Annotated in this window: 107 protein-coding genes and 2 pseudogenes (1 of these 109 cut by a window edge); 52 read left to right on the top strand and 57 right to left on the bottom strand. The window is 61.9% G+C overall.

Features of this window, described 5'->3' with window-relative positions:
* From HJB82_RS11335 to HJB82_RS11310, 6 genes are all read right to left on the bottom strand, one after another.
* A protein-coding gene (locus tag HJB82_RS11335) for an alpha-glucosidase/alpha-galactosidase (RefSeq protein WP_221115644.1) crosses the window boundary here: on the bottom strand, positions 1-187 show its beginning. The gene continues 1,184 nt to the left of window position 1, outside the view; 187 of the gene's 1,371 nt are visible here — the first part of the coding sequence; its start codon is at positions 185-187; its stop codon lies off the left edge, out of view.
* Between the two features lie 22 nt (positions 188-209).
* Positions 210-1,877, bottom strand: coding sequence for an ABC transporter ATP-binding protein (locus tag HJB82_RS11330; RefSeq protein ID WP_221139965.1), 1,668 nt, complete (start codon positions 1,875-1,877; stop codon positions 210-212).
* Positions 1,878-1,887: 10 nt separating this feature from the next.
* Positions 1,888-3,027 (bottom strand): ABC transporter permease, encoded by a 1,140-nt coding sequence (locus tag HJB82_RS11325; RefSeq protein WP_221115642.1) that lies wholly within the window; start codon positions 3,025-3,027, stop codon positions 1,888-1,890.
* 1 nt (position 3,028) lies between these two features.
* Positions 3,029-4,036, bottom strand: coding sequence for an ABC transporter permease (locus HJB82_RS11320; RefSeq protein WP_207585529.1), 1,008 nt, complete (start codon positions 4,034-4,036; stop codon positions 3,029-3,031).
* A 114-nt stretch (positions 4,037-4,150) separates the two neighbouring features.
* Positions 4,151-6,241 (bottom strand): ABC transporter substrate-binding protein, encoded by a 2,091-nt coding sequence (locus HJB82_RS11315; RefSeq protein WP_207585528.1) that lies wholly within the window; start codon positions 6,239-6,241, stop codon positions 4,151-4,153.
* A 124-nt stretch (positions 6,242-6,365) separates the two neighbouring features.
* Positions 6,366-7,832, bottom strand: coding sequence for an alpha-glucosidase/alpha-galactosidase (locus HJB82_RS11310; protein ID WP_207585527.1), 1,467 nt, complete (start codon positions 7,830-7,832; stop codon positions 6,366-6,368).
* A gap of 245 nt (positions 7,833-8,077) precedes the next feature.
* Between HJB82_RS11310 and HJB82_RS11305 the strand changes: the two genes are divergently transcribed.
* Entirely contained in the window at positions 8,078-8,920 is an 843-nt protein-coding gene (locus tag HJB82_RS11305) for an AraC family transcriptional regulator (protein ID WP_207585624.1), read from the top strand.
* A 24-nt stretch (positions 8,921-8,944) separates the two neighbouring features.
* On the opposite strand, the gene HJB82_RS11300 is transcribed toward HJB82_RS11305, so the two are convergent.
* On the bottom strand, positions 8,945-10,006 hold the full coding sequence (locus tag HJB82_RS11300; protein WP_221139964.1) for a class I SAM-dependent methyltransferase: 1,062 nt from the start codon (positions 10,004-10,006) through the stop codon (positions 8,945-8,947).
* Between the two features lie 259 nt (positions 10,007-10,265).
* On the opposite strand from HJB82_RS11300, the gene HJB82_RS11295 reads away from it, so the two are divergent.
* From HJB82_RS11295 to HJB82_RS11255, 8 genes are all read left to right on the top strand, one after another.
* Positions 10,266-10,583, top strand: a complete 318-nt coding sequence (locus tag HJB82_RS11295; protein WP_221139963.1) for a helix-turn-helix transcriptional regulator — start codon at positions 10,266-10,268, stop codon at positions 10,581-10,583.
* Positions 10,584-10,586: 3 nt separating this feature from the next.
* Positions 10,587-10,847 (top strand): hypothetical protein, encoded by a 261-nt coding sequence (locus tag HJB82_RS11290; protein ID WP_221115721.1) that lies wholly within the window; start codon positions 10,587-10,589, stop codon positions 10,845-10,847.
* A 9-nt stretch (positions 10,848-10,856) separates the two neighbouring features.
* Positions 10,857-11,096, top strand: coding sequence for a hypothetical protein (locus HJB82_RS11285; protein ID WP_164012659.1), 240 nt, complete (start codon positions 10,857-10,859; stop codon positions 11,094-11,096).
* A gap of 225 nt (positions 11,097-11,321) precedes the next feature.
* Complete coding sequence (locus tag HJB82_RS11280; RefSeq protein WP_221139962.1) at positions 11,322-12,302, top strand: HlyD family secretion protein; 981 nt, start codon at positions 11,322-11,324, stop codon at positions 12,300-12,302.
* A 1-nt stretch (position 12,303) separates the two neighbouring features.
* Positions 12,304-13,512, top strand: coding sequence for an ABC transporter permease (locus tag HJB82_RS11275; RefSeq protein WP_221139961.1), 1,209 nt, complete (start codon positions 12,304-12,306; stop codon positions 13,510-13,512).
* Positions 13,509-14,666, top strand: coding sequence for an ABC transporter permease (locus HJB82_RS11270; RefSeq protein WP_207585523.1), 1,158 nt, complete (start codon positions 13,509-13,511; stop codon positions 14,664-14,666). The genes HJB82_RS11275 and HJB82_RS11270 overlap by 4 nt, the downstream gene beginning before the upstream one ends.
* 5 nt (positions 14,667-14,671) lie before the next feature.
* On the top strand, positions 14,672-16,189 hold the full coding sequence (locus tag HJB82_RS11265; protein ID WP_221139960.1) for a mechanosensitive ion channel family protein: 1,518 nt from the start codon (positions 14,672-14,674) through the stop codon (positions 16,187-16,189).
* A gap of 293 nt (positions 16,190-16,482) precedes the next feature.
* Entirely contained in the window at positions 16,483-19,044 is a 2,562-nt protein-coding gene (locus tag HJB82_RS11255) for an FAD-dependent oxidoreductase (protein WP_207585520.1), read from the top strand.
* A 46-nt stretch (positions 19,045-19,090) separates the two neighbouring features.
* Here HJB82_RS11255 and HJB82_RS11250 read toward each other — a convergent pair whose 3' ends face one another.
* Entirely contained in the window at positions 19,091-19,828 is a 738-nt protein-coding gene (locus HJB82_RS11250; protein ID WP_207585519.1) for a phosphatase PAP2 family protein, read from the bottom strand.
* A 191-nt stretch (positions 19,829-20,019) separates the two neighbouring features.
* On the opposite strand from HJB82_RS11250, the gene HJB82_RS11245 reads away from it, so the two are divergent.
* A complete protein-coding gene (locus HJB82_RS11245) occupies positions 20,020-20,562 on the top strand; it encodes a hypothetical protein (protein ID WP_221139959.1) in 543 nt (180 codons plus the stop codon).
* 13 nt (positions 20,563-20,575) lie between these two features.
* Here HJB82_RS11245 and hutH (HJB82_RS11240) read toward each other — a convergent pair whose 3' ends face one another.
* The 5 genes from hutH (HJB82_RS11240) to HJB82_RS11220 all read right to left on the bottom strand — a co-directional run bounded on the left by hutH (HJB82_RS11240) (position 20,576) and on the right by HJB82_RS11220 (position 25,258).
* A complete protein-coding gene (hutH, locus tag HJB82_RS11240; RefSeq protein WP_207585517.1) occupies positions 20,576-22,069 on the bottom strand; it encodes a histidine ammonia-lyase in 1,494 nt (497 codons plus the stop codon).
* On the bottom strand, positions 22,066-22,842 hold the full coding sequence (locus tag HJB82_RS11235; RefSeq protein WP_164012644.1) for an ABC transporter ATP-binding protein: 777 nt from the start codon (positions 22,840-22,842) through the stop codon (positions 22,066-22,068). The genes hutH (HJB82_RS11240) and HJB82_RS11235 overlap by 4 nt, the downstream gene beginning before the upstream one ends.
* A 27-nt stretch (positions 22,843-22,869) precedes the next feature.
* The gene (locus HJB82_RS11230; protein ID WP_207585515.1) at positions 22,870-23,574 is read right to left on the bottom strand and encodes an ABC transporter permease; all 705 of its coding nucleotides are present in this window, start codon (positions 23,572-23,574) and stop codon (positions 22,870-22,872) included.
* A gap of 10 nt (positions 23,575-23,584) precedes the next feature.
* Positions 23,585-24,310, bottom strand: coding sequence for an ABC transporter permease (locus tag HJB82_RS11225; RefSeq protein WP_221139958.1), 726 nt, complete (start codon positions 24,308-24,310; stop codon positions 23,585-23,587).
* A gap of 105 nt (positions 24,311-24,415) precedes the next feature.
* Positions 24,416-25,258: a transporter substrate-binding domain-containing protein gene (locus HJB82_RS11220; RefSeq protein ID WP_207585513.1), complete on the bottom strand. Its 843-nt coding sequence runs from the start codon at positions 25,256-25,258 to the stop codon at positions 24,416-24,418.
* 194 nt (positions 25,259-25,452) lie between these two features.
* Here HJB82_RS11220 and hutC (HJB82_RS11215) point away from each other — a divergent pair, with 194 nt between their 5' ends.
* The gene (gene hutC / locus HJB82_RS11215; RefSeq protein WP_207585512.1) at positions 25,453-26,208 is read left to right on the top strand and encodes a histidine utilization repressor; all 756 of its coding nucleotides are present in this window, start codon (positions 25,453-25,455) and stop codon (positions 26,206-26,208) included.
* A gap of 33 nt (positions 26,209-26,241) precedes the next feature.
* On the opposite strand, the gene hutC (HJB82_RS11210) is transcribed toward hutC (HJB82_RS11215), so the two are convergent.
* A complete protein-coding gene (hutC, locus tag HJB82_RS11210; protein ID WP_207585511.1) occupies positions 26,242-26,964 on the bottom strand; it encodes a histidine utilization repressor in 723 nt (240 codons plus the stop codon).
* A gap of 60 nt (positions 26,965-27,024) precedes the next feature.
* Positions 27,025-28,371 carry a formimidoylglutamate deiminase gene (locus HJB82_RS11205; protein ID WP_221139957.1) on the bottom strand — a complete coding sequence of 449 codons (1,347 nt, stop codon included), beginning with the start codon at positions 28,369-28,371 and terminating at the stop codon, positions 27,025-27,027.
* Positions 28,372-28,493: 122 nt separating this feature from the next.
* Here HJB82_RS11205 and hutI point away from each other — a divergent pair, with 122 nt between their 5' ends.
* From hutI to HJB82_RS11175, 6 genes are all read left to right on the top strand, one after another.
* Entirely contained in the window at positions 28,494-29,756 is a 1,263-nt protein-coding gene (gene hutI, locus HJB82_RS11200) for an imidazolonepropionase (protein WP_221115633.1), read from the top strand.
* The gene (gene hutH / locus HJB82_RS11195; RefSeq protein WP_207585508.1) at positions 29,753-31,288 is read left to right on the top strand and encodes a histidine ammonia-lyase; all 1,536 of its coding nucleotides are present in this window, start codon (positions 29,753-29,755) and stop codon (positions 31,286-31,288) included. The genes hutI and hutH (HJB82_RS11195) overlap by 4 nt, the downstream gene beginning before the upstream one ends.
* 1 nt (position 31,289) lies before the next feature.
* Positions 31,290-32,093: an N-formylglutamate deformylase gene (gene hutG, locus HJB82_RS11190; protein WP_207585507.1), complete on the top strand. Its 804-nt coding sequence runs from the start codon at positions 31,290-31,292 to the stop codon at positions 32,091-32,093.
* Positions 32,094-32,117: 24 nt separating this feature from the next.
* Entirely contained in the window at positions 32,118-33,791 is a 1,674-nt protein-coding gene (gene hutU, locus HJB82_RS11185) for a urocanate hydratase (protein WP_221115632.1), read from the top strand.
* A 5-nt stretch (positions 33,792-33,796) separates the two neighbouring features.
* Complete coding sequence (locus HJB82_RS11180) at positions 33,797-34,372, top strand: HutD family protein (protein WP_207585505.1); 576 nt, start codon at positions 33,797-33,799, stop codon at positions 34,370-34,372.
* Positions 34,373-34,547: 175 nt separating this feature from the next.
* Entirely contained in the window at positions 34,548-35,177 is a 630-nt protein-coding gene (locus tag HJB82_RS11175; RefSeq protein ID WP_221115631.1) for a J domain-containing protein, read from the top strand.
* Between the two features lie 18 nt (positions 35,178-35,195).
* On the opposite strand, the gene HJB82_RS11170 is transcribed toward HJB82_RS11175, so the two are convergent.
* Both HJB82_RS11170 and HJB82_RS11165 read right to left on the bottom strand, forming a co-directional pair.
* Positions 35,196-35,897, bottom strand: coding sequence for a DUF899 family protein (locus HJB82_RS11170; protein WP_221139956.1), 702 nt, complete (start codon positions 35,895-35,897; stop codon positions 35,196-35,198).
* A gap of 504 nt (positions 35,898-36,401) precedes the next feature.
* Positions 36,402-36,584 (bottom strand): hypothetical protein, encoded by a 183-nt coding sequence (locus HJB82_RS11165; protein ID WP_207585502.1) that lies wholly within the window; start codon positions 36,582-36,584, stop codon positions 36,402-36,404.
* 70 nt (positions 36,585-36,654) lie between these two features.
* Here HJB82_RS11165 and HJB82_RS11160 point away from each other — a divergent pair, with 70 nt between their 5' ends.
* Positions 36,655-37,293, top strand: coding sequence for an alpha/beta family hydrolase (locus tag HJB82_RS11160; protein WP_207585501.1), 639 nt, complete (start codon positions 36,655-36,657; stop codon positions 37,291-37,293).
* On the opposite strand, the gene HJB82_RS11155 is transcribed toward HJB82_RS11160, so the two are convergent.
* The 4 genes from HJB82_RS11155 to pcaQ form a co-directional block, all read right to left on the bottom strand.
* Positions 37,290-37,961 carry an RES family NAD+ phosphorylase gene (locus HJB82_RS11155; protein WP_207585500.1) on the bottom strand — a complete coding sequence of 224 codons (672 nt, stop codon included), beginning with the start codon at positions 37,959-37,961 and terminating at the stop codon, positions 37,290-37,292. The two genes, HJB82_RS11160 and HJB82_RS11155, sit on opposite strands and share 4 nt — an antisense overlap.
* Complete coding sequence (locus tag HJB82_RS11150) at positions 37,958-38,482, bottom strand: MbcA/ParS/Xre antitoxin family protein (protein WP_207585499.1); 525 nt, start codon at positions 38,480-38,482, stop codon at positions 37,958-37,960. The genes HJB82_RS11155 and HJB82_RS11150 overlap by 4 nt, the downstream gene beginning before the upstream one ends.
* 93 nt (positions 38,483-38,575) lie before the next feature.
* Positions 38,576-39,265, bottom strand: a complete 690-nt coding sequence (locus HJB82_RS11145) for an isoprenylcysteine carboxylmethyltransferase family protein (protein WP_207585498.1) — start codon at positions 39,263-39,265, stop codon at positions 38,576-38,578.
* Between the two features lie 18 nt (positions 39,266-39,283).
* A complete protein-coding gene (gene pcaQ, locus HJB82_RS11140; protein ID WP_207585497.1) occupies positions 39,284-40,201 on the bottom strand; it encodes a pca operon transcription factor PcaQ in 918 nt (305 codons plus the stop codon).
* A 95-nt stretch (positions 40,202-40,296) separates the two neighbouring features.
* Here pcaQ and pcaD point away from each other — a divergent pair, with 95 nt between their 5' ends.
* The 5 genes from pcaD to HJB82_RS11115 all read left to right on the top strand — a co-directional run bounded on the left by pcaD (position 40,297) and on the right by HJB82_RS11115 (position 44,087).
* Positions 40,297-41,106, top strand: a complete 810-nt coding sequence (gene pcaD / locus HJB82_RS11135) for a 3-oxoadipate enol-lactonase (RefSeq protein WP_221139955.1) — start codon at positions 40,297-40,299, stop codon at positions 41,104-41,106.
* Positions 41,103-41,507 carry a 4-carboxymuconolactone decarboxylase gene (gene pcaC, locus HJB82_RS11130; RefSeq protein ID WP_221139954.1) on the top strand — a complete coding sequence of 135 codons (405 nt, stop codon included), beginning with the start codon at positions 41,103-41,105 and terminating at the stop codon, positions 41,505-41,507. The genes pcaD and pcaC overlap by 4 nt, the downstream gene beginning before the upstream one ends.
* Positions 41,508-41,516: 9 nt before the next feature.
* The gene (pcaH, locus tag HJB82_RS11125; RefSeq protein WP_221131836.1) at positions 41,517-42,266 is read left to right on the top strand and encodes a protocatechuate 3,4-dioxygenase subunit beta; all 750 of its coding nucleotides are present in this window, start codon (positions 41,517-41,519) and stop codon (positions 42,264-42,266) included.
* Between the two features lie 2 nt (positions 42,267-42,268).
* Entirely contained in the window at positions 42,269-42,880 is a 612-nt protein-coding gene (gene pcaG / locus HJB82_RS11120) for a protocatechuate 3,4-dioxygenase subunit alpha (protein WP_221131835.1), read from the top strand.
* Between the two features lie 160 nt (positions 42,881-43,040).
* Complete coding sequence (locus HJB82_RS11115; protein WP_221139953.1) at positions 43,041-44,087, top strand: 3-carboxy-cis,cis-muconate cycloisomerase; 1,047 nt, start codon at positions 43,041-43,043, stop codon at positions 44,085-44,087.
* A 37-nt stretch (positions 44,088-44,124) separates the two neighbouring features.
* Here HJB82_RS11115 and HJB82_RS11110 read toward each other — a convergent pair whose 3' ends face one another.
* The 7 genes from HJB82_RS11110 to HJB82_RS11080 form a co-directional block, all read right to left on the bottom strand.
* Positions 44,125-44,955 carry a shikimate dehydrogenase gene (locus tag HJB82_RS11110; protein ID WP_221139952.1) on the bottom strand — a complete coding sequence of 277 codons (831 nt, stop codon included), beginning with the start codon at positions 44,953-44,955 and terminating at the stop codon, positions 44,125-44,127.
* Positions 44,956-44,959: 4 nt separating this feature from the next.
* Positions 44,960-46,027, bottom strand: coding sequence for a Gfo/Idh/MocA family protein (locus HJB82_RS11105; RefSeq protein ID WP_207585490.1), 1,068 nt, complete (start codon positions 46,025-46,027; stop codon positions 44,960-44,962).
* Positions 46,028-46,067: 40 nt separating this feature from the next.
* Complete coding sequence (locus HJB82_RS11100) at positions 46,068-46,832, bottom strand: amino acid ABC transporter ATP-binding protein (protein ID WP_281438274.1); 765 nt, start codon at positions 46,830-46,832, stop codon at positions 46,068-46,070.
* Positions 46,833-46,887: 55 nt separating this feature from the next.
* A complete protein-coding gene (locus tag HJB82_RS11095; RefSeq protein ID WP_207585489.1) occupies positions 46,888-47,529 on the bottom strand; it encodes an amino acid ABC transporter permease in 642 nt (213 codons plus the stop codon).
* A 10-nt stretch (positions 47,530-47,539) separates the two neighbouring features.
* Positions 47,540-48,208, bottom strand: coding sequence for an amino acid ABC transporter permease (locus tag HJB82_RS11090; protein ID WP_207585488.1), 669 nt, complete (start codon positions 48,206-48,208; stop codon positions 47,540-47,542).
* Positions 48,205-48,654: a type II 3-dehydroquinate dehydratase gene (locus HJB82_RS11085; RefSeq protein WP_207585487.1), complete on the bottom strand. Its 450-nt coding sequence runs from the start codon at positions 48,652-48,654 to the stop codon at positions 48,205-48,207. Before HJB82_RS11085 ends, HJB82_RS11090 begins: the two co-directional genes overlap by 4 nt.
* 223 nt (positions 48,655-48,877) lie before the next feature.
* Positions 48,878-49,708, bottom strand: coding sequence for a transporter substrate-binding domain-containing protein (locus HJB82_RS11080; RefSeq protein ID WP_207585486.1), 831 nt, complete (start codon positions 49,706-49,708; stop codon positions 48,878-48,880).
* A 220-nt stretch (positions 49,709-49,928) separates the two neighbouring features.
* Between HJB82_RS11080 and HJB82_RS11075 the strand changes: the two genes are divergently transcribed.
* Positions 49,929-51,824 (top strand): bifunctional sugar phosphate isomerase/epimerase/4-hydroxyphenylpyruvate dioxygenase family protein, encoded by a 1,896-nt coding sequence (locus HJB82_RS11075; RefSeq protein WP_207585485.1) that lies wholly within the window; start codon positions 49,929-49,931, stop codon positions 51,822-51,824.
* Between the two features lies 1 nt (position 51,825).
* Here HJB82_RS11075 and HJB82_RS11070 read toward each other — a convergent pair whose 3' ends face one another.
* The 3 genes from HJB82_RS11070 to HJB82_RS11060 all read right to left on the bottom strand — a co-directional run bounded on the left by HJB82_RS11070 (position 51,826) and on the right by HJB82_RS11060 (position 53,921).
* On the bottom strand, positions 51,826-52,500 hold the full coding sequence (locus HJB82_RS11070; RefSeq protein WP_221139951.1) for a GntR family transcriptional regulator: 675 nt from the start codon (positions 52,498-52,500) through the stop codon (positions 51,826-51,828).
* 60 nt (positions 52,501-52,560) lie between these two features.
* Entirely contained in the window at positions 52,561-53,229 is a 669-nt protein-coding gene (locus HJB82_RS11065; RefSeq protein ID WP_207585483.1) for a GntR family transcriptional regulator, read from the bottom strand.
* A gap of 290 nt (positions 53,230-53,519) precedes the next feature.
* Positions 53,520-53,921 carry a hypothetical protein gene (locus tag HJB82_RS11060; RefSeq protein ID WP_246762887.1) on the bottom strand — a complete coding sequence of 134 codons (402 nt, stop codon included), beginning with the start codon at positions 53,919-53,921 and terminating at the stop codon, positions 53,520-53,522.
* 416 nt (positions 53,922-54,337) lie between these two features.
* On the opposite strand from HJB82_RS11060, the gene HJB82_RS11055 reads away from it, so the two are divergent.
* The gene (locus tag HJB82_RS11055; protein ID WP_207585482.1) at positions 54,338-55,168 is read left to right on the top strand and encodes an MBL fold metallo-hydrolase; all 831 of its coding nucleotides are present in this window, start codon (positions 54,338-54,340) and stop codon (positions 55,166-55,168) included.
* Between the two features lie 72 nt (positions 55,169-55,240).
* Here the strand turns inward: HJB82_RS11055 and HJB82_RS11050 are convergent, their stop codons facing one another.
* On the bottom strand, positions 55,241-56,185 hold the full coding sequence (locus HJB82_RS11050) for a dienelactone hydrolase (RefSeq protein ID WP_207585481.1): 945 nt from the start codon (positions 56,183-56,185) through the stop codon (positions 55,241-55,243).
* Positions 56,186-56,224: 39 nt separating this feature from the next.
* Positions 56,225-56,983: an SDR family oxidoreductase gene (locus tag HJB82_RS11045; RefSeq protein WP_221131828.1), complete on the bottom strand. Its 759-nt coding sequence runs from the start codon at positions 56,981-56,983 to the stop codon at positions 56,225-56,227.
* Positions 56,984-57,081: 98 nt separating this feature from the next.
* On the opposite strand from HJB82_RS11045, the gene HJB82_RS11040 reads away from it, so the two are divergent.
* Positions 57,082-57,981, top strand: coding sequence for an AraC family transcriptional regulator (locus HJB82_RS11040; RefSeq protein ID WP_221139950.1), 900 nt, complete (start codon positions 57,082-57,084; stop codon positions 57,979-57,981).
* A gap of 94 nt (positions 57,982-58,075) precedes the next feature.
* On the opposite strand, the pseudogene HJB82_RS31580 reads toward HJB82_RS11040, so the two are convergent.
* Positions 58,076-58,192, bottom strand: a pseudogene (locus tag HJB82_RS31580) (IS1595 family transposase); the annotation flags it as partial.
* Between HJB82_RS31580 and HJB82_RS31575 the strand changes: the two are divergent.
* Positions 58,143-58,430 (top strand): annotated as a pseudogene (locus HJB82_RS31575) (Tn3 family transposase); the annotation flags it as partial. The pseudogenes HJB82_RS31580 and HJB82_RS31575 sit on opposite strands and share 50 nt — an antisense overlap.
* Here HJB82_RS31575 and HJB82_RS11035 read toward each other — a convergent pair.
* Positions 58,387-58,662 carry a hypothetical protein gene (locus tag HJB82_RS11035; RefSeq protein ID WP_221131959.1) on the bottom strand — a complete coding sequence of 92 codons (276 nt, stop codon included), beginning with the start codon at positions 58,660-58,662 and terminating at the stop codon, positions 58,387-58,389. The pseudogene HJB82_RS31575 and the gene HJB82_RS11035 overlap by 44 nt on opposite strands.
* Between HJB82_RS11035 and HJB82_RS11030 the strand changes: the two genes are divergently transcribed.
* Positions 58,579-58,953 carry a GFA family protein gene (locus HJB82_RS11030; RefSeq protein ID WP_221115624.1) on the top strand — a complete coding sequence of 125 codons (375 nt, stop codon included), beginning with the start codon at positions 58,579-58,581 and terminating at the stop codon, positions 58,951-58,953. The two genes, HJB82_RS11035 and HJB82_RS11030, sit on opposite strands and share 84 nt — an antisense overlap.
* 75 nt (positions 58,954-59,028) lie before the next feature.
* Here HJB82_RS11030 and HJB82_RS11025 read toward each other — a convergent pair whose 3' ends face one another.
* Entirely contained in the window at positions 59,029-59,781 is a 753-nt protein-coding gene (locus tag HJB82_RS11025; protein ID WP_221115623.1) for a polysaccharide deacetylase family protein, read from the bottom strand.
* Positions 59,778-60,872 carry a glycosyltransferase family 4 protein gene (locus tag HJB82_RS11020; protein WP_221139949.1) on the bottom strand — a complete coding sequence of 365 codons (1,095 nt, stop codon included), beginning with the start codon at positions 60,870-60,872 and terminating at the stop codon, positions 59,778-59,780. The genes HJB82_RS11025 and HJB82_RS11020 overlap by 4 nt, the downstream gene beginning before the upstream one ends.
* Positions 60,873-61,052: 180 nt before the next feature.
* Between HJB82_RS11020 and HJB82_RS11015 the strand changes: the two genes are divergently transcribed.
* Both HJB82_RS11015 and HJB82_RS11010 read left to right on the top strand, forming a co-directional pair.
* Entirely contained in the window at positions 61,053-62,771 is a 1,719-nt protein-coding gene (locus tag HJB82_RS11015; RefSeq protein WP_221139948.1) for an adenylate/guanylate cyclase domain-containing protein, read from the top strand.
* Positions 62,771-63,655, top strand: coding sequence for an FkbM family methyltransferase (locus tag HJB82_RS11010; protein ID WP_207585474.1), 885 nt, complete (start codon positions 62,771-62,773; stop codon positions 63,653-63,655). Before HJB82_RS11015 ends, HJB82_RS11010 begins: the two co-directional genes overlap by 1 nt.
* 116 nt (positions 63,656-63,771) lie before the next feature.
* Here the strand turns inward: HJB82_RS11010 and HJB82_RS11005 are convergent, their stop codons facing one another.
* The 4 genes from HJB82_RS11005 to HJB82_RS10990 all read right to left on the bottom strand — a co-directional run bounded on the left by HJB82_RS11005 (position 63,772) and on the right by HJB82_RS10990 (position 68,460).
* Positions 63,772-64,842: a lipocalin-like domain-containing protein gene (locus HJB82_RS11005; protein WP_207585473.1), complete on the bottom strand. Its 1,071-nt coding sequence runs from the start codon at positions 64,840-64,842 to the stop codon at positions 63,772-63,774.
* Complete coding sequence (locus HJB82_RS11000; protein ID WP_221115622.1) at positions 64,832-67,240, bottom strand: ABC transporter permease; 2,409 nt, start codon at positions 67,238-67,240, stop codon at positions 64,832-64,834. Before HJB82_RS11000 ends, HJB82_RS11005 begins: the two co-directional genes overlap by 11 nt.
* The gene (locus HJB82_RS10995; RefSeq protein WP_207585621.1) at positions 67,237-67,896 is read right to left on the bottom strand and encodes an ABC transporter ATP-binding protein; all 660 of its coding nucleotides are present in this window, start codon (positions 67,894-67,896) and stop codon (positions 67,237-67,239) included. The genes HJB82_RS11000 and HJB82_RS10995 overlap by 4 nt, the downstream gene beginning before the upstream one ends.
* Before the next feature lie 225 nt (positions 67,897-68,121).
* Positions 68,122-68,460 carry a copper resistance protein CopC gene (locus tag HJB82_RS10990; RefSeq protein ID WP_221115621.1) on the bottom strand — a complete coding sequence of 113 codons (339 nt, stop codon included), beginning with the start codon at positions 68,458-68,460 and terminating at the stop codon, positions 68,122-68,124.
* A gap of 313 nt (positions 68,461-68,773) precedes the next feature.
* On the opposite strand from HJB82_RS10990, the gene HJB82_RS10985 reads away from it, so the two are divergent.
* Entirely contained in the window at positions 68,774-69,208 is a 435-nt protein-coding gene (locus HJB82_RS10985) for an Rrf2 family transcriptional regulator (RefSeq protein WP_259669607.1), read from the top strand.
* 55 nt (positions 69,209-69,263) lie between these two features.
* Here the strand turns inward: HJB82_RS10985 and HJB82_RS10980 are convergent, their stop codons facing one another.
* The 9 genes from HJB82_RS10980 to HJB82_RS10940 all read right to left on the bottom strand — a co-directional run bounded on the left by HJB82_RS10980 (position 69,264) and on the right by HJB82_RS10940 (position 77,436).
* Positions 69,264-70,163 carry an RDD family protein gene (locus tag HJB82_RS10980; protein WP_221139947.1) on the bottom strand — a complete coding sequence of 300 codons (900 nt, stop codon included), beginning with the start codon at positions 70,161-70,163 and terminating at the stop codon, positions 69,264-69,266.
* Positions 70,160-71,236, bottom strand: a complete 1,077-nt coding sequence (locus tag HJB82_RS10975) for a stage II sporulation protein M (RefSeq protein ID WP_221140073.1) — start codon at positions 71,234-71,236, stop codon at positions 70,160-70,162. The genes HJB82_RS10980 and HJB82_RS10975 overlap by 4 nt, the downstream gene beginning before the upstream one ends.
* A complete protein-coding gene (locus HJB82_RS10970) occupies positions 71,236-72,555 on the bottom strand; it encodes a DUF58 domain-containing protein (RefSeq protein ID WP_221139946.1) in 1,320 nt (439 codons plus the stop codon). The genes HJB82_RS10975 and HJB82_RS10970 overlap by 1 nt, the downstream gene beginning before the upstream one ends.
* Positions 72,556-73,512, bottom strand: coding sequence for a MoxR family ATPase (locus HJB82_RS10965; protein ID WP_221139945.1), 957 nt, complete (start codon positions 73,510-73,512; stop codon positions 72,556-72,558). It lies immediately after the preceding gene.
* Entirely contained in the window at positions 73,499-74,773 is a 1,275-nt protein-coding gene (locus tag HJB82_RS10960; protein WP_221139944.1) for a hypothetical protein, read from the bottom strand. The genes HJB82_RS10965 and HJB82_RS10960 overlap by 14 nt, the downstream gene beginning before the upstream one ends.
* Complete coding sequence (locus HJB82_RS10955) at positions 74,766-75,521, bottom strand: hypothetical protein (RefSeq protein WP_221139943.1); 756 nt, start codon at positions 75,519-75,521, stop codon at positions 74,766-74,768. The genes HJB82_RS10960 and HJB82_RS10955 overlap by 8 nt, the downstream gene beginning before the upstream one ends.
* A gap of 3 nt (positions 75,522-75,524) precedes the next feature.
* Positions 75,525-75,971 carry a DUF805 domain-containing protein gene (locus HJB82_RS10950; RefSeq protein ID WP_207585620.1) on the bottom strand — a complete coding sequence of 149 codons (447 nt, stop codon included), beginning with the start codon at positions 75,969-75,971 and terminating at the stop codon, positions 75,525-75,527.
* A gap of 202 nt (positions 75,972-76,173) precedes the next feature.
* A complete protein-coding gene (locus HJB82_RS10945; protein ID WP_221115617.1) occupies positions 76,174-76,620 on the bottom strand; it encodes a DUF805 domain-containing protein in 447 nt (148 codons plus the stop codon).
* Positions 76,621-76,956: 336 nt separating this feature from the next.
* Positions 76,957-77,436 carry a class I SAM-dependent methyltransferase gene (locus HJB82_RS10940; protein ID WP_207585463.1) on the bottom strand — a complete coding sequence of 160 codons (480 nt, stop codon included), beginning with the start codon at positions 77,434-77,436 and terminating at the stop codon, positions 76,957-76,959.
* A gap of 124 nt (positions 77,437-77,560) precedes the next feature.
* Here HJB82_RS10940 and HJB82_RS10935 point away from each other — a divergent pair, with 124 nt between their 5' ends.
* Positions 77,561-78,736 carry a DUF3095 domain-containing protein gene (locus HJB82_RS10935; protein WP_207585462.1) on the top strand — a complete coding sequence of 392 codons (1,176 nt, stop codon included), beginning with the start codon at positions 77,561-77,563 and terminating at the stop codon, positions 78,734-78,736.
* 174 nt (positions 78,737-78,910) lie between these two features.
* On the opposite strand, the gene HJB82_RS10930 is transcribed toward HJB82_RS10935, so the two are convergent.
* Positions 78,911-80,248 (bottom strand): nucleotide sugar dehydrogenase, encoded by a 1,338-nt coding sequence (locus tag HJB82_RS10930; RefSeq protein ID WP_221139942.1) that lies wholly within the window; start codon positions 80,246-80,248, stop codon positions 78,911-78,913.
* Positions 80,249-80,817: 569 nt separating this feature from the next.
* On the opposite strand from HJB82_RS10930, the gene HJB82_RS10925 reads away from it, so the two are divergent.
* From HJB82_RS10925 to HJB82_RS10880, 10 genes are all read left to right on the top strand, one after another.
* Entirely contained in the window at positions 80,818-82,161 is a 1,344-nt protein-coding gene (locus tag HJB82_RS10925) for an adenylate/guanylate cyclase domain-containing protein (protein WP_207585460.1), read from the top strand.
* A gap of 156 nt (positions 82,162-82,317) precedes the next feature.
* Entirely contained in the window at positions 82,318-84,213 is a 1,896-nt protein-coding gene (locus tag HJB82_RS10920) for an ABC transporter ATP-binding protein (RefSeq protein WP_207585459.1), read from the top strand.
* Positions 84,207-86,114: an ABC transporter substrate-binding protein gene (locus HJB82_RS10915; protein ID WP_207585458.1), complete on the top strand. Its 1,908-nt coding sequence runs from the start codon at positions 84,207-84,209 to the stop codon at positions 86,112-86,114. The genes HJB82_RS10920 and HJB82_RS10915 overlap by 7 nt, the downstream gene beginning before the upstream one ends.
* Positions 86,115-86,117: 3 nt before the next feature.
* Positions 86,118-87,116: an ABC transporter permease gene (locus tag HJB82_RS10910; RefSeq protein WP_007628233.1), complete on the top strand. Its 999-nt coding sequence runs from the start codon at positions 86,118-86,120 to the stop codon at positions 87,114-87,116.
* The gene (locus HJB82_RS10905) at positions 87,116-88,288 is read left to right on the top strand and encodes an ABC transporter permease (RefSeq protein WP_207585457.1); all 1,173 of its coding nucleotides are present in this window, start codon (positions 87,116-87,118) and stop codon (positions 88,286-88,288) included. Before HJB82_RS10910 ends, HJB82_RS10905 begins: the two co-directional genes overlap by 1 nt.
* Before the next feature lie 96 nt (positions 88,289-88,384).
* The gene (locus HJB82_RS10900; RefSeq protein ID WP_207585456.1) at positions 88,385-89,593 is read left to right on the top strand and encodes a glycosyltransferase family protein; all 1,209 of its coding nucleotides are present in this window, start codon (positions 88,385-88,387) and stop codon (positions 89,591-89,593) included.
* Positions 89,594-89,602: 9 nt separating this feature from the next.
* Positions 89,603-90,850, top strand: coding sequence for a glycosyltransferase (locus tag HJB82_RS10895; RefSeq protein WP_207585455.1), 1,248 nt, complete (start codon positions 89,603-89,605; stop codon positions 90,848-90,850).
* Positions 90,847-91,992, top strand: a complete 1,146-nt coding sequence (locus tag HJB82_RS10890; protein ID WP_221131947.1) for a glycosyltransferase family protein — start codon at positions 90,847-90,849, stop codon at positions 91,990-91,992. The genes HJB82_RS10895 and HJB82_RS10890 overlap by 4 nt, the downstream gene beginning before the upstream one ends.
* A gap of 169 nt (positions 91,993-92,161) precedes the next feature.
* Positions 92,162-94,876 carry an ABC transporter ATP-binding protein gene (locus HJB82_RS10885; protein WP_207585453.1) on the top strand — a complete coding sequence of 905 codons (2,715 nt, stop codon included), beginning with the start codon at positions 92,162-92,164 and terminating at the stop codon, positions 94,874-94,876.
* A gap of 98 nt (positions 94,877-94,974) precedes the next feature.
* A complete protein-coding gene (locus tag HJB82_RS10880) occupies positions 94,975-95,442 on the top strand; it encodes a cyclic nucleotide-binding domain-containing protein (protein ID WP_003563501.1) in 468 nt (155 codons plus the stop codon).
* A gap of 9 nt (positions 95,443-95,451) precedes the next feature.
* On the opposite strand, the gene HJB82_RS10875 is transcribed toward HJB82_RS10880, so the two are convergent.
* From HJB82_RS10875 to HJB82_RS10865, 3 genes are all read right to left on the bottom strand, one after another.
* Positions 95,452-95,742 (bottom strand): type II toxin-antitoxin system RelE/ParE family toxin, encoded by a 291-nt coding sequence (locus HJB82_RS10875; RefSeq protein ID WP_221115613.1) that lies wholly within the window; start codon positions 95,740-95,742, stop codon positions 95,452-95,454.
* A complete protein-coding gene (locus HJB82_RS10870; protein ID WP_207585451.1) occupies positions 95,739-96,200 on the bottom strand; it encodes a hypothetical protein in 462 nt (153 codons plus the stop codon). Before HJB82_RS10870 ends, HJB82_RS10875 begins: the two co-directional genes overlap by 4 nt.
* Positions 96,201-96,498: 298 nt before the next feature.
* A complete protein-coding gene (locus HJB82_RS10865) occupies positions 96,499-97,830 on the bottom strand; it encodes an MFS transporter (RefSeq protein ID WP_207585450.1) in 1,332 nt (443 codons plus the stop codon).
* Positions 97,831-98,210: 380 nt separating this feature from the next.
* Between HJB82_RS10865 and cyoA the strand changes: the two genes are divergently transcribed.
* From cyoA to HJB82_RS10835, 6 genes are all read left to right on the top strand, one after another.
* Positions 98,211-99,395, top strand: coding sequence for a ubiquinol oxidase subunit II (cyoA, locus tag HJB82_RS10860; protein ID WP_207585449.1), 1,185 nt, complete (start codon positions 98,211-98,213; stop codon positions 99,393-99,395).
* Positions 99,396-99,437: 42 nt separating this feature from the next.
* On the top strand, positions 99,438-101,441 hold the full coding sequence (cyoB, locus tag HJB82_RS10855) for a cytochrome o ubiquinol oxidase subunit I (protein WP_207585448.1): 2,004 nt from the start codon (positions 99,438-99,440) through the stop codon (positions 101,439-101,441).
* A 5-nt stretch (positions 101,442-101,446) separates the two neighbouring features.
* Complete coding sequence (cyoC, locus tag HJB82_RS10850) at positions 101,447-102,067, top strand: cytochrome o ubiquinol oxidase subunit III (protein WP_221131818.1); 621 nt, start codon at positions 101,447-101,449, stop codon at positions 102,065-102,067.
* Positions 102,064-102,465, top strand: coding sequence for a cytochrome o ubiquinol oxidase subunit IV (cyoD, locus tag HJB82_RS10845; protein ID WP_207585446.1), 402 nt, complete (start codon positions 102,064-102,066; stop codon positions 102,463-102,465). The genes cyoC and cyoD overlap by 4 nt, the downstream gene beginning before the upstream one ends.
* A 46-nt stretch (positions 102,466-102,511) precedes the next feature.
* On the top strand, positions 102,512-103,270 hold the full coding sequence (locus HJB82_RS10840) for an SURF1 family protein (protein ID WP_221139941.1): 759 nt from the start codon (positions 102,512-102,514) through the stop codon (positions 103,268-103,270).
* Between the two features lie 132 nt (positions 103,271-103,402).
* Positions 103,403-104,563, top strand: coding sequence for an acyltransferase (locus tag HJB82_RS10835; RefSeq protein WP_221131817.1), 1,161 nt, complete (start codon positions 103,403-103,405; stop codon positions 104,561-104,563).
* A 73-nt stretch (positions 104,564-104,636) separates the two neighbouring features.
* On the opposite strand, the gene HJB82_RS10830 is transcribed toward HJB82_RS10835, so the two are convergent.
* The 3 genes from HJB82_RS10830 to HJB82_RS10820 form a co-directional block, all read right to left on the bottom strand.
* Entirely contained in the window at positions 104,637-106,565 is a 1,929-nt protein-coding gene (locus tag HJB82_RS10830) for a PAS domain-containing sensor histidine kinase (RefSeq protein WP_221131816.1), read from the bottom strand.
* Positions 106,566-106,634: 69 nt separating this feature from the next.
* Positions 106,635-108,041, bottom strand: coding sequence for an FAD/NAD(P)-binding protein (locus tag HJB82_RS10825; RefSeq protein WP_221139940.1), 1,407 nt, complete (start codon positions 108,039-108,041; stop codon positions 106,635-106,637).
* Between the two features lie 292 nt (positions 108,042-108,333).
* Entirely contained in the window at positions 108,334-108,951 is a 618-nt protein-coding gene (locus HJB82_RS10820; protein WP_207585441.1) for a flavodoxin family protein, read from the bottom strand.
* A 123-nt stretch (positions 108,952-109,074) separates the two neighbouring features.
* Between HJB82_RS10820 and HJB82_RS10815 the strand changes: the two genes are divergently transcribed.
* From HJB82_RS10815 to HJB82_RS10800, 4 genes are all read left to right on the top strand, one after another.
* A complete protein-coding gene (locus HJB82_RS10815) occupies positions 109,075-111,036 on the top strand; it encodes an ABC transporter ATP-binding protein (protein ID WP_207585440.1) in 1,962 nt (653 codons plus the stop codon).
* A gap of 83 nt (positions 111,037-111,119) precedes the next feature.
* Positions 111,120-113,018 (top strand): ABC transporter ATP-binding protein, encoded by a 1,899-nt coding sequence (locus HJB82_RS10810; protein ID WP_207585439.1) that lies wholly within the window; start codon positions 111,120-111,122, stop codon positions 113,016-113,018.
* Positions 113,019-113,148: 130 nt separating this feature from the next.
* Positions 113,149-113,469: a hypothetical protein gene (locus HJB82_RS10805; protein WP_207585438.1), complete on the top strand. Its 321-nt coding sequence runs from the start codon at positions 113,149-113,151 to the stop codon at positions 113,467-113,469.
* Between the two features lie 157 nt (positions 113,470-113,626).
* Positions 113,627-113,827, top strand: a 201-nt coding sequence (locus tag HJB82_RS10800; RefSeq protein ID WP_409201847.1) for a transposase, incomplete at its 3' end; no start/stop codon positions are given.

The following is a 113,827-nucleotide window of genomic DNA, read 5'->3' as shown; positions in this document are numbered from 1 at the left end:
TGACGCCGAGCGTCGAGATCAGCTTGTTGACGACGACGGCGCTTTCTTCCAACCGTTGCGGATTGAGATCCATCAAGGCGATCGTCGCACCCGACAGGGCCGGACGCTGCAACACGTCGCCGACGATGTTCTTCATGAAAACGGTGGAGCCTGCTCCGATGAATGTGATTTTGGGATTTGCTGCCATTATAACCTCCGGCATTCGATAGTCATGCTACCTCGAAAGCGGCTTTGACGAGCCGTTCGGTGTAGGCGGTCTTGGGATGGGATAGTACTTCGTTGACGGGACCCTCTTCGACGATCTTGCCATGCTGCATAACGATGACGCGATGGCAGAGGGCTCTGACGACCTTGAGATCGTGGGAGATGAAGAGGTAGCTCAGGCCGCGCTCGTCCTGCAGCTTGCGCAGCAGTTCGATGATCTGCGCCTGGACGGAAAGGTCGAGTGCGGATGTCGGCTCGTCGAGCAGGATGAATTCCGGCTCGAGCGCGATGGCGCGGGCAATGGCGATGCGCTGGCGCTGGCCGCCGGAAAATTCATGCGGGAAACGCGACAGGATATTGCCGGGCATGCCGGCTGCAATCAGTGCCTCGCGCACCCGGTCCTGCCGTTCGGCCCGGGTGGCGCCCAGCCGGTTGACGACGAGGCCTTCCTCGATGATCTGGCCGATCGTCATGCGCGGGTTGAGGGATGAGAACGGGTCCTGGAACACCACCTGCATGCGGGCCCGGAATGGCCGCATCCCGGCCCTGGAAAGCCCGTGGATCGGTTGATGGTCGAAGTGGATCTCGCCGCTGTCGGGCGTGTTCAGCCGCAGGATCGCCTGGCCGAATGTCGTCTTGCCGGAGCCGGATTCGCCGACGAGACCGAGCGTCTCGTGACGGCGCAGCGTCAGGCTCAGGCTGTCGACGGCGACAAGCTCGCGCATCGCCGGCTTGAAGAAGGTGCCGTGGCGCATCATGAAGGAGACGCGCACGCCCTTGGCATCGAGGATGACATCCGATCCCTCCGGCAGCGGATTGGCCTGGCCGCGCGGCTCGGAGGCAAGCAGATGCCTGGTATAGGCGTGCTGCGGATTGGCAAACAGGGCTTCGGTGGTGTTGTGCTCGCGCACTTCGCCATGCTGCATCACATAGACGTAATCCGAAAACTGCCGCACCACGGTCAGGTCGTGGGTGATGAGGATGACGGCCATCCCCATTTCCTTCTGCAGGTTGCGGATCAGGTTGAGGATCTGCGCCTGCACGGTAACGTCGAGCGCCGTCGTCGGCTCGTCGGCGATCAAGACATCCGGATCGTTGGCAAGCGCCATGGCGATCATTACGCGCTGGCGCTGGCCGCCGGAAAGCTGATGCGGATATTGCATCAGCCGCGCGGCCGGATCGGGGATCTGCACATGTTCGAGCAGTTCGAGCGCACGTTTTTGCGCGTCCCGTTTGCTGATCCGGCGATGGACGCGGATCGCCTCGACGATCTGGCTGCCGATCGTATAGATCGGGTTCAGCGAGCTCATGGGCTCTTGGAAGATCATCGAGATGCGGTCGCCGCGCAGCTTGCGGCGGGCCCGCTCGGAAAATGTCAGGATATTGCTTCCGTCATAGGCGACCGTCGATTTCTCCGAAACCACGGCGCGCTTCGACAGCAGCCCCATCACCGTTCGCGCCGTCACCGATTTGCCGGAGCCGGATTCGCCGACGATGGCGATCGTCTCGCCGCGATAGAGTTGGAAGGAGACGTCCTTGACGGCTTCGACCATGCCGTCTTCGACCTTGAAATTCACCGCCACATTGCGGGCGTCGATGATCGGTGTGTCCGAGCGGCCGTCATGGTCATGGCGGACGGATGGGGCGAAGGAATTGACCAGTGCAAGAGCCATATCAATCACCTCAATAAGGATCGACTGCATCGCGCAGTCCATCGCCCAGCGCATTGAAGGCGAAGACGGTGACGAGCACGAAGCCGACGGGGGAGAGAATCCAGGGATAGGAGCCGATGACAGAATAGGTCGCGGTATCCTGCAGCATCAGCCCCCAGGAGATCAGCGGCGGCTTGACGGCAAAGCCGAGGAAGCCGAGGAAGGATTCCAGCAGCACCACGCTCGGTATGGCGAGCGTCACCGCGACGATGACGTGGCTCATCACGTTCGGGAAGATGTGCTGCAGGATGATGCGCCGGTCGGTGGCGCCGACGGCCATCGCCGCCCGGACATAATCGATGCGGGCAAGCGCCAGGGTCTTGCCGCGCACCTCGCGCGACATCTGCGCCCAGCCGAGCGCCGACATCACGACGATGACGAAACCAAGGAAGACATTGGTCGGCGCCGTCACCGGGATCAGCGAGGTCAGCGCCAGATAGAGTGGCAATTGCGGAAAGGCGAGCACCAGCTCGACGAAGCGCTGCAGCCAGACATCGAAGGTGCCGCCGAAATAGCCGGAGACCATGCCGACGGTCGTGCCGATGACGGTGACGATGAAGACGACGGTGAGCGCGATGGTCAGCGAGATGCGCGAGCCGATGATGGCGCGCGACAGCACATCGCGGCCGAACTTGTCGGTGCCGAGGAAATGCACCGGCTCGCCATCGGTCGAGCCGAAGAAGTGGCGGTCAGCCGGGATCAGGCCGAAAAGCTGGTATTCGGCGCCCTTGACGAAGAAGCCGAGCAGCCGCGGATTGTCGTAATCGACGCCGACGATCGGCTGGAAGGTGACCGGGTCGAGCGCATCGGAATCGGCCAGGCCATAGACGCGCGGCTGGAAGACGAAATTGCCGTCCTTGTCGTGAAAGCTCATCATCTGCGGCGGCGCAAAGCCGACATCGGTCGCCTTGGGGTCCATCGGCGCGACGAAATCGGCAAAGACCGCCATGAAGAGCAACAGCCCGACGAGGATAAGCCCGGCCATGCCGGTCCAGGAACGCCGCAGCCGGCGCCAGACCAGGGCGATATAGCTCTCATGGCCACGCGATGGCTTGTTGACCGAAGGTTCGGTCGTTGTCGGCGGTGGCGGCGAGGAGTCGAAAGCCAGCATCTCAGGCTCCTTGAAATTGGCGGACACGCGGGTCGAGCAGCGCCAGCAGCAGGTCGGCAATGATGTTGCCGACGATCAGCGTCGCCGACAGCACCATCATGAAGGTGGCGGTGACATAGACGTCGCCGATCGCCATCGAGCCGACGATCGCCGGGCCGACGGTCGGCAGCGCGAAGATGATGGCGGTTTCGATCTCGCCGGTCAGCATGTAGGGCAGCACGACGCCCTGGTACATTACCAATGGATGAAGCGCATTGGGCACCGCATGGCGCATCACCACCGCCGCGCCGGAGAGCCCCTTGGCCTTGGCCGTCTCGACATATTGGGCGTTCAGCGTGTCGAGCAGATTGCCGCGCATCACCCGCATATTGTAGGCGAGCCCGCCGAAGGTGGCGATCGCCACGACCGGCCAGACATGATGGACGAGATCGACGAATTTCGCCCACGACCAAGGCGCTCCGCCATATTGCGGCGAGAAGAAACTGCCGATTTCGGCAACGTTGAATTGGAAGACCAGCAGATAGACGATGATCAGCGCCATCAGGAACCGCGGCACCGTCATGCCGAGGAAGGAAATCGCCGAAAGCGTGCTGTCGATCCAGCTGTATTGCCGCGTCGCCGCCCAGATGCCGAAGCCGATGCCGAGCACCGAAGCGAGGATGTGGCAGACAAGCGCCAGAAGCAGGGTCCGCGGCAGCCGCTCTGCGACGACGTCGGCGACCGGCTTGTTGTAGAACATGCTGTAGCCGAAATCCCCGCGGGTGACGATGCCGCCGATCCAGTTGACGTATTGGACGACCATCGGTTTATCCAAACCGTGTTCGACCCGGTAGGCCTGGGCCTGCTCTTCGGCCTGGGCATAGGATGCGCCGCCCTGGTTGATCAGCTGGGATCTTATATAATCGGCATAGTCACCGGGCGGGGCCTGGATGATCGCGAAAGTCACCACGCTCAGAATGAACAGGACGGGGATCGCGGAAGCTATGCGCACGAGCAGGAATCGTAACATCGGACGGTCCGCTTTTCCTTGCCGCCAGTCGCTCCTTGTCAGCGCGGCCGGCTTGTTGGTCATATCAGGCCGCGCGCCACGCGCGGCCTGAATCTCGCTTCAGCTGGGAGGGAACTAGTTCTTAACAGGGCCCTTGTCGCCAGGCTTGCCGGGCAGCTGTTCTGGGAACAGCTCGTATTTGCCCTGCTTGTCGGCGGCCACCCACAGGCGTTCGCGGATCACCGAATCTTCAGCCCAGTTGAACATGAAGATCGGCGTGCCCTGCGGCACATTCGAGAACCGCTTGTTGATGATCAGGGCGCCAGGATATTCCGTCAGACCCACGGTGTTGACGTGCTCTGTCGAGATCTTCTGGTACTGTTTCATCAGCGCAACGCGGGCATCATTGTCCGGGCTGGTCGTGAACTTGGCGACGACATCGTTCAGTTCCTTTTCGAACGGCATCAGATCGAGCTGATCGTCCTTGCCGGCGCGATGGTGCCAGCTGGTGCGTGGACCGATCGGCGCAAGCTGCTCGGTATTCTGCACCACCGACGACAGTTCCGTCGTGTTGCGCTGGATCAGCCAGTCGAAACGGCCGCCATAATGCGCGTCGTCACGCTTCGGGCCGTCGAGCGCATTGATGACGATCTTCAGACCGAGCTTCTCCATCTGAGCGACGACACCTTCGGCAAGGCTCTTGTCGGTCGTGTACTGATTGTTGATCAGCATGACGATTTCGACATCCTTGCCGCCGAGCGTGCCGGCCGGGAAGTTCACGATGCCGTTGCCATCGGTATCCTTGAGGCCTGCCTTGGCGAGTTCCGCCTTGGCGCCCTTGAGATCAAAGGGATAGTAGACGGTGGAGTTGCGGTCGTAAAAGCTGGTGCCGGAGGAGAGCCCGCCCGCATAGATCGCGGTGAACGGTCCCTTGACCAGCGAGTCGCCGATCGCCTTGCGATCGAGCGCCATGGTGACGGCCTTGCGGAAATCCTCGTTGCGGTTCAGCTCGCGGATCGCCTGGCCGCGTTCGTCCGGGTTGCCCCAGCCGTTGGCGGAGAAGTTCATGCGCAAGTTATAGCCGATGAGGCGCGGACCGAAAGCCAGGCGGGCCGGCGCGGTCTTTTCTGCGGCGCGCTTCAGCGACGCGACGAAGTTTTCCGGCTGCTCGAGGTTGGAGATATCGGCGGCCCCGGCCACGGCCTGAACGTCGCGGTCGGCCCAGGTCGAGAGCTTATAGTGCAGCTCGTTCAGATAGGGCAGCTGATTGCCCTTCTCGTCGACCTTCCAGTAATAGGGGTTGCGGCGCATGACGATGATGTCGTCGGAACGATATTCCACAGGCACCCAGGCGCCCATGACCGGTATGTTCATGAACTCCGGCGGGAAGGCGTTCTTGAACTGGTCGTAGGTGTTCTTCGAATATTTCGGATGTTGGGGTTTGAGGATATGCGATGGACCCGGGCAGAAGTTCGGGTAGGACATCGTGTAGAGATATTGCTTCGGGAAGGCTTCCTTGAAGGTCCATTCGACGGTGTAGTCGTCGATCTTCTTCAACGTCGTGCCGACGCCGAAAGCCTCAGGCGAGGCGCCGCCGCCGAGCGGCGAGACGTTCGGATCGACGACTTCGTCATCCCAGTAGAACATGATGTCGTCGGCATTGAACGGCGCGCCGTCCGACCATTTGGCGCCTTCGACCAGGTGCATGGTCAGCTTGTGGCCGTCTGTGGACCAATCCCAGCTCTTGGCAAGGTTCGGCAACGGCTCGGTGTCCTTGGCTTCTACCTGGAACAGCGGCGCGGTGCGGGTCAGGCACTCGGAGAGACCGATATCGATGCCGCCCCAGCCCTGCGTCTGGCCGGCGCCGTAGTTCCAGCCTTCCGGCCGGCCGCCGATGACGTGGCGCATCGTATCGCCGTAGACACCGATACCATCAGGCATATTGCCTGTCTTGAAGACCATCGGCTCCTTCGGCAGGCGATCCTTGACCGGCGGCAGCTTGCCGGCTGAGACGAAATTCTTCGTGACCCAGTCGGGCTCGTGATATTCGGGCAGCGCCTTGAACTCCAGGATGGAGTCGCGCGCCACATATTTGATCTTGCCTTCGGCCGGGAAGTCCGCCGGCGCCGGCGGAACGGTGGCCTCGGAGGCGTATGCATTCAGCGCCAGGACTGAGACGCCAAGCGCCAGTCCGGCCAGAATGCCAAGGTTGCGGAATTTCATCATCGTTTCTCCCTCTTGTTCCGGAGCGCGGGGCACGCGGCTCCTTTTCCTCAAACGGCATGAAAGCGGGCCGGCGGCCCAAGGATTTCCCTCCCGGAAATCCATGGCGACCCCTCTTTCACGAAAATCAGACGGCCTGTTTCAGCGCCGCCTTTTCCGCGCGCAGCTCCTCGATCGAGCGAACGTTGCGGCGTGCGGCACCCGCCCAGTCGCGGGTCTGCACCTTGGATTTCGACAGCCGCTCCTTGGCGGCCGGCACGGCATCGGCATATTGCGGCAACCAGCGCGCCTGGGCAACGACCATTTCGTCGACCATCTGCCAGACTTCCTCAGGCGTCGACACGGCGCCGACCAGCGGATCGTGCAGCACGGCAAGCTTCAGAAGATCGATGTCGCCGGATATGGCGGCATGTACCGACATGCGCTGGACGTTGATCGAGGCGATGCAGGTGGCCGCACAGGCTTCCGGCAGGGTGACGCCCGAGACCATGTTGATGCCGAAGCGGTCGACGAAGCCCGGCGATTCGATGATCGCATCGGATGGCAGGTTGGTGATGACGCCGTTGTTCTTGACGTTGAAATGGCCGCGATAGACCCGGTTCGTCTCCAGCGCCTCGAGAATGTGGCTGGCATGTTCGTTCGAGCGCTTGGTAGGGTCGAGCGGCTTTCCGGCGGATTCCAGGAATTGCGGGAATTCGGTCTCGAACCAGTTGCGGGTTTCGGTGGAATGGCGGAGATAACCGCCGGTCTCGCCGTGTATCCAGTCGGACATATCGATCCAGCGGGTGATTTCCTCCGGCCGCTTGCGGTACCAGGGCAGGTATTCCGAAAGATGGCCGTTGCTCTCGGTGGAATAGACGCCGAAACGCTTCAGCACGTCGATGCGCAGCTTCTCCTGCTGCGAATAGACCGGATGCGCCTCGAAGGCGGCGACCAGCTCGTCCTTGCCGATCTTGCGGCCGTTGAGGCGCAGGTCGATGAACCAGGTCTGATGGTTGATGCCGGAGCAGACATAGTCGAGCTCACCAAGCGACTTGGCGCCGAGCACCTCGGCAATCTGTTCGGCGCCGTGCTGGACGCCGTGGCAGAGGCCGACGGTATCGACCTTGCCATATTCGATCGCCGCCCAGGTGTTCATCGCCATCGGGTTGGCATAGTTCAGGAATTTCGCGCCGGGCTCGGCGACCTCTCTGATATCCTTGCAGAAATCGAGGATAACCGGGATGTTGCGCTGGCCGTAAAGGATGCCGCCGGCGCAGATCGTATCGCCGACGCATTGATCGATGCCGTACTTCAACGGGATGCGGATATCGTCGGCATAGGCCTCGAGCCCGCCGACCCGCACGCAGCTGATGATATAACGGGCGCCGGACAGCGCCTGGCGCCGGTCGGTCGTCGCCGTCACCTTGGTCGGCAAACCGTTCGCTTCGACGATCCGGTCGAGGATCGCCTTGATCATCTCGAGATTATGCTCGCTGAGATCGGTCAGCGCGAATTCGACGTCGCGAAACTCGGGAACGCACAATATGTCGGTGAACAGCTTCTTGGTGAAACCGACGCTGCCCGCACCGATGATAGCGATTTTGAAACTCATGATCTTCACCTCGACCCAATCAAATGCTACAGAAAAGATGGTTATGGAGGATCAGCCCTCATGCCGGAACATGAGGCTGAAAAAGCCGAAAAACTGCCTGTTTTCCTCCCGGCCGCTCCATCGGCCGTGGTCTCTTCCCTGTTTGTCGAGCGGGATTATGCCCGAAATCAGCAGGGCTGCCAGAGAAGGATTATGCTTTCAGGGGTAATTTTGTGCTGCAGAATTTGATTGCCAACGGACAGTCGATGAGGACGGTTTCGCTGCCCCGCGGCCGGGAGCGATTGCATGCGATGCCGACGAGCTCCGGCTATGAAGTGCGCGAGAACGAGCCCTATGACTGGGATGGCCGAAGGCGCGGCCAGACCCCCTTCACCGTGCTGCAGCACACGATCAGCGGCACCGGCCGGCTGCGCTACCAGAACCGCAATTATCGTCTTCAGGGTGGCGACACACTGCTGGTGCTGGTGCCGCACAATCATCGATACTGGCTGGAGAAGGGCGACCGCTGGGAATATTTCTGGATTTCGATGAATGGCGAGGAAACGCTGCGCATCCACCAAATGGTGCTGTCCACCGCCGGGCCGGTGCTGAAACTGCAGCCTTCGACCATCGATCATCTCGCCGATTGCAGCCTGCGCCTCGTCACCGGTGCGACGTCGCCGGGGGCTGCCTCGGCGATTGCCTATGAAGCGGCGATGGCGCTCTACGACGACGTCTTCGGCTCGCCGGCGTTTGCCGCCGAGCTCAGCCTGATGCAGCCGGTGATCGACCATATCAATGCCAATCTCGAAAAGCCGCTGCCGGTCAGCGACCTCGCCGGCATCGTCGGCCTCAGCCGCGCGCATTTCTCCCGCAGCTTCGCCGAGAGCGAGGGCATGCCGCCGGCCGAATTCGTGCTGCAGCAGCGGCTGCAGCGCGCCGTCAAGCTTCTGACCAAGGCGGACTTTCTGCCGGTCAAGGAAGTCGCCATCATGTGCGGCTTCGAGGATCCGAACTATTTCTCCAAGGTCTTCCGCCGGGTCTACGGCACCAACCCGACGGAATTCCGCACCACCGGCATGTATGCCAGCATCGGCAAGCTGCGATAGCGGCCGCCAGCTAGGCCAATTCCGTCAGGCCCGCACCTCGAACACCATGTTGAACGGCGTTTCCGTCGCACGACGGAAATGCGTGAACCCGGCGTCGAGCGCCACCTTTCGAAGCTTCATTTCGCCTGCCTGCGCGCCAAGCCCCAGCCCCACCTCCTGCGAGAGCGATGCCGGCGTGCAGATCATCGTCGAGGCGCCGTAATAGACGCGGCCGACGGGATTGAGATTGTCCTTGAGATGGTCATGGGCAAAGGGCTCGACGATCAGCCACGTGCCGTTCGGCCCGAGCGTTTCCTTGACGTGCTGGCCGGCGCCGACCGGATCGCCCATGTCGTGAAGGCAGTCGAACATGGCAACCATGTCATAACCGCGCCCGGGAAATTCCGCTGCTCGGGCCCGCTCGAACGTCACACGGTCGGCGACGCCGGCATCCTCGGCGGCGGCCCTGGCCTTTTCGATCGACGGGCCGTGATAATCGAAGCCGGTAAAGCGGGAGGCGGGATAGGCCTGCGCCATCAGGATGGTCGATGCCCCGTGACCGCAACCGACGTCGGCGACGCTGGCGCCGGCCTTGAGCTTTTCTTCCACCCCGGCAAGGGCTGGAATCCATTCGGCGACGAGATGGCTGTTATAGCCTGGACGAAAGAACCGCTCGGTTCCCCTGAACAGACAGGTGCTGTGCTCATGCCAGCCGAGACCCTTGCCGGTGCGGAAGGCGTCGGCGACCTTGGGCTCGTCCATCCACATCGATTGCACGACCTCGAAGGCGCCGACGAAGAAGGCCGGGCTGTTTTCCTCGGCAAAGACCATCGCCTGCTCCGGCGTCAGGCTGAAACGATCGGTTTTTTCGTCATAGCTGACATAGTCCGCTGCTGCCTGGGCGCTGAGCCATTCCCTGACATAGCGCTCCTTCACTCCGGTTTTTGCAGAAAGTTGCTGGACGGTCATCGGCGTTCCGTCGGCCATCGCCTTGAACAGCCCCACCTTGTCGCCCAGCACGACCAAGGCGCCCGACATGGCGGCGCCGACATCGCCGACAAGCCGGCCGACGAGTGCATCGAGTTTCTGCATATCTGGCTCACGCATTGTTTCCTCCCGAGCGCGTGATTAAGGGACTTCAAAATTAGACTTTAATAATATTCCGTCAATCACCTTCCCTTTCAGCGGACGCGCGGCCGTATTAGAGGTCGAAAGTTTCCGGGAGATTTCACCGGAAACGACGTGTCTACCGGAGATCTCAACTTGCGCGAGAAAACGAACTGATGAGGCCCTGCGCGTGTTTCGTCATTGCCTGGTCCGGAATCTCCCCGAGGCAGAAACACACTTTTGATGTAGGGTTATCATTATGTCTCTATCTTCCGCTCAATGCCGCGCCGCCCGCGCCCTCTTGGCCTGGTCGCAGGACGATCTCTCGTCAGCCGCAAACGTCGCCAAGGCGACGATCGCCAATTTCGAGGCCGGCAAACGCTCTCCCTATGACCGAACCCTCCAGGATATGAAGCACGCCCTGGAAGGCGGCGGCGTCGTTTTCATCCCTGAAAACGGTGGAGGAGCCGGCGTTCGCCTTGCAAAACGTGCAAATTCGATCGACACCAACGAGACCGAAACGGTTCAATATGAAGAATATCTCGAAAACGACGCACCGGCTGGTGCGGGTGGCTGAATGATGACAAAGAAGCAGAAGCTCGAACACTCGGAACTGGCCGGAGAATTCACCGATGACGGGATCACCGTGCTCGTCGATATCTTCCGCACATCCGGCAGCAATGAAGACTGGACGATGGAAGTCGTCACGCAGTCGGAAGATCTGATCCGTTGGGACGAACCATTTGCCACCGACCGGGAAGCTTTTGACGAATTCCTGGCCGTCGTCGCGCGGGACGGCCTTCGATCGTTTCTCGAAGATGACGAGCCGTCTGTCCATTAAGGAAAATTCGTGAAAAGCATCAATGATCTCGTCGCCTCGGCAAAAACCGTCAGCGACCGATACCGGGCCGGACGGATGGAGCGCGAGACCGTGCGCGAATGGGTTCTCGGACTTGGCGCCTATCCATCGCCGCACGGAGACCGTGTGCGCGAAGCGGTGGAATGGTTCCGCCTGCACAATCGCGAGCCTGTTTCCGACGACATCGTGCTCGTGGACATCGACCGGCTCAAAGCAATTTCAGCGCCGTGATCCTCTCCGCTGCATTTACACATACAGCGCCAAGCTGATGGAGCTCTGCACGACCGGCATGTATACCGGCATCGGAAAGTTCGATCGCCCCGAAAAGCGGAGGGCGCCGTCTATTGCCGCATCACGGTTTGACATCGATTGAGCGAACGGCAATGTTGCTTTCAGGCTCCTCGCTCTGCCCGGGCAGACGTCGCGACGGTATGGAATTTTCTTAAGGAATATTCGATGACAGCGACCAAAATTCTCCGACCGGTCATTGTTATAGCGGTTCTTGCAGCTCTCGGCATTCTGCTCTGGTTTGCGACCCGCCCGCCGCCGCTGGTCGTCCAGGGGGAGGTCTCCGCCAACCGCGTCGACATCAGCCCGCGTGTCTCCGGCCGCATCGCCAAACTCATTGTCGACGTCGGCGATAATGTCGAGGCCAGCACGGTGATCGCCGAGCTCGAAAGCCCGGAGCTGACAGCGGCGCTGCACATGGCTCAAGCCGCCCTTGCTGTTTCCGAGGCGGATCTTACCCGCGTCAACAGCACACGCCCTGAGACGATCGATGCTGCGAATGCCGAGCTTGCCGCCGCGACTGCCGATGTCACGCTCTATCAGGAAGAATCTACGCGCCAGGCAAGGCTGATTACCACAGGCGCCTCGACACAGGCGCAGGTCGACCAAACGGCCCGCAATCTCGAAGCGGCGATCCGCAAGCGGGAATCCGCCGAGGCCAATGTGCGGCTGGCCGTTGCCGGCTCCAGCAAAGAGGAGAAGGCGCTTGCCGCCGCGCAGGTGGAGCAGGCGCGCGCCTCGCTCAATCAGCAGCAGGTCAACGTTTCCGAGCTGACCATCCATGCGCCGATCTCCGGTCAGGTGACAACAAGGGTTGCCGAACTCGGCGAGAATTTCAGCGCCGGCGCACCGCTCTTTTCGATCATCGACATCCGGAATCCCTGGTTCACCTTCAATCTGCGCGAAGACCTGCTGAAGGGCCGGAAGATCGACGACGGTTTCGACATCGTCGTACCGGCGATCGGCCCGGACAGGATCGCGGTCAAGGTCACCATGATCAATACGCAGGGGCAATATGCCACCTGGCGGGCGACACGGGCGACCGGCGATTTCGATCTCCGGACATTCGAGGTGCGCGCCGTCCCTGTAAAATCCGTGGACGGCCTGCGCCCCGGCATGAGCGCCATCGCCGCCTGGTCGGAGCGTTGAGATGACGCCGCGCCCGCGCGTGCGCCCAGGTTTCCTCCTCGTCTTCGCACGGGAGTTCAACTGGTTTCGCCGCCGGCCGTTTCTGCTGTTCCTGACGACCGCTCTGCCGTTGCTGCTGATGGGCCTTCTCGCTGCCGTTTTCAGTGCGGGGCTGGCCACCCGCCTGTCGATTGCCGTGCTCGACCAAGACAGTACCGATCTGTCGCGGCGGATCATACGGATGGTCGACGCGACCCAGGACACATCGGTCGCGCTTGCCGTCAGCGACCTCGCCAAAGGGCGCCAGCTCATCCTCTCCGGCGAGGTCCACGGCCTGCTCCTGCTGCCACGCAATCTCGAGCGCGACGTCCTCTCCGCCCGGCGGCCGGAGGTGGTGTTCTTCTACAATACCCAGACGATGACAACGGGAAATCTGGTGCTGCGCGGCATCAATTCCGCCATTCCGAGCGTGGCTGCGGGCATCAGATTGTCGCTGCGCACCGCCCAGGGAGAGCCTGTCGATGCCGCTCAGGCCGCTCTCGCCCCCGTTCCGGTCCAGGTGAACCCGCTCTTCAACCCCAGCCTCAACTATGCTCATTTCCTCCTTGCCGCCCTGATGCCCAGCATACTGCAGGTGGTGATCGTCACGACGATGGCCTATTCGCTCGGACTCGACGTCGAGACCCGCCACCGGCTGCGAATTCTCCGGCGGCTCGGCGGCGGCCTGTGGCCGGCGCTCGCAGGCAAGATCCTGCCCTATACGCTGATCTTTCTTGCGGTGCTCGCCATTGCGGACCTGGTCCTCTTCGGCCTTCTCGACATGCCGCTACGCGGTGATCGCTGGCTGCTGCTGCTGGCTGGCACCCTGTTCATCCTGGCGAACCAGTTCATCGGCGTGCTGCTCGCGCTGCTTCTGCGGCCGATGGCAAGCGCAATCAGCATCGGCTCCCTGTTCGTCGTGCCCGCCTTCGGCTTCATGGGCATCGGTTTCCCGAGGATCGGCATGAACGGCTTTGCCTATCACTACGGCCAGTTGATCCCCGGCACATGGTATCTGATGGCAAGGATCGACCAGACAATCCGCGGCACGCCACTCGATCTGTCGTGGAAGCCGATCCTGGTGTTGCTTTTCTTCGTCATCCTGCTTGCATCCCTCGCAGCGCTCCGGCTGGAAGCGATGAGATCCCGGAACCGGCGTCAGGCATCGGCACTGCGGGAGGCGGCTCGATGATCGGCCTCCTCACCGCCTGCCGAATCGAACTCATGCGCATCCTGTCGCTGCGGCCGGCATTTTCCGTACTCATTCTGGCAGTCTGCATTTACGCGGCCCTCTATCCTCAGCCCTATCGGAACGAGGCCCTGCGCGACGTGCCGATCGCCCTCGTCGATCTCGACGGCACCGACAGCAGCCGCCAGTTCGCCCGCCGCATCGACGCCTCGGCCGACGTCGCCATCGGTGCCGAACTGCCCGACGAGCCAAGCGCCGAGCGCGAGGTCTTCGCCCGTCAGCTCTATGGCATTCTCGTCATCCCGAAATATTTCGAGCGCGATCTCCTGCATGGGCGCCAGTCGCCCGTGGCGCTTTATGCCGATGCCAGTTACTTCCTGATCTATTCGCGCATCGCCGGCGGCGTTTCGGCCGTCGCCAAGACCTTCGGCGTCGAGGTCGAGACCGCGCGGCTGATCGCCGCGCATGTCGATCCCGCCATCGCCGCCGCGGCCTCCGACCCGATGCCGCTGACGACAGTCCCACTCTTCAACCCGCAGGGCGGCTACGCCACCTATCTTCTTCCCGCCGCCTTCGTTCTCATCCTGCAACAGACACTGTTGATCGGGGTCGGCTTGCTTGGAACGCTCAGGGACGAGGGTCCAGCCAGTTCGCCGGCCGGCGCGCTGGCGACCGTGCTCGGCAAACTGCTTGCCTATCTTATCCTGCAGACGGCGGTACTGCCTTTCTATCTGATCGTCCTGCCTTATCTTTACGATATTCCGAGACTCGGGAACCCTCTCGTCATCTTCGTTTTCTCGCTACCCTTCGTGGTCTCCGTCAGCGCGCTTGGCATGGTCGTCGCAGCTTTGTTCCGCAGCCCCCTCACAGTCCAGCTGGTGTTTGCAGCGATCGGCATCCCCTTCCTGTTTCTCGCCGGCTTTTCCTGGCCGACCGAGGCGATGCCGAAGGCGCTGCATTATCTGGCGCTCCTGGTTCCCAGCAGCTCAGCCATCAACGGCATCGTGTCCGTTTCGCAGCTCGGGGCCTCACTCAGCGACGTCCGCACCCCGTTTCTGACGCTCTGGGCGCTGGCGTTATTCTACGGTTGCCTCGCAGTCGGATTGGAGGCCAGGATGCGCCGGTCCTACGAAGCGCGATCTTCCCTCGCGAGTTGATGTCGATGATAGATAATCTCACCTGGTCCGGGGTACTTGCCGATCCTGTCGTACAGGCCGGAACGCTGGCCGTCGTCGGCGCCATCGTCACCCGAGTAGCGCTTCGCCCCTTCCCAAGCTGGAAGCTCGCGGGCCAGGTGTTCTTCTTCGCGGCGCTGAGCGTCCTGCTGCTCTATCACGACATCGTGCCCTACGAAGTCGGGCCGACGCCGAATTCGACCTTCGAACGGGTCTTCATCGCCCTTGCCAAAGTGGTCTGGTGGATCAATGCCGCCTGGGCGCTGATCGCCTTCGTCCGCGTCTTCCTGATCTTCGAGCGTCAGCCGAGAGAGGGGCGCCTCGTCCAGGATCTGGTGATCGGCCTCATCTATCTCGGCGCCATCCTCTCGGTGGTCGCCTATGTCTTCAGCTTTCCCGTCGGCACGCTGATCGCCACGTCCGGCGTGTTTGCCATCATCCTCGGCCTTGCGTTGCAAAGCACGTTGAGCGACGTCTTTTCCGGCATCGCCCTTAATCTCGGCCGGCCTTATACGATCGGCGACTGGATCGTACTGAACGACGGTGTCGAAGGCCGTGTCCTCGAAACCAATTGGCGCTCCACCCATCTCCTGAACGGCTCGAACGACCTGGTAGTGCTGCCCAACAGCTTCCTCGCCAAAGTCGGGCTGACCAATCTCAGCAGTCCCGACCGCAGCCATGGGGTGTCGCTGACGGTGCGGGTCGTTCCGACGACCGGACCGTCGGTGATCGCCGAGGTCATGCGCACCGTGCTGCTGAGCAGCGGTTCGATCCTGAGCGAACCGAAACCCGGTGTGCAGATCAAATCGTTGAATGCCGATGCGGTGGAGGTGGAGCTTTCCTTCCGCGTCAGGGATATCGGCCAGGCGGGGCCGGCGAAGAACGAGATCTTCGACCTCATCTACCGCCATCTCAAGGCCGCGGGCCTTACTTTGGCGCGGCCGATCGATGCGGCCGGCCCACCCGGCCAGGTGCAGTCAGAGGAGATGGTAAACCCGCACCGGCCGACGCCGCTCAAGCTCCTCGATGCCATCCCGCTGTTTTCCTCGCTGACCGAGGACGAGAAGGAGACGCTCGCAGCCTCGATGACGCGGCGCACCTACAAGAAGGATTCCATCCTGATCGAACAGGGCGATACCGTTGCATCGCTGATGATCGTGCGCAGCGGCGCACTCGTCGCGACACGACAGGAAGGCCGCAAAGAAATCGAACTGGGCCGGCTGGCGCCGGGCGATTATTTCGGAGAAAGCGGACTGCTGATCGGGATCGGCGAGGCGGCGAGCCTGCGCGCGCTCACCTTCGTCGTGGTCTACGAAATCGCTCAAGCGAGCCTGACGCCGCTCCTGCACGATCGGCCCGGCATCGCCGAAGAGCTTGCCGCCACCCTGTCACGCCGCATCGAGACCAGCCAGCACTCCCTGGCGACCGAAGGCGCCACGCTGAACGGCGGCTCGATGAACTCGTTGGTGACGCGAATCCGTCATCTGTTCCAGGTGCCGCCGTAGGCTGTCCGCCAATTGCAAGGGCTCGCCTTATAAGATCGTCGCCAGTCATTGCCTGACCGCTCGATCCGGGCTGACGCAATCACGCCGATACTCGGCGGCGTAGGAGCAATGACGATCGTGAGCCTGAGGCATAATACCCCCGTTGCAGTTTCCACGCGAAGAGGTCTGGGGTTCCGCAGCTTCGGTAAATGTGACACGTTTACGAGGCTGACATGGCTCCTGCATTTCACGCGCGAGGCGTAAGTCAACCGCGGCTAAATTTTAATTCGTCGGATAAGTAGAAGGAACAGCACGTGGCAGCATTTCCGGAAAAGGCAAAGGTCGTCATCATCGGCCTCGGCGGTATCGTCGGCGCCTCGATCGCCCATCATCTCGTCGAGCGCGGATGGGACGATATCGTCGGCATCGACAAGTCGGGCATACCGACCGATATCGGCTCGACAGCCCATGCCTCGGACTTCTGTTACACCACGAGCCACGACTATCTGTCGGTCTGGACCACGCAATATTCGATCGATTTCTACGAGAAGATGGGCCATTACGCCCGCATCGGCGGCCTCGAAGTGGCGCGCACCGGCGACCATGCCTGGATGGAAGAAATCAAGCGCAAGCTATCCTCGGCACGCGCTTTCGGCACCCGCGCCCATTATGTCAGCCCTTCCGAGATCAAGGAGAAGTTCCCGCTGATCGAGGAAGATCAGGTGATGGGCGGTCTTTACGATCCGGATGCCGGCCTCGTCATTCCGCGCTCGCAGACCGTTGCCGGCAAGCTCGTCGATGCCGCCGAAAAGGCCGGCAAGCTGCAGGTGTTCGGCAACACGCCGGCGAAATCGCTGATCGTCGAAGGCGGCCGCATCAAGGGCGTCGTCACCCATCGCGGCACGATCATGGCCGACCACGTCATCGTCTGCGCCGGCCTCTGGGGGCGCCTGATCGCGGAGATGGTCGGCGAAGACCTGCCGGTCATGCCGGTCGACCACCCGCTCACCTTCTTCGGTCCCTATAACGAGTTTGAAGGCACCGGCAAGGAAATCGGCTTCCCGTTGCTGCGCGACCAGGGCAACTCCGCCTATATGCGCGATACCGGCGACCCGGCGACGACCGAGGGCGGTCAGATCGAGTGGGGCTATTACGAAGCCACCAATCCGCGCATGTGCCATCCGCGCGATATTCTCGAAAAACACGAAGCGCGCCTTTCGCCGTCGCAGCGCGATCTCGAGATGGAACAGATCATCGAGCCGCTCGAGCGCGCTATGGAACTGACGCCGATCCTCGGCGAACTCGGCTATAACGAAGGTCACTCCTTCAACGGCCTGCTGCAGGTTTCCGCCGGCGGCGGCGCATCCTGCGGCGAGAGCCAGAAGGTCAGGGGTCTCTGGTATTGCGTTGCCATCTGGGTCAAGGACGGCCCGGGCTATGGCAAGCTCATCGCCGACTGGATGACCGATGGCCGTACTGAAATCGATCACAACAGCATCGACTACGCCCGCTTCTATCCGCATCAGTTGACCGAAGAGTTCATCGAGGGCCGGTGCTTCGAAGCCGCCCAGAAGATCTATTTCCCGGCCGTTCACACCCGCGAACCCTATGCCTCCGCCCGCAACGCCAAGCGCTCGCCCTTCCACGAGCGCGAAAAGGAGCTTGGTGGCTACTTCATGGAACTTGGCGGCTGGGAGCGTGCCCACGGCTACGCCGCCAACGAGCACCTTCTGGAGAAATACGCCGACCGCGTCCCGGTTCGCGAGAACGAATGGGACAGCCGCCATTTCTGGCGCGTGTCGAATGCCGAGCATCTGGCGATGAGCGAGGATTGCGGCATCGTCAACCTCAGCCACTTCCACATGGTCGATATCGAGGGACCCGACCATGTCGAACTGATGGAATGGCTGTGCGCCGCCAAGGTCGGCGGCGATGCAAACATCGGCAAGGGCGTTTACACCCACTTCCTCGACGACGAAGGCATGGTGCGCGCTGACTTCACCGTCTTCCGCATGGCCGACCGCTGCCGTCTCGTCAACGGCGCCGATGCCGGCCCGCGCGACCTGCACTATATGAAGCGTGTCGCCGAAGACCGTGGCCTTGACGTGACCATCACAGACGTCTCGGAAAAATTCGTGACGATCGGCATCTGGGGTCCGAACGCGCGCGACACGCTGAAGAAGGTCGTGGCCGATCCGGCCGGGCTCGATCAGGAAAACTTCGCCTTTGCAGCGATCAAGCCGATCGAAATCGCCGGTAAGCCTGTCACCGCCTTCCGCATCTCCTATGTCGGCGAGCAGGGCTGGGAACTGCACATGAAATACGAAGACGGCCTCGCCGTCTGGGATGCGCTGCGCTCGACCGGTGTGATGGCCTTCGGCGTAGAGACCTATGCCAACTCGCGCCGCATGGAAAAGAGCCTGCGACTGCAGAACGCCGATCTCCTGACCCAGTACAACCTGATCGAAGCCGATCTCGCCCGTCCGAAGGTCAAGGAAGCCGATTTCCGCGGCAAGGCAAAACATTTGGAATACAAGGCGCGCGAACACCAGCCGGCCATGCTCTGCACCCTTGTGATGACCGAGAATACCGACAAATCGGGCGTGAAGCGTTATCCCCTCGGCAACCTGCCGGTCGTCGATCCCGCGACCGGAGAGGTCCTGGTCGATGAGCTCGGCCGCCGGTCCTACACGACCTCGATCGCCTACGGCCCAACGGTCGGAAAGAACATCGCTTTGGCCTATTTGCCCTGGTCGCATTGCCAGGTCGGACGCAAGCTGAGTGTCGAGTATTTTGCCGAGACTTATCCGGTGGAGGTTGTCGGCGTCGGGTACAAGCCGATCTATGACCCGGAAAATCTGAAGCCACGCACCTAAGCGCTTGTGGCGCCGCAAGCACGCGGCGCCACTCTGCCACTCCGTGCTACCGCCTGTCGCCATTTCCGGCTTCAGCGGTATCATCGGGCGCGCGGCTCGGAATGAACCGTTTCGAGATCAGCCAGCAGCCGAGCGCCCAGAGCGCACCGGCGCACCATCCGGCGAGGACATCCGTCGGGTAATGGACGCCGAGATAGATCCGGCTCAGACCGATGATGACGGCCAGGAAGACGCCGGCAAACATGACGAAAATCCGCGTCGAGGGATAACGCTGCGTCCGGGCCAGCAGCGCCCCGAGCGTCAGATAGGTCACCGCCGAGACCATCGCGTGGCCAGAGGGAAAGCTGAGATCGCTGACCTCGGCGAGATGTGGCACGATGTCGGGGCGCGGCCGCGCAACGAGGATCTTCAAGAGTGTGCTCGCCAGCCAGCCGGTCAGCACCGAGGAGAAGACGAAGATCGCGATCGGCCAGCGCCGGTCGAGCAGAAGATAGACTGTGACGAGGATCGTCATCAGCGAGAGAACAGTGACGCCGCCGAGGCTGGTGATGTCGGCGACGGCATGCGTCATCCAGCCAGGCCCGATCGGCACGCCAAGCTCACCCGGCCGCCTCAGCGCCAGCAGGATCGTTTCATCGAAACGGAAGGTCTCGCCTTCGAGAACCTCGCTCGTCAGCCGCTGCAGCACGAACAGTCCCCCGGCCACTGATGCCAGCATGATCAGCGTCAGCGGCTCATATGCGGTGAGCCTCGCCAAAAATCCGCGTCGTTGAACCTCACTCATGCCTGCCGTCGAGCTCCCTTAACTTCATGTCGATCTACGCCACATCGGCAAGGCCAGCCGCAAAATCAAGACCGTGCGGCATTCGGAGACATTTCGGTGGGCGCCACCACCCCTCGCGGAAGGCTCGGTAGCAAAAGCTCAACCTTCTTTTGCTATGGCTGGAGCCGATTGTCCTGGAGATGGTTTCGGCGATGAAAATTCTGACCTCGATGGTTCTGATGGCGGCCGTCCTGCAGCCGGTCGCCGCCTTGGGCGAGACCGAATGGATGGGCGACGCAAGACAATGGTCGGTCGGCCTTGCCGGCGAGCGCCCTGCCTATTGCCGGCTGCTGTGGAACAGCGAGCTCGGCAAGACCGTGGAATTCCGCCAGAGCGCCACCGAGACCTTCTGGCTGGTCACCAAGGACACCTGGGACATTCCGGCCGGCACCACGACCGAGGTGACGCTGACCGATCGTTCGATGACGAAAGTGGTCGCCGCCGAATTCTTCGACAAGACCACGCTTCGCCTCTGGCCACCGGCCAGCAAAGGAAGCGGCGGACTGAAGAAGATCATCAAGAATTCCTTTGCCGGAACTCCTGACGTGCAGCTGACCTTTGCCGGCGACGAAGGCGACTGGACGCTGCCGCTCTCGCGGGTGGATCAGCTCTACCCCACCTTCGCCCAGTGCCTCAAGCGGCTCGGCGCCGGCGAAAAGGCCAAGCAGGATTCGGCAACCAGCAAGCCGTTCTGACAATCTTCCCGGTTCAGCCGATCGGCGGCGGCACCGTCTCGCGGATCAGGTTGCGCACGGCCTCGATATCGCCGTTGAGCGGCCGTTCGTCGCCATAATGGGAGATACGCTGGCGCACGACTTGGTAAACCAGATCCGTGCCCGCCGCCCGCGGCGCCGTCGCAGTCAGGAAATCATGCGCCTGGGCAGCGGCCATCAGCTCGATCGCCAGGATATATTCGGCATTGTCGATGACCGTGAGCAGCTTGCCGGCGGCAGCTGTCGGATGGGCGAGGAAATCCTCCTGCAGGCCGGAGGTGAGGCCGCCGTCCATGGCCGCGGGGGCGGCAAGCCGGCGGTTGTCGTTGCTGAGTGCGGCTGCGGTATATTGCGCGATCATGAAGCCGGAATGGCTGCCGGCGTCACTCGCCAGAAACGGCGGCAGGCCGCTCACCAGCGGATTGACCAGCCGGTCCATGCGCCGTTCGCTGATCGCGCCGATCTGCGCCAGCGCAATGGCGAGGCTATCGGCCGCCTGCCCGAGCGCCGCGGCGACCGCATGCGCCTCGGAGGAGACGATCGGATGTTCGGGCGTGCCGGAGACGGCGGGATTGTCCGTTACCGAGGCAAGTTCCTGATCGACGATACGGGCGGAATTGTCGAAAACGTCACGGGCGGCGCCATGCGCATGCGGCACCGAACGAAGGCTGAGCGCATCCTGGGTGCGCCCGCCGAAGGCGGCGGCGACAAGGCCGCTGCCGAAAAGCCGGGCCCGCAGCGTCGCGCCCACCTTTTCGATCCCCGCCGACGGGCGCAGCGCCAGCACCGCCTCGTCGAAAGCGGCGATCTGGCAGCCTGCTGCTTCGAGCGTCAGCGCCGCGATCGCATCGGCCCAGTCGAGCAGCCGTTCGGCGCGAGAAAGTGCTGTGGCGGTCAGCCCCGTGGCGCAGGCCGTGCCGTTGACCAGGCTCAAGCCCTCCTTGGCACCGAGCACCAGCGGCTGAAGGCCGATCGCCGCCAGCGCCTCGCGGCCGCTCATGCGCCGGCCGGCAAGCGTGGCGCTGCCTTCGCCGATCAGAACAAGCGCAATATGGGCATTGTGGACGAGATAACCGGCGGAGCCCTTGGACGGCACGTCGGGAATGCAGTCATGCTCCAGCATGGCTGTGAGGTGCTCGACGACATCACGCCGTACGCCGGAATGGCCGTGGGCGAAATTGGCAATCTGAGCGGCGATGATGGCCCGCACTTCGCGACCGCCCAGCAACGGCCCCACGCCGCACGCATGGCTGAGCACGATGCTGCGCGACAAAAGGCTCTGCGAGACCCGATCGACCACCGTATCCGCCAGCGCCCCGACGCCGGTGTTGACGCCGTAGGCACGCATGCCGGTCTCGACGATTGCGGCGACGATGCGGCTTGCCTGCTCGACGCGCGCCCAGGCGGCGGGCGATAGTGCCAGCGCCTCCCCTGCCCCGACGCGGGCAACATCGCACCAGGTCAGCAGGGTCTCGATGGTTTTGGTCATTGACCGCTTCCGAAATGGCCGATGAACTGGCGGAAGGCGGGTGTGGCGCCGCCGGTGAACATGTCGTCCGGCTTGCCGCTGCTTTCGATCAGCCCTTCGCGCATGAAGACGACGCGGTTGGAAACATTGCGGGCAAAGCTCATCTCATGGGTGACGACGAGCATGGTCATGCCTTCCTCGGCAAGCGCGCGCATGACGCGCAGCACCTCGCCGACGAGTTCCGGATCAAGGGCCGAGGTCGGCTCGTCGAAGAGCATCACCTTCGGCTTCATCGCCAGCGCGCGGGCGATCGCGGCGCGCTGCTGCTGGCCGCCGGAGAGATGGGCGGGATAGGCGTGGCGCTTGTCTGCGATGCCGACCTTTTCGAGCAGCGCTTCGGCCTCGGCGATGCAGTCGGCACGTGGTCGTTTGAGCACATGGATCGGCCCTTCGATGACGTTCTGCAGGATCGTCATATGGGACCAGAGATTGAAGGACTGGAACACCATGCCGAGTTCGGAGCGGATGTGGTCCACCTGCTTCTGGCTCGCCGGTTTGCTGCGCCCGTTTTTGTGCACCATCTCGATGTGCTCGCCATCGACCCAGATCTCGCCATCGCTTGCGGTTTCGAGCATGTTGATGCAGCGCAGAAAGGTCGATTTGCCGGAGCCTGAGGCGCCGAGCAGCGAAATCACATCGCCGTCCTCAGCATCGAGAGAAATGCCGCGCAGCACCTCGTGCGTGCCGAAGCTCTTGCGGATATTGCGGACCGAAAGTCGGGTGACGCCTGGCATGGTTGCTCCAATCGGTTCAAAGACCGCTTACGCTTTCAGCGCCTGCGGGGCCGCGCGGCGGTGTCGCGACAGCGAATATTCGAGCAGGGCCATGCCCTGCAGGATGATGAAGTTCAAAACGAGATAGATGATCGCCGCGCAGAGAAAGACCTCCATCGTCCGGTAGGTCTGCGAGATCAACCGCTGGGCCACACCGGTGACCTCCCAGACGGTGACGAGGCTTGCGAGCGCCGTCGACTTCATCATCAGCACGATCTCGGTGGAATAGGCCGGCAGCGCATGGCGGAAGGCAATCGGCGCCAGAATGCGGCGCACCAGCAGGGGGCCGGACATGCCGATCGAGCGGGCCGCCTCGATCTCCTTCGGCGAAACGGCGCGGATGCCGCCGCGAAAAATCTCCGCCGTGTAGCCGGCGGTGCAGAGCGCCAGCGACAGCACGGCACAGACCATCGGCTCGCGCAGGAACGGCCAGAGGAAGGAATAGCGGATGACGCCGAACTGGCCGAGGCCGTAAAACACCAGGAACATCTGGATCAGCAGCGGCGAGCCGCGGAAAATGAAGATATAACCCTTGGCGAACCCAGAAAGCAGAGGGTTGCCGCTGACCCGCATCGAGACGATGACGAGCGCCAGCAGGCCGCCGAAGAAGATCGACAGCGAAAACAGGATCAGCGTCGTCGGCACCGCCTTGAGCAGGGTGACCATGGTCGAAGCTAGAAAGGTGAAATCCATCATCGCCTCCTTACGCCTGGCCCATGGCGGCTGCCGGCATGCTGCGGTTGGCGCGGCGTTCCGCACCGTTGAAGATCCGGTCGGAAAGGCTGGTCAGGATCAGATAGAGGCAGCCGCCGGCGATGAAGAACAGGAAATATTGCCGGGTCGAGCCCGCCGCGACCTGGCTGGTGCGCATCAGTTCGGCAAGGCCGGTGACGGAAATCAGTGCGGAATCCTTGAGGCTGAGCTGCCAGACATTGCCGAGGCCGGGAATGGCGAGGCGAAACACCTGCGGCATGATGATACGGCGCAGCCGCATGCCGCGATGCATGCCGATTGCCGAGGCCGCCTCAAGTTCGCCTTTGGAAATGGCGTGGAAAGCGCCGCGAAACACCTCCGCCTGATAGGAGCCGGAGATGATGCCGACGGCAAGCGCGCCAGCGATGAAGGAGGGCAGACCGAGGAAACCCTCGTAACCCATCGCCTTGCCGATCGAGGTGACGGCCGAGGAGCCGCCGAAATAGATGAGATAGATGATCAGCAGCTCGGGCACGCCGCGAAACACGGTCGTATAGATGTTGCCGAGGGTGACGAGGGCAAGATTGCTGGAGAGTTTCGCCGCCGCGACGATTGCGCCCAGTACCGCGCCGATTGCCAGCGCCGTCGCCGTGACAGCCAGCGTCATCAAGGTAGCGGCAATGAGCAACGCGCCCCATCCGGTCGAGCCGAAGCCGAGCAGTTCCAAGCTTGCCATAGCGTCCGTTCCCCGTCCGTGGCAGTGTTTTGCGGATTGACAATAGCATGCTGTCTCCGGCGATAAAGCCGGAGACAGGCGTTTGCGGCCGCAAGGCCGAAACGCTTATTGCTGCGGGCTGACGTCGACCTTGAACCACTTCATCGAGAGGTTCTTGACGGTGCCGTCGGCGAGCGCGGACTTGATCGCCTCGCTGAACTTGTCGCGTAGGTCGGTGTCAGCCTTGCGGACGCCGAGGCCTTCGCCCTCGCCCCAGATCGAACCGACGATCTCCGGACCGGTGAAGTCGAGTGCGCCATTGGCGCTCTGGAAGGCGTTGGCGAAATAGACGGCGTCGTCAAAGCCGAGGTCGATGCGGCCGTTCTGCAGGTCGAGATCACGGTCGGCGCCGGTCTTGTATTCGCGGATCTCGGCAATGTCGCCGAAATTGTCATAGACGAACTTGGCGTAGACGGTCGCCGCCTGAATGCCGATCGTCTTGCCCTTGAAAGCGGCCTTCAGCGCATCGATCTCCTTCACGCCAGTCTGGCCGGGCGTCATCTTGATCGTGGCGCCGGTCCCGGCAGCCTTGGCCAGCGGGCTGTCCTTGGCGGTGGCGAATGCGGCAGGTGTGGCAGCATAGGGAATGGTGAAGTCGATGACCTGCTTGCGCTCTTCGGTGATCGACAGCGCATCCATGATGACGTCGAACTTACCGGCATTGAGCGCCGGGATCATACCGTCCCAGTCGGAAGCGACCAGCGTGCATTCGATCTTGGCGCGTTCGCAGAGCACTTTGGCAAGCTCCGGCTCGAAGCCGCCGAGCGTGCCGTCGGCATTGGTGAGGTTCCACGGCGCATAGGCGCCTTCAAGCGTGATGGTCGCCTTCGTCCAGTCCTTGGAAAAGGCGGGGGCAGCGAAGGCGGAAAAAGCCGCCACGCCGCAAAATAGGATTGCGCTGAATTTCATTGATGAATTCTCCTCTGGAGTTGAAACAGACCTTGCGGCACCACGGCCGATCTTCGTCGGCTTGCCCTTTCCTGTCCTTTTAATGTTTCGGACCGATTGGGAGGTTGTATATGGTACCATATGAGATATTTTGTGATATGCAAGAGGAAAGTCGATTTAGGTGGCGAATTCCATTCGTGCAAAAGGAATAGGCAATGAAGCGTTCCGGCGAGATGAAGCGCGAGTTGGCGGAAAATGATAGCACGCCGCTTTATGCCGGCGTCAAGCAGGTGATCCTCGACCGCATCCACAGCGGCGAATGGCCGCCGAAATACCGGGTGCCATCGGAAAACGAGCTGGTGGTCGAGCTCGGCGTCAGCAAGATGACCGCCAACCGGGCGCTGCGCGAACTTGCCAATGAAGGCGAACTCGTCCGCATCCAGGGGGTCGGCTCCTTCGTCGCCGAGCGCAAGGGCTATTCGGCGCTGTTCGAGGTGCGCAACATCGCCGAGGAAATCGCCGAACGCGGCCATGTCCACGAGGCTTCGGTCATCGTTCTCGCCCAGGAAACAGCCTCTCCGGAGATCGCCGACGCATTGGAGCTTGCGATCGGCGCGGCGGTCTTCCACTCGCTGATCGTCCACAGCGAAAACGGCGTTCCGGTGCAGATCGAGGACCGTTTCGTCCATCCGGAGGCTGCTCCCGAATATCTCGGCCAGGATTTCACGACGCTGACGCCGAATGCCTATCTGACCGCCGCAGCCCCGCTTAGCGGCTCCGAGCACGTCGTCGAGGCGGCGATGCCGCAGGCCTGGGAATGCAAGCTCCTGACCATCCTGAAGACCGAACCGTGCTTGACGATCCGTCGACGCACATGGTCGGCAAAGCAGGTGGTGTCGACCGCCCGCCTTGTCTATCCGGGCTATCGCTACCGGCTCGAAGCGCGCAGCGGCAAGATGTTCGAGGAATGAGAACACTCGCCATGTTGTATATGGAACATGGAATTACTGTGATGCCGGGGTGAAACGCGCCACCAGCGCGTGACGATCGCCCGGATAGGTGAAGCGCACATGCGTCACCGGGCCGGCGCCGCTCCAGGTGCGGCGTTCGACGACGAGACAGGCGGTATTGCGCGCGATGTCGAGGACCGCGGCCACTTCGGCATTGGCCGAGACGGCGTGGATCCGGTGTTCGGCCGTGCTCCACGGCACCTGGTTGAGCAACCAGGGCCCCGGCGCCATCATCAGGAAATCGGCATCGGCGGCTTCCGGTACGGTCGCCAGACTGATCAACCGCTCCTCCAGGCAGAAGGGCCGCGCGCCGGCATTGTGGATGCAGACCACCTCGACGACCGAAGAGGCGACCGGCAGTTCCAGCCGGCGGCTGTCTTCCACCTTCGCCTTGCGGCTGGTCTTCTTCGAAACCGCATAGGAATAGGGCAGGTTCAGCGACTGCACCTCGGCCTTGATGTCGTGGATTTCGAGGACGGCCGATTGCGCCTGCGGCTGGGTGACGAAGCTGCCGGATTTCTTGCGGCGCTCGATGAGACCGGCCTTGGCGAGCTGAGTCAGCACCTTGTTCACCGTCATCCGCGAGACGTCATATTGGGTGGCGAGATCCACTTCGAAGGGAATGCGATGCCCCGGCGGCCATTCGCCCGAGACGATACGGCCCTCGATGTCGCCAAGGATGCGCTGATGCAAGGTGGGATCCCTGCTTTGATTCATCGCCACGTTCCGATTGATCCCCCGCTCTAATTCGAATGCTTGCTCATGAAAAGCGCTTTTTCAGGCAGCCAGCAATTCACCCATCGCGGCCAGGAAACGCCGGTCGATGGCGTCACGTTTGAGATGGCGCCCGCCCTCCACCTGCTTGCGGCCGCGCGCCCAGACGCAATCGACGGAAATACCGCCGGCAAACAGCCAGTGATCGAGAATCTGGTCGCCGGAGAGATAGGAAACGGCCGCAGTATCGAGCGAAACGAGATCGGCGTGATGGCCTTCAACAAGACCTGCGGGCGCCTTCAAAGCGGCACCGCCGCCGGCAAGCGCCTGGGTGAACAGGCAAAGTGCCGTCGATCCGCCGGGTGCTGCAACGACATTGCGGGCGCGCAGAGCCAGGCGCTGCGAATATTCGAGCTGGCGCAGTTCTTCCGGCACCGAGATCAGCACATTGGAATCCGAACCGATGCCGTAACGCCCGCCCTCTTCGAGGAAGAGTGGCGCGGCAAAGGCGCCGTCGCCGAGATTGGCTTCGGTGATCGGGCAGAGGCCGGCAATCGCCCCGCTTTTCGCCATCCGCCGCGTTTCGTCGTCGGTCATGTGCGTCGCGTGGATCAAGCACCAGCGCTCATCCACAGGCGCATGATCGAGCAGCCATTCCACCGGCCGCGCGCCCGACCAGGCGATGCAATCCTCGACCTCCTTGACCTGCTCGGCGACATGGATATGGATGGGGCCGTCGCCCGCCATCGGCACAAGCTTCGCCAATTCCTGAGGCGTTGCGGCGCGCAGGCTGTGCGGCGCCAGCCCGAGTTCGGCGCCGTCGAGCCGGCTGGTTACCGCCCGGCATCCCTCCATCAGCCTTTCGAAGCTTTCCAGCGAATTGATGAAACGCCGCTGGCCGTCGATCGGCTGAGCGCCGCCGAAGCCGGAATGAGCGTAGAAGACCGGCAGCAAGGTCAGGCCGAGGCCGGTCTCTTCGCTGGCAGCACCAATGCGTTCGGCAAGCTCGGCGATATTGGCGTAAATGCCGCCATCCCTGTCATGGTGGAGATAATGGAATTCGCCGACCCGGGAAAAGCCCGCCTCCAGCATTTCCGCATAGAGCTTGGCGGCGACCGCCTCGACATGTTCAGGGGTCATTGCCAGCGCGAACTTGTACATGACGGTGCGCCAGCTCCAAAAGCTGTCATTGGCCGGGCCGCGTACCTCGGCAAGGCCGGCCATCGCCCGCTGGAAGGCATGGCTGTGCAGATTTCCCATGGCCGGAACGATAAGAGCGTGGCGTTCATCGCCGGGCTGAGGCGAAACCCCGATCTCGACCCGGGCAATGCGACCGGCTTCGAGCGTCAGCCGCACGTCCTTCTGCCAGCCTTTCGGCGTCAGTGCCGTGCCTGCGTGAAGTGTGGTCATGGCCGTCCCTCTCCTCTTACCGCGCCGCTGCTCTTTCTTTTCCAGAAAAGCGCGCAAAATTTCTCTTGTCACCTGCTTATTATGTATATACATGTTTCGACATAAGGAAAGGCGCAAAGCTGATGACCGGGAACAATTTTTCAGAGGAAGCCTCATCCCCAGACGTCCGGCCAGTGCTGTGGCGCAATGCGCGCCTGGCCACGCTTGCGCCTGAAAAGGACGGGCTCGGTATCGTCGAAAAGGGCGCCGTGCTCACCGAAAACGGCCGCATCACCTTTGCCGGTGCCGAAAGCGAGTTGCCGGCTTCCGCCATCGAACGCTCCGACATCGTCGATCTCGAAGGCCGCTGGGTCACGCCCGGCCTCGTAGACTGCCACACCCATATCGTCCACGGCGGCAACCGAGCCCGCGAGTTCGAGATGCGCCTTCAAGGCGCCACCTATGAGGAAATTGCGCGTGCCGGCGGTGGCATCGTCTCCTCGGTCAAAGCGACCAATGCGCTGTCGGTCGAGGAACTCGTCAGCGCGGCGCTGCCGCGGCTCGATACGCTGCTTGCCGAAGGCGTGACGACGATCGAGATCAAATCCGGCTACGGGCTGAACCGGACCGGCGAAGTGAAGATGTTGCAGAGCGCCCGTCTGCTCGGCCATCTGAGACCGGTCCGCGTCGCCACCAGCTATCTCGGCGCCCATGCGACGCCGGTGGAATACAAGGGCCGCAACGGCGATTATCTCGATGATGTCGTGCTGCCCGGCCTCGACGACATGTATAATCTCGGCCTTGCCGATGCGGTCGACGGCTTCTGCGAGGGCATTGCCTTTTCCAGAGCCGAGATCGCCCGCGTCTTCGACAAGGCGAAGGCGCTTGGCCTGCCGGTCAAGCTGCATGCCGAGCAACTTTCCAATCTCGGCGGCGCCCGGCTCGCCGCGTCATATGGCGCGCTTTCGGCCGATCATCTGGAATATCTCGACGAAGAAGGTGTTGCCGCGATGGCCGCTGCCGGCACCGTGGCCGTGCTTCTGCCCGGCGCCTTCTACGCCATCCACGAGAAGCAGAAGCCACCGGTGGAGGCGCTACGCCAGGCCGGCGTGCCGATTGCGATTGCCACCGATTGCAATCCCGGCACCTCGCCGCTCACCTCGATGCTGCTGACCATGAACATGTCGGCGACGCTTTTCGGCCTCACCGTCGAAGAATGCATCGCCGGCGCCACTCGCGAAGGTGCGCGCGCGCTCGGCCTCATCGGCGAGACCGGAACGCTCGAGCCCGGCAAATCAGCCGATTTTGCCGTCTGGAATATTGAGAGCCTCGCCGAGCTCGTCTACCGCATCGGCTTCAACCCGCTTCACACACGCGTCTTCAAGGGCGAAAGGAACGGTCGATGACCATCACGCTCCACCCGGGCTCCGTCTCCCTCAGGGATTTGGAAATCATCTATTGGACCGGCGAGCCGGCAAGGCTCGATCCCGCCTTCGATGCCGGCATCGCCAAGGCCGCCGCCCGGATCGCCGAGATCGCCGCCGGCAATGCGCCGGTCTACGGCATCAATACCGGCTTCGGCAAACTCGCCTCGATCAAGATCGACAGCGCCGACGTCGCAACCTTGCAGCGCAATCTCATCCTGTCGCATTGCTGTGGCGTCGGCGCGCCGCTGCCTGAAAATATCGTCCGGTTGATCATGGCGCTGAAACTGGTCTCGCTCGGGCGCGGCGCCTCCGGCGTACGGCTGGAGCTGGTGCGGCTGATCGAGGGCATGCTGGAAAAGGGCGTCATTCCGCTGATCCCGGAAAAAGGCTCGGTCGGCGCCTCCGGCGATCTTGCACCGCTCGCCCATATGGCCGCGGTGATGATGGGCGAAGCCGAAGCCTTCTTCGCCGGCGAACGTCTTTCGGGCGCTGAAGCCCTCGAAAGGGCAGGTCTCAAACCGGTGGTGCTCGCCGCCAAGGAGGGCCTGGCGCTGATCAACGGCACCCAGACCTCGACGGCCTTGGCGCTTGCCGGTCTCTTCCGCGCCCACCGCGCCGCGCAGTCGGCGCTGATCACCGGCGCCATGTCGACCGACGCCGCCATGGGCTCTTCGGCGCCCTTCCATCCGGATATTCACACCTTGCGCGGCCACAAGGGCCAGATCGACACGGCATCAGCACTTCGCGCCCTGCTCGAACAATCCGTCATCCGCCAGAGCCATATCGAGGGCGACGAGCGTGTGCAGGATCCCTATTGCATCCGCTGCCAACCCCAGGTCGATGGCGCCTGCCTTGACCTGCTGCGCTCGGTTGCCCGCACGCTGGAGATCGAGGCCAATGCGGTCACAGACAATCCGCTGGTGCTGTCGGACAATTCCGTCGTCTCCGGCGGCAATTTCCACGCCGAACCCGTCGCCTTTGCCGCCGACCAGATCGCGCTTGCCGTCTGCGAGATCGGCGCGATTTCGCAGCGCCGCATCGCCCTGTTGGTCGATCCCACCCTTTCCTACGGCCTGCCGGCCTTCCTCGCCAAGAAGCCGGGCCTGAATTCCGGCCTGATGATCGCCGAGGTCACCTCGGCGGCGCTGATGTCGGAGAACAAGCAGATGTCGCATCCGGCCTCGGTCGATTCGACCCCGACCTCAGCCAACCAGGAAGACCATGTCTCGATGGCCTGCCACGGCGCCCGCCGCCTGCTCGGGATGACCGAGAACCTGTTCGCCATCATCGGCATCGAGGCGCTGACCGCCGCCCAAGGCGTCGAACTGCGCGCGCCGCTGTCGACAAGCCCGGAACTCGCCAAGGCGATCACCGCGATCCGCAGCAAGGTTCCGACCCTCGATACCGACCGCTACATGGCCAACGACCTCGCCGCCGCCGCCGAGCTGGTGGCGACCGGCGCACTGAACGCCTCGGTTTCATCTGGCATCTTGCCGGTTTTGGAGGGTTGAGATGACCGCACCATACGAAATCCGTCAGGGCACCTCCCCCATAATCCTCGCCTTTCCCCACACCGGCACCGACGTGCCGGCGGAGATTGCCGACCGTCTCAACGACAATGGCAGGATTCTGGCCGATACCGACTGGCACATCCACCAGCTCTATGACGGCCTGCTCGACAATGTCACGACCGTGCGCGCCACCTTCCACCGCTACGTGATCGACGCCAACCGCGATCCGCAGGGCGTCAGCCTTTATCCCGGCCAGAACACCACCGGCCTCATCCCGGAAACGGACTTCGACGGCCAGCCGATCTGGAAGGATGGGCAGGCGCCTGACGAAGCCGATATCGCGGCGCGGCTGCGGGATTTTCATGCGCCCTATCACGCGGCACTTGCCGCCGAGATCGAGCGCGTCAGGGCAAGCCATGGCGTGGCGATCCTTTACGACTGCCACTCGATCCGCTCTCACATTCCCTTCCTGTTCGAAGGCAAGCTGCCGGATTTCAATATCGGCACCGATATGGGCAAAACCTGCGACGGCGCCATCGAGCAAGCGACGCTGACCGTCGTCGAAGCCGCAGAAGGTTATGACAGCGTGCTCAACGGTCGCTTCAAGGGTGGCTGGACGACCCGCCATTACGGCCGGCCCGAGACCGGCGTGCACGCGATCCAGATGGAGCTTGCGCAGTCGACGCATCTGCAGACCGAGACACCGCCCTTTGCCTACGACACCGCGAGGGCAGACCGACTTCGCGTCCATCTCAAAAACATTCTGGTGCGCATCGAACAAATTGCGCCAGACCTGAAACGATAACGATCACTCGACAGGGGAACCGCCATGACCAACCCACGCCACAATATCCGCGAAATCCGCGCGCCCCGCGGCAATGATCTCAATGCCAAGAGCTGGATGACCGAAGCGCCGCTGCGCATGTTGATGAACAATCTTGATCCTGATGTCGCCGAGAACCCGAACGAACTCGTCGTTTACGGCGGCATCGGCCGCGCCACCCGCACCTGGGAGGATTTCGACCGCATCGTCGCGACGCTGAAGACGCTGACCGAAGAAGAAACGCTGCTCGTCCAATCCGGCAAGCCGGTCGGCGTCTTCCGCACCCACAAGGATGCGCCGCGGGTGCTGATCGCCAATTCCAACCTGGTGCCGCATTGGGCGACCTGGGACCATTTCAATGAGCTGGATAAGAAAGGCCTTGCCATGTACGGCCAGATGACGGCCGGCTCGTGGATCTATATCGGCACGCAGGGCATCGTCCAGGGCACCTACGAGACCTTCGTCGAGGCCGGCCGTCAGCATTATGGCGGCAATCTCAAGGGCAAATGGATCCTGACCGGCGGCCTCGGCGGCATGGGCGGCGCCCAGCCGCTCGCCGCGGTGATGGCCGGCGCCTGCTGCCTCGCCATCGAATGCAATCCAGACTCGATCGATTTCCGGCTGCGCACCCGCTATGTCGACGCCAAGGCCGAGACGCTCGACGAAGCGCTCGAGATGATCGACCGCTGGACCAAGGCCGGTGAAGCCAAATCCGTCGGCCTGCTCGGCAATGCCGCCGAAATCCTGCCGGAAATGGTCCGCCGCGGCATCCGCCCCGACATGGTCACCGACCAGACCTCGGCGCACGACCCGATCAACGGCTACCTGCCGAAGGGCTGGACGATGGCCGAGTGGAAGGCCAAGCGCGAAAGCGATCCGAAAGCAGTGGAAAAAGCGGCGCGCGCCTCGATGCGCGAGCATGTCGAAGCGATGATCGCCTTCTGGAATGCCGGTATTCCGACGCTCGATTACGGCAACAATATCCGCCAGGTCGCCAAGGACGAAGGCCTCGAAAACGCCTTCGCCTTCCCCGGCTTCGTGCCGGCCTATATCCGCCCGCTGTTTTGCCGCGGCATCGGCCCCTTCCGCTGGGCAGCCCTTTCCGGCGACCCGGAGGATATCTACAAGACCGATGCCAAGGTGAAAGAATTGCTGCCCGACAACAAGCACCTGCACAATTGGCTGGATATGGCCAGGGAGCGCATCGCCTTCCAGGGCCTGCCGGCGCGCATCTGCTGGGTAGGCCTCGGCGACCGCCACAAGCTTGGCCTCGCCTTCAACGAGATGGTGAGATCAGGCGAACTCTCCGCCCCGATCGTCATCGGCCGCGACCACCTGGATTCGGGTTCCGTCGCCTCGCCGAACCGGGAGACGGAGGCCATGAAGGACGGCTCCGACGCCGTTTCCGACTGGCCGCTGCTCAACGCCCTGCTCAACACGGCGTCGGGCGCCACCTGGGTGTCGCTGCACCACGGCGGCGGCGTCGGCATGGGCTTCTCGCAGCATTCCGGCATGGTCATCTGCGCCGATGGTACGGACGACGCGGCAAGGCGGCTGGAGCGCGTGCTCTGGAACGACCCGGCGACCGGCGTCATGCGCCACGCCGATGCCGGCTATGACATCGCTCTCGACTGCGCCAGGGAAAAGGGCCTGCGCCTGCCCGGCATTCTCGGGAACTGAGCCCGGTGAGGATCCTGCGCGCCGGCGATCACAAGCGCATGCCGTGGAAGAACGGCGGCGGCGAAACGGTGGAGATCGCCGTTTCGCCCGAAGATGCTGGCCTTGGCGGTTTCGACTGGCGCGTCAGCATGGCGACCGTCGCGACAGACGGCCCGTTTTCGATCTTTCCCGGCATCGACCGCACGCTGGCGATCCTCGACGGCAACGGCATGGTGCTCGATATCGAAGGCCGGACGCCGGCGCTACTGACGACGGCAGACGATCCGCTTGCCTTCCCGGCCGATATCCCCGTCGCCGCCAGGCTCGAGGACGGCGCCATCACCGATCTCAACGTCATGACCCGCCGCAACGGGTTTACCCATACGCTGATCCGGCTCGACATCGCTGGCGGCAAGACCCTGCCGCTGCCGTCGTCGACATGCCTGCTGCTCTGCCATCGCGGCACGCTGTCATTCCGGCGGGACGGCGAGACCGGCGCGCTTGCGGCCGGCGATGCGCTGCTGATCAACGACGCGGTCGGGACCGCGTTGGAAATCGACGGCGAAGCCAAATGTTATCTTGCCATGATCGCCACACGCTGATCTTAGCCCAAGATTTTGAAGCAATTGGACAATCCTCGATTTTTCGACACATCCGCATCGACCATTCCAGTCTCAGGCCATGGACGTCTTTCCTGCTTTCGGTCTAAACTTCGCCCTTCTGATGCAGAAGAAGACCTAGACCGCCCACGACGTGCTGGGTGGCAAGGGAGCAGGCGTGACGGATCCATACGATATTCTCGGCGTTGAACGCGATGCGAACGAAGCGCAGCTGAAGGCTGCCTATCGGCGCCTGGCGAAGGTCGCCCACCCCGATTCGGGTGGTGATTCGCAAGCCTTCGATAATCTGCAGAAAGCCTATGGGCTGCTTCTCGATCCGGTCCGCCGCAAAGTGTACGACGACACCGGCTACGACGTCGAATTCGCCGATGCCGCCGAGCTGCAGGCGCTTGTGATGATCGAGAAGCTGGTCACCGACGCGGTGCTCGACGAGCGCGCGCCTGGAAGTTTCGATCCTGTCGCCGTCATGCAGGACAGTCTCTCCGAAGAGCTGCGCAAGGCGCGGTTCAGCAAGAGCGAGCTGGAGCGCCATGCCTCGCGCATCGGCCTGCATCTGGAGCGGCTCGGCAAACACTCCGGCCGCGATGTGCTCGCCCACATGTTCCGCGCCCGCATCGAGGCGATCTCCAAGGCGGTGGCGGAAACCGAGGCGAAGATCAAGGCGACGGAACGCGCCGCCGACATGCTCACCGGCTATATCTACGACATCGACCCGCCGCCGCTGCCGGAAGCTGCGGTCGCCAACCTCGAATGGGCCGAGGCGTCGAGAAACCGCTCCACCGGCTGAGGGCCTGGGACGCCGGCCTTAATAGGACAGCTTCGGATACCAGTCCGGCGCCCGGCCTTCGGGCGTGCAATCGAGCACGGTCCAGAGCGGCATCAGGTCGGGCGCGCCGCGCGGATCCTCGCCCGGATCGGCCGTCACCCCGCCCATCTCCCCGCTCCAGAAATGGCGAATGGTGCCGTCGCGCCGGGCGAAGACGTTGAAGGCGGCGTCATCGCCACCGCCCCTGCCGATGGCGTGATAGTCGCGGCTGTAATTACCCGTCGGGTCGGAATAGAGCGGCAGATGGTGCCAGCCGCGTTCCGTCTTGAAGGCAAGCAGCCTGCCGATCGGCGACAGCGCGACGACCGCCAGCGCAGCGCGCTGCTGGATGTCAGGCACCTCGCCGTCCCAGGCCGAGAGCAACGAGGTGCACATCGGGCATGGGCGCTCGCGTTCCGGGCCGAACATATAGCTGTAGACGATCAGCGTGTCCTTGTCGGCGAAGAGTTCGGTAAAGGATATCGGCCCGTTAGCACCTTCGAAACGGTAATCCTTCGTCACCTCGCCGCCCGGCGGCAGCGCCCGGCGCTGTACCGCCACACGCTCGATGTGCCGGCGCAATTCGATCTCTTCGGCCAGCAGCGCATCGCGGGCGCTGCGATAAGCCTCGCTCTCATTGGGAAACCGGACGCCGTTCTTTGCCGCAAGCACGGCGGCGGGTACCAGATGCTGATTATCCATGACGATATCCTCCTTCTGTTGCCGCGCATCGTTTCGGACGCGCAAGGGACGTGCTGCAGCACATCGTGAGAATGACGAACGGCGGATGCGAAAATCGACAGTGCCGCCGCGAAAAAACGGCAGGAAGAAAAAATCCCGCTTCGGAATCCCGAAATTCGCCCGCTTCGGGATTCCGAAATCCGCGGGGTTTTCGCGCGGTGTCGTCGCAAAGAATACGCAATGATTTCAATCCGGCAACCAATTTCGGGATTCCGAAGTGCTATATAGAGTATGGTGGCAGGTCCTCACTATCGCCACCACAGCGAAACAAAAGCCTCGGTCCGCGCGATGTCTGAAAAGCAAAAAGGGCGCTCGACCCTTGCGGGGAGCGCCCTTATCCTGTCGGACAGCGAACGGCTCGACGGCGTCGATACCATACGCATCCGTTTTTCAGGCAGGAGCGGTATATGGACCCTTTGGGCCTGGGTTTCAAGGGACTGTCCCGCACGGCAATAGAGTCAGCCGTTAGAAGGCCACTCCGGTCACGGGATTGACCACCGGCCGTTCGCTTTTATCGCTCGCTCCAGCCGGCTGCACTGTCGGTGGCGCCAGCGATTCTGCGTCGGCGGGCTCCGGCTTTTCGGGAACGGCGCCGACATCCTTGGGTCGCCGCTGCTCGGGCTTTACGTTTTCGTCATTCGTCGACATTGTCTGTCTCCTTTCAAGGACAAAGTCACGGCCGCCGACATGGTTCCGATGACGGAATGGAGTATTGCCGATGCTGGACAGATTTCTGCTGCAGGGGCCGCAGGATGCGCGCTTCACCATCCTTCTGGCGCATGGCGCCGGCGCGCCGATGGATTCCGCATCGATGACATCCGCGGCAGAGGCGCTGGCCGCCGTCGGCTTCCGCGTCGCCCGTTTCGAATTCGCCTATATGGCCGCCCGCCGCACCGGAGGCCGCAAGCCGCCGCCGCGCGCCGAAACGCTCAATCCCGAATATGAGGCGGCCATTGCCGAGCTCGGGACCAGCGGCCCGCTGATCATCGGCGGCAAGTCGATGGGCGGCCGGGTTGCCAGCATGGTGGCAGACGACCTCTATCGTCAGCAAAAGATCGCCGGGTTGCTTTGCCTCGGCTATCCCTTTCATCCGCCCGGCCAGCCGGAAAAGCTGCGCACCGGCCATCTCACGGGGCTGGCGACGCCCGCGCTGATCTGCCAGGGGACGCGCGATGAATTCGGCACACGCGACGAGGTGCCGGGCTACGATCTCTCAAGCAGGATCGAGCTCTTCTGGCTCGAAGACGGCGACCACGACCTCAAGCCGCGCAAGACAGTCTCCGGCTTCTCCGCTGCCGATCACCTCGCCACGATGGCGAAGACGGCCAAGGCCTGGGCCGAGCGCCTCGTCGTCTAGGGTGCCAGCTTCCTGACATCGATGCTCCGGTCGGTGGCGGAGACGGTGATTTCGAAGTGATCGGCCTGCACCACGTCGCGGATGTTGCGCGGCCGGTGCGCGGCGATATTCACCCCGCCTCTCAGCCGGACGCTGTCATAGAGGATACCGGCGCCGCCGCTCGAACGCACCTCTTCGCCCAACACCTGCGACGCAGCATAACTCGTGCCGTCATAGACATGGGGCCGCAGCGCCTGTTCGCCGCGAATGTCGAGATAGTCGCCAATGAGGGTAGCGGCGTAGCTTCGATAGGTGCGGGCCATCGTCGCGACACCGCGCGCGACAGTTTCGCGCCGGAGATGATGGCCGACCTCGGCGGCGGCCGTGCGGAGATGGTCGGCGGCATACCAGGCGCCGAGATCCGGGCCGTTGAAACGCATTCCTCCCGGCGCGACATGCAGGAATGCCGCCATCACGATACTGGCGTTCGGCGTCCCGTAGACCCATTCATCCTCGGGAAGCCTGCGGATGCGGTCGGCGACGAGACGGTCGTTGGTCCAGCCGACGAGTTCCATCACCGCGTCGAGATCAGCCGCCCGCGCCACCGTCTCAAAAAGCCCGATGGGCGGAAATTGCGACGGGATCAGCCGGCAGGACGGACGCGGCGCCTCGGCAAAACGATCGCTCACCGGAAGACGATGTCCGTATCTTCGTAAGGCGTGAATGCCTCGTCGAGCACATTCGGCTGCATATAGAGACCGCCGCGCGCGCCATCGAGAAACCGGCGTACGGTCATCAACCCGTCCTGGGTTCCGTTGGTGACGATCTCAAGCGGCCGATGCCCGCCGAAAACCGGCGCCTGATGCGGCGTACGCAGCCAGGCGATGCCGGCGCGTTCGTCGGCAAACAGCACGCCGAGCGCCTGATGGATGCCGAGCACGGCGGAGATCCGCGTCAGCGTATCGACATCGAGCGTGAAAGCGCCGTGCTCGCGGGCCTGCTTGGCCCAATTGTGGTAGGTCGAGCGGGAGGGATAACCAAGCATTAGCAGGCGCTGCTCTTCGCTCAACCCCCAGAGATCGGCGATCGCCAGAAAGGTTCGTAGCGCCGGAGCGCTGAGCCTTTTGCGATTTACAGGGGCAAAGCGGTCGGTTTCCAGCCGCTGCGGCCCCTGGCCTTCTCGTTGCTCGGTGCGTCGCGCATGCCGCATAGAAGCCTCCTGTCTTGAATTAGACATAGTCCAAATCTGGGCGTACATCAACCAGATTTCAAGAGGTTGTCATTCCGACTACCGGTTCGGGCGTCACCATAATCCCGGCAGTAGCCGGTAGCGGACCTTGCGGCGGTATTCGGCATAACCCGGCAGGTCTCTTACCAGATGCTTCTCCTCGTCCAGCAGCCGCGCGACGAGTCCGCCTAAGGCAGGAGGGATGGCAAGCAAGCCCCAATACGAGCCGAGCGACAGCGTTATGCCAACGAAGAGCACAAGCGCCGCCGCATACATCGGATGACGCACGATGCTGTAGAGCCCGCTTGAAATGACCCGCTGATCCCTGCGGATCTCGACCGTCGCCGAGGCGAAGTTGTTCTGCCGCAGGACCAGGAAGCAGCCGTAAAAGCCAGCTGCGACCAGGATGTTGCCGAAAATCACAACCGACGCCGGAACGGCCGACCCGCCGAACCGATAATCGAGTGCCGAGCCGATGAAGAGCGCAATCAGCACGATGCCGTTGAAAAGCTGAATGCGCTTCTGTGCCGGCTCCCGCTCCGCAGCCGGCCCGACATGCAGCCGCTGTTCCAGCAAGGCGCGGTCATATTTCAGAAAATAGGCTGTCGTCGCAACGATCCAGGCGGAAAAATTGAGAAAGAACAGCCAGCCCTGCCAATAGGACAGCGAACCTGCAGCGACGAAGATCATCACCGCGAGCACGGCGACGAATTTCACCGTCGCTTCCGTCGCCCGCCTGCCGAGGTTCTTCTTTTGATCCTCCATCGGCCCACCTCCATTATGTCAGGAAACCTCTCCTGCCGCCTCGCGGATCGTCTGCATCAGGATCGATTGCGGCACGGACGGCGCGGAATCGGCGCGCATCGTCAGCCCGACCGGCCCCTTGGTCTCGCCGGTATCGACCGGCAGAAGCGCCAGTCGTCCGTCGGCGACATCGTCGGCCACCACGCCGTTGGAAATGATCCAGATCGCATCGCTTGAGCGAAGGAAGGCGCGGCCGAAGGCATCCGAGACCGTCTCGATCTGGTTCGGCAGGCTGGAGACGCCGTTGGCGATGAGGAAATTTTCGACCACCGGCCGGATAATCGAACCCCGCGTCGGCATCAGCACCGTGTAATCGCCGAAACCTGAGAAGGGCGATTGCCCGCCGCTCAGCAGCGGATGGCCGGCGCGCACGGCAAACACCACCTGCTCGGAGTAGAGATGTTCGAAGGAAAAGCCCGCCATCTTCTCCGCCCCCGCCAAACGTCCGACGACGACATCGAGATCGCCGACGCGAAGCTGCTCCAGCAGCACCGCGTTCTCGCCGGTGACGATCTTCACCCGGCTCCAGGTCCTCTCCTTGAGGAAGAGTCCCATCGCCCGCGGCATGATGCGCGACGACACCGTCGGCAGGGCGCCGATCCGGATCGGCGGTGCATCGGCAAACTGCTCCTGCGCGACGGAATCGAGACCCTGGCGCAGCGCCGTCAGCGCCGCCCCGGCATGGCGGAGGAAGACTTCGCCATAACGGGTGATCTTGATGCCGCGGCCATCGCGCTCGAAGACGGCAACGCCCAGCGCTTGTTCCAGCTCGCGGATCGTCTTGGTGACCGCCGGCTGGCTGACATGCAGCAATTCAGCCGCCTTCATGACGCTCTTCTGCCGCGCCACCTCGACAAAGGTCTGCAGATGGCGAAACTTGACGCGGCTGTCGATCATCACTCACATAACTCCATGGTTATTGAAAAGCAGAAAAATATCATTTTACTTAACCGGATCAACCATTCAATTTTACTATTCAGGAGGAGAGTGACGTGCAATTTGCCCGCATCAACGACGTGACGATCCATTATCAGGTGATCGGTGCGCCCGCCGACCGGCCGGTGATTGTCTTTGTCAATTCGCTCGGAACGGATTTCCGTATCTGGCGCGACGTCGTGGTGCGGCTTGCCGGCGACTACGCCATCGTGCTTTACGACAAGCGCGGCCACGGGCTTTCCGATGTCGGCCAGCTCCCCGCTTCGATCGAGGATCATGCAACGGATCTCGCCGGGCTGCTCGATCTGCTTTCCGTCAAAGATGCGGTTATTTTAGGCCTCTCCATCGGCGGCCTCGTCGCCCAGTCGCTCTATCAGCGCCGGCCGGATCTGGTCCGCGCGCTGATCCTCTGCGACACCGCCCATAAGATCGGCACCTCGGAAAGCTGGAACGCCCGCATCGCCGCGGTCGAGCAAAACGGCATCGCCAGCATTGTCGACGCCATTATGGAGCGCTGGTTCACGCCAGCCTTCCGTCGGCCCGAAAGCACCGCCTATGCCGGTTACTGCAACATGCTGACGCGCCAGCCGGTCGAGGGTTATATCGCCGCCTGCGAAGCGATCCGCGATGCCGATTTCACCGAGGCGGCAAAGAAGATCACTGTCCCGACCATCTGTATCGTCGGCGACCAGGACGGCTCGACACCGCCCGATCTCGTGTTTTCGACCGCGAAGCTGATCCCAGGCGCCCGATACGAGGTGATCGCCGATTGCGCCCATATTCCCTGCGTCGAGCAGCCGGACGCGCTGACGGCGATCATCCGCGCCTTCCTGACATCTCTTCCGCCTGGAGAAACCAACCGATGAACGAAACCGCCTCCTCCTCGGAGCGCCACCGGCAGGGCATGGCGACCCGCCGCGCCGTGCTTGGCGACGCCCATGTCGATCGCGCCACAGCCGCGGCGACCGAATTCGACCGGCCCTTCCAGGAACTGATCACCGAAGCCGCCTGGGGTCATGTCTGGTCGCGCCCGGGGCTGACCAAACGCGAGCGCTCGATCGTCACCATCGCACTGCTGGCGGCGCTCGGCCAGGATGACGAGGTTGCCATGCATGTGCGCGCCACCGCCCACACCGGCGCCACCCGCGAGGATGTCTGCGAAGCGCTGCTGCATGTGGCAATCTACGCCGGCGTTCCCGCCGCCAATCACGCGATCAAGATTGCCAAGCAGGCCTTTGAACAGATGGACGCCGAAAAGGCGGCCTGAGGGGGAGAGATGTCCGAATTACCGAACCGCAAGCCCGAGACCGGCGCCTTCTTCGCCCGCGACCGCGCCTGGCATGCGCCGGCGCTGACCCCCGGCTATAAAACATCCGTGCTGCGCGCGCCGCAGCGTGCGCTGCTCTCGCTCGACGGCACGATCTCCGAAACGACAGGCCCGGTCTTCGGCCATTCGATGATCGGCGATCTCGACAACGACCTGATCCTGAATTATGCGCGCTCCGGCGAAAGCGCCATCGGCGAGCGCATCATCGTCCACGGCCGTGTGCTCGACGAGCGCGCCAAGCCGCTTGCCGGTGCACTGGTCGAGTTCTGGCAGGCCAATGCCGGCGGCCGCTATCGCCACAAGAAGGAATCCTATCTCGCGGCGATCGACCCGAATTTCGGCGGCTGCGGCCGCACGATCACCGACGAGGAAGGCCGCTACCATTTCCGCACCGTCCGCCCCGGCGCCTATCCCTGGCCGAACGGCGTCAACGACTGGCGCCCCGCCCATATCCACTTTTCGATCTTCGGCCACGGTTTTGCCCAGCGCCTGATCACCCAGATGTATTTCGAAGGCGATCCGATGATCTGGAAATGTCCGATCGTCGGCACGATCCCCGACAAGGCGGCGATCGAGCAGCTGATCGCGCCGCTCGACTGGGGCAACACCATCCCGATGGATTCACGCGCCTATAAATTCGATATCGTGCTGCGCGGCCGCCGCTCGACGATGTTCGAAAACAGGCTGGAGGGCAACTGACCATGCAGCAGCTTGGCTATCTCAAGGAAACTCCGTCGCAGACGGCAGGTCCCTATGTCCATATCGGCCTGACACCGAATTTCTGCGACATAGCGGGCGTCTACGATACCGATCTCGGCACCGAGATGATCAACGACAAGACGCTCGGCGAACGCATCACCATGACCGGCCGCATCTTCGACGGCGCCGGCGCACTGGTGCGCGATGCCGTCGTCGAAATCTGGCAAGCCGACAGCGCCGGCCTTTACAACAGCCCGTCGGAAATGCGCGGCACAGCCGATCCCAATTTCACCGGCTGGGGCCGCTGCCCGACCCGGTCCGCAGACGGCGTCTATAGCTTCGAGACCATCAAGCCCGGCCGTGTCCCCTTCAAGGACGGCCGCAAGATGGCGCCGCACATCACCGTCTGGATCGTCGCCCGCGGCATCAATATCGGCCTGCACACCCGCATGTATTTTCCGGAGGAGACGGAGGCCAACAGCGCCGACCCGCTGCTTCAGCGCATCGAACATCGCGAGCGTGTCGCAACCCTGGTCGCCACCCGCGACGCCGCGACCTGCCATTTCGACATCCATCTGCAGGGTCCGAAGGAAACGGTGTTTCTGGATATTTAAGAGCCGGCAAGTAACTTGCCGATAGGGCCCAGTGCAAGTAGCGTCCCCTCACCTTACCCTTTCCCGAGAGGAGACGGGACAATGCCTCAAAACCCCTTCTCCCCTCGGGGAGAAGGTGGCGGCAGCCGGATGAGGGGCCTCCATCACAAACGAGCAATTCATGACCGCATCGCCCTTCGACCATCCCTTCCTCTCCGGCCTGCTCGGCGACGATGAAATCGCGCCCTACTTCTCCGCCGGGGCCGACATTCGCGCCATGCTCGCCTTCGAGGCCGCGCTGGCGAGGGCCGAAGCCACCCATGGCCTCATCCCTGCCGAAGCCGCAAGGCGGATCGCCGAAATCTGCGCCGGCTTTTCTCCCGACCTGCCCCGTTTGCGAGCGGCCACGGCACGCGATGGCGTCGTCGTTCCCGAGCTCATCAAGCAGCTGCGCACCGACGTCGGCGAGGAAGCGGCGAAAAGCCTGCATCTCGGCGCCACCAGCCAGGATGTCATCGACACCAGTCTGATGATCCGGCTGAAGGCCGTCGTCTTCCTGTTTGCCGGCCGGCTTTCCGCCATCGTCGCAGAGCTCGATGGGCTCGATCGCCAGTTCGGCCGCAACCGGCTGATGGGTCATACCCGCATGCAGGCGGCGATCCCGATCAGCGTCTCCGACCGTCTCACTGCGTGGCGCGCGCCGCTGACGACCTATCGCGACCGCCTGACCGAGCAGAGTTTTCCCGTCCAGCTCGGTGGGGCCGCCGGCACGCTCGACAAGCTCGGGCCGCACGCCGCAACCGTCCGTGCCTCGCTCGCCCAGGAACTCGGCCTCACCGACACCACGCAATGGCAGAGCGGCCGTCTGCCGATCGCCGATATTGCCGGCCTGTTTGCGTCGATCTCGGGCAGCCTCGGCAAAATCGGCCAGGATATCGCCCTGCTCGCCCAGTCAGGCCAGGAGATAGAAATATCAGGCGGCGGCACTTCGTCGGCGATGGCCCACAAACAGAACCCCGTTGCCGCCGAGGTGCTGGTCTCGCTTGCCCGCTTCAACGCCACGGCGCTGTCGGGCATTCACCAATCCCTCGTCCATGAACAGGAACGCTCCGGCGCCGCCTGGACGCTCGAATGGCTGCTGCTGCCGCAAATGGCGATGGCAACCGCCGCCAGCTTGCGGCTGGCGGGGGAGTTAGTGGGGAATATCAGGCGGCTTGGGGTGGTCTAAAGCCCGTCGCGATCTTTTACCTCAGGCGAAACGAGCATCAAACGAGCCTGGCTATGGCCCGCAGATTGTCGGCCGTCGTTGTTGGGAATTCGAAGAATTCGAGATAGGCGGGGATTTGTTCGAACAGCATATCCGTGCCGACTTGAAAGGCGCAGCCCCGAGCCCGTGCTGCCTCCAGCAACGGGGTGATCTCCTTGCTCAGCACCACCTCGCCGACGAAGGTCGATGGGGAGATGCGGTCGACATCGATCGGCAGAGGGTCACCCCGCCGCATTCCAAGCGGTGTCGCGTTCACGACGATATCGAACCCTGCCGGATCGAGAGAGCCGGTCGTGACGTGCAGATGCGGATAATATGTCTTCAACCGGCCGAGCAGCGCGGTCGCGGCTGTCTCGCTGGCGTCGAAGATTGAGAGATGGCCCACACCTGCCTGCGCCAGCGACGCCGCGATCGCCGAGCCGACGCCGCCGGCGCCGACGACGAGCGCATGGGCGCCGTCGACCTTTCTGCCTTTGCGCAGAACGCCCCGCACGAAGCCCTCGCCATCGAACATGTCACCAATCAGCCTGCCATCGGCATCGAGACGCACCGCATTACACGAGCCCGCGACTTTGGCGTTGGTCGAGGCTTCGTCGAGCAGTGCCATCGTCGCAATCTTGTGCGGCATCGTGATCAGCGCACCGTGGATATTGGAGAGCCGGAAGACAAGCTTCAGGAACGCCGGATAGTCCTCCGGCCGGCAGCCCATCGGCACGACGACCGCATCGATGCCGGTCTTTTCGAAATACGGATTGTAGATCAGAGGCGCCTTGAACGACTCGGTGGGATAACCGAGGTGAGCGATGAGTTTGGTCGTGCCGGTGATCATGTGGCTAGACTTTCTGGGGATCGGCAGAGGCAACGGCGTCAGAGAGGCGGACCATCTGCCCCGAGCACGCCGATCTCTTGATCGCTTCGACGACCCTGAGGGTGGCGAGTCCCTCGCGCCCGCTTACGAGGGGCGCGGCATCGCCACGTATCACATCGCAAAAATGGCGGAGCTGACGGCAAAGCGGATCGGCTGCTTCAAAGGGTACGCGCTCCTCGGCAAGCGGCTCCAGCCAATTCGGCTTCGACGTCGCTGTCCAAAGCGTCAGATCGGGAATTGCGAGCGAACCCTTGGTGCCGCCGATCTGGTAACAATGGCTGCTGTAGCGTGGAAATGCCGGGTTCTCGCCGGTGGTCGCCTCCCAGCTCCAGGGCGCCGCCACCGCATCGCTGCCGTTAAGCGTGGCGAGAACGCCGTTTGCAAACCGCAACGAGACAACGGCCGTATCCTCGACGGCGTGGTGGCGCACGGCGTGCGATTCCATCGCCTGCACGGCTTCGACCTCGCCGAACAGAAATCGGAAGAGGTCGACATCATGGATCAGGTTGACGAAGATTGGGCCGGCGCCGGCTTCCCGCCGCCAGGAGATGTCGAAATAGTCGTCGGGCTTGGCGACCCAGAAGGTGCCATGCACCGCGATGATCCGGCCAAGCCGGCCGCCGTCGACGATTTGTTTGGCCGCCTGGATCATCGGGTTGTAACGCCGGTGATGGCCGACCAGAATCGGGATCCCGGCCTTCTCGCCGGCCGCAACCAGCGCCGCGGCGGCATCGACATCGTCGGCGATCGGTTTTTCGACCAGAACCGGGATGCCAGCGGCGATGATCTCCATAGCGTTCTCGACGTGGAGCTGGTTCGGTGTTGCCACGATGACGCCGTAAGGCCTGTCTTCCTCACTGATATCCCGGAAGTTCGCATACCATCGGGCGCCGGCATTGCGGGCAAAGTCGTGACCGGCCGAAGACGGATCGATCACGGCGGAGAGAAGCGTTCCGGGCTCGGATATGATGCGCTCGGCATGGCGTCTGCCGATCAGGCCGGCTCCCATGACTGCAATCTTCAATGGCTTCATGATCGGCTCCCAGAATTTGGCGAGGTATCGGCCCTGCCCCCTACTTCCGCAGGATTTCTCCGAGAAATTTCCGGGTGCGCTCGTGCTGCGGGTTAGTGAAGAATTCGGCGGGCGGGGCTTCCTCGACGATCGCGCCGCTGGCCATGAAGATCACCCGGTCGGCGACCTGGCGGGCAAAGCCCATCTCATGGGTGACACAGATCATCGTCATGCCCTCGTCGGCCAATGCGATCATCGTATCCAGCACCTCCTTGACCATCTCCGGGTCGAGCGCCGACGTCGGCTCGTCGAACAGCATCACTTTCGGCCGCATGCAAAGCGCGCGGGCAATGGCGACGCGCTGCTGCTGGCCGCCTGAGAGCTGGACCGGGTATTTGTCGGCCTGCTCCAGGATCTTGACCCGCTCAAGCAGCCCGCGTGCCCGTTCCTCGGCTTCCGCCCTGCCGACGCCGATCGCCTTCATCGGCGCCAGCATGCAGTTCTGCAGCACGGTCAGGTGCGGAAACAGATTGAACTGCTGGAAGACCATGCCGACCTCCCGGCGGATCGCATCGACGGTCTTGGCCTGGTCACTCAGAACGATGCCGCCAACCCGGATTTCACCTTTCTGGTAGGTCTCGAGATGGTTGATACAGCGAATGAGCGTCGACTTGCCGCTGCCGGAAGGCCCGCACAGGACGATCCTCTCGCCGCTGCGGACCGTCATGTTGATATCGTGAAGGGCTTGAAACGAGCCGTACCACTTTTCCACCTGCGCCATGGAGATCATGGTTTCTGCGGCCTGGGCGGGAATGGGACTGGTCATCGGTAGAACTCCGGGATTGGCGGGCAGGGCCGCATCGAGGAACAGGGGACGCGGATCAGCGCGCGGAGGCGGCGAACCTTCGCTCGAGACGCGCCCCGAGAATCGTCAACGGGCAGCACATCAGGAAGTACAGGATGCCGACGACGCCGAAGACCGTCAGCGGTTGGAAGATCTGATTGGAGATGATGTTGCCGGCGCGGGTCAGCTCGGTGAAGCCGACGATCGAGGCAAGAGAGGTGCCTTTGATCAACTGCACGAGGAAGCCGACCGTGGCAGGCAGCGAGATGCGCAGCGCCTGCGGCAGGATGACATCCTTCATGCGGGAGATATAACGAAGGCTCAAAGCCTTCGCCGCTTCCGTCTGGCCGCGCGGAACCGCCTCGATCGATCCGCGCCAGATCTCGCCGAGATAGGCGCTGGCATGAAGCGTCAGTCCGATGGCGACGGCCACCCAGGCATCGAGCATCAGCCCGACCAGAGCGAGACCGTAATAGGTCACGAAAAGCTGCATCAGAAGCGGCGTTCCCTGGAAGACGGCGATGTAGCCGGCGGTCAGGCGTTCCAACAGCGGGATGCCCGAGACGCGGGCGAGAGCGACACCGAGCCCGGCAATGCAGCCGCAGACAAAGCCGACTGCGGAGAGGACGACGGTCCATTTCAGGCCGATCAGGAGGAAGACGAACTCGTCGTGACCCATGGAATTCCTCCTACTTGACGGGATATTTGAAGTAGCGGGCCGAAAACAGCGCAAACAGGCGCATCATCAGCCAGGAAATCACGAAATAGAAAACCGTGACGGTGAAGTAGACTTCGAAGCTCCGAAAGCTCTCCGATTCGATCCGCTGGGAAACGGAGGTCAGCTCGTAGGCCGAGATCGCCGAGGCAATGCTGGTGGTCAGTGTCAACAGCACGAACTGGCTGGTCAGAGACGGGTAGATCGCCCGCAACGCCGGCTTGAGGATGATCAGCCGGAAGACCTGCGCCTTGTGCAGGCCAAGCGCCAGGCCGGCTTCCATCTGCCCCTTCGGGATCGACTGGACGCCGCCGCGAATGATCTCGATTGCATAGGCGCCACCATTGATGCCGAGCGCGATGATCGCCGTCGGCGTTGGATCCAGCCTGATGCCGGTGAGCGGAAGCGCGAAGTAGATGAAAAAGATCTGGACCAGGAACGGCGTGTTGCGGATCAACTCGACGAAGGCGATGACCAGCCACCGCACCGGCTTCAGCGGAGAATCGCGCAGGGCAACTCCGCCAATTCCGATGACGATCGCCAGCAGCATTCCACAAATGGCAAGCAGGAATGTCCCGAGACAGCCGAGCAGCAGACTTGGCAGCCCATCGATAACCGGGGTGAAATCCAACTTATAATTCATGCCTTCGCTGCTCCCGCCATGTCGGCCATAGCTTCTATCGCGAGCTCATAACCGCGGGCGCCAAAGCCGATCATGATCGCCGTGGCGACGCGCGAGATCAGCGAATTGTGGTAGATGCTTTCGCGCGCATGAACATTCGAGATGTGCAGCTCGATCTTCGGCGGATCGAACATCTTCAGCGCATCGAGAAGCGCGATTGAGGTGAAGGTATAGCCGGCCGGATTGATGATGATACCGCAGGCCCCTTTGCGGGCCTGGTGCACGCTTTCGACCAACTCGCCCTCGAAATTGGTCTGGCGGAAGTCGATGGCAAAGCCGAGACTCCCAGCCTTTGCGAGGCACTTGTCCTTGATATCTGCCAGCGTCGTCGACCCGTAGATGGCAGGCTCGCGCTCACCCAGCAGGTTCAGGTTCGGTCCGTTGAGCACAAAGATGGTTCTGGTCATGTCGCGCACCTCGGGGCCTTGGGCATGGCGGTTGCGTTGATGGGCAGGGCATGCCCGCCGTCCTAAATAAGGACTTCACTTCTCTCTGGACGTCATCCTCGACCTTGTGCCGAGGATCTGCCGCCGAAGATGCTCGGGACGAGCCCGAGCATGACGGAGGAGTGGTTAGCGGGCCTTATCATCAGCCGGAAGGCCCGGGCCTCGTCCCGCCTTTAGCGTTGGCTCAGTTCACCGCAAACGGAATGCCTTCCAGCGTTTCCGGGAATTGCGGGACCGGGACCTTCATCCACTTGTCGTAGACGGTCTTGAGCTCGCCGTTTGCCTTGATCTTGTCGATGAAGGTGTTCAGCGCCGCGTTGATTTCCTTCTCGCCGAGACGCGTGCAAGCGCCGTTGTAGAGTTTCTGGAATTCAAGCTTGTTTTCGAATTCGCCCGGACGGGCCTTCTCGACGCGGTCCATATAGAAGATGTTGCCGCCCAGCGTATCGACCTGGCCGGAAACGAGGGATTGGACGCTCGCAGCGTCTCCGTCATAGCGCCGGATCGTCGTGCCCTCAGGCGCGTTCTTCGTCACCTGCGTGTCCTGCGCTGCACCCTTGGCGACGCCGACGCTGAATTTGGCCATGTCGGCATTCGTCTTGATCTCTGCCGATTTGGGACCGATCAGAACGATGGCATTGGCCACATAGGGCTTGCTGAACTGCACGGCCTTTGCGCGATCCGGCAGCATCGCCATGGTTGCAAACAGAACGTCGACGCGGCCGGCCGTGAGGGCCGGAATGCGGTTGTTGACTTCAAGCGGCACGAACTCGACGGTAACACCCAATTCCTTGGCAAACAGCGTCGCGATGTCGGCGTCGAGGCCGTCCTGTTTGCCGCCGCTGGTCACAAAACCCCAAGGCGGGTTGTCACCCTGAATTCCGACGATGATCTTACCGCGAGCCTTGATTTCATCAGGCGTAATCGCGGCGGCCGGTTGCGCCAAGGTGACGGCAGCCACAAAGGCTGCGGCTCCGAGCATGGCGTTTCGGCGCGTCAGCATAGACTTGAACATTATGTTTCCTCCTCTTTGACGGTCATTCGACCGGACAGCCACCTCACCTTTTGACTGTGGGAGGAATGATTGCCAGAGACGGACGGCTAAATCAACAGAGTTTTTCAAAATCATATGAGATTTTATAATAGCTCTATCTATTTTAATTCCTCACGAGATTTGCAATAATAGGTGAGAGCGAGTTTTCGCGGCTGGCGGTGGATGCCGAAAGGGCTTTGATATGAAGACCTCGATTGCGACTGTGACGATCAGCGGCGAACTGCCGGAAAAGCTCGAGGCAATCGCCCGAGCGGGCTTCGACGGCGTCGAGATTTTCGAAAATGATTTCCTGGCATTCGACGGAAGCCCGGCCGATGTCGGAAAACTCGTGCGCGACCATGGCCTGGAGATCACGCTGTTTCAGCCGTTTCGAGATTTCGAGGGCATGCCGGAGCCGCTGCGAAGCCGCACCTTCGATCGCGCCGAACGGAAGTTCGACGTGATGCAGCAGCTTGGAACAGATTTGGTGCTGGTCTGCTCGAACGTCTCGCCGGCGGCCATCGGCGGCATCGACCGTGCGGCTGAGGATTTCCGGGAACTCGGCGAGCGTGCCGCCCGGCGTGGACTGAGAGTGGGCTACGAGGCGCTCGCCTGGGGTCGCCATATCAGCGACCACCGCGACGCCTGGGAAATCGTGCGACGCGCCGATCATCCGAATGTCGGCCTCATCCTCGACAGCTTCCACACCTTGTCGCGCAAGATCGACGTCAATTCCATCCGCTCGCTTCCCAAAGAGAAGATCTTTATCGTCCAGCTTGCCGATGCGCCGCTGATCGACATGGACCTGCTCTATTGGAGCCGTCACTTCCGAAATATGCCTGGAGAAGGCGATCTTCCCGTCACGGCGTTCACCGAAGCCGTCGCTGCCACAGGTTATGACGGGTATTTCTCGCTGGAGATTTTCAACGACCAGTTTCGAGGCGGCCTGTCGCGGGCAATCGCCGCCGACGGCCACCGCTCACTGATCTATCTCGGCGACCAGGTGCGGCGCCATCTCGGCGCCGACAGCATGACCGGGGCGGCGATGCCGCAAAGGGCTGCCGTGAAAGGTGTCGGCTTCGTGGAGTTTGCCACGGACGAACAAGATGAAGTCGAGCTGGTGGCTTTGCTGCGCACCCTCGGGTTCAAGCAGACTGCCGTCCACCGCACCAAGAAAGTCTCTCTGTTCGAGCAGGGCGAGATCCGGATCCTCGTCAATGTCGATCAGGCGGGATTCGCCAATGCGGCCTACGCCGTTCATGGCACGTTTGCCTATGCGATCGCCTTGGTCGTCGACGATGCCGCAAAGGCGTATGCGCGCGCCCTTGCCCTGGATGCGGAGGCATTCAGCCAGCCGGTCGCGGCGGGCGAGCTTGAACTGCCGGCCATTCGGGGTGTGGGCGGCGGCATCGTCTATCTGATCGACGACAAGAGCGCCTTGGGGCGCTTTTCCGAAATCGACTTTCGGCCGGTCACCGACGACGCCCAGACGGCGGACGGCGGCCTTTTTCGCGTCGATCACGTCGCCCAGACGGTCGGCTATGATGAAATGCTCACCTGGCTTCTGTTCTACACGTCGATCTTCGAGACCCATAAGACCCCGATGGTCGACATCATCGATCCAGCCGGGGTGGTGCGCAGCCAAGTCGTCGAGAACCAGTCGGGCGAGTTGCGCATTACCATGAACGGAGCCGAAAATCGCCGCACCCTGGCCGGACATTTCATTGCGGAGAAGTTCGGGTCCGGCATCCAGCATCTGGCATTTTCAACCGACGACATCTTTGCAACCGCCGAAAAACTTCGTGGCTGCGGCTTCAGGTCCCTGCACATTTCGCCGAACTATTACGACGACGTCGAAGCCCGCTTCGGGCTCGATCCTGTCATGACCGAGCGGCTGAAAGCAGAGAACATCCTCTATGACCGAGACGAGCATGGCGAATATTTCCAGCTCTATAGCGGAACCTATGGCGAGGGTTTCTTTTTCGAGATCGTCGAGCGCCGCGGCTATCGCGGATATGGCGCGCCAAATGCAATTTTCCGGATCGCCGCGCTGAAAAGGCAGATGCGTCCGGAAGGAATTCCGAAAGACGCTTATTAAATCAGAGAATGCGGCCGCTCTTCAGCACATGCTCTACGCCGCTTTGTACATGCCGTCTGACCACCTCGGTCGCGCCGGCGACGTCACGTTGAATGGACAGTTCGAACAAAAGCCTGTGGTCATCGACAACAGGCTTTCCGCGAAAGCTTTCGGCCAGCATATGGTAACGAAGGAAGCGGTCGAACACCGACGACAATGTCGCCATCAGCGTCGCTGAATTGCAGGCCGAGACGATCGCCTGATGGAACTCCCAATCGTATCGGACCCAGTCGACCGTGCGCGAGACGTCGCCCGCCAGCAGCTTGCGCTCAGCGGCAGCCAGCCGGTGATGGGCAGCGACGATGCGCCCTTCCCATTCGAGATTTCCGGCTGCGAATGCAAGGCCGATCGCATGCGTTTCAAGAACGATCCTCAGGTCGGCAAGCTCCAGCAACTCCCGCCGCGAAGCAGGGCTCACTTCAAAACCACGCTGCCCCTCGGCGACGACGAGGTTCTCCGTGGTCAGGCGGCTCAGAATTTCGCGCAGCGACGAAATGCCGATCGAGTAGCGCTCCTTTGCCTGCTCCAGTTTGATCTTGGCCCCCGGCGCCAATATGCCTGATATGATATCCTCGCGGATCTGCCGGAAGACGACATCGCTTACTGTTTCAGCCGGGTCGTGGACTTGCTTGAGCATGGCTTTTCCTGGTTTCGCCGAGAAGTGTGATGGCCTTAAATCTTGAAAAGACCTCCGTTGTTATTTCAATGTCCCTTTGGCCAGCGCATGTTCCACCCCGCCCTGGATATGAAACGCAAGCACTCGCTTGGCCGTCTCTGCATCCCGTCGCAGGGCCGCATCCAGAAGCTGCTGGTGTTCATCGGCGGCGACGTCACCCCGGTAGGACAAAGCGACCATCTGATACCTTAGATATTTGTCGAAGATCCCCGAGTGGGTCTGCATCAGCAGTTTCGACCCGCATGCGGAAATCAAGGCCTGGTGGAATTCCCAATCATAGCGCTTCCAGTCCTCGGCCCTGCTGGTGTCGCCGGTTGCCATCACCTGCTCCATCCGCGCCAATTTGTAGTGGGCCGATACCAGCGGCGCCTCCCATTCCACGTCTCCATGCGCGAATGACTGCTCCAAGGCATGCGTCTCGAGCAGAAGCCGCATTGCCGCCGTCTCCTTGAGGTCGGAGACGGATACCGGAGAAACTTCAAACCCCTTCTGTCCCTCGGCAACGACCAGACCCTCGGAGGAGAGCCGGTTCAGCACCTCTCTGAGCGTACTGATGCTGGTATCGTAGGCCTCCTTCAGGCTTTCCAGTCTCAATTTTTGCCCGGGCGCCAGCCGCCCGAAAATGATGTCGGCCCGAATGCGCCGGTAGCTGCTCTCGGCGATGGTCTCGTTTACAACAGGCTGGAGCATCACGAGTCTCTTATATTTCTCATATCATCTGATATATCGCTTTTCGGCAATGCCAAGCAAGGAAGCATTCACGCAATACCGAACCCAATTTTCTCATACGATGGAGGTTTCCGCGGACACTGAATGTGCGCGGATCCACATACCCCTTTAGTTTGGTCAGGCTTGCGCTCTCTATTCGGTCACAGATGCGAGTCACACCGACCTCGGCGGAGATGCCTGTCGTGTCCAGCCTCAGGAATTGCGGCGGCAGAAATCAACGCCCGCTGGATGATCCAACAATTGTCGGCGGTTTATGCACTTTCTGGCAAATGCACAGGAAGATAGCTCAGGGGAACAAGCTGGGTATCGAGATCGGGACCTTCCCATTGGCCTGGGTCATAGAAAATGCCGTTATCAGCGTCATACAGGATAAAGTGGTCTCCTTCGACATGGACGACCGCCACCCCGATGACGTCACTCCAGCTCTCCACCTTGCGTACCTCGCCAATACGCCACCCCAACTCGCTTAGGACACAGCTTAGTTCTTTCCACGTGGTGTAATGATTGGTCTGTGCTCCCCAATCGATCATGCCGGCAAGTTGGCCGTAGGGTCTGCCGGTGAGCATCTGCAAGACAAAAACGCCGCAACCATCATCCCGCGGGCGTTGCGTTACAAATTGAAAGCGGACCTTGGCGGGGTTGGGTTGCGCCAATGCTCAGTTCTCCAATTCATTCGGTAGTGCCCGCTCAACCGGGCGATGAGCGCGGGACGACTGGCAAAAACAGCTTCCATTGCGCGGGGTGCTTGATTTCTCGGGCGTGGAATTCGTGATGCTGGCAGGCTGAATTCTGGCGCGAGGTGACAGCAATTGTTTTTTCAATCGTGCGCAACCATCTAATAGGCATGACTTACGGGAAAATGTCCCCGCCCAGCAGCCCGTTTACCGAAAACCAACCATACTGGCTTGCTTTCCGGCGCAAAAGCCGATTGCTTAGGAAAATCTACTCCTTCTTCCGCTAGCGGTTAGGAGAATGAGAGGGGCACAGGCAAACCCGTGGAATTCTACTGCTTCGCATCGGGATAAACTATGATTACGATGGCGATGCGGGAAGGCCGGTTTGAAGAACGATGACGACAGAACTGTTTCAGGTAAAATTTTGGGGCGTCCGGGGCAGTATTCCCGTATCGGGCCCCGAGTTCGACCGCTACGGCGGTAATACGTCCTGCATCGAAATTCGCTGCGGAAAACATCGGATGATCTTCGACGCGGGCTCCGGCCTGCGCGAGGCGGGGCTGTCATTGCTCGCCGACGGCGTCAGCGACGTCGATCTGTTCTTCAGCCATTGCCATTACGACCACATCATCGGCCTGCCGTTTTTCAAGGCGATCTATTATCCCTCGATCAACGTCAACATCTGGTCCGGCCATCTCGACGGCAAGATGAGCACGCGGGAAATGGTCGAGCAGTTCATCAGCCCGCCCTGGTTTCCGGTCAAGACCGACATCTGTCAGGCGACGATGAACTTCCGAGATTTCCATTCCGGACAGGTGCTGACGCCTCACGAGGGCATCGAGATCAAGACCTTCATGCTCAACCACCCGGGCGGCGCCATCGGCTACCGCATCGAATGGCAGGGCCGTTCGGTCGCACTGATCTATGATATCGAGCATATTCCAGGCGCTTACGACCCGGTCTCGCTGGAGATGATGAAGGGTGCCGATCTCGTCGTCTACGACTGCACCTACAATGAAGACGAGATGCAGCGTTTCAAGGGCTTCGGCCATTCGACCTGGGAGCATGGCACCGAGCTTGCAAAGATAGCCGGCGCCAAACGTTTCGCCCTGTTCCACCACGCCCCATCCCGCACCGACGAACAGCTGGCGCAGATGGAAACGCAGGCGCAGGCCGCATTCCCTGAATCCTTTGCCGCCCGCGACAACCAGATCGTGGTGATCTAGGTGCGCAAGAACACCCCTTCCGCTTCAGCAGCCAGAAGGTGACTTGCTAGCAGCCGGGGCGCCGGATGTGGCTTAGTGTGTACGGCGCGTAACGTGCCCAATCGGAGCCGCAAGACCCTCAAGCGCGCCGCACGCGCCAACCCACGCATGTTCATCGACTGCAAGTGCCGTCTGAAGCCAGGCGAGGGTCAAACGTTTCGTGGCTTCCAGTACATCTGGAGCCTCGGTTTCGGTCTCGCGCGCGTCAAGGCCGGCAATCCCGCCAAGCCCGTGTCCGACCTCGCGCAACATCAACAGTGCCTCCGCGCCCGGGCCATCCTGAAAAGCATCCGCATGCCATTCGGGACCGCGCGGGGTGAAATGCGGATCATCCTGATCACCACAGACAACAAGGCTGAGGGTTGTCAGACTGGAAAAATCCACATCGAAGAAGGGAAACCGGCTTGCGTTCTCCTCGGTCATGTCCTTTCCGCCGCGCCCAGGAGCAGCCAGCAGAATTCCCGCCGAAATTCGAGGATCGGAAAAATCCTCACCGTCCACGCGCGCGCCCAACAGAAGCCCAACGGTGTGGCCGCCAAAGGAATGACCGGCCGCCGCGATTCGGGAATGATCCAGCCGCCCGGAGACAGCGGGCGCCTGATGTTCCACCTCAACCAATTGCTCGATGACCGCCTTCAGCTCCTCCACGCGCTCGCGCCAGAAGAAAGGCGCGCCAGGTGCGCCTGCAGGCAAACCGCCGACGCGCGAGCTTGCATGCGTTGGCTGAATGACAGCGAAACCGCGTTCCGCCCAAAACTGAGCCAATGGAGCGTAGCCGTCCTTCGATGGAAGGTAATTTGAGGGGCCGAAACCGTGCGACACGAGCACAATGGGCAGGTGGCTGCCCGTTGCAGGTGCGGTTAAACGCAGTTCAAGCGGCTGGCGGCCTTCCATTGGCAAACGGATTGGGGTGTAGGCTACAGTGAGAGTGGCATCAGGCGTGGGAATGTGGCTGGCGAGATTGATCAGATTGTTCATGGTCGAATATCCTGAGCTTGGGTTTCCGAGTAGTCGCCTTCACGCCACAGGATGACCTGTCTCGCGGAACCAGGTCTGCGCATCCGCCCCGGCAGGGCTCCGCATCGGCGCGTCCGGCTCCGTTACGGCACGCCAGACGGCCTGGGCCACATCTTCCGGCGTCGTCACCTCGGTCCCCGTGCGCAAGGCCGTGAGATAGTCGTGAACGAATGCGCTGTAAGGTTGGGGGATCTCCATTCCCACGCGTGCCACTGCATTCTTCCCGAAGGCGGTCGTCGGAGCCGAGCCGGGCAGCACCAGCCGCGTGCGCACGCCGAAGAGCGCGGCCTCAAGGGCAAGGCTTTCGGTGAAAGCGTTCAAAGCCGCCTTACTGGCGCTATAAATGGATAGTGCAGGCAGCGGCTTGATGGTGACGCTGGAACTGACATTCACGATGACGCCCGCACCTCGTACCCGCATCTGCGGAAGGACCGCTTTGGTCAGCGCGATCGCGCCGAAGACATTTGTTTCGAAGAGGTCGCGGACATTCGACATCTCAGCGCCTTCCAGCACGTTCAGCATGCCAACACCGGCATTGTTGACCAGAGCATCGATCGGCCCGGCGGTTTCGACAGCCCTTATGATGCTTTCCGCATTGGTAACATCCAACGCAATCACTCTAAGGCTTTCAGTATCCGGTAGCAGGTCGGTCCGCGGGGTGCGCATGGTCGCGGCCACGTCCCATCCAGCCTGAAGGAAGGTGTGCGCGATGGCGAGCCCGAATCCGGAAGAGCAACCGGTGACGAGGATCTTTGGCATGTGTCTGTCTCCTGACGATTACGCTGCCAAGAGATGGACTACTTGTACCGGACTATCTATATTCGTTTGTCCGAATTCATTTAGCACAAGTCCAATTCATGACCGACCCAATTGCAGAAGTCGTTTCCCTGCTGAAGCCAATCCCGTCGATATCCAAATTGGTGACAGGCGGCGGCCGCTGGCTCGTCGAGCGCACTGAGCTCGGAAGCCCCTTCTATTGCGCCGTGGTCGAAGGGTGTTGTCGGATGACCATCACAGGTGGTGAGCCGATGCTGCTGACGGCCGGTGACTTCGTGCTGGTTCCGGAAGTCTTCTCGTTCACAATGAGCAGCTTGGAACCACCGCATCGCGGAGCGCTTGCGCAGCGTCTTGAGACTAGTCCGGGTGTATTCCGGTTGGGAGACCCTGATGCGCCGGCCGAGATCAAGGCAATGGTTGGACATTGTGCTTTCGGCTCGGATGACAAGGCTCTTCTCGTCTCGCTATTGCCGGAGGTCATTCATGTCCGCGGTGAAGACCGCCTAACCATGCTGGTCCGGATGATAAACGACGAAACGCGACACGACCGGACTGCCCGAGAAATGGTGCTTCGCCGGTTGTTGGAGGTGATGTTGATTGAGGCGTTACGCTCAACGAGCGGTACGGCTGCGCCACCGGGCCTCTTGCGCGGCATGGCCGATCCGCAGCTGGCGCCCACATTGCGCCGGATTCACGAACATCCAGGTCGCAGTATAACCGTGGAAGCGCTGGCGCAGGATTCAGCCATGTCACGTTCAACTTTCTTTGAGCGGTTCCGGAGAGAGGTTGGTGTAGCCCCCATGGAATACGCAACTGGCTGGCGGATGGCACTGGCAAAGCAACTCCTTCGCAGTGATGTTGCAACCGCAGAGATTGCACAACGCGTTGGCTATGGCTCGGCAAGCGCGTTTAGCGTGGCATTTAGCCGGCACGTGGGAACATCGCCCGGGGCCTATGCGCGATCAAATCCTCTTGGGTAACGGGTAGCTCGATCGCGAAGGCGCGGGCAGACCGGTTTTGGGCTTCCCCTGCCGATATAAAGGTCGGAACTGTTCCTGGTGACACGCGGCTTTATCAACCAAAGACAGCGAGTGCTGATTTGACGATAATCCCACCATCCGGACGTCTTTGACGGCCGGTAGCGGCGCGAAAACTCAAACGCGCCTTCCACAAGCGTGGCGAAATCCGTGACCGGTCCTTCGGCAGCCAGGCATTCTGCGCCTCGGCCCTCAAATCTGGTCGTCAGCGCCCATCGTCCACTGGAACGCCGTCTATCTCAGCCGGGCGACAGCCCATCTGCGCCAGCAGGGCCGAACATCCCCGACGATCTGCTCAAACACGTCTCGCCGCTCAGTTGGGCGCATATAACCTCACCGGCATCTACTTCAGGCCATTGCCGCCTCCAGGCAGAATCCTCCGGGCTGCGTGATGTTCACAATACGTTCGATCTTAGCGCCGGATTTTGAACTGCTCTTGTCCTGCCCCCAGCGCGCTGCAGGCCGCTTTCGCGCTAACGGAACAGATGCCGGTCCTGACCGTTTCCTCGGCATCGCAAGATCGATGAAGCGGATATCCCTATGACCAACCTTTCCGGAAAGTGCCTTTGCGGGCAGGTGCACATCTCTGTTGGCGGCGAACCCATTCGCGTTGGAATCTGTCATTGCATGGACTGCAGGAAGGAAAGCGGTTCGGCCTTTACCTTCTACGGGATCTGGCCCGCCGGCCAGTTTGAGCATTCTGGGGAAACCGGCGAATTCCAAGGCCGGCATTTCTGCAGCGGCTGTGGTTCGCGGCTATTTTCCGTCGATGACGAGGAGGCAGAAATCAAGCTCGGCATTCTGTCCGAAGCCCCGACGCCCCTGGTGCCCGGCTACGAACTCTGGATCAAGCGCCGCGAACCGTGGCTGCGGCCGGTGGAGGGCGCCGAGCAGTTCGAGGAAGACCGTAGATGAGCGGGGCCATCGGAGGCCTTCCGATGGCCAGCCTCGTCCGGCATCGCCGGATCATCGTCGCAGGCGTCGAGACTCTCACCGCTTGAGAAGCGCCGATGCCGCCGACCAGTGGACGGCAGGATGTCGGCCTGTCGCCGCGAATAAGGCCGACAGAAAGTTCCATGCGGCCGCGTCGTGCACCAGATGGTGGGTGAGCACGCCGATCGGCTCGTCGCTGCCGGCAAACCGGTCGTCAAGCTCGGCCACCAGCTCGGCCACCAATTCCGCCTCGCTGCGTCCGCCGCGCGTGCCGTGCCAATCGATGATGTCGACATGGGTGTTGAGAAGCGGCACCGGGCCGTCCTGCTGTGCCCGCCCATAAACCGAAAGTGCCGTAAACCCAAGCGCGGGCAATGCCGGGATGAGGGCGGCATCGATCCGGTTCCACGGCGGCACCAGCACCGGCAGGAAACGGGTGGGATGGAGCCGCTGCAGCAACCGCAGCCCTTCGCCCAATTCGCCGAGCACGACGTCTGCCGGCCGATCGCCGCCGAGTTCCTGCTTCTTGCCCTCCGGCCTCGCATGGTTCGTATGCGACCAGCCATGCACGGCGACAGTGACGCCTGCTTCCCCCGCCAGCCGCGCGGCCAATGCCCCGCCGGTCAGGCCGGGAATGACGGCAAGCGTCAGCGGCACCGCGCTCTCGCCCGTCAGCGCCAGCTGCATCTCCAACGCCAGCGTCGGCTCGACGGCATCGTCATCCCGCAGCCAGAAGCGGGCTACGCGGCCGGCGGCTTGCCAGCGGTCAAGCTCGCGGCGCAGCGGCTCCCAGATCGTCTTGTCGGTCATCGCCTTACTCCTGTTGCAGCATTGTCCTGCAAAATTCCGTCCAATATCTCAGCCGCCCTCGCCAGCGAGCGTTGCCCGAGCACGAAGCGCCGCGCCGCCTTCCCCACGGCGTCGCGCCTCTCCCCGTCGTCGAGCAGGGCAGCGATGGCCGCGGCATAGGCGGCGAGGTCGCCATCCGGCGTCAGCAGGCCGGTCACCCCGGCCTCGACCACATCAGGCACCCCCGCCGTTTCCTGCGCCACGACCGGCAGGCCGGCGGCCTGGGCTTCCAGATAGGCAAGACCATAGGCCTCGCCGCAGCCGGGCCAGACATAGATACCGCCGCGTCCAAGCAATTCGGCGATATCGGCCGCGTCCCGCTCGCCCAGCCATTCGATGCGGTCCGTGGAAAAACCGGCAAACAGCGCCTGAACCGCGTGGCGCATCGGCCCATCGCCGATGACTGCAAGCGTCCACGGCCGGTCTTCGATCAGCAGCAGCGCTTTTGCAAGCATCGTATAACTCTCCATCTTGTCACCCGCACGCATCATCGCCACCACCATCAGCCGCAGCGGATCGGGCGCCGGTGAGACCCTCTTGAACAGCCCCGTGTCGATGAAGGGTTGGAGACCGGCAAGACGCGCCTGCGGAAAGGCGGCCGAAAGCCCGGCCCGGTCACGCGCGGTGAAGCTGATATTGACTGCTGCCTGCAGGATCGCCTCGCCGACTGACTTCTGCACGCCTGCCCAGCCGGTCCTGTCGCGTTTGCCCGCATAGGAGGCTTCGACGGTGACATAGGGGATGACCAATTCGGCTGAAATCACCGGCCCGAACGGGTCGGGCGATTTGTAATAGGGGTGGTAGCAGAACCACAGCTCGGGTCGCGGCGCCGAAGTCCATTTTTCCCGCAGCCGCTGCAGTTCGGTACGGATCGCCGGTTCGAGCGCCGCTGCCGCCTCGGGTGTCGCGGCATAGGTGCGGAATTCTGAAATGATCTCGACTTCATGGCCGGCGTGCTCCAGCGCCCGGATCAACAGCCGCGCCATCAGCCGGTCGCCTGACGGCACCGGATGGTTCGGCGATTTCATCGGCGCGTAGAAAGCCACCCGCATGCACAACCCTCACGTAAGGACACACTGTTTCCAACCGGCATGCCCGGTGGCGAAACTCCGCTATTGTCCATTTCTCTAAAACTTGCGCATAAGCATATGGAATGTGATGGCGATGGAAGCAATTCCGCCTCTTTCTCAATTTCTATGGGCCTGCGGTTGCATCGACAAGAACGGGAATGCATGACGACGGTCTCGGCCACAGGGATTTTTTCGGAGCGTACGATCAGAAGGGCGAGACTTGGTTCCGGCCTCGTCATGTTCATTTTCGTCCTGCTGCATTTGTCGAACCATGCGATCGGTTTGATTTCAGTCTCCGCCGCCGATAAAGCCGCCCGCCTGTTCATGGCGATCTGGCGCAATCCCGTCGGGACGACCATCTTCTATTCGTCGGTTCTGATCCACATCGCGCTGGTGCTGCGCGCCATCTATATGCGCCGCAGCCTGGTGATGCCAAAGGGCGAAATGGCGCAGATTGTGCTCGGCCTTCTGATCCCGCTGCTGCTCATCGATCACATCATCGGCACGCGCATCGCCCATGAGCTCTATGGCTATATCGATGATTACGAGACGGTCGTCGGGTCGCTGTGGATCAGGGCTCCGGGGAATGGTCTGCGGCAGGCGCTCGGTGTCGTCGCAGTCTGGATCCATGGCTGCATCGGCCTGCATTTCTGGCTGCGCTACCGCCCCTGGTACCCGAGTTTCGCGCCGCTGCTGCTGGCGCTGGCGATCCTCGTGCCCGTGCTCTCGCTGCTCGGCTTCGTCGAAATGGGCCGGACGCTCGCCGACCCCTCCTATCAGCAGGCGATTGCCAACAGCCCCTACAAAGCGACCGTCAACACCCGTTACGCCTCGAACCCGGAGGTTATCCGTCAGGTCTCGACGATCCGCGCCGGCCTCTACGGCGCTTTCTCGGCCTCGCTGCTGATCGTCGTCGCCGCCCGCGCCCGGCGCAAGCTGAAGGAGCGCCTCGACCAGGTGGCCGTGCATTATCCGGGCGGCGAGGTGATCCGGGTGCCGCGCGGCTTCTCGGTGCTGGAAGCAAGCCGGCTCGGCGGCCTGCCGCATTATTCCGTCTGCGGCGGCAAGGGCCAGTGCTCCACCTGCCGCGTGCAGATCCTCGGCGATTACGGGAACCTGCCGGTCCCCGACAAGATGGAACAGACGACGCTGAGGCGTATCAATGCCGGCCCGGATGTGCGGCTCGCCTGCCAGCTTCGCCCGAACCGCGATGTCGCGGTGGCGCCGCTGCTCGTGCCGGCGCTCGAAGCGGCCCTTCCCGCCAACAGCCAGGAGACGAGCCCCGGCCGCGAACGCGAGATCGCCGTGCTCTTCGTCGATATCCGCCATTTCACCACGCTGACGGAAACGCGCCTGCCCTTCGACGTCGTCTTCCTGCTGAACCGTTATTTCGCCATCATCGGCAAGGCGGTGGAGCAGGCGGGCGGGCGCCTCGACAAGTTCATCGGCGATGGCGCCATGGCGCTCTTCGGCCTCAACACCGCGCCGGAGGAAGCTTGCCGCCAGGCGCTCAGCGCTGCCGCGGCGATCGTCGCCGAGATCGAGAAACTCGCCGCAGAGCTCGCCGACGAACTGGCGCTGCCGCTGCGCATCGCGATCGGCATTCACACCGGCCCGGCCGTCGTCGGCACGATGGGCTATGGCCGGGTGCGCAGCCTGACGGCGATCGGCGATACCGTCAATGTGGCGAGCCGGCTGGAAAGTGCTGCCAAGGAGTTCGAAGCGGCGATCGTCATCTCCGAACCGGTGGCGGCCCTCTCCGGCGCCGATCTCGCCGGCATCGAAAGCCGTGAAATCAGCGTGCGCGGCCGGGCTCTGCCCTTGAAAGTCTACGTCATTCCGAGAGAGAAAGCGGCAGAACCGCTCGAAGGAAGAGACTGATGCCCGGCAAACCGTGGCTCACCGCCAAATATTGGAGCCGCCGACTGCGCAAGGCGCGCAATGCCGCCGCCTCGCGCCTCTTCGACACCCGCTTCGGCCGCCGCCTGCTGATCGAGACTATCGGCCCGCGCGTCGTCTCGATGACGGTCGATGCCGGCGACCATCTGATGACTTTTTCGCCGTCGGACTATATCGGCCGCAAGGTCTTCCGGAAGGGCCATTTCGAGCGCGACGCCGTCGACCGGCTGATCGTCATCCTGCGCGAGCGCGGCCTCTTGCGAAAGGATGCGACGCTGCTCGAGATCGGCGGCAATATCGGCACCCAGACCGTCTACTTTGCCTTGAGCGGCACTTACGCCCATATCGTCAGCATCGAGCCCGATCCGCGCAATTTCCCGCTGCTTGCCCTCAACATCCGCCAGAACCGGCTGGAGGAAAAGGTCCGCCTCGTCAACTGCGCCGCCGGCGAGAGTGAAGGCGAGATCGACTTTTTTCTCAACCGCAACAATCACGGCAAGAGCAGCGCCATCCGCCAAAGCTCGACGGACAAGAAGATCATCGTGCCGGTGAAACCGGTTCCCGAGATCCTCGCCGGCCTTTCGATCGACCCAGCCGAAATTGGCCTCGTTTGGATGGATATCGAGGGTTACGAACCGGTCGCCTGCCGCTCAATGCAGCCACTGCTTGCCCGCCGGGTGCCGCTCTATATGGAGTTCACCCCGCTCTTCTACGGAGCGGAGGGAACCAAAGCCTTCACAACGATGCTGTCCGGCTTCTATGAGGATTGCGTCGTCATCTTCGAGGACCGCGAGCAAGAGATGAAGGTTTGCGACCTGCCGGGCGATTACGATCAGTACAACGTGCTGTTTCTGCCGACCACGTGACTTCCTGCACGACGTGGAGCACTGAAAGAGTGCAAGTCGGAGGCGAGCGGACGGTCGCTCGCCTGGCGAAGACAGCTAACCGGAAAAATCTCGTCAACGATGAGAGAGGTGAGTGCTTAATACCCGGTCATTTCGAGATATCCGACACCTGACGTGGTGCCCGTGAAGTTTACCGGCCCTTCCCAATAAGGCGTCGAAGTCGCCATCCAGGACTGGTCGTTCAACGGTTTGGTCGTGATATCGAGTGACTTACCCGGCACGCGGATACGCCACTCTACCGGCATCTGGTGCCCATTGACCGTTGCCTCTCGTGTTGGCTCCAACTGAACGTCGTCTTGCGACAGAGGTGTGGTTTGCCCATCCGCGGATATCCAGTTTGCGGAGATGAACCCGTCCATGTTGTCACGCAGGCGAAAAGCCATCAGCTTATCGCCGGATTCCATATGCAGTGAGAACCAGTCCCAGCCTGTTTGATTGGACGCAAGCGGCTGCGACGACCACTCTCGATCCAGCCAAGCCTCACCCGTGACATCAACCGGCGCCCCGGAGATCGAAATAGCGCCTGAGACCTCATAGAAAGGCTGCGAGTAGTAATAACTCGCCTGCCCGTCAGCCGACTTCACGGAAAAGCCGTTGTCGCCCTGCAGCACCAGCGGGCCGTCAGCCTTGAGGTGCAAGCCATAGCTGAAATCCGGCCCGTTTGCGGAGAGCGAAAGGTTGCCAAGAGCAAGCGAGCCTGCTCCATCAGCAGCTGTCGTCTGCCAGTCGTCGATCCACGCCCGAAACGGCATTGACTCAACGCCCGCTTGTCCAACTCCTCCCCGGCCAAAGCGCTCCGCGACATACTGGTGGGTTTGAGTGGTGATAGCCGCATGTCCGATCCAGACCTGCGGATCCGCGAAGCCTTCTTTGTTTCCCGGGGCCAGTGCGGATCGGAAGAGCGTCCATTGCGCGCCGTACTGCTTTTTATCCTCGCCTGTGAGGTTGGCAGTCACATACCACCATTCAATCCGGTAATCAGGATGAGCGCCGTGATCGGCGGGAAACGAGAGAGTGCCGCCATGTTTCGGGATCGCAAATCCCTGCGCATCTGACCCCAGCCCGGCAAAGCCCTGTGCGAAGGCATGTGCGCTTGCGCAGCTCATAACAACAGCCATCAGAACAACTGCCTGCATTCTAACGTTCATTGGCAAAGATCCTCAACAGATCGACCGGATTGACCGAGGCCAGACGCCGAACGGGAACCAACACCGACAGCAATGATGCCAGGAGGGCGATTGCTCCCAGCCGAAGCCAGTCCATTGGAAACACCATCATTGGCAACCGCCATCCAAAGGCCTCGACGTTCACAATCGCCAGCAGCACCCAGGCCAGGGCGAGACCAACCGGGATCGCCGCCAGAAATGTTGCAAGCCAGAGCGCAAGTGTTCGCGCCACTTCATAGAGCGCCAAGTTTCGTCGCCGCACGCCCATTGCCCATAACGGCGCGAGCTGAGGAAGCCGAATACCTGACAGCGTCAAAAGACTTGAGAACATGGCAAATCCTGCCACAGCTAGCGTGAGGACGTTCAGCGCACCCGTCACCTTGAATGTCTGGTCGAAGATGGCTCTCGATTGTCGCTTGAGGGAGGCCTGGTCAACGATCGCGGTATCCGGCAGACCGAAATCTTCTACCAGCTGACGCTTAAGATCCGAGGCTCGCTCGGGAGGCACTCGGACGCCGTAACGAAGTTTGGGTACATCGGGATAGTGATCGACCAGGCCATTGATCCCCACGATCACTTGACCATTTGGATTGCCATAGTCCGAATACACGCCGACGACAGTCGCGCTCCAGCCACCAGGCATCACCAATGGCTGGCCGATCTTAGCTTCGCCGCGACGCCACATCTGCTCATTGATCAGAGCGCCCTGCCCCGCGGCGACCTTTTCCCAGACCTCCTTGTCTGAAGCAATCAAGGGCCAATGCTCACGATAGGTGGGATCATCCGCAACGCCGAAAATCTGGATCTGCTCACCGAAGACTTCACCGTCGACGCTCCAGATTGGAAGGACTGCTGTCGCGCGCTGCGGAAGCCACGCCCGTAGCCGGGCAGCTTGATCCTCATCCTTGGCAGTCACGTAAAGTTCTGCGGCCAGGCGTTGATCCAGCCACCCGATAAACGTCAACCGGAAACTGGCAACCATCGTGCCGACGCCGATGTTCGCCGACAATGCGAGCAGCAGAGCAATCAAAGCCAGCGACAAGCCAGGGAGTTGCATGCGGGTGTCTGCCCAGAACCATTCTACCAGGGCGCTTCCTGCCAATCGATGAGATGCGGTCAGGATGAGGGCAAGAAGTCCAGGTAACATAAGAGCTGTTCCGAGCAGCAGGCAGCCCAGCACCGCAAAGCCCGCCACGAGGCCGGATGCCGTGATCGCAACGACGACGGCCAGGACAAGCAAAACTCCGCCAGCTCCGGCCTGATAAGCCAGTGATCTGGCCGACTCTCTTGCCCACGCCCGCGGTTGAGCGGCAGCCAAGATCGGCAGCTTCCAAACCCGCCAAAGGCTCTGCGCTGACGAGACAGCGGTTCCGCCAAGGGCAATCGCCAGTCCCGCCAACCACCACTCCGGCCGAATGGAAAGCGAACCCGATACATTGGCACCATACAAGCCCCGGAGCGTGGCAGCCACACCCGGCATTAGCAGCGAAGCGATCATGTATCCAAGGATGACGCCGATCAAACCCGATACCAGCGCGAGCACCGAGAGTTCGGCCACAAGCATGAGGGACAGCGCCCGAAGAGAGATACCAAGGGACCGCAGCGTTCGGAAGGTGCCACGACGCTGCTCGAAGGTCAGGCCTGTGGCCGAATAAACGATGAAAAGCCCAACGACGAATGAGAGAAAGCCGAAAGCAGTCAGGTTGAGATGGAAACTATCGGTAATGCGGGCAACGTCTGGCTGGTCAGCCGGTTCGCGAATCGTCAGTCCGGGTGCAATCCGGTCGAGAGCTTGGGCTTTGAGCTCTTGATTGGCAGCGACCACCAGGCGGTCAATCCTCCCGTACTTTTCGAGCAACCTGTCGGCGACGGATATATCGACGAAGGCGGCGCCATCGGGGACATTGTCGTCGACTTTGACAGGCATGTCCGGGCCCCCGCGCAGCCGTTCGGCGGTCGCGCTCGATACCAGAAGCTGTCCGCCGGCTGAAAAGAAGCCCGAGAGATCCGAGCCGCTGACGATCGCCGCACCCGGAGTGTCCCTTGGCATCGTCAGAGGTTCGATGCCAACCAGCCTTATTCGCGTGGTTCCAAGACGGTAAATTCCCTCAATGACCGGCGAAACCTGCAAACCCGCTCGACGCAGGTTTCCATAGATTTCGGTCGTGATACCGCCACCGTTGTTGGCGACGATCTGTCGAAGACTGCCCTGCTCCAAAACGGATGACGCCCGTGCGTAACTTGCCCTGGCCTCGGCGTTGATTGCCTGGACACCAGACCAAAGAGCCGTAGCGAGCGCAATTCCCATTACCAGGGTGAGCAACTGAAGCGGTTTTCGGCGCCAATGAGAAAGAAGCGCTGCGAACGCGACAACCTTCATCCGACAATCTTCCCGCCGCGAAGGACCACTGTTCGGTCCAGACGCTCTGCAAGCCTCGCAGAGTGAGTGACAAGCAGGAGAGCCGATCCCGCTGTCCGCGCCAGACTGACCATCAGGTCAAGGACGACATCCCCGGACTGCTCATCTAGATTGCCCGTTGGTTCGTCGGCGAGAATGAGTGGCGGTCGAGCGGCCAAGGTTCGTCCGATTGCGACGCGCTGCTGTTGCCCTCCAGAAAGCTGCTCGGGGTATCTTGCGGTGTAATCGCCCAGCCCCAATCTATCGACCAACTCTTTTTCCCAAGCGCGGTCGTACCGGTTCGCGAGTTTGGCGTGGAATGAGATATTGGCCGCGACAGCCAGTGACGGAATGAGATTGAACTGTTGGAAGATGAGTCCGACCTTGGTCCTGCGGTAATGTGCGCGTTCGTTTTCACTGAATTGCTTAAGATCTCGGCCGTTCATGACGACGGAGCCACCATCTGCATGGTCCAGCCCTCCCGCCAGATGCAGCAGCGTACTTTTGCCACTGCCGGACTCTCCCGTCAGGGCGACGCTTTCGGCAGCCGCTACGTCCAGATCGACGCCCCTCAGTATCTCAATCGGGCCTTCGGCGGTCGAATAGGATTTTTTGACGCCGGACAGCGTTAGGATCATCATGAATTCTGGAAGCGGCATTGATCGGCGCGTTATCCTCAACTAGGTGAGGTTCTCCTTCACGACAAGGTCCGAAAACCGGCTGATCGATGATAGTTCCTCGCCGCCAGAGCCCTCCAAAGTTCTCGAAGAATGGATCGCAGCGGTCTTCGCTGGCACCGTCGTCCTTCAAGCTCTCGTATCGCCCATAAATTCGGGCACGAGCATGGTAGCTCTACGGCGATTTCATTGGCCAACTTCAATGGAAACGAAGCCCTCTTCGGTATCGCCATCAGTCGTCGGTGTGCTCCACCTGAGCGTATAATTGCCTGGCCGCAGCCTGTCGCGAGTAGAAACAATGACCTCTCCTTGAGCAGGGCCTTCCTTGGCGCCTGCGCAGGCGACCAGATGGTTCCGTTCATCGCGCAGCTCGAAGACAGAGCGGGACAAATCGATCTGATAGGAAAAGGACAGTGAGACGTCAGAGCCTGTTACAGGCAAGATCTGGGCAACACCTGCAAAGGCGGCATGCGGCACCAGCGAGACACCGGCAATGATTGCCCAGATCGTAATTCTCCGCAGCATGGGCGATATCCTCAGAGCTAAGAGATTGAATGCGCAACCAAGCCACCGGGTTCCAGGCGGCAAAGGTCGCGCACGGCCGACACGCTATCGAGGGCGTGATTCGACAATGGCATCAGGTCACCAACGCGCGTCACATTTGTCGACCGGAGGAGGACTGTCTGCCGCGAAATCCACAACTTACGAACTCGTTGAGCGCGCCCCAAAGACAGCCTGCGCGTCTTCGAACAGCGCCCTGATCAACTCGCCCGATGGCAGATGCTGCGTCAGGCGAGTGCCTGTCCCGACGACAGGTTGGTGAAGTCGTCCTGCCCTTTTGCTTCCACTGCACCTGCTGATCCATATGGACCGGCATGAGCAGTCGGCGACCTCCGACATGATTGCGAAGATGCTCAACACGAATCCCGTCGTCGTCCGCCGCACCATGGCCGGCCTTCGCGAACAGGGCTATGTCCGCTCCGAAAAGGGCCACGGCGGCGGCTGGACGCTGCTGCGTCCGTTGTCGGAAATCACGCTGCTTAATGTCTACAACGCGCTCGGCGAGCCACATCTCTTCGCTATCGGCCCCGCCGATGATCGGCCGAAATGCCTTATGGAACAGGCGGTGAATACCGTCCTCCGAGATGCGATGAAGGAGGCGGAGGCCCTGCTCCTGCGGCGGTTGGGCAGCGTAACCCTGGAAGAAATCGCCGCCGACTTCGAAGCAAAACTGACCTCGCGCTCAGCGACGTCCTATTCCTGCGCCTCATGAGGGTTATGTTCCGCAGCAGAGGACATAACGGCTTTCCTTGCATGGCGAAGCCGCTTCAAACCAGCCTCTTCGCCTCTGTCCTCGTATGCTCATGGTACTTGTTTTCGCGCAGCGTTCCGAAAAGCTTCAGGCTCTCCAGATGCTCGCGCTGGGCGCGGTAGAATTCGTTGAGAAAGAACAGTTCCTGGCCGGGCTTCACGGTCTCGGGATACTGGATCCTTCGGGTAATGGTGCGGACGATCTGAGCGATCTCCACGCTGTTGCGGCTCTTCGTCGTGTCGCGGAGCACATCTTCCAGCGTCTGCAGCTCATATTTGCCGTAGATATCGAGATGCTCGGGTGAAAATTCGAATGCCGGCTGCGAGTCGGCGGCGGCAATCGCAGACAGTGCGAGGTCGGACAGCAGCACCGAGCGCGGATTGTCGACCACCAGCGTGCCGGCGATGATGTCGCCGAGCCGTTGCCGGCGCCGGTTGGCGAGCGGAACGATCACGACCACCAGAAGCCAGGCGCACGTTAAAGCGTTTTCCAATCCCGACTTGGTGGCAATCGATGCCAAAAGGGTCATGGGAGCGAAGATCTCCACCTCTTTCATCAGGTTGCGCGCGGTAACCTGATGGGGCGTCAGCCGTCGTCCGTTGGCGTTGATGACGCGGATGCCGGTTATCTTTTTCCCGAGTGTGCGTCCGTTCCAGATCAGCTCCGATAAAATGTAATAGGGGGTCCGCACCAAGAAACCCAGCAAGATGATCAGCATCATCTCGACGTTCGAAGGCAGTATCCCTGTGAAGGCGATAACGAAGGAGCAGATGACGATGAGGATACCGGTGAAGATGATGTCGAGGATTTGCGCGCCGAGGCGGCTGCCGATAGAGCCGATCGCGAAACTGATCGGAACACCCTCCGGCGGGATGAACTGTTCGACGCGGTTGCCGTCCTGAACTGACTGGTTCATCGCACAGACTCACGCGAAACTTTGCTGTCGCGGCCGCCAAACAGCAGCCAGCCCACCCAGAAGAGGCCCATCCCCCAGCCGATGGTGAGGCGCCAGATCGGATCCTGTATCAGCTGGCGAAGGAAACCTTCGATGAAGGCGGCCACGATCAGCATCAGCGCCGCAAGAATCGCGAGCTTGACGGCGTCACGTCCCTGGTGGCGCAACGCCTCCCGGCGGGTTCGTGCCCCCGGCAGAAGAACGGCAAGTCCGAGCCTTGCTCCCCCCGCGCAAGCAATGGCGATCGCCGCAAGCTCGGTTACGCCGTGGATCGAGAGCCAGCCGAAGACGTCGTATCCCAAGCCCTTGCGCGCAAACATCGCGAAGAACGCGCCCAGGATCAGGCCATTGTAAAAGGTCAGGATGAAGCTCGGCACCGACACGAAAATGCCGAGTGTGAAAATCAGCACGACGATGGTGGTGTTGTGGGAAAAGAGAAATGCGGAAAAGGCGGAGAGCCGGTCGCTGTCATGCCCTTCACCGCCATAGATCGTCGAGCGGAGATAATCGGCCGATGCATCCGGGGTGCGCTGGTCGGCCAGTCCCGGCGGCACCAAAGTATAGAACCAGCTGGGGTCGCTGGTGCAGAGCTTATAGCCCGCAAGCGCCCCCAGAACGAGCGCCAGGAAACCGATGAACAGAGGCAAAGCCGATCGGCGCACCGCCTGCGGAATGCCCTGCACCAGCAGGCGGGTGAACAGGCCGCCGAGGCTTTCCTGCGGCGCATAGACCACCAGATAGGCCCGGGCGCAGAGGCTCTCCAGATAGGCGATCAGCGCACGATCGAGGGAAATGTCGCGGGCCACGCTCAGCGAGTTCATCGCCTGCCTGTAGCCGGCGGTAAGATTGCGGACCTCATCATAGCCGAGGGCGGCTGCGCCACCTTTCTCGGCCCGCGTCACGAGGTCGTCCAGCTGACGCCAGTGCATTTCGCGCTCCACCCGGAAGCGCGCCGAGCGAAGCATATCGGTCTGGATGGCGCCGACGTTGACCTTGCCGCCCGTATGTCTCCTGTCGCCGATACCGATATCCATCATATCATCTCACGGGATTTGATTTCGACGTAACGCGCAATAAGATCCGAGGTCAGTGCCTCCGGTGTGCTGTCGAGGCAGAGTACGCCGAGACGCGCCAGCTTTTCCATCACCGTGCGCCTCTCCTGAAGGATCTGGCGCGCTGCGACGGAGCGGGCGATAGCGTCCAGCGTCACCTCCTCGGGTTCCACCAGCTTTGCCAGCATCGGATCGCGCAAGGCGACGTAGACAATGAAATGATGCCGGGCGAGCACCTGAATGTTCTCGATCATCAGCTCCGCCGTGATACTGTCGACGAAATCGGAGAATATCACGATCAGCGAACGTCGTTTCAGGCGCCCCGACAGATGCGTCAATCCCAGCGTATGGTTGCTCTCCTGGGTTTCATAACGCAGCTCGGCGCACATCGTCTGCAGCCGGGGAAAGGCTGCTCTTCCAGGCAAGGCCGGCACGAACGGGCGCGGGCGGCTGTCGAAACTGTAGAAACCCACGAGATCGCCGGCAAGGCCACCGGCCCAGCACATTGCCAATGCCGCGTTGATGGCGCGATCGAGCTTGGTGAAGCCGCCGAGCTGTTCGGCCATGAGCCGTCCGGAATCGATGCACAAGATGATCTGGTGGTTTCGTTCGGCCCGCATCTCGCGCACCACTAGATTGCGCATCCGGGCGGACCGCTTCCAATCGATGCTGCGCGGATCCATGCCGCTTACAAATTCACGCAGCTGATGGAACTCCGATCCTTCGCCACGCAGCCGCAGATCTTTCTGACCGGCTTCCAGCGGCAGGATCTGCGTCCTTATCGCACCTGACAGCACCGGCGATATGTCGGGCAGAACGGCGATCTCTTTTCCCACCGGCATGCGCGCGATCATCTCGAACAGCTTCAGCCGCGACGGCCACTTCAGCCACAGGTCATGGATGGCGTATCGTCCCCGTCGTGTCAGGTGAAGATCCAAAGAGGCCCCGGCAGATTTCTCTCCAGAGACTGACAAGGCGCTCGCCAATCTGCTTTCGCCGACGACAAGCTCGGGAGCGCAATCGAGCCGGATCTCGGTATCGTCAGGCACTGCGCCCTTCCGCGGCCGGATAGTGGCCGTAAACGTGGCGGTGTGGCCGACAAAACCTTGCGGCGGGAGATCGAATTCCACCGTCATCCGGCCCGACAAGGCCGACATGACCAGATCGCCTGCCGTCAACGCCGCAAGCGCGACCCAAAGGCCGAGTAACAGGTAGCCCATATCGTGCCACCACACGCTGACGAAAACCGTCACCGCCGCCAAAATCAGAACAAGTGCGATCAGATACCGGGATGGCCGCATTTAACGGGGCGCATCCACGCGGTTCAAGATGTTGCGGAGCACCTCGTCCGGCGTGCGGCCGTCGATTTCCGCCGAAGGCGAGAGAATGATGCGATGGCGAAGCGCCGACACCAGCAATGCCTGAACATCATCAGGCAAGCCGTAATCCCGGCCCTCGAATGCCGCACGCACACGCACGGCCGAGGCAAGAGCATCGGCGGCGCGCGTCGATGCGCCGTAGAGAATATCGGCATCGGAGCGCGTCGCGCGCACCAGATCGACGACATAGGTCAGGATCGTGCTGTCCAGATGGATCGCATCGATCAGCGCCCGCCCCTCGGCGAGCGTCGCACTGGTGACGAGCGGGCGGATGCCGGCATTGCGCATATCCGATTGCAGCGCCTGCTTCGCATGTTTGGAGAGGATGGCAATTTCCGTATCTCGGTCGGGAAATTCGACGACGAGCTTGAACAGGAAGCGGTCGAGCTGGGCTTCGGGCAGGGGATAGGTGCCCTGCTGCTCGATCGGGTTCTGGGTGGCAAGCACGAAGAAATCCGGTCCCAGGGAATAATCGGTTCCGTCGAGCGTGACCATCCGCTCGTTCATCGCCTGGAGGAGCGCGGATTGCGTCTTCGGCGGAGCGCGATTGATCTCGTCGGCGAGAAGGATATCGGTAAAGACCGGACCCTTGGTCAGGTGGAACTGATTGGTCTGGAAGTTGAAGAGATTAACACCCAGGACATCACCGGGCATCAGGTCGGGCGTGAACTGGATGCGACGATAGACCAGTGCCATGGCGGCGGAAACCGAGCGCGCAAGCAGGGTTTTGGCCGTACCGGGAGGGCCCTCGACGAGACAGTGGCCGCCGGCAAAGATCGAGATCAGGACGAGATCGATGATCGCATCCTGCCCCTGCACCACTTTGCCGATTTCGCCGCGAACCGTGGCGATAAGATTGCGAAATTCACCTAGATCCAAGCTCAATGCTCCCTAGCAATTTTCTGAATATCTCGAGATGGCGGTGGAGGTCCGCCCGCGTCATCACATGTCCGCGTTCGATCAGCGCCTCGGCTGTAGCGTGCAAGGCCTGCGCCCCTGCCTTGTCGCGGCGCGCCAGACGTTGAAACAGCCGCGTAATACCTGCCTGATTGCCGGCTCCAGAGCCGAAGAGCAGCTGCGCTTTATCGGCCAGCAGATGCAGCACGAACTGGCCGGCCATCCGCCCGTCATTGCCCGACAAACGAAGCAGCCGCGCCGTAGCTTCGATCGCGGCGGTCTTCGACAGCTCGATGTTTGCAGATGCCTCACGCAAAGGCGGCCCGAAGCGATACGCGCCGCGCCAGAAGCAGATCGCTGCGACGACGAGCAGTGTTCCCCAGATGACCGACAGCGGATAGGCGAAAAACCGCTTGAGATCGGAGGCAGAGCGCTCATAAGACTTGCCCTCGTCCACCGGTTTCTCGCTGTCCAGAGGCAGGCCGACCGTATCCAGATAGACCGGCCGCGTCTCGCCGGCGCCGCGCAGCAGCGTGACGAGCGACGCGGCGAAGGAGGCGTTATCGGCCAGGGCCATCCCATGATTGTTCAACAGGTCGGGATCCGACAGCAGATAGGCGTGATGATAGTTCTCGCAATGGACGAGCAGCGCACCGGTCAGCGTGCCCGCAAGCTCCCTGCAGGAGGACGGCAGGCGCGCCAGATCGAAGGTTTGCGCTCGATACAAGGCAATGCTGATTGGCTGGTCCGGCTTGAGGCGCGGATGTGCCTCTTCAAGTCCCTTCCCGCTGCGATCGAGACCCAAATCTGAATAACCGATCCTGTCGAGTTCGCCGCGGATGTCGGCGAGATCAACCAGTCCCGCTGCGCTGGCAACACCATCGGTCGACACGCTGCCACGCCATTTCGGCAAAATGATCAGCGTCGGCAGCGCGTAGCGACTTGATTCCTGGACTGAGCTTTCCGGACCCGCCTCATCCGTTTCTTCGCCCGCCTGAGGTGCGACAGTCTCGCCTCGGCGTATCGACAGGGGAACGATGCGCAGCGAGATTTCCGAACTCGCTCTGGCGACATGCGGGTCGGATCGGACGACAGGGATTCCCTTGGCCTGCAGCCACAATTCCAATCCCTTGTTGCCGAGCGGCGAGCGGTCGAAATCGTTGCCCCGCGGCAGCCAGAAGAGTGCCAGTGCCGCGAGCCCAAGCACCAGAACCAGGATTAAAACGGGGGCCGACTTACGCATGGGTCAATCTACCGATCGACAGAAGGTCGCGCGCCGCGGCGAGAAGGGTGCTGAAATGGTTTTCCGCAACGCTGCGACCGCCGTAATGAACGAGTTCCACCGCAGTCAGGAAATTTGCAAGCCGCTCGCGGTCGGGCATATTTTTCGGCAGGCGGGCGAAAACGGCGCGTTCCGTATCGGCACGGAAAAGACGGGTTCCGGTAATATCCGCCGCGTGCAGCAGGCAGTGCCTGAGCAGCAGGACAAGCGCCTGCCGTCGATCCGCCATGGCCGCAATGCGCTGCAGGAAATCGCTCGGCTTCTCCTCAGCCTCCGCGGCCGATGTGCGCCAGCTTTCCGGCGCCTCCCCCTGCCGCTTCATTTCGCGAGGAGCAGAGGAGAGCAAGACACCGCCATTTCCGAAGCGGATCCACAAGCCGATGACCGCGATGAGACCGACAAGCACGACGGCAACCGCCAGAGGACCGCTGACGACCGACTCCCGCGGGATAAACAACGGCTTGCGTTGCGGTGGCGATGTCGTCGTATTCGATGCCGGTGCGCCTTTTGCGGAGGCGTCGCCATAGACCAGCGTACAGCGCAATCCGTTCTGCAAGCACTGCGAGGCATATTCGGCTCCGGCGGCGCTCCTTTGATGAGCATCGCCCTCGGCCTGCGGACTGCTGCTGTCCTGCGCTTGCGCAGGCGGAAAGGGAGCCGAGGTGGCCAGGATCAAAGCCACCAGCAGGCCGGCGTTGCGGATGGTCATGCTCTAGGCAAAGACCTCTGCTCGCGCTTCAGGACGCAACGGATCCGGACCGAACTTGTTCGGACCTTCGGTGCCCTTCATCACGGAAATAATGGTAATCGCGAGGCCCGTAACAGTACCGACATAGGGAACCATGCCCAAGACGATCACCGCGAGATACCACCAACCGGAAATGTTGCGATCATGGAAGCGGCGAACCTGAAGGGATAGGATGGGCAAAACGAGGGCAAGCGCCAACAATCCGCCAATAATCATAAGGACGACCACCAGTGAAGATGTTCCGCCCTGCTGACCGGAAAAAGCGCCTGCCGCGAAGGCCAAAATTACTATTGCGAGAGCCAACAACGCATAGAACAGCTGAAACCACCAATATTCCGACCGGGGGGCCCTGCCGGAAAAGGTTGCGTATTTCTGCGTCAGAACAGTCCGAACAGCTTCAGTAAACCCCATTTGAAACGCTCTCATTGTGCCTGCTGCAAGCAAGGCGCCTACAGTCTTATCAACGTCCTGCTTAATAGTCGTTTTTCGGATAAAACAGCTACAATTCAAACGCAGAAATTGCAATAAGCCGGTTGCTTCAAAACAGGCGCTAACTCATGTGGAAACTAACCGCAGAAACGGAGCTACCAGCAGGCTGCGGATGCCCATGCTGTTAGGCAAAGACTTCTGCGCGCGCTTCAGGACGCAGCGGATCGCGTCCGAACTTGTTCGGACCTTCGGTGCCCGGAAGCACGTTGATCACCAGGATCGCAATAACTGCAATGAGACCCATGTAGGGAACGAAATTAGCAACGCACAGCGCGAGATACCACCAGCCGGAAATGTTGCGATCATGGAAGCGGCGAACTTGAACTGCTATCGCTGGCAAAAACATCGCCAGCCAAATCAATCCGCCGAGGAAGAAGAGAAGGCCGAGCGGTGGCGGAACTCCGTCCCGGAAGTCGGAAAAGCCGGCGACCAAACTGCACAGGATGCCCATCGCAAGCAGCACTAGAACATAGAATAAGACATACCACCAATATTCGGCGCGGGACGCCCTGCCGGAGAAAGTTGCATATTTCTGCACCAGAACCGTGCCGGCAGCTTCAGTAAACCCCACTTCGATGCCCCATCTGTGCTAGCGGCAAGTCTGGTGATCGCTCACCTTTCGGCTCGGACCTACAGCCCGACGAAAAACAGCTACAATTCAAACGCATAAATTGCAATGAGGCAGCTGCATCGCGTCAGCATCCAAACGCGATGCTTGGGCGGAAAGATTTTTTAACTTCGTTGCCCGGGGAATTCGATCGTATAATGTGGTGGTTTACACGCCTCCCCGTGCCGCGTAGCCCCCTCATCCGCCTGCCGGCACCTTTTCCCTGCGGCTGAGAAGAGAATCGTGGCAACGCCTCGCTTCTGTTGAAACCTCGGTCGCCACAGTCGCCGCTACCACGGCTTATGTCCTCCGATAAAGAAAATACCGCCCTTCCTTGATTCCCTCCGGCAGCGGCAGCGCCGCCAGTTCGGCATGCTCCAGCGGCAGGCCGCTGACGGCGATGCCGTTTGGGGCGATGACGCCGGCCATCAGCTGCGGCAGCCAGGTCAGCGTCACCGCGTCGATCTCGTCATGGCCGGTGCCGATGTCGGCATGGGCAAGGGCCGCGCCGATGCCGAGGAAGGCCTGGCCGGATTCGCGGATATTGCCGGTCACCATATCTTCCGCCGCGGGTGTCGAGGCTGAATAGGAGCGGACCTCCCAGTCGAAGGCGACGATGCGGCGGCCGGGGAAATTCTCGCGCAGGTGATCATAGGTGCGGCCATTGCCGAGGCCGAATTCCAGCACCGGACCCTCTGTTTCGCCGACCAGATCGATGATCGCGTTCAAAATGTCGCGTTGGGCCGTCAACCGGCGAATGAAGCTGTCGAGGCGGCTCATCTAATCCGTATCCGTCATGAAAAATCGTGCTCGGGTGCTAACACATGAAACCTTGCCAAGTCGATTGCCGTAAATGGGAAATGGCGTTGCAGTGGCAACATGGGTCTGTGCTAAGCTGGATGACATGAAAACCGTGACCGACGAAGAATTCTTTGCCGCCGTGCCGCTGTTCAGCGTCTTCGAGGGCGTGACCGATGCCGCCAATTATCGGCCGCTGCCGGACGGATGGGTGCTGGCGCTCGCCGACATCGTCGGCTCGACGCAGGCAATCGCCGGCGGCCGTTACAAGGACGTCAACATGGCGGGCGCCAGCGTCATTTCGGCGGTGTTGAATGCCGTCGGCAAGGGCGATTATCCCTTCGTCTTCGGCGGCGACGGTGCGCTGATCGCGCTTCCGGGTTCGCTGGAGCAGGCGGCGCGCGATGCCCTTGCCGCGGTGCAGGTCTGGGTCGAGGAAGATCTCAGCCTGATGCTGCGCATCGCCATCGTTCCCGTCGCCGACACCCGCGCCGAGGGTCTCGACGTCCGCGTCGCACGTTACTCGGCAAGCCCGCACGTCACCTATGCGATGTTCTGGGGCGGTGGCACCAGCTGGGCGGAAAGACAGATGAAGCTCGGCCGTTACGCCGTCGACCGCGCCGCCCCGGAAACCCGCCCAGATCTCACCGGCCTCTCCTGCCGCTGGAGCCCGATCGATGCGCAAAACGGCGAGATCGTCTCGATCATCGCGGTTCCCGGCGAAGGCCGCCCGGGCGAAGAATTCCGCGAGCTCGTCAACGGTATCGTCGCCATCACCACCGAACAGAACCGCGATAGCCATCCGGTGCCGGCCGGCGGCCCAAACTTCGCCTTTTCGCTGCACGGCATCAATCGCGAGGCCAAGGCCACCGCGCCGGCCGGTCGGCGGTTGCGGCAGAAGCTCTTCATCTTCCTGCAGCTCGCCGTTACCGTATTGTTCTACAGGCTCGGCATTCCGCTCGGCCGCTTCGACGCGCGCCGCTACAAAAGCGACGTCGCCGGCAATTCCGATTTCCGCAAGTTCGACGACGGGCTGAAGATGACGGTCGACGTCGATGCCGAACATCTGAAACGGATCGAGACGTTGCTGGAAGCGGCGCGGGCCAGGGGCATTGCCCGCTACGGCCTGCATCGGCAGGCCTCGGCGCTGATGACCTGCTTCGTGCCGACGCCGATTTCGCGCGACCACATGCATTTCATCGACGGTGCATCAGGCGGTTATGCGGTGGCCGCCAGCCGGATGACCGGCAAGTCGCTTTCTGCAACGCCGCCCGTCATCTGAGACGCGCACCGAAGAAAGGCAACCCGCCGCTTTGACGGCGACGGGCTGATCTCATCCTGGTTTACGCAACGACTTAGCGGGAACGGCAACGACCGGTTCGGGTAGTTTCCTTGTCGCCGTCATCGTAGGCAATGCCGACGGGTGCCATCGAGCCTCCCTTCTTAGCTGTGGCCGTCACGCCTTGATGATGTGACCGGCAGAAAGCCCGAGCCGGTTGAAGACGTTGCGCGTGTCGATGATCAGCGCAGCACTTTTTGCGAGCGTCGCATAATCCACGCTGTCATGGTCGGTCGCGACCAGCACCGCATCGTAACCGGCGACCGCTTCCGGCGTCAGCGCCACCGATTGGCGGCCCTTCAGCGCCTGGTATTCGCGTGTCGGCGGGATCTCGGTGACGAAGGGATCGTGATAATCGGCCCGTCCGCCGCGTTCCTCAATGATCTCGATCAGCCGCAGCGATGGGCTCTCGCGGATATCGGCAACGTTCTTCTTGTAGGCGAGCCCGATCACCAGCACCTTGCTGCGGCTCAGCGCCTTGCCGGCGCGGATGTCGAGGGCTTCGGCAAGCTTGCCGACGACATAACGCGGCATTGCCGAATTGATCTCGCCGGCGAGCTCGATGAAGCGGGTGGGCAGCTCGTATTCGCGCGATTTCCAGGTGAGGTAGAAGGGATCGATCGGGATGCAATGGCCGCCGAGGCCGGGGCCGGGATAGAAGGGCATATAGCCGAAGGGCTTGGTCTTGGCCGCGTCGATCACTTCCCAGACATCGATGCCCATCGCCGCATAGACGGTCTTCAGCTCGTTGACGAGGGCGATGTTGACCGAGCGGAAGATGTTTTCGGTAAGCTTCACCGCCTCGGCCGTCGCGTTCGAGGAGACCGGAACGACGGTCGAGACCGCCGCACCGTAGAAGGCCTTCATCAAGAACAGCGCCTCAGTGCCGTCGCCGGCGACGACCTTCGGGATGGTGGCGGTATGATAATTCTGGTTGCCGGGATCCTCCCGCTCCGGCGAGAAGCCGACGAAGAAGTCCGAACCGGACTTCAGCCCGGTGCCTTCGAGAATGACCTTGACGATATCATCGGTCGTGCCGGGATAGGTGGTCGATTCCAGCACGACGAGCTGGCCGGGGCGCAGATGCGCGGCGATCGAGCGCGACGTCGCCTCGACGAAGGAAAGGTCGGGATCGCGGTGTTTGGTCAGCGGCGTCGGCACGCAGATGATGATGACGTCGCAGGCGGCAAGCCCGGCGAAATCGGTCGTCGCCTCGAAGCGTCCTGCTTTGATCTCGGTGGCAAGCGCTGCGTCGCTGACCGCGTCGATATAGGAGCGGCGGGCATCGAGCGCCACCATCTTGGAGGGATCGATGTCGAAGCCGGTGACCGCAAAGCCGCTGCGCGCCACCGCCATCGCCAGCGGCAGGCCGACATAACCGAGCCCGATGATGCCGGCACGCGCCGCGCGGGTGTCGATCTTCTGCAAAAGCGTATCGAAGGTGGAGAGAGCCAAGGCGGGATCTTTCAAACGGGGAAATTCAGGAAGCTGATCTAATGCATGATTGCGGTGAATTAAACCCGGGGGCGGATGTTCCTCTTTTCCCGGCGGCATGCCGTCCTGTCGATGCCAGTGGCTTCCCCTCACCCTAGCCCTCTCCCCGTAAAAACGGGGAGAGGGGACGTGCCCTGCGCGAGGTGGGTGGGAACGGAGAGGTCGCGGCTCGGCAGGCGGATGAGGGGCAGGTCTCGCCGACATATTTGAAAACCCCTTAGCCGGGGTGTGGCCAAAATGCCCCGCCGCCATCCTTTGCTGCAACTTCAGGGCACAAAAAATGCCGATCCCATTGTTTCGCATTTGCAGCATCCCTATTTTGACTTTTGATAATGAACCGCCGTGAAAGGACCGCCCCTCCGATCCCCCGATAGGGAGCAAAGGGGTGCCGCTGCCGGGCTCTCGGCAGATCGTTGACAAATAATACCGCTCGTACATCCTGATTTCCTTGTGACCTGCGCATGAAAATGTGCCGGCCGGGGGATTTTTGGCTCTTGAGGATGGCGTGGCTTATGAGGATCATACCGAGAATGAGCACGATCGAATCCAGCGTCTCCTCCATCCTGTTGGACCGGGTCGCCGAATGGCTGACGAACTCTTCGCTGGCCGGAGACGAGCTGGAAAACATTGTGCGCGGTTTCTGCGAACGGCTCGCCTCCGCCGGCCTGCCGATTGCGCGCGTGCATCTGACCTTTTCGATGCTGCATCCGCTCTACGACGCGCTGAGCTTCACCTGGCGGCGCGCCAGTGGCGTCACCATCGAGGGCTTCCGCATGCCGGCCGGGCAGAAGCCGGACCGCTTCCTGCAGAGCCCTTATTATTACCTGCTCGACAACAATCTGCAGCACATCCGCCGCCGGCTGATGCAGGAAGGGCCGGCCGAATTCCCGATCTTCGAGGACCTGCGCAAGGACGCTATCACCGATTACCTGGCCTTCGTGCAGCCCTTCGGCGACGGTTCGGTGCAGGGCATGATGGGCTCCTGGTCGACCGACCACCATAACGGCTTTTCCGACGACATGATCGATGCGCTGCTGAGAATGCAGAACCATCTGGCCGTCGCCGCCAAGATGGCCGTGCTCGGCAAGCTCGCCAACAACATGCTGACCACCTATCTCGGCGGCGATGCCGGTAAGCGGGTGCTGAACGGCCAGATCCGCCGCGGCGACGGCGAGACGATCCGCGCCGCCCTGGTCATGGGCGACATGCGCGAATCCACGGTGTATGCCGAAAAGGAAGGCCGCCAGGCCTATATCGACACGCTGAACCAGTTCTTCGACGCGATCGCCGCGCCGTTCAACCGCAATGGCGGCGAGATACTGAGTTTCCTCGGCGACGGCTTCCTCGCCGTCTACCCCTGCGGGCGCCACAAGGACCCGTCGAAAATCGCCTGCGAGGCAGCACTTTCCGCCGTCCATCAAGCGCAGGCGCGGGTTGCCGAACTCAACAGGGATCGCGAGCAGAAAGGCCTCAGCAAGGTCGGCTACGGCATCGGCCTGCACGTCGGCAACGTCATGTTCGGCAATGTCGGCCTCAAGGATCGGCTGACCTTCTCGGCCTTCGGCTCGGCGGTCAACGAGGTGCAGCGCCTGCAGATCCTGACGAAGAAATACGGCCGCGAGGTCGTCGCCAGCCAGGCCTTCGCCGGTTATTGCGGCGGCGAATGGACGACGCTCGGCGAAGAAAAGCTGCGCGGCATCCGCCAGAAGGTGACGGTGCTGCAGCCGCGTGCGCCCACCCCCGAGATCAACGTCGACGAGAGCTTCCGCGAGGCCGTCCAGAACGGACTTTCAGAAGCCGAGCAGGTCATTCTCCTGCACCGTGACGCGAAGAAACAAGTCGAGCGCACAACCATGGAGAAGTTCATCCAGTAAAGCCACGAAACTCCTGCCATAAATCTGCGCATCCCGCCTGGGGAACTTCGGCGGGACGTGGCAGTTTTCCCTTGATTGTCATCTGCTAGACACCCCGTTTGCGGTACGATAGTGTTGCCTCAACGGGAACATAGAAGACTGGGGAATTTCATTGGTATGGCGTCTGCAGCCGATTTGTTGCGTATTGAAAATCTCGACGTTTCCTTCTCGGTTTTCGGCGACCGGCTGCGCGTCGTAAAGGAAGCCAATCTTCGCATCCTTCCGGGCAAGGTCACCGCTCTCGTCGGCGAATCCGGCTCCGGCAAATCGGTGATCAGCCAGTCGGTCATGGGCATTCTGCCCAACCCGGCCAGCGCCTCCGGCCGCATCCTCTTCACCGATCCGCTCGACGGCACCGCGACCGATATTCTGTCGCTCTCGCGCGACAGCGAGGAAATGCGCGACCTGCGCGGCCGGCGCATGGCGACGATTTTTCAGGAGCCGATGACCTCGCTCTCGCCGCTGCACACCGTCGGCAACCAGATCGGCGAAGCGCTGCTGATCCATACCGAAGCCGACAAGCAGGAAGCACGGGAGAAGACCGAGGAAATGCTCGGCCTCGTCGGCTTTTCCAATCCCCACCGCACCTACGACATGTATCCGTTCGAACTGTCCGGCGGCATGCGCCAGCGCGCGATGATCGCCATGGCGCTGATCTGCAAGCCGGCGCTGCTGATCGCCGACGAGCCGACAACGGCGCTCGACGTGACGATCCAGGCGCAGATCCTCGAGCTGCTGCGCGATCTGCAGGCCAAGCTCGGCATGGCGATGCTGCTCATCACCCACGATCTCGGCATCGTCGCCAATATGGCCGACGAGGTGGTCGTCATCTATCACGGCGAGATCATGGAGGCCGGGCCGGTAGAGGCAATCTTCCGCAATCCGCAGCATCCCTATCTCAAGGCGCTGATGGCCGCCGTTCCGCATTTCGACATGAAACCCGGCGAGCGGCTGAAGGCGCTGCGCGACGTGCCGGTCAATCTCGAGACCCTCGTCGGCAAGAAGAAGCCGTTGCAGGCGGAGGCGCCGGGCACACTGCTTTCGGTCGCCAACCTCTCGAAAACCTATAAGACGCGCAAGCGCAGTTTCCTCGGCAAGCACGAAGCCGCCGTCGTGCACGCCGTCGACGACGTCAGCTTCGACATCCGCCGCGGTGAATGCCTCGGCCTGGTCGGCGAATCCGGTTGCGGCAAGACGACGCTCAGCAAGATCCTGATGCGCGCCATCACACCCGACAGCGGCGCGGTGGTGTTCAACGACGGCAAGGACGTAATCGACGTGCTTTCGGTGCGCGGCGAAGCGTTGCAGGATATGCGCACCAAGATCCAGATGGTGTTCCAGGATCCGGTCTCCTCGCTCTCGCCGCGCATGACGGTGCGCAACATCCTCAGCGAACCGCTGGAGATCCACGACCGCGGCGACAGTGACGAGCGCAAGCGCAAGGTCGAAGGCTTGATGGCGGCGATCGGCCTCGACAAGCGTTATCTCAGCCGCTACCCGCATAGTTTTTCGGGCGGCCAGCGCCAGCGCATCGGCATCGCCCGCGCCCTGGCGCTCGGCCCGAAGCTCGTCATCCTCGACGAGCCGGTCTCGGCTCTCGACGTTTCCGTCCAGGCGCAGATCCTCAATCTGCTGAAGGATCTGCAAAAAGAGCTGGGGCTGACCTATCTCTTCATCTCGCATAATCTCGCCGTCGTCGATTACATGGCCGACCGCATCGCGGTGATGTGCAAGGGCCGCATCGTCGAGATCGCGCCGCGCGAGATCATCCTGCGCGACCCGGTGCACCCCTATACGAAATCGCTGCTCGCCGCCGTCCCCTTCCCCGATCTCGACCGGCCGCTCGATTTCAAGGCGCTCCGGGAAAACGGCGCTGCCGACAAGCAGAACTGGGGCGCGACCTTCACCGCCGCGCATGACGACGCCTCCGAGCTTGCCTATGCCGATCTCGGCGACGGCCATCTGGTGCGCGCCCGCAAAGGCGCCGATGCCAAGGAGTTGCGCGGATGGTGACGCGTCGCATTTTTCTGGGCGGCCTTGTCGGCGCAGCGATCGCGCCGGCGGTGCTTCGGGCGCAACAGGCCGGCGAGCCGGAATTCCTCAAGGACCAGCTCACATCCGGCAGCCTGCCGCCGATGGCCGAGCGCATTCCCGCTCGCCCTCGCATCGTCAACCTGAAGGAAATGGGGCTTGCACCCGGCAGCTACGGCGGCACGGTGCGCACCATCATCGGCAGCCAGCGCGACATCCGCTTCATGACGATCTACGGCTATGCCCGCATGGTCGGCTACAACAAGCACCTGCAGTTCCAGCCGGATATCCTCGCCGATTTCCGCTCGGAGGACGACACCGTCTTCACCTTCACGCTGCGCGAGGGCCATAAATGGTCAGACGGCCAGCCGTTCACGGCCGACGATTTCCGCTACTGGTGGGAAGACGTCATCCTGAACGACAAGCTGACGCCCGGCGGCGGTGCGCTGGAGCTTCGCCCTCATGGCAGCCTGCCGCGCTTCGAGATGCTCGATCCGCTGACGGTGCGCTACACCTGGGATAAACCCAACCCGATGTTCCTGCCGACGCTGGCCGGCCCCATCCCGCTGGTCATCGTCGGGCCTGCGCATTATCTCAAGCAGTTCCATAAGAAGTTCCAGCCTGACCAGGCGAAGATGGACCAGATGATGCAGGCCAACCGCGTCAAGAAGTGGCAGGACCTGCACATCAAGATGGCCCGCTCCTACCGGCCTGAGAATCCCAACCTGCCGACGCTCGATCCCTGGCGCAATACGACGCCGCTGCCGGCCGAACAATTCGTCTTCGATCGCAATCCGTTCTTCCACCGCGTCGACGAGACCGGCAGGCAGCTTCCCTATCTCGACCGGTTCATTCTCAACGTCTCCTCCTCGTCGATCATCGCCGCCAAGGCGGGTGCCGGCGAGGCCGACCTGCAGGCGACCGGCATCGATTTCAACGACTACACCTTCCTGAAGGAGGCCGAGAAGCGCTTCCCGGTGAAGGTCAATCTCTGGAAGGTGGCGCGCGGCTCGCGCATCACGCTGTTGCCGAACCTCAACTGCGCCGACGAGGTGTGGCGCGGCCTTTTCCGCGACGTGCGCCTGCGCCGCGCCTTGTCGCTGGCGATCGACCGGCACGAGATCAACATGGTCGCCTTCTACGGCCTCGGCACGCCGAGTGCCGATACCGTCCTACCCGACAGTCCGCTGTTCAAACAGGAATATGCCGATGCCTTCGTGAAGTTCGATGTCGACGAGGCCAACCGCCTGCTCGATGAGCTCGGCCTGACCCAGCGCGGCGATGACGGCATCCGGCTGTTGCCGGACGGGCGGCGCGCCGAGATCACCGTCGAAACCGCCGGCGAGAGCAATCTCGATACCGACGTGCTGGAGCTGGTCCACGATCACTGGGCCAATATCGGCCTTGCGCTCTATACCCGCACCTCGCAGCGCGACGTCTTCCGCAACCGCGCCATGAGCGGCTCGATCATGATGTCGATCTGGTACGGGCTCGACAATGGCGTGCCGACGGCCGACATGTCGCCCTCAGGGCTGGCGCCGACGCTCGACGATCAGCTGCAATGGCCGCTCTGGGGCATGCATTACCTCTCCGCCGGCCAGGAGGGCGCCGCACCGGACTTGCCGGAAGCAGCCGAACTGGTCGACCTGCTCGGCCAATGGGGCTCGACGGCGAAATTCGAGGAGCGCCAGGTGATCTGGCACAAGATGCTGTCGCTCTATACGCAGCAGGTGTTCTCGATCGGGCTGATCAACAGCACGCTGCAGCCGGTCCTTTGCGCCGCCAAGCTGCAGAACCTGCCGGAGAAAGCCCTCTACGGCTTCGATCCCACCTCCTATCTCGGCATCTACATGCCGGATACATTCTGGTACAAGGAGGCCTGAGGCGTGCTCAGATACATTCTCTGGCGCATCGCCGCCATGGTGCCGACGCTCTTCGTCATTTCAGCGCTGGTTTTCACCATCATCGAGCTGCCGCCGGGCGACTTCTTCGAAAGCCAGATCGCCGAACTGCGCGCCTCCGGCGAGACCGCCAACCTCCAGGAAATCGAGGAGATGCGCCAGCAATACGGCTTCGACAAGCCGGAGATCGTGCGCTATTTCTACTGGGTCGGCGGCATGCTGCACGGCGATTTCGGCTATTCCTTCGAATACCAGCTGCCGGTCTCCGACGTCGTCGGCGAGCGCCTGTGGCTGACGATCCTCGTCTCCTTCACCACTATCCTGCTTACCTGGCTGATCGCCTTTCCAATCGGCATCTATTCGGCCACGCACCAGTATAGCTGGAGCGATTACGGGCTGACCTTCTTCGGCCTGCTCGGCATCGCCATACCGAACTTCATGCTGGCGCTGATCCTGATGTATTTCGCCAATATCTGGTTCGGCATCTCGATCGGCCATCTGATGGACCAGCAATATATCTCGGCGCCGATGAGCTGGGAGAAGGCGCGGTCGATCCTCTCCCATCTCTGGATCCCCGTCATCATCGTCGGCACGGCCGGCACCGCCGGCATGATCCGCCGCTTGCGCGCCAACCTGCTCGACGAGATGCAGAAGCAATATGTGACGACAGCGCGCGCCAAGGGTCTGCATCCGATGCGGGCGCTGCTCAAATATCCGCTGCGCATGGCGCTCAACTTCTTCGTCGCCGACATCGGCTCGATCCTGCCGTCGATCATCTCGGGCGCCGAGATCGTTGCAATCGTCCTGTCGCTGGAGACGACGGGACCGATGCTCATCAAGGCGCTGCAGAGCCAGGACATGTATCTCGCCGGCTCGTTCCTGATGTTTTTGGCCTTCCTCAACGTCATCGGCGTTTTGATCTCCGACATCGCCCTCGGCTTTCTCGATCCCCGCATCCGTCTGCAAGGCAGGAGCACCAAATAATGTCGCCCCTTCCCGCACCCGGCGCGCCGCTTCCGCATTATGTCTCGACCGCGCCTTTCGACCCCTTGGCGACCGAGACCATGACGGCGGCGCAATCGCGCATCCATCTCGCCTCGCAAAAGCAGCTGATGTGGTGGAAGTTCAAGCAGCACAAGCTGGCCTTGATCTCCGGCATCTTTCTCGCCCTCGTCTACCTGATGATCCTGATCGTCGAATTCCTGGCGCCCTACGGTCTGCACACGCGCAACGTCGATTTCATCCATGCGCCGCCGCAAAGCATCCATTTCTTCGACAAGGGCAGCTTCGTCGGTCCGTTCGTCTACGGCCGCAGCATGACGCTCGATCTCGACACTCTGCACCGCGTCTATGCCGACAAGACGAACGACGTGCAGCCGATCCGTTTCTTCTGCCGCGGCGATGCCTATAAATTCTGGGGAATTGCCGCCTCGAACTATCATCTGGTCTGCCCGGCAATCGGCGGGCAGATGTTCCTGCTCGGCACTGACCGGCTCGGCCGTGACGTGCTGTCGCGCATTCTCTACGGCGCACGGATATCGCTGACGATCGGTCTGATCGGCATTTCGATCAGCTTCGTGCTCGGCATCGTCATCGGCGGCCTTGCCGGTTATCGCGGCGGCATTTTCGATCTCATCGTCCAGCGCCTGATCGAAGTGCTGCAATCGCTGCCGAGCCTGCCGCTGTGGATGGCGCTGGCGGCGATCATGCCGGTGACCTGGAGCCCGATCGTCATCTATTTCGGCATCACCGTCATCCTCGGCATCATCGACTGGACGGGGCTTGCCCGCGCGGTGCGCTCCAAGCTGCTGGCGTTGCGCGAGGAGGACTACGTCCAGGCGGCACAGCTGATGGGCGCCAGCACGCCGCGCATCATCGGCCGGCATCTGGTGCCGGGTTTCATGTCGCATCTCATTGCCTCGGCGACGATTTCAATCCCCGGCATGATCCTCGGCGAGACCGCACTCTCCTTCTTGGGCCTCGGTCTTCGCCCGCCGATCACCAGCTGGGGTATTCTGCTGACCGAGGCAAAAAGCGTCAGCGTCATCGCCTTTTATCCTTGGTTGCTCTATCCGATCATTCCTGTTGTTCTTGTCATTTTGGCGTTCAACTTTCTGGGAGACGGCTTGCGTGATGCGGCAGATCCCTACAAATAGCAGGAAGTTCCGCGGCGCCTCACGGCACCGCCCCCATCTCCTGGCCTCCGGACGGTGGGGGTACTAACCATGTTGCTCAGCCCAGAAGGGATGCCCATGTCCAGACGACTCGAAGATGCGCGCATCCTCATGTACAGCCACGACACCTTCGGTCTCGGCCACCTGCGCCGCTGTCGCGCCATCGCCCATGCGCTGGTCGAGGATTATCGCGGCCTCAACATCCTGATCATTTCAGGGGCGACGATCGCCGGCGCGTTCGATTACCGCGCCCGCGTCGACTTCGTGAAGATCCCGAGCGTCATCAAGCTCCGCAACGGCGAATATACGTCGCTCGCCAGCCATATCGACCTGCACGAGACGCTGAAAATGCGCGAATCGAGCATCCGCCATACGGCCGAGACCTTCCAGCCCGATATTTTCATCGTCGACAAGGAGCCGATGGGACTGAAAGGGGAGGTCGAGGATACTCTGGCCTATCTCAAGGCCCGCGGCACCGTGCTGGTGCTCGGCCTGCGCGAAGTCATGGACGCGCCGCATCTGCTCGACGCCGAGTGGAAGAGGAACGGCATCATGCAGAAGATCGACCAATATTACGACAGCGTCTGGGTCTATGGCCCGCCTGATTTCTACGATCCGCTTGTTGGTCTCGACGTGCCGGCCAGCCTGCGCCGGAAGATGGATTTCGTCGGTTTTCTGCAGCGCAGCGTCTCCAAGGGCAAGACCTCGGTCAACGCCCGCAAGGACAATTACCTCCTGGTCACCACAGGCGGCGGCGGCGACGGCTCCGATCTCGTCCACGACGTCATGAACGCCTACGAGGCCGATCCGACGCTGACGCAGAAGGCGCTCGTCGTGCTCGGACCCTATATGCCGGCCGCCGAGCGCGCCAAGCTGGTGCAGAAGGGCGAAGCCATCCCGTATATCGAGGTGATCGAGTTCGACAACCACATGGAAGAGCTGATCGACGGCGCCACCGGCGTCGTCGCGATGGGCGGCTACAACACCTATTGCGAGATCCTCTCCTTCGACAAGCCGGCCCTCATTGTGCCGCGCGTCAAGCCGCGCGAGGAACAGTTGCTGCGCGCCCAGCGGGCAAGCGAGCTCGGACTCGTCGACATGCTGCTGCCGGAACAATCGGTCGATCCGACCATCATGGCCGAGGCTCTGAAGCGTCTTCCCTCCCGGCTGCCGCCATCAAAGAGCGGCAGCAATATGCATCTCGAGGGGCTGGACCACATCTCGCAGACCGTCGGCCGATGGATCGACGGCCGCGGCAGCCACCTTTCCCTCGTCGGCGCGGAATAGGGAACAGCCTTGCCGCCACGCCGCAAGATCCTCGTCGTGCTGAAAGGCTATCCCCGCCTTTCGGAAACCTTCATCGCCCAGGAGCTGCTCGGCCTCGAAAAGGCCGGCTTCGACCTCACGCTGATTTCGATGCGCCGGCCGACCGACAAGAAGCGCCATCCCGTGCATGACGAGATCAGGGCGCGGGTCGTCTACCTGCCGGAATATCTGCATGAAGAGCCGATCCGCGTGCTGAAGGGCCTGGTCGCCGGTTTTTCCAAACCGGGCTTCAAGGCGCTGATCAAACGCTTCCTCGCCGACCTCACGCGCGACCTCTCCCGCAACCGCTTCCGCCGTCTTGGCCAGGCACTGGTGCTGGGACGAGAATGGCCGGACGGCGGGCAATGGCTGCATGCCCATTTCATCCACACACCGGCTTCGGTGACGGAATATGCGAGCATCCTCACCGGCACGCCCTGGACCTGTTCGGCGCATGCCAAGGACATATGGACGTCACCCGACTGGGAGTTGCACGAGAAACTCGGCAGTGCCCGCTGGGCCGTCACCTGCACCAGGACGGGCTATGAGCACATGCGCGCACTGACGTCCCGCAAGGATGCGGTGCACCTAAGTTACCACGGGCTCGATCTTGCCCGTTTCGGCCATTTTGCCGGCGAGCGTTCGGACAGGACCGGCAGCGACCCCGCCGATCCCGCCTTCATCCTTAGCGTCGGCCGCGCCGTCGAAAAGAAGGGCTACGACGTGCTGCTGCGCGCGCTGGCCCTGTTGCCCGCCGACCTCCACTGGCGCATGGAGCATATCGGCGGCGGCGAGGAGCTTGCGAGGCTGAAGGCGCTGGCAGCCGAACTCGGCCTTGCCGACCGCATCGTCTGGAAGGGCGCCATGGCGCAGGAAGACGTGCTCGATCATTATCGCCGCGCCGACCTCTTCGCGCTTGCCTGCCGGATCGCCGCCAACGGCGACCGCGACGGCCTGCCGAACGTGCTTGTGGAAGCCGCGAGCCAGCGGCTCGCCTGCCTCTCGACCGACGTATCCGGCGTGCCGGAGCTGCTGACGGACGGTGAAAACGGCCTGGTGGTGCCGCCAGAGGATCCGGCGCTGCTTGCCAAAGCGCTGGAGGCGGCAATCCGCGACCCGGCCCTGCGCAAGCGCCTCGGCGACGCCGCCGAAAAGCGGGTGCGCGAAGATTTCGACTATCACTCCAGCATCAGACAGCTCACCGGCCTGTTCGAGGCCGAATGGCAGAAGGCGTCATGACGGCACCGCGCATCTTCTTCTACGTCCAGCACCTGCTCGGCATCGGCCACATAGCCCGCGCCAGCCGCATCGCCAGTGCGCTTGCCAAGGATGGTTTCGACGTCACCGTCATCACCGGCGGCCTGCCGGTTCCGGGTTTTCCGGGCGAGGGTGTGAAGACCGTGGCCTTGCCGGCGGTCGTTGCCAGCAATGCCGGTTTCTCCGGTCTCGCCGATGCCGATGGCCGGCCAGCGGGCGAGGATTTCCTCCATGCCCGCCGCGATCTGCTACTTGACGCCTTTCATGCAGCAAGGCCCGATGTCGTCATCATCGAAGCCTTTCCCTTCGGCCGCCGGCAGATGCGCTTCGAACTGCTGCCTTTGCTTGCCGCAATCGACAAGGCCGAGCCCCGACCGAAACTCTTGAGCTCGGTGCGCGACATCCTGCAGGAAAACCGCAAGGCCGGCCGCGACGCGGAAACCGCCGCCCTGGTCAAAGCGCATTTCGATGCCGTGCTGGTCCACGGCGATCCGAGCTTCGTCAGGCTCGAAGACACGTTCCCGCTGACAGGGGAGATCGCCGACAGGCTGCGTTATACCGGCCTCGTCGCAGCGCCGCCGGCGCCGGAACCGACCGAGATATTCGATATCATCGCATCGGCGGGCGGCGGCGCGGTCGGCGCCGCGCTGATCGGTGCGGCGAAAGAGGCGGCGGCGATGCTGCCCGCCGATCTCCGCTGGCTGCTGATATCGGGTCCCAACCTGCCGGAAGCCGATTTCGCCGCGCTGTCGCAGGACGCGCCTGCGAATGTGACGCTGGTGCGCTTCCGCAAGGATTTTCCCTCGCTACTGCGCGGCGCCAAGGTTTCGATCTCGCAGGCCGGCTATAACACGGTCGGCGACCTCCTGCGCACCGAATGCCGGGCGATCCTCATCCCCTTCGTTGTCGGCGGCGAGACCGAGCAGACGGTGCGCGCCGAGCGGCTGCAGGCGCTTGATCTGGCCGATATCCTGCCGGAAACCGGACTGACGGCTGGCCATGTGAAAGAGGCCGTCGAAAAGGCGCTCGCCACGGCGCGCCGCGAGCCGGTATTGCTCGATCTCGACGGCGCCGAGAAAACCGCTGGCATCATTCGCTCCATGCTGGCCGAATCGCTCGCCTAATCCAAAATTCCTGTGATATAAGCAATGTTCCGGCGAGAATCGGCGTTTCTGCAGCCGGTCGCTTCGCCTTGTTTTCATTGCGATATCGGCGGTCCGGCTGCATGGTCCTGTTCTCAACATTCCTCCCCATCCCGGCCCCCGGAATTTCCCAGCAAGCTGACGGTTAGCCATGGAAAAAAGCCTCGCCCGCTACATCTGGAAAAACACGCGGCTGCAGCAGCTGTGGATTCTGGCTGTCGTCGCCGCCTCGATGGTGCCCTACTTCCTGTCCTTCGACCTGCCGAAGCAGATCGTCAACGGACCGATCCAGGGTGACGGCTTCGAAGGTCCGGGCGCACGGCAGACCTTCATGCACATTGCCTACGACATCCCGCTGATCGGCCATGTCGAGTTCTTTCAAGGCTTGCAGCTCAACCGCTTCCAGATGCTGATGGCCCTTAGCCTGGTGTTCCTGGCGCTGGTGGTGCTGAACGGCCTCTTCAAGTTCTATATCAACACCTATAAGGGCCGGCTTGGCGAGCGCATGCTGCGCCGTATCCGCTTCGAGCTGGTCGACCGGGTGCTGCGTTTTCCGCCCATTCATTTCAAGCGGGTAAAATCCGCCGAGATCGCCACCATGATCAAGGACGAGGTAGAGCCGATGGGCGGTTTCACCGGCGATGCCTTCGTCTCGCCTGCCCTTCTCGGCGGCCAGGCGATCACCGCACTCGCCTTCATCATCGTCCAGAATTTCTGGCTCGGCATGATCGCCGCCGGCATCGTCGGCGTCCAGGCCATCATCATCCCTCGCATGCGCAAGCGGCTGCTGGAGCTCGGCCGCCAGCGGCAGCTGACGGCACGCGAGCTTTCCGGCCGCGTCGGCGAAATCGTCGACGGCATTGGCACGATCCACGGCAACGACACCTCCAACCTCGAACGCGCCGACATCGCCTCGCGGCTTGGCCGGATCTTTTCGATCCGCTACGACCTTTACCAGTGGAAGTTCCTGGTGAAGTTCATCAACAACTTCCTCGCCCAGGTCACCCCTTTCCTGTTCTACGCGATCGGCGGCTACCTGGCGCTGCAGGGCAGGCTCGATATCGGCCAGCTCGTCGCCGTCATATCAGCCTATAAGGACCTGCCCGGGCCGCTGAAGGAACTGATCGACTGGGACCAGATGCGCCAGGACGTGCAGGTGAAGTACCAGCAGGTCTATGAGCAGTTCAATGTCGAGCCGCTGATCGACAGCCGCATCCAGGAGCTCGCCACTGCCCCGGTGGGTCCGCTGACGCATGCGTTCGTTGTCACCAACCTCTCACTCTCCGATGACAGCGGCGCCCGCCTGGTCGACCACGTCTCCGTCGAGATCAAGCCGAACGAGACAGTTGCGATCGTCGGCCCGAACGGCAGCGGCGCGGAAGCCTTCGCCGAAGCGCTCGGACGCATGGTCTGGCCGGATTCCGGCCGCATCACCATCGACGGGCAGGACCTGTTGGCTATGCCGGAATCGATCACCGGCCGGCGCATCTCCTACGCCTCGGCCGACACCTTCTTCTTCCATGGCACGCTTGCCAGCAATCTGCTCTACGGCCTCAAGCACGCGCCGATGACCGATCCGGTCTACGACGAGCAGGAAGCGCTGGAATACAAATGGCATTCCATCGAGGCGGTGAAGGCCGGCAATCCGACGCTCGACCTCAACAGCGACTGGGTGGACTATAAGGCAGCCGGCGCCAGCGGGCCGGAAGACCTTTTGAAAGCGATCCGCCCGGTGCTCGACGCCGTGATGATCTCGCAGGACATTCTGGATCTGGCGCTGCGATCGACCGTCAACACCGACGTGCATGTGGCCGTCAGCGATCACGTCGTCGCACTGCGTGCCTCGCTCCGGGACCGGCTGCGCGACGAAGGGCTCGACACGATCGTCGTGCCTTTCGATTTCGACGCCTATAACGGCCAGGCGACGGTTGGCGAGAACCTGCTCTTCGGCACGATGAAGCGGCCGCTGATGACCAATCGCAGGCTGGCCGCGCATCCCTATTTCCAGCAGCTGTTCCGCGAAACCGGCCTCAGCACCGATCTCTATGCCATGGGCCTGGAGATCGCCGAGAATGCGGTGGAACTCTTCCATGATCTGCCGCCGGACCATCCGTTCTTCCAGCAGCTGACCTTCATGACGGCGGATGACATTCCGACCTATCAGGCGCTGCTGCAGAAACTGCAAAGCCGCCGCTTCGAAGACGCGACGCCCGAGGAACGTTCGGCCATCATCCGGCTGAGTTTTGCCTATATCGAGCCGCGCCACCGCTTCGGCTTGCTGACGGACGAGCTGATGGGCAAGATCGTCAACGCCCGCAAGCAGTTTCACGAGCATATTCCGGCCGATCTCGCCGAGCTGATCGAGCGCTACGACGCCGAGCGTTTCACCCCGTCTGCAAGCCTGATGGACAATGTGCTCTTCGGCCGCATCGCCTATCAGCAGGCCGACGCCTCCGATCGCATCCGCGGCATCATGGGCGAGCTCTTCGACGCGCTCGACCTTTATGACGATGTTCTGTCGATCGGCCTCGAATTCGACGTCGGCTCCGGCGGCAAGCGGCTGACTATGGTGCAGCGGCAGAAGCTGAACCTTGCCCGCGCGCTGTTGAAACGCTCGGACTATTTCATCTTCAATCGGCCGCTATCGGCGCTAGACCAGCGCGTTCAGGATCAGATCACCCGCAACATCGTCGAAGACCTTCACGAAGAAGGCCAGCGGCCGGCAATCATCTGGGTGCTTTCCAATGCCCGGATGGCAGAGGTGTTCGACCGGATCCTGCTCTTCGACCGCGGCGGACTGGCGGAAGCCGGAAACTATCCGGAACTTTCCGAGAAAAACGGGATGTTCAAGGAACTGTTATCGTAATATTCTATAGGGGCGGCGATGGTAGGTGTTCCCGATGGGACGCCCGGAATTGAAGACATCTGGTTCGAAGAACCCGGCGTCAGGGGATTGAAACGCTCATGCTGTTGAGAGACGAAGTCGAAATGCTGCGACGGGTGCCGATCTTTTCGAGGATTGCGCCAGCAAAGCTCAAGCTTTTGGCCTTCACCTCCGACCGCATGACCTACAAGGCCGGTCAGAACCTCTTCCATCAGGGCGATGTCGGCGACGCCGCCTATGTGATTCTTTCCGGCACCGCCGACATCATCGTCTCCTCACCGGCCGGCGAGATCAAGGTTGCCGATGTCGAGCTCAATTCCATCGTCGGCGAAATCGCCATCCTCTGCGATGTCTCGCGCACGGCAACGGTGCGCGCCACCTCCCCGCTCGAAGTGCTGCGCATCAGCAAGGAGCACTTCCTGAAGCTGCTCAGCGACTTCCCCGAAATGGCCGTTGAAATCATGCGCGTTCTCGCCGACCGCCTGAACCACACGACGGCGGAACTGACCGCGGCCCGCGCGGCAAAGCAGCCGCAGATGGCGCAGTAAAATGCGCATTCAGCCTTTCGGCGGCCATTGCTGGGCGCCATGAAGAAGGCGCAGTATTTCCACCCTCTGGACTTTTCTGTCGATGCGATAGATCAGCAGAAATGCAGTGCGCGGGATGACCAATTCCCGCGTTCCATCGAGACGGCCGCCACGTCCTGCTTCGGGGTGATCGGCGAGCATTTTGGCCTGATGTCGGATAACATCATCCAACGCAATTGCAGCCTGCGGATTTTGAGCGAAGATGTGCCGAATCTGGCCTTCCCGATCCAGGAGAGCCTGCTGCAGCCATTTGACGATCAAGCCTTATCTCCGGATTCCAGCTGCGCCAGCAGTTCGGCCCGAAGCTTGTCCATTCGCTCTTCGGCGTCCTGCGCACTAATCCAGACGGCGTTCGGATCATCGGCTTCCCGGATCGCTTCCTCGACCTGTTCGCGGAACCACTTGTCGTATTCGGCCGCCTCATGGGTCCGACGCAGAGCCGCGGCCCGATCCGGCCGCGACGCCGTCTGAGGGGCGTAATCGGCCGCATCGACATCGAACTGCGAGATGCCGACATCCTTGAGATAGGAGACCAAGGTGTCCATGCGCTTGAACACACGCACCTGCCGGCTGCGTTGAGCCGCGAGCGGGCGCTCTGCCTTGCCGTAGCGGATAACGACGGACCAACCGCCGGTTTTGCCGACCACATGCGCGCCATCGACCGCTCCTGCGTCGACAAGGCGGGAAAGGGTCGAATGATCGATGGTTTCCGCAGCCATGGCATATCCTCTTTCAGGCCGATAAGGATATGCATTTAATTATAGATTGCAATGCATTCAATAATTGAAATTGCGCAATTCGAAAACGCGGCCTGCATGATTCCCGTGGATGCTCGGACGACTGACAAAGCCGGCCACCTCTCTTTCTCGGGCTTGTCCCGAGCATCTGCAGCCGGTTCATATGTAGCACATCCTCGGCACAAGGCCGAGGATGACGACGAGTGAACAGCGAAGTTTGAAATTTATCAGCAAACCGAGCCTGCACGGTTTCCCATGCAGGCCGTGTCTTCAGGCCCGCCTATTCGCGCTGTTCCAGCGCCCTGCTGAAGGCAAGTGCGGCAAGCGTGCAGATGGCGCCGGACAGCAGATAGTAGCCGACGAAGGTCAAGCCGAAGCGGCTGGAGAGGCTGAGCGCCACCAGCGGCGCGAAACCGGCGCCGATCAGCCAGGCAAGGTCCGAGGTGAAGGCGGCGCCGGTGTAGCGATAGCCGCGGCCGAAGCGCGACGAGATCGAGCCGGTCGCCTGGCCGAAGGACAGGCCAAGCACGCCGAAGCCGATGATGACGAAGGCATCGTGGCCGCTGTTGCCGGAGGCGATCAGGATCGGCCCGACGAAGCTGAAGACGGCGATCAAGACAGCGCAGATGGCAAGCTGGGCGCGCCGGCCGATGCGATCGGCAATCAGGCCCGAGGCGATGATCGTGACGATGCCGACCATGGCGCCGACCACCTGCACCACCATGAAGGCGCCGATCGGCTGGTTGCCGTAAAGGCTCATCCAGCCGAGCGGGAAGATGGTGACGAGGTGGAACATGGCGAAACTGGCGAGCGGCACGAAGGCGCCGATCAAGATATCGCGGCCGTGAACGCGCAGCACGTCGAAGATTGGTGCTGCCTCCAGCTCGTGCTGCTCCAGCAGCGTGCCGAATTCCTTGGTCATCACCAGCCGCAGACGCGCAAAGAGCGCCACGACATTGATCGCGAAGGCGACGAAGAACGGATAACGCCAGCCCCAGGAGAGGAAATCCTCACTGGAAAGATTGGCGACGAAATAACCGAACAGCGTGCTTGCCAGCGCAAAGCCGATCGGCGCGCCGAGCTGCGGGATCATCGCATACCAGCCGCGGTGATTGGCCGGCGCATTGAGCGCGAGCAGCGAGGCAAGCCCGTCCCAGGCGCCGCCAAGCGCAAAACCCTGGCCGAGACGGAAAAGCGCCAGCAGCGCGATCGACCAGACGCCGATCTCGTCGTACCCCGGCAGGAAGGCGATCGAAGCCGTAGAGCCGCCGAGCAGGAAGAGCGCGATCGTCAGCTTGGTGCCGCGCCCGTACATCCGGTCGATGGTCATGAAGACGACGGATCCGACGGGGCGGGCGAGGAAGGCGAGCGAAAAAATGGCGAAGGAATAGAGGGTGCCCGTCAGCCTGTCCGGCGCGAAGGGGAAGACGAGCTGTGGAAACACCAGCACGGAGGCGAGACCGTAGACGAAGAAATCGAAGAATTCCGACATGCGGCCAATGACCACGCCGACGGCGATGCTGCCTGGCGAAACCGGTTTGTCGTCGTGAATGCGCCGCGCGTCGCGTTCCAGCGACGACGATGACGGTCCGTAATGCGATGTTGTTGCCATAAACGCCTCCTCGTTAAGGCGCTTCCGGCAAGGCGCCCCACGCGTGATCTTGATCAAACCCGCAGGCTTATCAAGTCCGTAAGACTGAAATAGTTCATCATCACGGCTCAAATGAAGCCTGGATGAAAAAAACTGCGTGATCGGGACGGTGATATTTCTCCTGCAAACGCTGGCCCGGCCGGTTCTTGCGGATATATTGGAGCTGAAACATGGGCTGGCGAAAAAATCCTTCTGGATTTCATCAGGATTTCGAAGCTATAGAGCAGCATGATTTACGCCGCAGCGCGGCATGCTTGCTGCACTGCGACCAAACACCTCATGTCGCGATCGGGTTCAGTGCTTTAGTCGCGGAACAAACGAAACAACAAGAGCTTAGAGACGTGCAAAAACTCACGAAGTTTTCCCGCCTTCTATCCGTCTTGCCGCTGTTTTTTCTGGCAGGATGCAACATGGTAGTCATGGCGCCCTCCGGCGACATCGCCGTGCAACAGCGCGATCTCATCATCATCTCGACGGTGCTGATGCTTTTGATCATCATACCGGTGATCTTCCTGACGCTGCTCTTCGCCTGGCGCTACCGCCACTCCAATACGGCTGCGACTTATGCGCCGGAATGGCACCATTCGACCCGCCTCGAAATCATCATCTGGGCAGCGCCGCTGGCGATCATCATTGCGCTCGGCGCCGTCACCTGGATTTCCACCCATAAGCTCGACCCCTACCGGCCACTCGACCGCCTCGATGCGGAGCGCGCCATTCCGGCCGATACCAAACCGCTAACCGTCGAGGTCGTGGCGCTCGACTGGAAGTGGCTGTTCTTCTATCCCGAGCTCGGCATTGCGACGGTCAACGAGCTCGCTGCCCCGGTGGATATGCCGATCAGTTTCAAAATCACCGCCTCCTCGGTTATGAACTCCTTCTACATTCCCGCCCTTGCCGGCCAGATCTACGCCATGCCGGGCATGGAGACGAAGCTGCACGCCGTTATCAACAAGGAAGGCGAGTATGAGGGCTTCTCTGCCAATTACAGCGGCTCAGGCTTCTCGCATATGCGCTTCAAGTTCCACGGTCTCAACCGCGAAGGCTTCGATGCCTGGGTGGCTAACGTCAAGCAGCAGGGCACGATGCTCAACCGCGACGCCTATCTGAAGCTCGAGAAGCCGAGCGAGAAGGAACCGGTGCGTTATTATGCCGGCGCCGATGCCGATCTCTACAACGCCGTCCTCAACATGTGCGCCAAGCCGGGCAAGATGTGCATGAACGAGATGATGCACATCGACATGAAGGGCGGCGGCGGCAAGGAAAGTGCGGAAAACCGCGACAAGCTGCAATACGACAATCGCCATGCCGACGAAGGCATCGTCGCGCCTGCGGCCACCGTGCCGGCAACGGGCGCTCCGGCGCGCAGCGAACCGGCCAACACCAGCGACGGCAACAGCATGCAGCACGACATGCCCGGCATGGACAGCACGCCCGGCATGGACATGCAGCATGACGGCCATTCCATGCCGGGCATGAGCAATGGCGCCGATCCTGCGCCGGCGCAGCTCAACAACAACAATTAACCTGGCGCTTTGCGTCGCAAGACATAATGAACGGGTTGTTCCATGTTTTCCAATCCTGACCTCCTGAAGTTCGTCTTCGGCCGGTTGACCCTCGATGCCATCCCCTATCACGAGCCGATCCTGGTCGTGACCTTCATCGGCGTCGTCATCGGCGCCATCGCAGTGCTTGGCCTCATCACCTATTTCAAGTTCTGGGGTCCGCTCTGGAACGACTGGATCTGCAGTGTCGATCACAAGAAGATCGGCATCATGTATGTGATCTTGGCGGTCATTATGCTGCTGCGCGGTTTTTCCGACGCGATCCTGATGCGCGTGCAGCAGGCGATCGCCTTCAATGGTTCGGAGGGTTATCTGCCGCCGCACCATTACGACCAGGTGTTCACCGCCCACGGCGTCATCATGATCTTCTTCGTGGCGATGCCCTTCGTCACCGGCCTGATGAACTTCGTGGTGCCGTTGCAGATCGGCGCGCGCGACGTCTCCTTCCCCTTCTTGAACAATTTCTCCTTCTGGATGACCACCGCCGGCGCGATCATCATCATGCTGTCGCTGTTCATCGGCGAATTCGCCCAGACCGGCTGGCTCGCCTACCCGCCACTGTCGGGGGCCGCCTACAGTCCGGGCGTCGGCGTCGACTATTATATCTGGGGCCTGCAGGTGGCCGGCGTCGGGACGACGCTGTCGGGCATCAACCTGATCGCCACCATCGTCAAGATGCGCGCGCCGGGCATGACCTTCATGAAGATGCCGGTCTTCACCTGGACGGCGCTCTGCACCAACGTGCTGATCGTCGCCTCCTTCCCGATCCTGACGGCAACGCTCGCTTTGCTGTCGCTCGACCGCTATGCGGGGACGAACTTCTTCACCAATGACCTCGGCGGCAATCCGATGATGTATATCAACCTCATCTGGATCTGGGGCCATCCGGAGGTCTACATTCTGGTGCTGCCGGCCTTCGGCATCTTCTCGGAGGTCGTCGCCACCTTCTCCGGCAAGCGCCTCTTCGGTTACGCCTCGATGGTCTACGCGACTTGCGTGATCATGATCCTGTCCTACATCGTCTGGCTGCACCACTTCTTCACGATGGGCTCGGGCGCCAGCGTCAATTCCTTCTTCGGCATCACCACGATGATCATCTCGATCCCGACCGGGGCGAAGATCTTCAACTGGCTGTTCACCATGTATCGCGGCCGCATCCGCTTTGAGGTGCCGATGCTATGGACGGTCGGCTTCATGGTGACCTTCGTCATCGGCGGCATGACCGGCGTCATGCTCGCCGTGCCGCCGGCCGACTTCGTGCTGCACAATTCGCTGTTCCTCATCGCCCACTTCCACAACGTCATCATCGGCGGCGTTCTCTTCGGCATGTTCGCTGGCGTGAACTACTGGTTCCCGAAAGCCTTCGGCTTCAAGCTCGATCCCTTCTGGGGCAAGATGAGCTTCTGGTTCTGGCAGATCGGCTTCTGGTTCGCCTTCATGCCGCTCTACGTGCTCGGCCTGATGGGCGTTACCCGCCGCATGAACCAGTTCGACGACCCGTCGCTGCAGATCTGGTTCATCATCGCGGCCTTCGGCGTCGGCCTGATCGCGCTTGGGATTGCCGCCTTCCTGATCCAGATCGTCGTCAGCTTCATGAAACGCGAGGAATTGCGCGACGACAGCGGCGATCCGTGGGATGGCCGTACATTGGAATGGTCGACCTCTTCGCCGCCGCCGGATTACAACTTCGCCTTCACGCCCGTCGTCCACGACCATGACAGCTGGTACGACATGAAGAACCGTGGTTATGGGCGTCCGCTGGAAGGCTTCCGGCCGATCCACATGCCGAAGAACACCGGCACCGGCGCCATCCTCTCAGGCATCAGCGTCGCCCTCGCCTTCGGCCTGATCTGGTACATGTGGTGGCTGGTCGTCGTCTCCTTCGTCGGTCTGCTGGTCGTGGCGATCGGTCATACCTTCAACTACCGGCGCGACTTCCACATCTCCGCCGACGAGGTGACCGAAACAGAAGGCAAGCGCACCGCGCTGCTTGCCGAGCAGGTGTAATGACCATGAGCGATCAGATCATCGACACGGCCGAAAAGCCTGAATTCTACGTGACGGAAGACCATCATCCGGAAAACAGCACCAATCTCGGCTTCTGGCTCTACCTGATGAGCGACTGCCTGATCTTCGCGGTGCTGTTTGCCACGCACGGCGTGCTCGGCCGCAACTATGCCGCCGGTCCGTCGCCGGCCGATCTCTTCGATCTGCCGATCGTTGCCCTCAACACCTCGATGCTGCTGCTCTCGTCGATCACCTACGGCTTCGCCATGCTGCAGATGGAGCGCAACGCCAAGGCGGAAACGCTTTTCTGGCTCGCCGTCACCGGCCTGTTCGGCGCCGCCTTCATCGGGCTCGAGCTCTATGAATTCATCCACCTGATCCATGAAGGCGCCGGGCCGACGCGCAGCGCCTTCCTCTCCTCCTTCTTCACCCTGGTCGGCACGCACGGCCTGCACGTCACCTTCGGCATCATCTGGCTGATCACGCTGATGGTGCAAGTGTCGATGCACGGGCTGGTCGAGGCCAACCGCCGCCGCCTGATGTGCCTTTCGATGTTCTGGCACTTCCTCGACGTCGTCTGGATCGGCGTCTTTTCCTTCGTCTATCTGCTGGGAGTCCTCGGATGAGTTCGCAAGTACCCGCACACGAGGACGCGCACGAGGCGCATCACGGCCACAGCCACGGCCATCAGGCCGGCCACGGCACCTTCCGGAGCTACATGACGGGCTTCGTGCTGTCCGTCATCCTCACCGCCATTCCCTTCTGGCTGGTCATGTCAGGCGTGTTCGATAGCCCGGCGGTGACGGCGGTGCTGGTGATGGGCCTCGCCGCCATCCAGATCGTCGTGCATATGGTCTTCTTCCTGCACATGAACCCTCGTAGCGAGGGCGGCTGGACGATGATGGCGCTGATCTTCACCATCATCATCGTCGCCATCGCGCTCTCCGGTTCGCTCTGGGTCATGCATCATCTCAACGCCAACATGATGCCGATGAGCCCCGAGATGATGAAGAACATGCCGTGATCGGCAGGAAAGGCCGGCGGCAGCGCCGCCGGCATCGACCCAGCCGATGAACAAGGCTCCCTCGGAAAAATCGGAACGACCGCCTTCGCCGGCAAAACGCGCGATCTTCGCCGTCTGCCTGGTGCTGCTTGCCGCAGGTCTCGCAGCCCTCGGCACCTGGCAGGTGCAGCGGCTCGCCTGGAAGCGTGATCTCATCGCCCAGGTCGATCAGCGTGTGCATGCCGCCCCCCTGCCCGCCCCGACCCAAGCCGACGGGGCCAAGGTCAATGCCGCCGATGACGAATATCGGCGGGTGAGCGCAGCTGGGACGCTGGCGAACGACAAGGAGACGCTGGTCTATGCGTCGACGGCGCTCGGCCCCGGCTATTGGGTGATGACGCCGCTAACGCTTGCCGACGGCACCGCCGTTCTCGTCAATCGCGGCTTCGTTCCGACAGACCGGCGCGATCCGGCCACGCGCCGCGACGGCGAATTGTCGGGCATCGTTGAGATCACCGGGCTGATGCGGATGAGCGAGCCGAAGGGATCGCTGCTGCAATCCAATGACCTCGCCGCCGACCGATGGTATTCCCGCGATGTCGCGGCGATCGCGCAAAAGCGCGGTCTCAGTGCGGTCGCGCCCTATTTCATCGATGCGGATGCCGCCGCCAATCCGGGCGGCCTGCCTGTCGGCGGCCTGACGATCATCCATTTCCCCAATAACCATCTCGTCTATGCGATCACCTGGTACGGGCTGGCGGCGATGGTGCTGGCCTTGCTGGTGTTCATCCTTCGCGGCGAGACCGGCAGAGGCCGCCGGGAGTAGCCCGGGCTCACTGTCGCTTGCGGTACGAGCTCCGGCAGCGGTTGCGCCCGGTGGCCTGAGCGCAACCGGATTAATACCGTGTAAAGTGATGTCCGATAGTTCTTACGAGAACAGAACATATAAAAGCTGCCCATGAACCGGCCGGATTACATTCCCAGTCTCGATGGCCTGCGCGGTGTCGCCGCGCTGCTGGTCGTTCAAGCCCATGTCGGACTTATCTTTCCGGGTGCATCCGTGCATGTAACGACCATGGGCAGCGAAGCCGTCGGCTTGTTCTTTGCCCTCAGCGGCTTTCTGATGGCCCATCTCTACGGTTCCCGGCCGGTGACCAAAGAAAACGTCCTGGATTTTCTGGTGAGCCGCTTTGCCCGCATCTATCCGGTTTATCTGGCTGCCGTTCTGCTCGTGGCGATGTTATCTGGCATACCAAATCTGGACTTCGTTCAGCCGATCATGGGCGGGATGGACTTTGTGCGCCATGTGTTTCTGCTGGGCTCGAGTGGCGTTTTCTGGTCGATTCCACCCGAAATTCAATTCTATCTGCTCTTCCCAATCCTATGGCTTTGCTTAGCCCGGCCGCACCGCTATAGCGGCGTGATCGTCGGCTTCGCAGTGGTCATCGTCGTGGATGGCCTGCTTGAATTGCCAGGGCCTGGAATCATGCTCGTTTCCAAGCTCCCGTACTTTCTTTTCGGCGCACTTGCCGGGGCGATGCATTCTTACTGGGATCGATGGACGCCTTCCGCCCTCACGGGAATTTTCACGCTGTTCCTTCTGGCGGTGTTCTTCGCTTACAGGCATCTCGCGCCTGGTTTTTCGCCCGAATTCTGGAGCCTGCAAAGTGCGGTCGCCGCGGCCGTCATCGTGGCACTCGTCGCACGACAACCTCCCATCGCATCAAATGTCCTGGCAGCTGCACCGATAAGGTTTCTGGGGACGATCAGCTTCTCCCTCTATCTTTTCCACGTCCCCATAATGTTCCTGGTGCATCGGACTTTTGAGACTGTGATGCCGGAACCGGCGCTCATCGCGGTAGCGCTATTCGTTGCGGTGGGGGGAGCGTGGTTCCTTCATGAGACGATCGAAGTCCCGAGCCGACGCCTGCTCGTCGGCTTGTGGCAGCAGCACCGGTGGCGCGTAACCGCACGCGATTCTTCGGCTGAGCGGATCGAACGCGCGATCCTTGACCTGCAAGAGACCGAAAAGCGCCTCCTCAGCGGCGCAACTTCAGCCACGGCCGGGGCCGACCGCGCCGTCATCCAAGATAATGGCGACGAGACGCGTAGCGCGTAGCGCCGCCGGTCACGCTTTTTGTTTTTGCGCAATTCCGGGCGGAAAACCGCTTCACACTTTTCCTGGAATTGCTCTAAGAAGCGACCCGGCTGATCGCATCGGCGAGCTGGGTCTGCGAGAAGGGCTTGCCGAGGCGGGGCAGATTGGCGATGCCGGTTCCTTCGGGGAGTTCGGCGTAACCGGTTGCGAGAATGATCGGCATCTCAGGCCATTCCTCGCGGATCGCCTCGGCGAGTTCAGCCCCCGTCATGCGCGGCATGGCATGGTCGCAAATCACCAGATCGACCGGCTGCCTGCGCAGGATCTCAAGCGCATCGGGGCCGGCCATGGCCTCGAACACGGTGTGACCGAGATCCTCCAGCATCAGCGTCGTATTCATCAGCACCAGACCATCGTCATCAACGGCGACGATGCGCAGCCGGCGCGACGCATTTTCAGCGCGTTGCGTCAGGCCTATAGCGACCTCGGCTGTCCGCTCGACAGTGACGACCGGGAACCACAATTCAGCCGTGGTGCCTTCGCCAAGACTGCTCTTCAGCATGAGGCGGCCGCCGGACTGGGACGCAAGGCCTTGCACCATGGAAAGCCCGAGACCGGTACCCTTGCCGACGCCCTTGGTGGTGAAGAACGGCGTCGTTGCCTGCTCCACCGTCTTTGCATCCATGCCCTCGCCTTCATCGATCACCGCTATTCTTATATAGCGGCCAGGCGGCAGCGGAGCCTTGCCTGATGGCGCGGATTCCTCGGACGCGCGAAGCACGATCCGGCCGCCGGACGGCATGGCGTCGCGGGCGTTGACGACGAGGTTGAGGATCGCCATCTCCAGCTGGTTCGGATCGGTCAGGATCGTCGGCAGCCTGACGGGGAAAGAGGTCTCGATCCTGGTAAGCGGGCCGAGCGAACGGCTCAGCATGTCCATCATGCCGCGCATCAGGCCGGAGACGTCGATCGGCTCCATGTGCAGTTCCTGCCGGCGGGAAAAAGCCAGCATGCGCTGCGTCAATGCCGCGCCGCGCTGGGCACCCTGCATCGCATTATCAACAAGCGATGTCAGCGACAGATCCTGCGGCATGCGCTTCTTCAGGATTTCGAGACTGCCGAGCACAGCCATCAGCAGATTGTTGAAATCATGGGCGATACCGCCGGTCAATTGGCCGATCGCCTCCATTTTCTGCGATTGGAAGAGTTCTTCGCGGGCCTGCTCCAGCGCGCGCTGTGTTTCCATCTTTTCGGTGATATCGCGGGTGATCTTGGCAAAACCGATCACATCGCCTTCATCATCCCGGATGGCGTCGATGACAACGCTGGCCCAGAAGCGGGTGCCGTCCTTGCGGACGCGCCAGCCTTCCCTCTCGAACCGGCCTTCGCCGCGCGCAACGCCGAGCGCGGTCTCCGGCACGCCGGCGGCTCGGTCCTCGGGGGTATAGAAGGTCGAGAAATGCCGGCCGATGATTTCTTTCGGGCGATAGCCCTTGATCCGCTCGGCGCCGAAATTCCAGCTGCTGACATTGCCGTCGGGATCGAGCATATAGATCGCATAATCCGAGACGCCCTGGACGAGCCGGCGGAACTGTTCCTCGCTCTGGCGGATCGCCTTTTCGGCGGCTCTGCGTTCGGTCAGGTCCCGGGTGATCTTGGCATAGCCGATCAGCTCGCCGGAGGGACGGCGGATCGGATCGATGATCACATGCGCCCAGAAGCGGCTGCCATCCTTGCGCTGGCGCCAGCCTTCCCCCTCGAACCGGCCGTGTTCCTTGGCGGTCGCAAGCGCCCGCTCCGGAACTCCCGCGGCGCGGTCCTCTTCCAGATAGAAACGGGAAAAATGCTCGCCGAGGATTTCGGACGGCTTGTAACCTTTGAAGCGCTGAGCGCCGGTATTCCAGCTGGTGACGATGCCTTCGGGGCTGAGCATATAGATGGCGTAGTCGGTGATGGCATCGACCAGAAGACGAAAGCGCCCCTCGTCGTCAAGAGACGTATCATGTCGATTCAGCACTTCCATCGGCCCCTCTGAGTCACCAGCGCTTTATAACGCAAACGCAGACGGATGGTTCCGAAGCAGCCTCAATTTTCAGACGGCCTTAACCTGTGGGTAGAACCGCTCGCCGACCCGTTCGGCAGCGGCATAAGCCTGCGAGACGATCTCCGGCACCAGATCGATGTCGGGCAGGCTGCCGAGGCCGAGAGGGCCGACGGCAAAGAGCCCGGCGACGGTCGAACCGTCCTCCAGGAATGGCTCGCCGCGCGCATTGACCGCCAGCCCGAGCGAAAGTTCGTCGGGCATGGCGAGGCCGGCGGAAAACAGGCTCTCAATCAGCGGCGCCGAAAGATCCGGCGCCTGACAGCGGCAATCGATGATGCGCTCGGCATGGATGACCTCTTTGGCAGAGGAACCGGCCGGCGTGAAGAACAGGCCGCTCAGGCCCCGGCGACCGGCCCGCCCGCGGCGCAGCACCGTGCGGCCTTCGGCCAGCTCGCGTTTCAGGCGCAGGTGCATGGCTTCCGGCAGGCGGTTGCGGTGGCTGTCGTAGATTGCCCGGAGGTGCCGGTTGAACTGATGTTTGTCGCGTGCCGGCAGCGAGCGCCAGAGCGAGCGGGCATGTTTCCTGAGGCCGTTCATCACCGATTGCCAGCTTCGGCCCTCTTCTTCAGCCTCGCGACAGGCCTGGCGGATGAAGCGCACGATCTCCGGCAGGCTCTCAGGCAGCGCTTCGGCCGGGAACAGCGGATCGGCGGAATTCGGCGTATGGCTCTGGGGCAGGAAACCGCGGCGGGAAATGATCGTCACCTGGCCGGCATAACCGGCATCGCGCAGCTGCAGCAGCTGGTCGACGACGCGAATGCCGCTGCCGAGCAACACCGCATGTGGCCGTGCCACGAGGCGCTGGGCCCTGACCGGCGAAACCTCCTCACCGCCGGTATCCTGATCGTTCAGGCCGTAGCCGGTGGCCAGCATCACGGTATCGAACAGCGGATTGGCGGGATTGGCGCTTTCGAGCAGGAAACGGTTGCCGTGGCTCCTGCGGATCGCCACCACCGGATCGTTGCAGACCTGGACGGTAATGTCTCGGCGCGCGGCGAGCGCTTCCGAAAACCGCTGGTAGACATAATCGCTGAAGATTTCCTTCGGCACGAAGATCTGCCGGAAACCGGGAATGGCGGCCGGCACGGCGGCGCGAAAGGCGGCATTGCTGCAGAGCCAATCGTTGAAATCGTCACTGTCGCCGACAGACACCGAGAGATCGCGCACGCGGGTGTTGAGGATCGTCGAGGCGCGCACTGACGCCAGCGCCTGCCCGCCGCTGACCGACGAATTCGGATCGAACAGTTGCAGGTGGAAGGGCGCGCGCAGCGTCTTCATCAGCGCGATCGCCGTCATCATCCCGGAAAAGCCGCGCCCGACGATGGCAATACGCGGCACCGCCGATATCAGCGCCGCCGCATTGGCGCGCGCCGAAAAAAGTCCCTGAACCGTCATCGCAACTCCTTTGCGGTTTCATCCGCACCGTGGGTCGATCGAGGTTTCAACGCATAAAACAGCGGATCATGCGTTAATGAGGTTCATGCGGCCATTCACGACAGCTGCCGCAGGATCGAGGTCCGAGCCGGAAGCCCCGGAAATGCACAAGCGGACCAATCACGCTCGCCTATAGTCTATTAAACTAGTAGTGTATGAAAGCGCGAAATGGCGCATATGGCAAGAGGTTTATTGCCACGGCAATTCAAGCCATTGAAAGATAACTTGGTTTAGAACGTCGATGCGGCGCGCTTCAGTCACCCTCGCCCGGATATTGCTTCGCCTTCAGCAGGCCGGCCAGATGCGCGGTATTGCGCGCCAGCGTGTCGACGGCTGTCGTCACCACCTTCGGAACCTTGTCGAGGTCGACGAAATTGGTGGAACCCAACGCCTCGCCGACCCAATAGGCGACGGCGCTGGCCGGAATGGTGAAGCCGACATCGTTCAGCGCCTGGAAAAGCTCGGCCGACACATGATGGGCGCCGTCCTCATTGCCGACGACGGCGACGGCCGCGACCCTGCCATAGGAAACCATGCGGCCCTGATCGTCGGTCTCATCGAGGAAGGCGTCCATACGCTCCAGCGCCCGCTTGCAGACGCTGGAGGGCTGACCGAGCCAGATCGGCGTCGCCATCAGCAGGATATCGGCGGCGAGCACCTTGGTGCGAATATCAGGCCAGTCATCGCCTGCGCCTTCATCCGATGTGACGCCCGGCTTGACGTTGAAATCGGCAAGCCGGAGCACTTCGGTCTTGACGTCATAGGTCGACAACGCCTTGTCGATGAGAGCGATCATCCGGTCGGTCGAGGACGCCTCCTTGGCATCGCTGGTCTTCAGTGTGGCGTTAAGAGCGAGGGCTTTCAGCGGCATGGTCTCTCTCCGGTAATGATTGCCTGACAGGGTTTGCCTGCTGCAACCAACCCACAATGCGATTGTTCCCGCCAGCTCGCGAGGAGACCTCACGTAAAAATAACCAGTTGGTGAATTCTTTACTTGAACCCCCAAATGGAATCGGCAAAAGTGAAGGCGCAATCAATCCCTTCATGGATTTGCCGTCTTTTCGGGCCAGCGTCCGACCACACATCTATTGGAAAAAATACCGTGAGCAGCGATGCGTTAACACGCGCGACGAAGCCTTCGGCTTCGATGGCGCTTGCAACTGCGGCAGGCTGGGGCCGAGGCCTCTTCACATTGGTGCGTATCACCATGATGGCCTTCCGCCACCCCTGGCAATCGGGCTTTGCGATCGGCGCCACGCTGGTCGCTTCCACCTTCCAGCTGATGATCCCCCGCCTTCTCGGCCAGGCGGTCGACCACACACAGATGGCGATGAGCGGCGGCGCGGCGGGCCAGGCGGCGCAGGACGCGCTTTTGACCACGGCGCTGCTCCTGCTCGGCGCCAGCGTGTTGCGCGGCCTCTTCACCATGGTCCAGAACTATTACAGCGAAGCCGTCGGCCATCACATCGGCTACGAGTTGCGGCTGGCCTGCTATGAGAAGATCCAGCGGCTGTCTTTCAGCTTTCACGACACGGTGCATTCCGGCGATCTGATCACCATCGGCCTGCTCGATCTCGAAGGCGTGCGGATGTATTTTTCCACGGCGCTCGTCCGAATGATCCTGCTGTCGATCCTGATCGGCATCGGCGCCTATATGCTGCTGTCGACCGATATCGTGCTCGGCCTCCTGGCGCTCTCTTTCGTGCCCTTCGTCGGCTGGCGCTCTTCGGCGACGCAGCTCAGGCTGCGGGCCACCTGGCTCGATCTGCAGGAGCGGCTTTCGGTGCTGACCCGCATCATGGAGGAGAATCTCGGCGGCATCCGCGTCGTGCGCGCCTTTGCCGCACAGGATCATGAGCTGTCGAAATTCGAGGCGGCCTCGAAGAATGCTCTGGCGCTCGCGCATCAACGCGTCGGCATCCGCGTCCTCAATACCAGCGCCATGACCTTCTCCTTCTTCCTGGCGATGGGCCTGGTGCTCTTCGTCGGCGGCGGCAAGGTGACGTCGGGCGAGATCACCGTCGGCACGCTCGCCTCCTTCCTGACCTTCATGACCATTTTGCAGATGCCGGTGCGCCAGCTCGGCCTGATGGTCAATGCCTTTGCCCGCGCCTCCACCTGCGGCTCGCGCCTCTTCAGCCTGCTCGACCTCGACATCGCGATCAAGGACGCACCGGATGCCAAGGAATTGGCAGTGACCGACGGCGTGCTGCGCTTCGAGAATGTCAGCTTCGCCTATCCCGGTTCGGAAAAGCGCACCGTGCTCCACGATGTCTCCTTCGAAGCCAGACGCGGCCAGACGATCGGCATCGTCGGCCCTCCCGGCAGCGGCAAGTCGACGATCGCCCATCTCATTCCCCGCTTCTACGACGTTAGCGGCGGCAAGATCACCATTGATGGCCAGGACATCCGCAAGGCAACGCTGCAATCGCTGCGCCGGGCGGTTGCCGTCGTGCAGCAGGATTCCTTCCTGTTCACGACGACGATCGAAAACAACATCGCCTATGGCGACCCCTGGGCAAAGGAAGGTCGCATCGAACGCGCCAGTGAAAGCGCCCAGCTGCATAATTACGTGCTCGGCCTGCCCACCGGTTACGACACCGTCGTCGGCGAGCGCGGCGTTTCACTGTCCGGCGGCCAGCGGCAGCGTCTTTCGATCGCCCGGGCGCTGATGCTGAAGCCGGCGGTGATGGTGTTCGACGATTCGACGGCGGCAATCGACGCGGCCACCGAGCAGCGCATCCGCAGCGCCATGCGCCGCTATGCCGCCGACCGGGTGACGATCATCGTCGCCCATCGCCTCAGCTCGCTGATGCATGCCGACCAGATACTGTTCGTCGAAGACGGCCGGATCGTCGAGCGCGGAACACATCAGGCGCTGCTGTCGCTCGGCGGCCGCTACAAGGCGCTCTACGACCTGCAGGTTCGGCCAGGCGACGAGGTGCTGAGCGCCTAACTCGCCTCTCCCCCGCTGGGGGAAGAGCAAACAAGCAGTGAATATTGCGGGCCATCCCATGTAATGGCCGCAGGAGGAACGAGATGGCCGAGGAACTGGAAACCGAGCGTCCCGACGTTCGCGAGGATGGGCGCCGCCCGCCGCGGGCGGTGGTCGGTTCGCATCGCGTCGAGGAGGAGATGTTCGGCAAGGCCTTCGACGGCAATATCGTCAAGCGCATCTGGGTTTTCGTTCGTCCCTATCGCCGCCAGGTCCTCTGGTCGGTCGTTGCCGTCCTGACCTTCACGATGATGCAGCTGCTGATCCCGCTGATCATCCGTTATGCCATCGACCACGGCATGTCGCCGGGCGGCAACTCTTCGGCACTGGTCTGGTCGATCGCCGCTTTCGCCATCGCCATATCAATCAACTATGCGGCAAGCTACGCGCAGGAGACTCTGGTCGGTGGCGTGGCGGAAGACGTGCTCTTCGATATCCGCCGGGCGATGTTTTCGCATCTCCAGCGCGTCTCGCTCTCCTTCATGGACAAGACCGAGGTGGGCCGGCTGATGTCGCGCCTGCAGGGCGACGTCAACTCGATGCAGGAATTCCTCGAAACCTCGGTTCTCTCGGTCGGCGACATCGTGCTGCTCTTCGGCATCGTCGTCGTCATGCTTTATCTCGATTTCAAGCTGGGGCTGCTGACGCTCTCGGTGCTGCCGGTGCTGTTCATCGTCCGCTTGTTCTGGCTGCCGCTCGCCCGCAAATCCTTCATGGCCGCGCACGAGACCAATTCGGTTGCCAACGGTGCCCTTGCCGAAGCCATCCACGGCGTGCGCGCCGTCCAGAGCATGGACCGGCAGGGCGTCAACTTCACGCTTTATGACGACAAGGCGCATGCGAACTTGCGGACGCATCTGACGGCGGCACGTTATGCGCAGGTGATGGTGCCGATCGTCGATAGCCTGACCGGCGTGGCGATGGCGCTGGTCATCGTCGTCGGCGGCGCCCGCGTTCTCAACCAGGCGCTCGATGTCGGCGTTCTCGTCGCCTTCCTGTTTTACATCCAGCGCTTCTTCGACCCGATCCGTTCGCTGACGCTGCAATATTCGGTGATGCAGCGCGCCATGGCCTCCGGCCAGCGGCTGACCGAAGTGCTCGATGTGCCGGTCGACATCAAGGACGCGCCGAATGCCAAAGCGCTATCGCGCGACATGGACGGCTCGGTCGAATTCAACGACGTCGTCTTCGGCTACAATCCGAAACATCCAGTGCTGAAACATGTAAGTTTCAAGGTCAATCCCGGCGAGACGGTGGCGCTGGTCGGGCCGACCGGGTCCGGCAAATCCAGCTGCATGTCGCTGATCCACCGCTTTTACGATGTGCAGCAAGGCCAGGTGCTAGTCGGCGGCCACGATGTGCGTGACCTGACGCAGGATTCGCTCGGGGCACAGATCGCCATGGTGCTGCAGGAGCCTTTTCTCTTCACCGGTACCGTCTTCGAAAACATCCGCTACCACAAGGCGGAAGCGACACGCGAACAGGTGATCGAGGCGGCAAAGGCCGTCGGCGCGCATGAATTCGTCATGCGCCTGGCCGATGGCTACGACAGCATTCTCGGCGAGCGCGGCGGCAATCTTTCGCTCGGCCAGCGCCAGCTTTTGAGCTTTGCCCGCGCATTGGTGGCAGATGCGAAGATCCTCGTGCTCGACGAGGCAACCGCCAACATCGACAGCTATACCGAGATGCTGATTCAGAAGGCGCTGGTGAAGCTGCTCGAAAATCGCACCGGCCTCGTCATCGCCCATCGCTTGGCGACGATCCGCGAGGCCGACCGCATCATCGTGCTGCAGAACGGCGAAATTATCGAGAGCGGCAACCACCGCCAGCTGATGAAAAACGGCAAGCTCTATTCCAAGCTCTATAACCTCAACTACTCGTCTTTCGACGATATTCCCGAAGACGTGCTGGAGGAGACGACGGCGACGCAGTCGGCGACCTGACCGCGACCCCCATGGCGACCCCGCTGAGAAAATGACATGAATTAACGCCTGTCGCAAAGTTTGATCGAACAAACGATTTGCTGCCGCATTTCTCTTTTATCGGGGGACGAGTGCCACTGAGGAGAATGACATGAAGAGAATCATTAGCAGCCTGTTGATCGCGACGGCCCTTGTTGGATCGGCTATTCAGCCTGCTGCCGCGCGTGACCACCATCATCACGACAATACCGGCCGCATCATCGCCGGCGGCGTTGCCGCAGGTGTCGTCGGCGGCCTTATCGGCGGCGCACTCGTCAATGGCGGTGGCCCTCGCTACGTTGATGAAGGCCCTCGTTATGTCGAGAGCCCCCGTTATGTCGAACCCCAGCCGAGATGCTGGTATGAGGACCGGGACGTGCGCAACCGCTATGACGGCGGCTACCACGCCGAAACCGTCCGGGTCTGCGAATAGGCCTGAGCATTTGCAGCGGCTTTGACCTCGTCATCGCCGCTCGACCCCTCAGCCGAGGTTGTGTTTCGCAGCCTCGGTTTTGGTTTATATCAGCGACATCCCAAGAATCGGCCCCTCATCCGGCTGCCGCCACCTTTGTAACTTCCCTTTACCCGCTATTGGCGTAGTACTGCCTGTTGCGGTGGCGGATGGAAGACACGCCGGCCTTGAGGAATTAATCACCGGGCTGGGCGCCTCCAGGCCGACGATCGTCGGCCTGGAGGCGACCGGCGGCTACGAGATGTTAGCGGCGGGTAGCCTGTCGGCAGCTGGTTTTGGGGTGGTTGTTGTCAATCCGGCGCAGGTGCGCGCCTTTGCC

It is taken from the genome of Rhizobium sp. NZLR10, from assembly GCF_019685125.1.
Taxonomy (GTDB): Bacteria; Pseudomonadota; Alphaproteobacteria; order Rhizobiales; family Rhizobiaceae; genus Rhizobium.
The sequence above is the reverse complement of the archived record's forward strand: the minus strand, read 5'-3'. Positions and strand labels throughout refer to the sequence as shown.

Excerpts from the sequence above, each read along its gene's own strand:
- HJB82_RS10870 (WP_207585451.1), bottom strand. The coding sequence starts at position 96,200 with ATGGCTGCGGAAACCATCGATCATTCGACCCTTTCCCGCCTTGTCGAC.
- hutI (WP_221115633.1), top strand. The coding sequence starts at position 28,494 with ATGACCGGGAACAATTTTTCAGAGGAAGCCTCATCCCCAGACGTCCGG.
- HJB82_RS11095 (WP_207585489.1), bottom strand. The coding sequence starts at position 47,529 with ATGGGTCACGACGAGTTCGTCTTCCTCCTGATCGGCCTGAAATGGACC.
- HJB82_RS11270 (WP_207585523.1), top strand. The coding sequence starts at position 13,509 with ATGATCGGCCTCCTCACCGCCTGCCGAATCGAACTCATGCGCATCCTG.
- HJB82_RS11205 (WP_221139957.1), bottom strand. The coding sequence starts at position 28,371 with ATGACCACACTTCACGCAGGCACGGCACTGACGCCGAAAGGCTGGCAG.
- HJB82_RS11300 (WP_221139964.1), bottom strand. The coding sequence starts at position 10,006 with ATGCGTGAGCCAGATATGCAGAAACTCGATGCACTCGTCGGCCGGCTT.
- hutG (WP_207585507.1), top strand. The coding sequence starts at position 31,290 with ATGACCGCACCATACGAAATCCGTCAGGGCACCTCCCCCATAATCCTC.
- hutH (WP_207585508.1), top strand. The coding sequence starts at position 29,753 with ATGACCATCACGCTCCACCCGGGCTCCGTCTCCCTCAGGGATTTGGAA.
- HJB82_RS11315 (WP_207585528.1), bottom strand. The coding sequence starts at position 6,241 with ATGATGAAATTCCGCAACCTTGGCATTCTGGCCGGACTGGCGCTTGGC.
- HJB82_RS11220 (WP_207585513.1), bottom strand. The coding sequence starts at position 25,258 with ATGAAATTCAGCGCAATCCTATTTTGCGGCGTGGCGGCTTTTTCCGCC.
- HJB82_RS10890 (WP_221131947.1), top strand. The coding sequence starts at position 90,847 with ATGACGGCACCGCGCATCTTCTTCTACGTCCAGCACCTGCTCGGCATC.
- HJB82_RS10935 (WP_207585462.1), top strand. The coding sequence starts at position 77,561 with ATGAAAACCGTGACCGACGAAGAATTCTTTGCCGCCGTGCCGCTGTTC.
- hutH (WP_207585517.1), bottom strand. The coding sequence starts at position 22,069 with ATGACCAAAACCATCGAGACCCTGCTGACCTGGTGCGATGTTGCCCGC.
- HJB82_RS10840 (WP_221139941.1), top strand. The coding sequence starts at position 102,512 with ATGAACAAGGCTCCCTCGGAAAAATCGGAACGACCGCCTTCGCCGGCA.
- HJB82_RS11115 (WP_221139953.1), top strand. The coding sequence starts at position 43,041 with ATGACCGCATCGCCCTTCGACCATCCCTTCCTCTCCGGCCTGCTCGGC.
- HJB82_RS10825 (WP_221139940.1), bottom strand. The coding sequence starts at position 108,041 with ATGACGGTTCAGGGACTTTTTTCGGCGCGCGCCAATGCGGCGGCGCTG.
- HJB82_RS11025 (WP_221115623.1), bottom strand. The coding sequence starts at position 59,781 with ATGACCGACAAGACGATCTGGGAGCCGCTGCGCCGCGAGCTTGACCGC.
- HJB82_RS10920 (WP_207585459.1), top strand. The coding sequence starts at position 82,318 with ATGGCGTCTGCAGCCGATTTGTTGCGTATTGAAAATCTCGACGTTTCC.
- HJB82_RS10915 (WP_207585458.1), top strand. The coding sequence starts at position 84,207 with ATGGTGACGCGTCGCATTTTTCTGGGCGGCCTTGTCGGCGCAGCGATC.
- HJB82_RS10880 (WP_003563501.1), top strand. The coding sequence starts at position 94,975 with ATGCTGTTGAGAGACGAAGTCGAAATGCTGCGACGGGTGCCGATCTTT.
- HJB82_RS11110 (WP_221139952.1), bottom strand. The coding sequence starts at position 44,955 with ATGATCACCGGCACGACCAAACTCATCGCTCACCTCGGTTATCCCACC.
- HJB82_RS10955 (WP_221139943.1), bottom strand. The coding sequence starts at position 75,521 with ATGACCATCCGCAACGCCGGCCTGCTGGTGGCTTTGATCCTGGCCACC.
- HJB82_RS11075 (WP_207585485.1), top strand. The coding sequence starts at position 49,929 with ATGAAGACCTCGATTGCGACTGTGACGATCAGCGGCGAACTGCCGGAA.
- HJB82_RS11105 (WP_207585490.1), bottom strand. The coding sequence starts at position 46,027 with ATGAAGCCATTGAAGATTGCAGTCATGGGAGCCGGCCTGATCGGCAGA.
- hutU (WP_221115632.1), top strand. The coding sequence starts at position 32,118 with ATGACCAACCCACGCCACAATATCCGCGAAATCCGCGCGCCCCGCGGC.
- HJB82_RS11305 (WP_207585624.1), top strand. The coding sequence starts at position 8,078 with ATGAGGACGGTTTCGCTGCCCCGCGGCCGGGAGCGATTGCATGCGATG.
- HJB82_RS11320 (WP_207585529.1), bottom strand. The coding sequence starts at position 4,036 with ATGTTACGATTCCTGCTCGTGCGCATAGCTTCCGCGATCCCCGTCCTG.
- HJB82_RS10975 (WP_221140073.1), bottom strand. The coding sequence starts at position 71,236 with ATGGATATCGGTATCGGCGACAGGAGACATACGGGCGGCAAGGTCAAC.
- HJB82_RS10885 (WP_207585453.1), top strand. The coding sequence starts at position 92,162 with ATGGAAAAAAGCCTCGCCCGCTACATCTGGAAAAACACGCGGCTGCAG.
- HJB82_RS11250 (WP_207585519.1), bottom strand. The coding sequence starts at position 19,828 with ATGAGTGAGGTTCAACGACGCGGATTTTTGGCGAGGCTCACCGCATAT.
- HJB82_RS11290 (WP_221115721.1), top strand. The coding sequence starts at position 10,587 with ATGACAAAGAAGCAGAAGCTCGAACACTCGGAACTGGCCGGAGAATTC.
- hutC (WP_207585512.1), top strand. The coding sequence starts at position 25,453 with ATGAAGCGTTCCGGCGAGATGAAGCGCGAGTTGGCGGAAAATGATAGC.
- HJB82_RS11045 (WP_221131828.1), bottom strand. The coding sequence starts at position 56,983 with ATGCCAAAGATCCTCGTCACCGGTTGCTCTTCCGGATTCGGGCTCGCC.
- HJB82_RS11265 (WP_221139960.1), top strand. The coding sequence starts at position 14,672 with ATGATAGATAATCTCACCTGGTCCGGGGTACTTGCCGATCCTGTCGTA.
- HJB82_RS11160 (WP_207585501.1), top strand. The coding sequence starts at position 36,655 with ATGCTGGACAGATTTCTGCTGCAGGGGCCGCAGGATGCGCGCTTCACC.
- HJB82_RS10810 (WP_207585439.1), top strand. The coding sequence starts at position 111,120 with ATGGCCGAGGAACTGGAAACCGAGCGTCCCGACGTTCGCGAGGATGGG.
- HJB82_RS11245 (WP_221139959.1), top strand. The coding sequence starts at position 20,020 with ATGAAAATTCTGACCTCGATGGTTCTGATGGCGGCCGTCCTGCAGCCG.
- HJB82_RS11325 (WP_221115642.1), bottom strand. The coding sequence starts at position 3,027 with ATGCTGGCTTTCGACTCCTCGCCGCCACCGCCGACAACGACCGAACCT.
- HJB82_RS11030 (WP_221115624.1), top strand. The coding sequence starts at position 58,579 with ATGACCAACCTTTCCGGAAAGTGCCTTTGCGGGCAGGTGCACATCTCT.
- pcaH (WP_221131836.1), top strand. The coding sequence starts at position 41,517 with ATGTCCGAATTACCGAACCGCAAGCCCGAGACCGGCGCCTTCTTCGCC.
- HJB82_RS11100 (WP_281438274.1), bottom strand. The coding sequence starts at position 46,832 with ATGACCAGTCCCATTCCCGCCCAGGCCGCAGAAACCATGATCTCCATG.
- HJB82_RS11040 (WP_221139950.1), top strand. The coding sequence starts at position 57,082 with ATGACCGACCCAATTGCAGAAGTCGTTTCCCTGCTGAAGCCAATCCCG.
- cyoC (WP_221131818.1), top strand. The coding sequence starts at position 101,447 with ATGAGCGATCAGATCATCGACACGGCCGAAAAGCCTGAATTCTACGTG.
- HJB82_RS11020 (WP_221139949.1), bottom strand. The coding sequence starts at position 60,872 with ATGCGGGTGGCTTTCTACGCGCCGATGAAATCGCCGAACCATCCGGTG.
- HJB82_RS11070 (WP_221139951.1), bottom strand. The coding sequence starts at position 52,500 with ATGCTCAAGCAAGTCCACGACCCGGCTGAAACAGTAAGCGATGTCGTC.
- HJB82_RS11150 (WP_207585499.1), bottom strand. The coding sequence starts at position 38,482 with ATGCGGCATGCGCGACGCACCGAGCAACGAGAAGGCCAGGGGCCGCAG.
- pcaQ (WP_207585497.1), bottom strand. The coding sequence starts at position 40,201 with ATGATCGACAGCCGCGTCAAGTTTCGCCATCTGCAGACCTTTGTCGAG.
- HJB82_RS10925 (WP_207585460.1), top strand. The coding sequence starts at position 80,818 with ATGAGCACGATCGAATCCAGCGTCTCCTCCATCCTGTTGGACCGGGTC.
- HJB82_RS10995 (WP_207585621.1), bottom strand. The coding sequence starts at position 67,896 with ATGATCCTAACGCTGTCCGGCGTCAAAAAATCCTATTCGACCGCCGAA.
- HJB82_RS10865 (WP_207585450.1), bottom strand. The coding sequence starts at position 97,830 with ATGGCAACAACATCGCATTACGGACCGTCATCGTCGTCGCTGGAACGC.
- HJB82_RS11295 (WP_221139963.1), top strand. The coding sequence starts at position 10,266 with ATGTCTCTATCTTCCGCTCAATGCCGCGCCGCCCGCGCCCTCTTGGCC.
- HJB82_RS10970 (WP_221139946.1), bottom strand. The coding sequence starts at position 72,555 with ATGCGGCCATCCCGGTATCTGATCGCACTTGTTCTGATTTTGGCGGCG.
- HJB82_RS10805 (WP_207585438.1), top strand. The coding sequence starts at position 113,149 with ATGAAGAGAATCATTAGCAGCCTGTTGATCGCGACGGCCCTTGTTGGA.
- HJB82_RS10950 (WP_207585620.1), bottom strand. The coding sequence starts at position 75,971 with ATGGGGTTTACTGAAGCTGTTCGGACTGTTCTGACGCAGAAATACGCA.
- HJB82_RS10905 (WP_207585457.1), top strand. The coding sequence starts at position 87,116 with ATGTCGCCCCTTCCCGCACCCGGCGCGCCGCTTCCGCATTATGTCTCG.
- HJB82_RS11170 (WP_221139956.1), bottom strand. The coding sequence starts at position 35,897 with ATGGATAATCAGCATCTGGTACCCGCCGCCGTGCTTGCGGCAAAGAAC.
- HJB82_RS11235 (WP_164012644.1), bottom strand. The coding sequence starts at position 22,842 with ATGCCAGGCGTCACCCGACTTTCGGTCCGCAATATCCGCAAGAGCTTC.
- HJB82_RS11035 (WP_221131959.1), bottom strand. The coding sequence starts at position 58,662 with ATGACAGATTCCAACGCGAATGGGTTCGCCGCCAACAGAGATGTGCAC.
- HJB82_RS10960 (WP_221139944.1), bottom strand. The coding sequence starts at position 74,773 with ATGCGTAAGTCGGCCCCCGTTTTAATCCTGGTTCTGGTGCTTGGGCTC.
- HJB82_RS11280 (WP_221139962.1), top strand. The coding sequence starts at position 11,322 with ATGACAGCGACCAAAATTCTCCGACCGGTCATTGTTATAGCGGTTCTT.
- HJB82_RS11015 (WP_221139948.1), top strand. The coding sequence starts at position 61,053 with ATGACGACGGTCTCGGCCACAGGGATTTTTTCGGAGCGTACGATCAGA.
- HJB82_RS10980 (WP_221139947.1), bottom strand. The coding sequence starts at position 70,163 with ATGAACCAGTCAGTTCAGGACGGCAACCGCGTCGAACAGTTCATCCCG.
- HJB82_RS10820 (WP_207585441.1), bottom strand. The coding sequence starts at position 108,951 with ATGCCGCTGAAAGCCCTCGCTCTTAACGCCACACTGAAGACCAGCGAT.
- HJB82_RS11005 (WP_207585473.1), bottom strand. The coding sequence starts at position 64,842 with ATGAACGTTAGAATGCAGGCAGTTGTTCTGATGGCTGTTGTTATGAGC.
- HJB82_RS11000 (WP_221115622.1), bottom strand. The coding sequence starts at position 67,240 with ATGAAGGTTGTCGCGTTCGCAGCGCTTCTTTCTCATTGGCGCCGAAAA.
- HJB82_RS11230 (WP_207585515.1), bottom strand. The coding sequence starts at position 23,574 with ATGGATTTCACCTTTCTAGCTTCGACCATGGTCACCCTGCTCAAGGCG.
- HJB82_RS11090 (WP_207585488.1), bottom strand. The coding sequence starts at position 48,208 with ATGAATTATAAGTTGGATTTCACCCCGGTTATCGATGGGCTGCCAAGT.
- HJB82_RS10900 (WP_207585456.1), top strand. The coding sequence starts at position 88,385 with ATGTCCAGACGACTCGAAGATGCGCGCATCCTCATGTACAGCCACGAC.
- HJB82_RS11165 (WP_207585502.1), bottom strand. The coding sequence starts at position 36,584 with ATGTCGACGAATGACGAAAACGTAAAGCCCGAGCAGCGGCGACCCAAG.
- HJB82_RS11225 (WP_221139958.1), bottom strand. The coding sequence starts at position 24,310 with ATGGCAAGCTTGGAACTGCTCGGCTTCGGCTCGACCGGATGGGGCGCG.
- pcaC (WP_221139954.1), top strand. The coding sequence starts at position 41,103 with ATGAACGAAACCGCCTCCTCCTCGGAGCGCCACCGGCAGGGCATGGCG.
- HJB82_RS11050 (WP_207585481.1), bottom strand. The coding sequence starts at position 56,185 with ATGAACAATCTGATCAATCTCGCCAGCCACATTCCCACGCCTGATGCC.
- HJB82_RS11065 (WP_207585483.1), bottom strand. The coding sequence starts at position 53,229 with ATGCTCCAGCCTGTTGTAAACGAGACCATCGCCGAGAGCAGCTACCGG.
- HJB82_RS10990 (WP_221115621.1), bottom strand. The coding sequence starts at position 68,460 with ATGCTGCGGAGAATTACGATCTGGGCAATCATTGCCGGTGTCTCGCTG.
- HJB82_RS11145 (WP_207585498.1), bottom strand. The coding sequence starts at position 39,265 with ATGGAGGATCAAAAGAAGAACCTCGGCAGGCGGGCGACGGAAGCGACG.
- HJB82_RS11055 (WP_207585482.1), top strand. The coding sequence starts at position 54,338 with ATGACGACAGAACTGTTTCAGGTAAAATTTTGGGGCGTCCGGGGCAGT.
- HJB82_RS10940 (WP_207585463.1), bottom strand. The coding sequence starts at position 77,436 with ATGAGCCGCCTCGACAGCTTCATTCGCCGGTTGACGGCCCAACGCGAC.
- hutC (WP_207585511.1), bottom strand. The coding sequence starts at position 26,964 with ATGAATCAAAGCAGGGATCCCACCTTGCATCAGCGCATCCTTGGCGAC.
- HJB82_RS10830 (WP_221131816.1), bottom strand. The coding sequence starts at position 106,565 with ATGGAAGTGCTGAATCGACATGATACGTCTCTTGACGACGAGGGGCGC.
- HJB82_RS11330 (WP_221139965.1), bottom strand. The coding sequence starts at position 1,877 with ATGGCTCTTGCACTGGTCAATTCCTTCGCCCCATCCGTCCGCCATGAC.
- HJB82_RS11080 (WP_207585486.1), bottom strand. The coding sequence starts at position 49,708 with ATGTTCAAGTCTATGCTGACGCGCCGAAACGCCATGCTCGGAGCCGCA.
- cyoB (WP_207585448.1), top strand. The coding sequence starts at position 99,438 with ATGTTTTCCAATCCTGACCTCCTGAAGTTCGTCTTCGGCCGGTTGACC.
- HJB82_RS10835 (WP_221131817.1), top strand. The coding sequence starts at position 103,403 with ATGAACCGGCCGGATTACATTCCCAGTCTCGATGGCCTGCGCGGTGTC.
- pcaG (WP_221131835.1), top strand. The coding sequence starts at position 42,269 with ATGCAGCAGCTTGGCTATCTCAAGGAAACTCCGTCGCAGACGGCAGGT.
- HJB82_RS11310 (WP_207585527.1), bottom strand. The coding sequence starts at position 7,832 with ATGAGTTTCAAAATCGCTATCATCGGTGCGGGCAGCGTCGGTTTCACC.
- HJB82_RS11085 (WP_207585487.1), bottom strand. The coding sequence starts at position 48,654 with ATGACCAGAACCATCTTTGTGCTCAACGGACCGAACCTGAACCTGCTG.
- cyoD (WP_207585446.1), top strand. The coding sequence starts at position 102,064 with ATGAGTTCGCAAGTACCCGCACACGAGGACGCGCACGAGGCGCATCAC.
- HJB82_RS11275 (WP_221139961.1), top strand. The coding sequence starts at position 12,304 with ATGACGCCGCGCCCGCGCGTGCGCCCAGGTTTCCTCCTCGTCTTCGCA.
- HJB82_RS11010 (WP_207585474.1), top strand. The coding sequence starts at position 62,771 with ATGCCCGGCAAACCGTGGCTCACCGCCAAATATTGGAGCCGCCGACTG.